The following is a 115,343-nucleotide window of genomic DNA, read 5'->3' as shown; positions in this document are numbered from 1 at the left end:
ATAAAGGCTGTATAGCTGATAATCAATTTAAGTACCTGTTATAACAGGTAAGAATGGAGGATAGTGTGAAAAATAAGATTTTTCACACGCAGGATTTGTGCTTTGCACAAACTTGAGATGCGCTTAGAAGCAGCGCAAGAATGGAGGACATTATGGTAGTTAAATTAAACAATGGAGCAGTTAGAGAGATTAAAAAGGCAGAACCAATAGTTGAAAAAAGATTTACATTTAATGGAGATACACTGCGTATGGTAGCAAAGGCAAATAGCAGCAAAGAAGATATAACAGGTATTCTGTTTAAGTTAAAAGATGGCAGAGATGATGATATATCGGTATTTGCAGTAAATGAAGATGCTGTATTGGTCGGAAATCTTCAGTATAGTGAGGTGCAGAGAATTCTGGATATGCTTCTTACTAAAGGCTATGTAGATATTTCAGTGTATGACTATCAGCCAAAGACTTCTATTATTGCAGATACAGTATTTGATGAGGGAAAGTCCAAGCCTTATTGCCTTGACGGTTTTCATGCAACAACCAATATGGTTATACCTGGCATAGGTAATAATTTCTGTCTGACAACGGCTGACGTATTCAACACTATGGGTCGTGTCTGTGGACCAGCTGCAGATAATAATACTGAGGAGTTGATAGGCGGAAAGCCATCACATTCAGGAGAATATGACGAGGATATGCAAGATGATTTATCAGATGATGAATGGAAGGATTTCTAAGAGAACACTCACTAAGATGATAAAGGCATATTATATGTGTGCACAGAATGGCGTTGTATACAAAGGTTACACAGAATGGACAGGCGATAAATTATCATATGTAAGAAAATATATCTTATGTAAATGTGCTGATAGAAGAATTGACAGTAAAAATATTGATGAAGGCTGCGGTACAGATGAACTTGATATTGTGTGGCTGAATGACAGTCTGTTACTAATAGCTGAAAAAGATGCAGTAGTGCAGGGCAGAACGCTTAACAGGGCATTTTACAGACTTCCAGTTAATAATGAAACAGATAAAAAATCAGCAGATGTTAAAAATACAGTTCACAATAAAATAAGTAATAACGATTTGGAAAGTTTAAAGCCTGAGAGAATATTTGCAGGAAATCTTGTAGTACTAAAGATAGAAAGCACATCAGATGGTAGTAATGAACTTGTAGATATTATAGATGAGGATATAGAATTTATAGAAACTGTGTTAAGACCAATAGAGCGTATATATGCCGGTGTTGTGTATCTAAAGAAGGAGAAAGATTTAGGACAGAAGAGCGTAGATTAAGGTACGAAGACAGAGTGCAGACAAAGCTTGGAAACAGAGCACGCTCCATTATTAAGGCAGAGTGTTACTGTACAAAAAAGTGAGAACAATCCACATATATAATCATATAGTAGAATTGTTCTCACTCTGTTTTAAAAAATTCATTGAAATCGCACTCAAATATTTTGGTAAGGGCGACAAGCATATCAACTGTAGGGTTGTTGTAGCCATTTTCTACTTTACTGAAAATGCCGGTTGTTACATTGACATTTTCAAGCTGGAGCTTGGCAATAACCTCAGTTGCTTTCAGTCCACGTTCCTTGCGGAGTCTTCTTATATTATTTCCAACAAGTGGATTTAAGTGCTGGTTAATTCGTTCTGACATATAGCTCCAATCCTCAGGTACTAAATATAGGTAAATAATGGTGGATTTATAAAATCCATATATTAATATGGCTGGAAATTTATTAACACACATTAAAAATTGTATCCAATAAGGAAGAAAAAAGTATCCAAAATAGAAGAAAATAGTATCCAAAATGGAAGTTATGTGCTATACTTAGCAAAAAGTACGTATTTTACAGGAGAAAATAAATGGCAATACAGGAAGTTATTAAATATGAAGGTGATAATGACATTCTTATATATAAGCATCCTGCGGAGGATTTTAATACATTATCACAGCTTATTGTACACGAGTCACAGGAAGCAGTTTTTTTCAGTGATGGACAGGCATTAGATAGTTTCAAGGCTGGACGTTACACATTGGAAACTAAGAATATTCCATTAATTTCAAAGCTTAGAAATCTTGTTACAGGTGGAGTATCTCCATTTCACACAGAAGTATACTTCATTAATCTTGCAACAATGATGGATATACCTTGGGGAACACCAAGCCAGGTTACAGTAAAAGACCCTAATTATGGCTATAGTTATAGTGCAGGAGCAAGCGGTTCATTTGGGCTTAAGATAATTGATGGACGAAAGCTTCTGATTAATCTTGTTGGAACAGAACAGGAAATGTCTACAGCAAATATCCAGAAATATTTTAAGGATTTGATAGTTACAAGGGTTAAGAATTGTATAGCAGTGGAACTTAGCAGGTACAGCTACAATGAATTTAACCAGCATTTGAATGATATTTCTGAAAATGTTGCTGGGCTTATAAGAGATGATATAGCAGAATATGGAATTCAAATTCTTAATTTTTTCTTATCAGCAGTTAATATTAATGAAGATGATTTAATTGAGTTAAAGAATCTGGATAATAGTATGGCACAGAAGCGTTTTGAAGCTATGGGTAACAGGGATGCGGCTGTTATTGAGGCACAGGGACTTGCTAAATCACGAGAGATACAAGGCTACAACTGGCAGCAGGAACAGCAGTTTAATGTCAGCAAGGCATTTGCAGAAAATGAGGGTTTTGCAGGCAATCCAGCTAATATGATGGCACAGATTCCACTTGCATTTTCAATGGGCGATATGCTTAAAGGAAATATGGAAGCGGCAGTAAATGCCAATAACACAATGCAGAATTCAGCAATGAATATGCAGGGTGGCACAATGGGCGTACAGGGTGATTCAATGAATACGCAGGGGGCTTCGCTGGTGTGCAGTAAATGTAACAGCCCACTGCCACAGGGGGCTAAGTTCTGTATGAATTGTGGTGAGAAGGTCACTCCTAAAGAAGTGTATTGTCAGGAATGTGGAGCAGTTATGCCGGCTAATGCACAGTTTTGTATGAACTGCGGAACAAGGAGAAATGTATGATGAAATATATATTTTGTATTATCGCATTACTGATACAACCGGTATTTAGCTGGTATGTGTATCACAAGCAGGATAAGAAAAAAGCAGCACTAAAGATGCCAATGCTTTATTACAGTGTGGCATATATGGTAGTCCAGTTATATGTATTTTTTAAATTCTGTTCAAAGTTTCCAGAAAGATACAGCATTTATTCTTATCTTATACAGGCGGCTATACTGTTAGGATTTGTAATATTTGAGATGATTTTGTGGGGAAGCAATAAGTATATAGAAGATGTAGATAATAAAGAGAAGCAATCTATACAGGATTTTAAAGAATTAATTAAAGATTTGGAAATATGCAGGGTTAATGTACAGGATACAGCCAATAAAGCGAATATAGACAAGCTTTACGAGAGAATGAGATATGAAAATCCGGTGAGTTCTCCAAAGGCTATAGAGGAGAATTTAAGAATTAAAGGGTTGATAGCTGAGTTAGCTGATATTACAGATAATACTTTATTTGAAGCAAAATGTAATGAGATTGTTAAACAGCTTGATATAAGAAAAATAAAGAATACAAAGGAGCAGTAAAGATATGAAGGCGATAAAATGCCCAAATTGCGGAAGTGAACAGGTTAAAGAGTTAACAGAAGAAAAGTATGCTTGTATGGCGTGTGATAATGTGTTTTTAATACATAATCATTCAAAGGAATTCAGAAAGACAGATGAGCATATAAGCAGTATGCATCAAGATTTAAAAGATGATATCAGTAAGCTTATGAATAGCAATAATATAGATCCTGATGCAATAATTGAAAAAGCCGAACAGCATTTAAAGAAAAAAGACTGGGATATAGCCAGTGACCTTTATGATAAAGCAACACAAGAAAATCCTGATAAGTCAAAGGCCTGGTATGGCTTATATAGAGCTCTTACAGGAGATTTTGAAGCTGTTGACAGGTATGCTTTATTCGTATGTGATGGCAATTATTTTGATGATGATGATAAAGAAATGGGAAGTCAGTCATTTTTCTATGGAAATGGTTTTATAAGCAGAGCTTTAGATTGTCCTGATTCCGATAAAACAGGAATAATTGATAATGTAACTGCATTTATTAAGAAATGTGCAGAGTATGGTAAAAAAGATATTGAGGACAGCATAAAGGAATTACTTGAAGGCTTTGAGTCAATGAGAAAAGATTTAGATTCACAGAGAGATATTGTAAAGAAAGAAAAGAAGAAGGACAAGACGAAGGCATTTATTCCAGCTATTATTGTGCTTGCACTTTTAGCAGTATGCGTATGGTATTTCTTTGCATCAGGAGACTGGCTTGGCAAGGTATTAGGCGTTGCTGGTGTTGTACTTGTTTTAAAATTCGGTGGTAAATTCATAGGAAGAAGTTTTAGTAACGCTAAAGCTGAGGGCGTTGAATGGGATAATGCTGCCGAACAGCAATTTGCTCCGATAATCGAGGATATGGAATCACAGGTTCAGGCAGTTATGCGTTATTGCATAGATTTAGATAATTACAATATTGTATTAGATAATCTTAAGAATAAGAATAAGTTTATGGAAGGTTATCTTGAAGGTGAGTTTGATGGTATGAAAGATTATGATCAGGTATCAGACAACTCAGAGAAATTTATATTTGATTTATTAGATGGTAAAATGGAAAGATATAATTACTTACTTGATGCAGTCAAATAAAAATTGATATGTCAGAGTAAAGATTAATCCGTTAGGGCAAAGATTAAAGTGGCAGAGTGAAAATCAATCTGTTAAATTAACACATTAAATTTTTAGATTAACACATAAAAAGTCCAGTATATTTAAGCAGTATAGTCAGAAAGCTGACATTACATCTTAAAATATGCTGGGCTTTTTATGTGCCAGTGATGCACACTTGTATGAAGCTGTAGTTTGTCGCAGTTAATTGTACCCGGAGAGGAAATGTGCATTGCACATTCTTTTTTAAATCAATATTGTAAAAAAACAGCCAAAATTATATAATAAATATAACAAACCAAGCACTAATACTATATTAATAATAATGAATGAAAAGTGCGAAGAAACGAGGACAGAATGAAACGAAATAAATATAAGGATTATTTGTGGTATACAGCTATAGCAGTGTTTGTTATATGTGTACTTGAGGGTATATTCTATTACCATAGTGTGGAAAGTCCATTTCTTAAGGTAATGCTTAATATCCAGAATGCGATTAAGGCATACAAGATTGACCCTGATATTGACCAGGCAGATGCACTTGAATATGTTAAGACTGCGGGTGGTGGAGTGTTCACCATTATCCTTACATATGTGTATTGCATAGCAGTTATTATAGCACCTTTATGTACTGTAGGTGCTTTGGCAATACTTGTCCGCAAGCCGGCAAGCTATGTAAGAAGCCTTTTAAGCCAGCGTGGTAAGAAAAGAATTCTTCTTATAGGTGAGGGAGCATATAAAAAGCAGTTTATTAGCGGACTTGCAAAGGAATGCCGTATAACTACGATAGAGACAGGTGCAATGACCGAAGAAGCTAAGCTTAAATATATGAATAAAGGCGTAAATTACAGACAGAAGTATGATGATATGTCTATTGAAGATATATTGAAGACAATCGATATAACTAAATATGCAGATATTATTCTTTGTGATGACAATGCGATGGAGAATATTGAATATCTTAAGGTTATAGGAAGTATATGCAACAGCTTGCAGAAGCCCTCAGGAGATAATGCTTCATATAAGCAGATATATTTAAGCTGTAGTGATAACTCAATGAGCCAGCTTATTAAGCAGTATTATGACAGACTTGAGGAGAAGAATTTTGACCTTAATATAATAGATGTCAACAGAATGGCAGTTAATAAAATGTTCAAGGAACATCCTGTATATCAGGTTAATACAGGTGATGATTATGATGTTCATCTTGGTATTATAGGCTTTGGTGAGTTCGGACAGAGTACGCTTATACAGGGGATTAATATGGCAGTGTTAACAGCGGAGTCTGATATATGTATAGATGTATTTGATAAGGATATGAAGTCGATAATCGGTTCATTTATGAAGAATTTCAGTGTAGATGCACTTGATGGTTTAAAGCTTGTAGCTGAAGATGTATTTATAGGTGAGAAAGCAGAATATTATGAGTTAAATTTCCCATTTGAGGAGAATAATGACAGATTTGGAATAGACGGACATATCAAAATAAGATTTTGGGAAACAGATGCTACAACATTACAGTTTAATAAAATATTCAAGAAGTGTAATGCTGATAAGCCTTTTACATATCTTGTAGTTGCTATGGGCGACACACATTCTATGGCTAACACGATTATTGAATTAAAGCAGCTTCTTTATAAGAAGGGCGATAAATGCATTAACATTCCTGTAGTTATAAGAATGAAGGACAGCAACAACATTTCCAAGATATATGATGAGAAGAACTTGTTCACAATTGAACAGAATAGGGATATATTCTCATATGAGTCACTCACAGACCATTATATTGTCGATGAAGCTAAGATGTTTAACCATAGATATAATGTGCTTTATGATGTTATAAATGAATATAAGAAGCAGGGTAAGGTTCTTAACGATGAGTTTATGTTAAAGATAGAAGATGTGTTATCAGAGGAAGCACTTTCGGTTGAGAGCAGTCAGGCAAAGCTTAATGCTGCCTGGCATAAGATGAGCATATTTGACCGTGAATCAAGCATAGCACAGTCGCTTCATCAGGACATTAAGAAATGGCTTGTGTGTGACAAGAAGGCATATACATTTTCTGATAAAGAGGAACTTGAGCGTATAGAGCATAGAAGATGGAATATCTTTATGATTACACACGGCTTTAAATATGAGAAGGCTGACAGGAAAGACTTGTATGCCAGGACACACCCTTGCATATCAAAATGGGAAGTGTTAAAGGTTGAAAAGCCTGATACTTTGGAGTATGATTTTACACCATATTATATATTAAGACATACACAGAATAAGTAATTATTGCTAAAATAGCACAATGACTATTGAGATTGAGTAATATATATAATAGAATGAAATATATAAGCATATTGTTATTTACTTATGTGAATATGTCAGGATTGGAGGAAATATTATGTATAAGTTTACTAAAGACTGTATGACAGGAATTGAGTCAATTGATAAAGAACACGAACAGCTTTTTAAAATAATTAATGAAGCACAGGCATTATTAGAGGAACAGGCTGTTGATGTTAAGACAGTAAAGAGCATTGTGGCACATCTTGTTGATTATGCCGCAGAGCATTTTGCACACGAGGAAGCATATATGGAGTCAATTAATGACCCTGAACTTATGCGACAGAAGAAGGAGCATACAGACTTTGCTAATAAAGTTAAATCAGTGGACTTTGATAATATGACAGATGAGGAGAGCAGGAAGGAATTAGCTGAGCTTGTAAAGTTCCTTGCTAAGTGGCTTTACCACCATATCCTTGGAAGTGATATTATGATTGGAAAGTTAGAGCCTGTTGTTCATAAGACACAGGATTCTAAGAAAGCTGAAAATGTCAGCACAGCCAAGAAGGGTATGTTTGAATTTACAGATGAATACAAGACAGATATTGATTTTGTAGATGCAGAGCATAAGAAGTTATTTGAGATTATAGAGCGTACATATGAAGTTATTAATGACTATTATTTACACGATAAGTATGACCATATAGTTTCAATAATTAATGAGTTAAAAGATTATACTAAGCTTCATTTTAAAGATGAGGAGGAGTATATGGAAAAGATAGGATACGAGGGACTAGCAGCTCAGAAGCTTGCACACGAGTCATTTGTTGACAGACTTACAGGGATTAATATGGAAGAAGTTGACGATGGACAGCAGGAGTATCTGTTCGAGCTTATTGATTACCTTCTTGAATGGTTAAAGAACCACATATTAAAGATGGATAAGCAGATTCCAGCAAAGTAGATTGAAAGGGCTGTTGCACCAGACATAATTAATACAGTATGAGTTATTTATAAGCTGTTGCTTATTCGCATATTGTGTGAATTGTGGTTTGTGCAGCAGCCCGTTTAGTTTTAATTAATATTATGAGAATTGCGAGAGGTGAATATATGCCAAAGACGATTAATTCAGAAGCTCAGCTTACAACTTTTGAAGCGATAAGTATGATTATGGGTAACAGCATTGGTACAGGAATTATAGCTGTTCCATATCTGGCAACAAGAAACAGTATGTTAGATGTTGTATGGATGGTGGGACTTGCTTATGTAGTAAATGTTATTCTTCATCTTATCATAGCAGAACTTTCTTTTAACAATGGAGGTGTACAGCTTGTTAAAAGCTTTGAAGGAGAGCTTTTTAAGGGAAGAATGAAGAAAGTATTCAGCTGGATAATGTTTGTTGTATATGGACTTGCCATAATGATAGGTGTCAGTGGCAATATTAATGGTGGTGCACAGATATTTGTTAATTGGTTTCATATGCCGCTGTGGGTGGCACAGCTTATATATTATCTGATTGCAGGAAGTGTAGTGTTTATTGGAATGAAAGCGGTAGGTATCGCACAGAAATATGCAGTAAGTTTTCTTATGGTTATAGTTGTTATTATGACAGCTGGAACATTTACAAGACCACTAAATGTTTTGTATACAGCACCATTTCATATTAATAACCTGCTTGCTTTATATAGTATGGTTGTATTTGCAACATCAGCTAATCAGGCGGTAATACAGGTTGTTAAGGGACTTGATGGCAACCCACATAAGATAAGAAAGTCAATATTTATAGGTTTTGCGTTATCATCAATACTTGTGCTTATCGTTACGCTTACGGTGCTTCTTGGAACTAAGGGAACACTTGATAAGGAATTAGCATATATGCAGTTAGGTGAGAGCATAGGTTCGTGGGCTATGATACTTGCTGGTATATTCTCACTTTTTGCACTGCTTACAACCTTCTGGTCTAATACACTTGCATTAAGAGATGTAGTTCACGAACAGATAGGAATTGGCAACAGAATAAGCTGGGTTATAGCAACTATTCCATGTATATTATTTGCAATATTCGGTGTGAGCAGCTTTATAGTGCTTACAAGAATTATGAGCGGTGTTGTTGTGCTTGTGAGCATAATGCTTGTACTTACCTATGGAAAGTCTAGAAAGAAGGCTGGCAGCAGTCCGATATGTGGTGTTATAGGCACACTCCCATTCCAGATAATTATGGTAATATCGACTATAATATCAGCTGTCGGGGCACTTATACCATTAAGTTAATGAGCAAGACGGTGGTTAAATGTATAACTGTAATAATTAAGAAAATGAAAGGAACATATATATGTATAATTCTCATAATTTTACTAAGATAGATAATGAAACTTTCAATCTTCACATAGATACAGATAAAGATTATAAAATTCTACAACTTACAGACCTTCATCTTGGATTTGGAATATTATCAGGAAAGAAGGATAAGCTTGCACTTAGTGCGGTTACCAAGATTATTAAAAAGAGCAGGCCGGATTTAATTGTTCTTACGGGTGATTCTATATTTCCTTTTTTTCCTAAGTCTGGAACTATGAATAATGGAAGACAGGCAAGAATTCTTACAGCATTTATGGACAGATTTAAAATTCCATATACATTGTGCTTTGGTAACCACGACTGTGAGCTTGGTGCATTTTGTAATAAGGACGAGCTTGCTGATATATTTGCTGAGGGAAAATATTGTATATTCACTAAAGGTAACAGATATATTTACGGAGTGGGGAATTTCTTTATTAATCTTGTTGATGATAATAATAAAGCTGTGCTTCCGCTTGTTATGCTTGACTCTAATATGTATGGTGATGGAGGCTGGTTCTACAGCGGATTTGATTGTATACACAAGGATCAGACTGAATGGTGTATGAATAAGCTAACCAGCCTTAAAAATGAAGATGAGAATATCAAGGCAATGGCTTTTTTCCATATGCCTGTCAGGGAATTTAAGGAAGCTTATGAGCGTATGAAGCTTGGTGATAATGATGTAATATATAAGCACGGAAGTGTTGGCGAGAAGAATGACCATTTTGGAATATCCAGGTTTAAGGGGATATTTTTTAACAGTGCAGTTGATAATGGCGTAATAAAATGGATGTTTTGTGGACACGACCACTTAAATACATTATCACTTGTGTATAAAGGTATACAGCTTACTTATGGAATGTCGATAGATTACCTTGGATACAAGGGTATTGAGAAGCAGTATACACAAAGAGGCGGAACATTAATTACAAGAAAGAAAGACGGAAGTGTGAGTGTTAAAATGGTTCCTTTAACATCAGTAGTATCAACTAAAGTAAGCGGAGTAAAATAATATAAAGTTGATATGTATTTGTGCTGAAATGTATGTTAATATTAATATATTAATAAATAAACGAAGGAATAATTAAAATAATTAATGAGGAGTTTTATGAGAACAGGATTTGACAATGACAAATATTTAAAAATTCAGTCAGAACACATTAAAGAAAGAATTGGTAAGTTTGGTGACAAGCTTTATCTTGAATTTGGAGGCAAATTATTTGATGATTACCACGCTTCAAGAGTGCTTCCGGGATTTCAGCCAGACAGCAAGCTTCAGATGCTTATGCAGCTATCAGATGTTGCTGAGATAGTAATCGTAATAAGTGCAGCTGATATTGAGAAGAATAAAGTCCGTGGAGATTTGGGTATTACTTATGATGTAGACGTGCTTAGATTAATTGGCGAATTTGAGAAGAAGGGTTTATATGTAGGAAGTGTTGTTATCACTAAATTTACAGGACAGAATGCGGCAGTACAGTTCAAGGAAAAGCTTGAAAAGAAGAATATAAAGGTATACCAGCATTATGTTATAGATGGATATCCATCTAATATTCCTATGATTGTAAGTGAAGAAGGTTTTGGAAAGAACGATTACATAGAAACAACAAGACCATTGGTAGTAATTACAGCACCGGGTCCGGGAAGTGGTAAGATGGCTACCTGCCTTTCACAGTTATATCACGAGAATAAGAGAGGAATTAAGGCAGGATATGCTAAATTTGAGACATTTCCAATATGGAATATTCCACTTAAGCACCCTGTCAATCTTGCATATGAGGCGGCTACAGCAGACCTTAATGATGTTAATATGATTGACCCATTCCACCTTGAGGCATATGGAAGTACAGCAGTTAATTATAATCGTGATATAGAGATATATCCTGTTCTTAATGCTATATTAGAGGAAATCTACGGTGAGAATACATATTATAAATCACCTACAGATATGGGTGTTAATATGGCGGGCAATTGTATTATTGATGATGAAGCCTGCTGTGAAGCTTCCAAAATGGAGATTATAAGAAGATATTATGATGCAGTCAACAGAGTGGCAAAGGAAGAAGCTTCTGAGAGCGAAGTATATAAGATTGAGCTTTTAATGAAGCAGGCTAAGATTACAACAGATGACAGAAAGGTTACTGTTGCAGCTAAGAAGAGAGCAGAGGAGCTTGGTGTTGCGTGTGCCGCTATCGAACTTAATGATGGTACAGTTATTACATCTAAGACTACGGATTTTCTTGGAGCGTCCTCAGCACTTATACTTAATGCACTTAAGTATCTTGCAGGAATCAAGCACGATGAGAAGCTTATAAAGCCAGAATATATTGAGCCAATCCAGAAGCTTAAAGTTAAATATCTTGGCGGCAGAAACCCAAGACTTCATAGTGACGAGATTCTTATTGCACTTGCGATGACATCTGTAGCTAATGAGAATGCCAAGAAAGCATTAGAACAGATACCTGATCTTAAGGGCTGTCAGGTACATACATCTGTAATGTTATCAGAGGCAGATACCAAGACTTTTAACAGATTAGGAGTTAATCTTACAAGTGAACCAGTAAGAAGCAGTTCTAAATTATATTAATAAGGCAGGGCATTGATTATGCAGAAAGCATTTATTAACGGAAAGATTATAGACGGAACTAAAGATATGTCTGTTATGAGCGGCAAATGTATTATAACAGCCAATAGCCAATGATATACCAGTTGTGCCTGGCAATGATGTAGGCTGTCGGCTGTATTACAGGAAAATCCGCATATAATTCTAAGTTATATATTAAATATTCTGGCGGCGGCAAGAAGCAGGCTTCCATTACCGGGGAGGTACAAAGGTAAATCTTTGCGAGAGTTCTGCCTGTTGTTGCCGCTTTCTACATAATCATTTTTAGGGGAGTTAATAAGTAACTGTTCTAAGGCAATGTCATCAAGTCCAAGCTTATGAGCCGCCATTGCTATAACAGCAAAATCCCAGCCCCATAATGTAGAATAGTCCCACACATCAATTACCTTCATAAGGGTGTTGCGGTAGATATCTTTATCGACAATATCCTCTGCACCATAGCCGTCAAGCATACCATAGATTTGAAGCATAAGAGGGTGGTCTATAGCTTTATTAGTAAATGTATCAGGGCAGTTACTATGTGCAATGTATACATCGTCATTAATTGGAAGTGGTGCTATATGCATTGCAATATTGTGCCATTGGCTGGCTTCATCAGTAAAACCTAATTCATAAGCCCATTTTGCGGCAATCAAAAGACCATATCTGAAATATGCAAGTTCAAATATAGGATTTCTTGTATCCTCTGGCAGATGACGTTCCTGAACTGGAATTACAGGTGCTTCTATATTGTAAATATCGGACATCGGGTCATATACAAGATAATCAGCTATAAACACGGCGGTTTCTTTTACAAGTATCCAGTATTTGCTCATATATGCCTTAACGTCAAAATCATCAGAGGTATTATTATCAATTACTATTTGTAACATATTGATTATATGTGGCTGCTGCCAGACAAGAAGTGGTGCAATCTTTGACGGGCAGTCCGAACCGGTGTAAGACACCATCTTAGTCCAGCGTGCACCTTTATAGCCGTTGCGTGAAGCATTTTTCTTAGCTTCATCTAATATATCAATATACCAGTCAAAGCTTCGTGTAAGCAGTTCAGGGTGTCCCCATAAAGGAGCCCACGCCATATGCCAGTAGTGCATTTCAAGGTGCGCCTTGCCATACCAGCTATTGCAGGTAAGACCAGTTTCGGCAGGTGGAATATAGCCGCTGTCATTAATCACAAGAAGATACTGCGATAATATTACACGGCGCATAAGCTCTTTATTATCAGAGTTAAGAAACTTTCCAGTTGTCCAGTAGTTGTGCCAGAAATGTCTGCTGTTACCGGCAATTGTGTCGTATGTGGCAGGTGTGTATATTGATTTATTGAAATTAACGGACATATTAAGTTCATCATCAGTAGTTGTAATATTATAGCTGTGTATACCGTTAGATTTAATAGTGGCAGCAGCAGAGTTATTACATTTATTAATAGTAACATTAGAATCAGATGTAATTGTACTATTATTAGCAGTATGCTGTGAGGTGCCAGTTCCATTTATATTAAAATTGACATAGTAAGCGGTATCATCTATCTGCCGGTGTATATGGGAAGCGTTAAGAAAGTTGCTGTGTCCGTCAGTGTTATTCCAGTCTGAACCTGTTATATCACAGGATGCGTATGGAAAGGCGATATTAACGCTAAGTCCGCACTGCAAAAGACCAGAGCTTATATAAAATGCAACGGTGTCAGAATTATCATCGCATACTGTGTATACAGTTATGAGATTATCAATAATAGCATTGGTATTTATATTATCAGCGGCAATATTATTAAGTGTACGAACATTGTTATTACTGTTAACATTAAGCCTGAAACTGCTTTTTAGAATACCAGTTGTTATATCTAATGTCTGATTTATACAATAAATGCTGCCAGCTTTAATAGGTTCGTTATGAAAATAAAGTCCGATTTTTGCAAGATTGAACTTATGAGGGTTCTGTCTTACCCAGTCGTAGGCGGCTTCATTGCCCTCGTATTTTACACGTGGATAAGTGACAGTTCGTTTGCAGTAATTGTATGGTGTCATTCTGACATCGTCTAAAGTATAGAAGCCTTTTTCGTTATCAGCTTTCTTAGTATGCCAGCCCCATTCAGCCATTGTGCAGAGTGGAGTTTCGGCTGAGTATTCCTCATATAAAGTCTGCATACCAGTAATGTCGGCAGTATAGCAGAACCGCCCATTGCCAACTGATAGTGGAGATTGGGGATTAATATCTGTTAAATGTGGATTAAAACTGGCAATTATATCAAGTCTGTTAATAAGTTTATTGTCTGTATTAGTAGTTACAGTGCCCTGTCTGGCATCTGGGCGCTGTGCATTGCAGTATGTATGTGTATTATTCATAGCCACCTCGTATCTGTAAGTTGTATACTCACGAATTAATTAATACAAGTATAGCACATATAATAATTAAATTATGGCAAAATGATATTTGTTAACTTATGAATAACAGATTTATTTATCATTATATGGAATTATGATAGTAATGTTTATTGGAAGTCTGGAGATATAATTGACTGGTGCTTATTGATAATTAATTATTAAGATAGAATAATAGGCGATTATATGTTAATATTAAAGTTATAGTCAGAATGTGTTACGGGCTTTTGCACAGGATTGAATAATAGAGTAATTATTCAGACAGCAGATAATATTGCAATAGATATTAAGAAAGGGATATGTGATGGATTCAAAAGAGGTATTAAAGGAATATTTTGGATATGATTCCTTTAGGGCTGGGCAGGAAGATATTATTAATGCAATCTTAGAAAAGAAAGATGTGCTTGCGATAATGCCGACAGGAGCAGGAAAGTCGCTTTGTTATCAAGTGCCAGCTATGATGCTTTCAGGAATTACAGTAGTAATATCCCCATTGATTTCACTTATGCAGGATCAGGTGAAATCACTTAACGATGTCGGAATTAATGCGGCATATGTCAATTCCACGCTTTCAGAAAGTGAGATAGACGGCACATTAAATATGGTACTTAATGGCATATACAAGATTATATATATTGCACCAGAAAGGCTTGAAAGTGCGAAGTTCTGTGAGTTCTCCAAGCAGGCAGATATATCAATGGTGACGGTTGACGAGGCACATTGTATATCACAGTGGGGACAGGATTTCAGACCAAGCTATGTAAAGATAGTTGATTATATAAACAGCCTTCCAGCAAGACCGGTTGTCAGTGCATTTACAGCGACAGCAACCAACGAAGTAAAGACGGATATAGAGTGTATATTAAGGCTTGATAATCCTAAGGTTGTAATTACTGGCTTTGACAGGAAAAATCTTTACTACAGCGTAGAGCATATAAGCGGCAAGAATAGGGACAGGTATATAAGCAATTATGTTAAAGAGCATATTGATGAGAGTGGAATTATCTACTGCGCAACAAGGAAAAATGTGGACACTTTATATGAAACCTTAAGCAGTATGGGGATAAGTGTCACAAGATACCACGCGGGACTTAGCAATGAAGAAAGAAAAAGAAATCAGGACGATTTCATATATGACAGGTCATTGGTGGTCGTTGCTACTAATGCATTTGGAATGGGAATAGATAAGTCAAATGTAAGATATGTAATTCATTATAATATGCCACAGAGTATGGAGAATTATTATCAGGAGGCAGGAAGAGCTGGCAGAGATGGAGAGGACTCACAGTGTATAATGCTGTTTTCTGCACAGGATGTGATAATAGATAAGTTCCTTCTTGATAAGAAAGAATTTGAAGGCGTTGAATATGAGGATATAGACGTTATTAAACAGCGTGACCTGCATAGATTGTATGTAATGGAGGGGTATTGCAAGACAACGGGCTGTTTAAGAAATTACATACTTAATTATTTTGGAGAAAATGTAACCGGAGTATGTGGTAATTGCGGCAACTGCAATAGTGAATATGAAGAAATTGATATGACAGCGCAGGCAAAATGGGTCATTAACTGTATAGCAGAAACCAAGGGAAGATTTGGACAGGGCATAGTTATAGGAACTCTGCTTGGAGCTGACAGGGCAAGGCTTAAAGAGGTTGGAGCTGTTAATTATAAATCATATGGAAAGCTTGCAGGAATGAAAGAAGCTGAGTTAAGACCGCTTATAGCCCAGCTTATATCAGACGGTTATATAATACAGACACAGGACGAATACAGTGTCCTTAAAATGGGAGATATAACACCTTTAAAGCAGGAAAATGCACATATATATCTAAAGCGTATGAAAGAGTCCGAGGAAGTGAAAAATGCAAAGCTTGTAGGTAAGACAAGAAGCACAGGCAGTTCTTATGAGGCTGGTGATGAAACTTTTCTATCAGGTTCAGGAAAGAAAGGCAGAAAGCAGACAGGCAAAGCAGGTAAAAGAAGCAGTTCATCAACAGGAAAGAAGAGTACAGATTCACTTACAAGTGCAGGTTATGAGTTATTTGAACGCTTAAAGGCATTGCGAATGATAATAGCAAGGGAAGAAGGTATGCCTCCATATATTGTATTTAGTGATAAGACACTTATAGATATGTGTGAGAAGCTTCCTTTAAATGCAGAAGCAATGCTTGAGGTATCAGGTGTAGGACAGAATAAACTGATGAAATATGGACAGAGATTTGTAAATGAGATAGATACATTTGTTAAAGAACATAAAGGAATGGCAGCAACAATTAATTAGAAAAAGTGTGCATAGGCACAGTCAGGTTATATAGAATAGTGCACAGAAAAGAGGATTATTATGACAAAGATAGTAGCAGTAGCAGGTAAGGGCGGCGTTGGAAAGACTTCGCTTGCAGGAGCATTTGTTAAAGTGCTTGTAGAGAAATATCCAGATAAGAAGATACTGGCGATTGATGCTGACCCTGCGGTTGGACTTTCTACAGTGCTTAACATAGAAGTGGACAAGACAATAGATGATATAAGAAAAGAAGTCATTAAAAATGTAGAGGACGGCGATACCAAGTCAGCCGTTGAGCTGTTAGGTGAGGCGAAGTATGAGATATATGATGCAATTAAAGAACAGGACGGCTATGCATTTATAGCGATAGGAAGACCGGAAACAGCCGGCTGTTACTGCCGGATTAATTCATATCTTAAAGAGGTGATAACACTTCTTTCTGAACAGTTTGATTATGTAGTTATAGACGGCGAGGCTGGAATTGAGCAGATTAACAGGCGTGTTATGGAAAAGGTTACACATCTTGTGCTTGTAACAGATGCAAGCAAGAAAGGCTGTCAGGTAGTTAAGACTATTAAAAATGTTGCAGATGAGCTTGTTATGTATGAGAAAGCTGGAGTTATAGTTAACCGCATACCGGATAAGAAAGTGATAGAACTTATGGATATAAGTGGGCTTCCATTATTATCTGTAATTGAAAATGATATGAAACTGGCAGAGGCAGATATTAAGGGCGAGAATATACTTACACTTTCAGATGATGACAGAATTGTTGCAGGGGCGGCAGAGGCACTTTGCAATATTGGTTTGATATAGTATTGGAGGAATATTTTTGAAGGATTTACAGCATTTATATTATTTTGAGAAACTATTAGAGGAGGTCAATAATGACCTTGTAAGAGAAGCACAGAATAAAGGCAGTATTGCAATTGGAGCAGTCTGTTTTCAAATTCCAGAGCCACTAATTAATCTTCCTGGCTGTTTCTCGGTAAGACTTAGAGCACCAAGAACAGGTTCTATAGAGATGGGTACATATTATATGAGCAGTATGCTTTGTGAGGGCTGTCGTGCCATACTTGAAAGAGCAATCGAGGGAGGGTTTGAATTTCTTGACTGCATAATAGCACCTGATGCGTGTGCACAGATGAACAGGTGCGTTGAGAATATAGAAAGACAGAATTTATGTTCCAAGGAAAAGTTCTTTGTGGAATATTCTGATGTTCCTATGAAGGACGATGAAACAGCCTTAAGACATTATGTAAGGCAGATGAGGGCACATGTATTAGAGCCGCTTAACAAGGTGTATGGAATTGATATATCAGATGAAGCATTAAGAAAGGCAGTTGATTTGCAGAATAAGATAAGCAGGCTCATAACACAGATTGGTGACTACAGAAAAGAAGACAATCCAAGAATAACAGGCTATGAATTCGCAGTGTTATGCCTTGCGACATATTGCTGTCCTAAAGAGGCACTTATTGAAAAGCTGGAGGATACGCTTAAGGAGTTGGGCACAAGACAGCCAGATGATAAGAAGAATTACAGGGCAAAGGTTGTTATGGTAGGTTCGGAGATTGATAATCCAGAACTTATAAAGCTTTGTGAGGAGGCTGGTGCGTTAGTTGTTGCTGACAGGTTCTGTTTTGGTTCACTTCCGGGAAGAAGCGAGATTATTCTTAATGACACGGAAGATGTACTTATGCAGATATGCAGGCAGTATATGCACTGGGGCAAATGTCCACGTTATATGAATACAGCTAAGATTAAGGAACGTCAGGAATATGTAGACAGCATTGCCAAAGAATACAAGGCAGACGGGCTTATATACCAGCAGATAAAGTTCTGCGATTACTGGGGATATGAGAGAGCTTCGGCATTTCATATTATGCGTGAAGAATACGGATATCCGGTGTTATCAATTGACAGACCTTATGTAGCAGGTAATTCGGGACAGATAAGGACACGAATACAGGCATTTGTTGAGAGCCTTGAGCTTAAGAAGCTTAAAAAATAATAAATGAATAATAAGATGTAAATATTAAGATGTAAATGTATGACTGAAAGAATACATTTAAGAAATTAACAATAAAAATACAGATATATGGTTAAGAAAGGATTGGCTATGTCAGGTAAACTTGGAAGTGAGCCGCTTGGTAAGTTCTATACTGGTAAGAAACCTAAGAAAAGACGTGAATGGAGAGGTTTCAAAGATACATGGTATGACTATGTAAGGTGGCTTGGATATTGGAAAACTTTGATTACATTTATAATAAAACCTAATAATATAAAAGGCTTTTTCAGATACCGCTGGATGCTTAATTATCTTGCACTGCCTGATTTTATGGACAGGCATACGGAAGGAATGAGAGGCTTACAGCTTCGTATGGCACATCAGGCACTGGGACTTATTGTTACAGATATATGTGGTATGCTTGGACAGATATTTAGGGCAGACCCTGCAATCGGCAATGATAAGGAACTTAATAAGAAGATTGTTCTTTTTGATGAGAATATGATGAGTACACTTATGGGTGGATTTCCTAATCTTGTGTGGCTTTCAGTTGAAGTTCCAGCCGTGTATACAAGCTCAATGATGTCGCAGAATGGAGTTAGCTATTATGTTGATGTAACACACGAATATGGAGTTCCGACAGATGTATGTCCTATGCCGGCGGCAGAGCTTGGAGTTGCACTTGCAGACGATTTCCCGCTTATTGGCTGTTGTGCTGTACAGTGTAATACAACCTGTGATGGAAGTCTTATGGGAAATGGAATTGAGGCACGCTCATTTAAGATTCCAACATTCCAGCTTGCTGTCCCTATAAGGCACAGGCAGGAAAGCGTGCAGGAATATGCGGCAGAAGAAGTTGTCAATGCAATACATTTTATTGAGGAGCAGACAGGAGAAAAGTTTAACTGGGATGCTTTCTTTAAGAGTATGAAAAGGTTCAATGCAGAGACAGAAGAATTCCTTGAATGGATGGAAATCTCAAAGACTGACTATCCGCAGGTTATGGGTGTTACACTTGCACTTTACAGATATGGTGTATATCAGGCGGCAGGCGGAAGAAACCAGGCATTTCTTGATATGGATAAGAAGCTCACAAGAATGGCTATGCAAGGCTATAAGAAGAAAGAGCTTGCGGCAAGGGAATACCGACACCGTGCTATGACGTGGGGTGTTCAGGCGGCATATTATACAGCACTTCCAATATGGCTGCTTAACTGCTGGGGTATAGTTACAATAACCGATATGTTAAGTATGGTATCAACAGAGATGGTCAATACAGAGGATAAACATCAGGCAATGCTTGACCTTGCATATCTGTATGAGAATATGATTATGCGTAATCGTTCTAATGGCGGCTATGAAACAGGTGTTGAAGCGTTATGGCGTTATTGTGAGATGTTTAATATAGACATAGTTATTATGTATGTACATATGGGCTGTAAATCAATGTCAGGATATCACGGCTTATTTGAGGAAGAAGCAAGAAAGCACGGCGTACATCTTATATGGGTAACACATAATCTTATGTGTCCTGAGGACGGCAGCAGAAGAGATATGAGGACAGAAATCAACAGATATATGAGAACTGTATTCCGTGAAGAGCCGCTTGACCCTACATTGGAAGATTTTGACGACTCACAGAACTGGTAAGAATTCATAAAGATAAGAAAGGAATAATAATATGGCTAAATATTATGGCGGTTGTGATGCAGGAAGTACTTACACCAAATGCGTTATATTAGATGAAACAGGAAAAATAGTAGCAAATATCACTAAAAGAAGCAGAATTAATCCAGTGCTTAGTGCTAAAGACAGCTTAGATGAGGCTGTAGCTTTAGTAGATGGGCTTAATAGTGCAGACGAACTTGATTATCTTATTGGAACAGGCTATGGACGTAATAAAGTACCATTTGCTGACGAGAATATATCAGAGATAAGCTGTCACGCTATGGGAGTTCACATTGCCGCACCAGATGTTAAGGCGATAATAGATATAGGCGGGCAGGACGTTAAGGGTATAGCTATAGATACAGATGGAACAGTGCTTAATTTCTCAATGAATGATAAATGTGCGGCTGGTACAGGAAGATTTTTTGAGTCAATGGCAAGGGCATTTGAGATGAGCCTTGATGAGTTCTCCAAGCTTTCTTTAACAGCTAAAAATGTTATCCCTATAACAGCACAATGTGCTGTATTTGCAGAGAGTGAGGTAATCTCACTTGTAGGAGAAGGAAAGCCAATGGAGGAGATAGCCGCAGGAATTGAGCTTTCGGTAGCAAAGAGATGTTTTGTAATGGCTAAGAAGGCAGGAGTTGTTGACTCAGTTACACTTACAGGCGGCTGTGCTAAGAATGAGGGCTTAAAGCAGGCTATAGAGAAGGTATTAAAGGTTAAGGCTGTAGAACTGCCTATAGATCCACAGCTTATGGGTGCTTTAGGAGCGGCTGAATATGCCAGACAGAAAGGAATGGCCAGATGATAATATTAAAGATAATTGGAATAATAGCGATTGTTATTGCGGTGCTGTTTATACTCAGCCTTTTTATATATTTCTTTAATCTTGATATGAAATTTGCCTCAAAGCTTATAAAGCCGCTTACGGCATATTATAACTGGTCAAAGAACAGACGTGAGGCAGATAAGAAGAATAAATGAGTATGAAGTTATATGATAAGGATATAGCCTGTGTAATGCAGAATATAAAGGCATATGGAGAGTGCAAGACACTTGATAATAATACGCACTGGAAGATGAATGATAAAGAGAAGCTTGTGTTAAGAAGTGATATGGCATACGAACTTGGCGGCGGAATGAATGAGGCTGTGAGTGCATTGGCATTTACTACGGATAAAGCTGTCGTTGATACAGACGGAGTGTATCTTATAGGTGATGATATGACAAGCATTGACAAAGATATACCATATGCAAGACTTACATTTATAAGGCTTAAGGAAAATGTGCTTGATGACACTAAAAAAGGTGCATTATATGCAGTTATGAGAGCTGTCGATTATGTAAGATACAATACATATCCGGATGGATTTATGATGAGAATATCATCAGTTAAAGAAAGAGAGCCGGTAAGAATATCAAAGGAAGCTGTAAATAGTAATATAAGCTTTTCTAATATAGGTTCAGAGCTTATAAGGGCTTATAAGACAAGAGAAGAAGTTGAGGCTGTAAAGATATACTTTATTACATCAGATAGTGCAGATTATAAAATGCTTAAGCAGTTTGCAGGCAGATGTGAGCAGATAACGGATTCACTTAACCATATATTCAATGGGCTGGTTATGGATTGTTCAACGTGTTCAAGCAGGGAGTTATGTGATGAAATAGAGGATTTAAGAAAGTTTCATAACAGTATTTGATATTTTGCATCGATGAATATTATCCTTTCATTGATTACTCTAATTGTAAATGTTAATATCAAATATAGAAGGAAATAACAACAAATAATAGTAAACAATTGTATATAATAGTATGCAATCAGTGTTTATGCAGTCAAAATGTTAAAGCCAGAAACAGGCAGAATGGAGAAAGAATGTATAGAGAAGATTATAAGGTAACTGTTCCCCAGTTTAAAAGACTTGAGGTATTATTAAGTGATTGTGGAGCAATAAGCGGAAAGCTTGATATTGAAACAGGAAGACATAATGCCAGAGTAATTAATGATAAGGTAAAAGAACTTTCAGAAAATGGTGGTGGTACAATTGTAATTCCTAAAGGAATATGGGCAAGTGCACCAATACGTCTTTTATCAGATGTAAGCATAAGAATTGAAAGTCAGGGACTTCTTAAGTTCATAAAATCCAAAGAAGATTATCCTTTAATTATAACTAATTATGAGGGACAGCCATGCATAAGAACTGTATCACCTATTACAGCAGAGAATGCGGTAAATGTTGCAATTACAGGTATGGGTATGGTTGACGGAAGTGGTGATGAATGGCGTCCGGTTAAGAAGTTCAAGGTAACAGATAAACAGTGGGAACAGCTTCTAAAAAAGAGTGATAACGTATTTGAAACTAAAGAAACACAGATATGGATGCCTACTAAATCAAGCCTTCTTGGTAATGAGAAGAATATCCAGTCAGATAAAGATGAAGCTTTAGAAGAAGCAAGAGATTATTATGATTTCTACAGACCAGTAATGGTGAGCCTGCGTCATTGTACTAACGTACTTTTAAGTGGTGTAACATTTATGAATTCACCAGCCTGGAATATACATCCATTTTTCTGTGAGAATGTCACAATTGACAATATTAAGGTACGCAATCCTTATTATGCACAGAATGGTGATGGTATTGATGTAGAGTCTTGTACTAATGTCCATATTCACCATAGTGTATTTGAGACAGGTGATGATGCAATATGTATCAAAGCAGGCAAGAATGCAATCGCAAGAACAATAGATGGACCTTGCAGTAATATATATATACACGATTGTGTTGTTAATGAAGGACATGGTGGTTTCGTAATCGGAAGTGAAATGTCAAGAGGTGTTAAGGATATACTTGTTGAGAACTGCACATTTATAGGTACGGATGTAGGTGTAAGAATAAAGAGTGCACTAGGCAGAGGCGGTGTTGTTGAGAATATCACAATACGCAATATCGATATGGTTAATATAAAGGGTGAGGCAGTTATACTTACTATGGGTTATGTACTCAACCTGCTTAACCGTAATGAAACAATAGCTATGGATAATGAAGAAGATGTTCCATACTTCAGAAATATTGATATGGATGGCATTGTGTGTACAGACTGTAAGGAATTCGCTAAGATTGAACCTTTAAACGGTCGTCCAGACACGATTAAGGATGTAGTCATTAATAAACAGAAGTTCTGCTAATAAAATGTAGTAATGTCTTTCTGATTATTAACAGATGTTATGTGCCGATGATGCACACTCGCTCGAAGCTGTAGTATGTCGTAAGCGGCTGTGCTCGGTGTTAGAATGTGCGTTGCACATTCTTGTTTATATATAGAAAGAGGATAAAGTTGTGAAAAATAATAAATATGAAATAGATATGTGTAATGGTACATTAATGGATAAGCTAATTTCCTTTGCACTTCCGTTAATGCTTTCAGGTATGTTACAGCTTATGTTTAATGCTGTAGATATAATTGTTGTTGGAAGATTCACAGGCAGTACTGCACTTGCCGCGGTAGGCTCCACAACGGCACTGATTAGTACGTTTACCAATCTTTTTATAGGTGTTTCACTAGGAGCAAATGTACTTGCGGCAAGATTTTATGCAACAGGCAAAGCTAAAGAAATGTCGGAGACAGTCCATACAGCCATAGCACTTGCGGCAATAAGTGGTGTTGTTATGTGCATTATTGGCATTGCTGCCGCAAGAGAGGCACTTGTCCTTATTGACACACCAGATGATGTAATTGGACAGGCAGCACTGTATTTAAGACTGTATTTTTGTGGTATGCCATTTTTTATGCTTTATAACTATGGAGCGGCAATATTAAGGGCAGTAGGTGACACGAAAAGACCACTTATGTATCTTATAATAGCAGGTTCTACCAATGCGGTTTTAGACCTTGTGCTTGTGATAATATTTAAAATGGGTGTTGCAGGTGTTGCTATAGGAACAGTTACTTCACAGCTTATATCGTGTATTCTTGTAATAAGATGCCTTATGACAACAGAGTCAGATTACAAGTTAAGAATAAGGGATTTAAGAATAAGAAAATATTACCTTTTACAGATACTAAGTGTAGGACTTCCAGCAGGAATACAGAGTACTGTTATTAACTTTTCAAATGTATTGCTTCAATCATCAGTTAATTCATTTGGCGAGATAGCAATGGCAGGTTATACAGCCGCTAATAATATACTTGGCTTTCTTTATGTGTCTGTCAACTCAATAACACAGGCGTGTATGAGCTTTACGAGCCAGAATTATGGCGTTAGAAAATTCAAGCGAATGGATAAGGTGTTAATTGACTGTATGATACTTTCGGTTATAGTGTCAGTAGTTATCGGTGGTGGTTCATACATTTTAGGACGCCAGATACTTGGTATATACACGAACCAGAGTGAGGTTATAGAGTGTGGTATGGAGATACTTTCAATATCGACAATACCATATTTTCTGTGTGGCATTATGGATATGCTTCCAGGAGCTATGCGCGGAGTAGGTTATTCAGCAGTTCCTATGGTCCTTTCAATTGTAGGTACAGTTGGGACAAGACTTGTGTGGATATATGGTGTATTCCCAAGCCATAGAAGTCTGTATGAGTTATTCATATCGTATCCAGCTTCGTGGTTTATAACAATTGTAATGCAGGCAATATGTCTTGTATTTGTAAGAAAAAAGGTAAGAAACAAAGAATGATTATCCAATATATAATCAATGATGGATTAAATTACAAGAAGTGAGGGTTAGTATGTATACAAAGGAAGATTTAGAAGAATATTTAAAGGCTATGGGGCTTACAGGAAAAGAAACAATACTTGTTCATTCTTCAATGAAATCCATAGGGGAAGTAGAAGGCAGGGCAGATACAGTGCTTGATGCCCTAATAGAATATTTTAAGGACGGACTTTTACTGCTTCCAACCCATACATGGAAAAATATTAACGAGGACAATCCAGTATACGACCCAGCGGTTACGCCGTCCTGTGTTGGGATACTTACTAATCTGTTTCTTAAAAGAGATGGGGTAATACGTTCACTTCACCCAACACACAGTATGGCAGGAATAGGTGTAAGTGCCAAAGAATATCTTGCAGGTGAAGAATACAATAACACACCTTGTACACCGGGCGGCTGTTATGACCGCTTAAAAGACTGTGGTGGAAAGATACTTCTTATAGGAGTTGGCAATGAGCGTAATACATACATTCACAGCGTTGAAGAAGTGCTTAACATACCTAACAGACTGTCAGACAAACCAATGAAACTACAGATAATTATGCCAGATAAATCTATAAAGACAGTATATGTAAGAAAGCATTACAATGCTATCCAGCCACATATATCAGAAGACTTTGTAAAGCTTGACCAGGCATTATTAGAATGTAATGCAATGACCAGAGTAAAATTCGCAGATGCCGACAGCCTCCTGTGTGATGCCGGCCAAATCTTTAAGGTGGTAAGGCACATATTGTCCCCAGCCCCTGAATGTATAGTAACAAGCCCGATTGAAAAGTCCCAGTGGCAGGACTTTACAGATTAACCCAATAAAAATATCTTTTTATATGGTCAGTGTTTAAAAATGCCTTGCTATAGTTAAAAACTATAACAAGGCATAAAATATATCAATTTTACAATCCCCCAATAATAACATATAATAATCCTACAAACATACAATAAATATATGTAAATAGCAATTACAAGTTGATAACTTATTTGAATTTTGTAACAACGCCCAATTAGAAAAGCCATCGCAACCCTACCGTCAAGTGCTGGATTGATATAAGCATAAAAAGACAATGGGGAGCCGCCGGTCCTTAAGTGCTGTTCTTTAGCACTTTAGTACCGCTGCGAGCGACACTTAGTGCAAACGTGTCTTTGTTGCTTATAACAATCCAGCACGCCTCACTATATAACAATGCTTTTCTAATGTCCGTTGTCATAACATTGAATTAGAGCACCACTGTAATGCAATTTGAGAGTGTAATGCAATTCAAAAGCAATAAATTTATATAATATTGGAGGCATACCATATGAAGCAGATACTATGTTTTGGAGATTCCAACACCTGGGGACTTATCCCTAAGACTAACCAGCGTTACCCTTGGGGCGTAAGATGGACAAGTATTTTAGATAATGAACTTAACAGACATTTTAATAATGAATATCGTGTGATAGAGGAAGGATTGTGCGGAAGAACAACAGTATTTGACGACCCATTAAGAGATGGCCGCAATTCATTCAAACTCCTTCCAACAATATTAGAGTCGCACAATCCAGTAACAGATGTGATTATAATGTTAGGAACTAATGACTGCAAGACAGTATACAACGCTTCGGCAGAAGTTATCGGACAGGGTGTGGAGAGATTAATTAATCAGGTAAAGAGCTGCCTTCCACACAGCAGAATACTTCTTGTATCACCGATACATCTTGGAAAAGGTGTGTGGGAGCAGGACTACGACCCTGAGTTCTCAGAAGCTTCTGTTGAAGTATCTAAGAAGCTTGCAGGTGTATACAGCAAAATTGCAGAAAAAGAATCAATAGATTTCTTATCAGCCTCAGATGCAGCACAGCCAAGCGAAATAGACAGGGAACACCTAAGCGAACAGGGACATAAAGAACTTGCAAGAAACATATTAAAGTGGTTTGACATTTAAAAATACATAATGTTATAATACCATAGCCTTGAGTATGATAATAACAAAGGCTGTCAGCTACAATTAATTTATAAAATATATGTGGATTTTTCTAGTTGAATCTATTTTTCGCCACATAGCTGTTAATCACAGCTATGTGGCTATTTTTGTGTAGTAGGGAATTCTATCGTAATTCCTTATTGCACAAAAGGCACTATGTGCCAATAATGCACATTTGTGCGAAGATGTAATTGGTCGCAGGCGACCGCACTCGGCACAGGAATGTGTTTAGCACATTCATTTTTATGAAATAGGGGATTTACCCCAATAAGATAAGGAGATAAGTATGGATCAGACTTATATGAAGAAAGAAAACGTATTAAAACTTCTGATAACTATGGCACTTCCAATGGTTATATCAATGCTTGTAAATTCACTCTACAACATTGTAGACAGCTTCTTCGTAGCACAGATAAGCGAAGACGCGATGACTGCTATATCGCTTGTGTTTCCAATGCAGAACTTTATTAATTCGGTAATGATAGGTTTTGGAATAGGAATAAATTCAGTAATATCATTTTATATGGGTGCACAGGATAAGGTACAGGCAGACAAAGCCGCAAGTCAGGGGATATTACTTGCGACAATACACGGAATAGTAATGACAGCAGGATGTATTATGCTTATAAAGCCATTCCTTTGTATGTTCACTAATGACAGCAGTATTGTAGAATTAGGACTTCAATACTCATATATAGCATTTGCATTTTCAACAATACTTGCATGGCAGCTGGTGTTTGAAAAGACATTTCAGGCTGTTGGAAGAATGACAGCATCAATGATGGCAATGCTTGGTGGCTGTATAACTAATATCCTGCTTGACCCGATGCTTATATTCGGAATAGGAATATTCCCTGATCTTGGAATAAGAGGAGCGGCAATTGCCACAGGAATAGGACAGACAGTAAGCCTTCTTGTGTATGTTATCATATATATACTACGACCTATGCCAGTGCGTTTTACAAGAAAATGTATGAAGCCAGAGAAAACATTATGTCTGAAAATGTATTCGGTCGGCATACCAGCCAGTCTTAATATGGCACTTCCTTCACTGTTAATATCAGCACTTAATGTAATACTAGCAGCATTTTCACAGACATATGTATTCGTGCTTGGTGTATATTACAAGTTACAGACATTTCTTTATCTGCCTGCCAATGGAGTTGTTCAGGGAATGAGACCATTAATCGGATATAATTATGGTGCAGGAGAGCATAAGAGGGTTAAGAAAATATATTCGACAGCCACAATAATAGTATTAATAATTATGTGTGCTGGAACAGCTATATGCCTTGAAATACCAGATAAGCTTATAGGCTTATTCACAACTAATGCAAATACAATTAGTGCCGGTGCCAAGGCACTTAGAATAATCAGTGCAGGCTTTATCGTATCGTCAGTATCTGTAACAGCCTCTGGTGCACTGGAAGGATTGGGAAAAGGACTTCCATCACTTGTAATATCAGTATTCAGATATGCAGTTATTATAATTCCAGTTGCATTTATTCTTTCAAGGATATATGAGGTTAATGGAGTGTGGTGGTCATTTGGAGTTACTGAGTTGGTAACTGCATTTATATCGTATATAATCTATAAAAAGGCGACACATCATCATTAAATGTAATCATACATATAATGTATCTTATGAAACAGCATGTCATCATTACAGATTTGAGGTAAAGTCAATAATATGGTTTATGTAAATTTAATTATTGGATTTGTATAATTGCTTTATTTTGAAGAATAATGGTTGTATAATTAAAAATACAATTTACAATATTATATAAAAATATTAATTGTAATTATATGGAGAGTGAAGATAATATAATTGGTATACAATAAAATATATAAATTGCGAATAAAAGAGGAGGCTTAATATATGTGTACAGCAGTTACTTATAAGACTAAAGATTTCTATTTTGGAAGAACTCTTGATTATGAGTTCTCATATGGTGAAGAGATAACAGTTACACCAAGGAATTATATATTTGATTTCAGGCATATAGGACAGCTTAAAAGCCATTATGCAATAATTGGTATGGCATTTGTGTCAGAAGGATACCCACTTTATTATGATGCGGTTAACGAAAAAGGTCTTGGAATGGCTGGACTTAACTTTGTTGGCAATGCGGCATATAAAGCATCAGTATGTGGTGAGAAGGATATAGCACAGTTTGAGTTCATACCTTGGATATTAAGCCAGTGTGCGACAGTCAGCGAAGCAAGAGCTAAGCTTGATGGAATTAATCTTACAGGAACACCATTCAGCAGCCAGCTTCCAGCGGCACAGCTTCACTGGATAATTGCAGATAAAGATGAAGCAATCACAGTTGAGTCTATGAAAGACGGACTTCATATATATGACAATCCGGTCGGAGTGCTTACTAACAATCCGCCATTTGATATGCAGATGTTTGCACTTAATAATTATGCAGGGCTTTCAAGCAGACAGCCAGATAATACATTTGCAGACAAGCTTAAGTTAAATGCTTACAGCCGTGGAATGGGAGCTATGGGACTTCCGGGAGATTTATCAAGCCAGTCACGTTTTATAAGAGCAGCATTTACAAGACTTAACGCAATTTCAAGCGATACAGAGGAAGAAAGTGTAAGCCAGTTCTTTCATATACTAGGTTCGGTAGAACAGCAGAGAGGTTGTTGTGAGGTAACTGACGGAAAGTATGAGATTACTATTTATACATCCTGCTGCAATGCGGCAAAGGGAATATATTATTACACAACATATGATAATCATCAGATAACAGCAGTAGATATGCACAAGGAAAATCTGGACGGAACAGAGCTTATAAGATATCCAATTATTACTAAGGGTGAAGTAAGATGGCAGAATAGATAGAATATGTCAGAATAATAGTGATGGAGAGATAAGGCGATGGAATGTACTGATAAGTATGATTTTGATACACCAATAGACAGAACTAATACGCAGTCCTTGAAATGGGATGTTGCAGAAAATGAACTTCCTATGTGGGTTGCTGATATGGATTTTAAGACAGCACCAGAGATAATTGAGGCTGTTAATAAGAGAGCGGCGCACGGAGTATTTGGATATTCAATAATACCGGAAAGCTGGAATGAGGCTGTAGCAGGTTGGTGGTCAAGAAGACATAACTGGGATATTGATAAAGACTGGCTTGTATTTTGCACAGGAGTTATACCATCAGTGTCAAGCATAGTAAGAAAGCTTACAACACCTAATGAAAATGTTGTTATACAGACACCAGTTTATAATATATTTTTTAATTCAATAATCAATAATGGAAGAAGGGTGCTTGAAAATCCATTAAGATATGAGAATGGCGAATACAGCATTGACTGGGAAGACCTAAAGAATAAGTTAGCCAATCCACAGACAAGTCTTATGATATTATGCAATCCACAAAATCCATCAGGAAAGATATGGAGCAAGGAAGATTTATCAAGGATAGGTGAGCTGTGTGCAAGGTATTATGTAACAGTGGTATCTGATGAAATTCATTGTGATCTTACAGACCCTGGAAAGGAATATATCCCATTTGCTTCTGTATCAGATGTATGCAGGGATATAAGCATAACCTGTGTTGCACCTACTAAGACATTTAATATTGCAGGACTACAGACAGCAGCTGTCATTGTGCCACATAAGAATTTAAGGCATAAGGTGTGGAGAGCACTTAATACTGATGAGGTTGCAGAGCCTAACGCGTTTGCGGTATGGGCAGCAGAAGCAGCTTATAATTATGGTGATAAATGGCTTGATGAATTGAGAGGTTACATTTATAATAATAAAAGAATAGTTAACGAGTATGTCAATGACAATATTACATCAATAAAAGTTGTGCAATCAGAGGCAACATATCTTTTATGGCTGGATTGTTCAGCAATTACTGATAATAGCAGTGAATTAGCGGCATACATAAGAAACAGGACAGGGTTATATCTGTCAGCAGGCAATGTGTATGGCGGTAATGGCAATCAATTCTTAAGATTAAATATTGCGTGTCCTAAGGCAGTGCTTATGGACGGACTTAAAAGACTTGAAGAAGGTATCAGGCTGGCTATGAATTAACAAGTTGTTAAGCTGGCAGTTGATTAACTTTGTAAGGATATACTAGCTGATAATTAATGGGGTAATATATGGAAAATGGAAGTTTGCAATACGAAAATCAAATATTAAAATCAGAACTTGAGGCAGAACATTTTATTCTTACACAGATGGCAGAACTTGGAAAGGTAAGAAATGTACGGGAATGTCAGGTAGCAATAAATAATCTTCTTGAAAAAATCGGACATTTTACGAAAGCTGACAGAGCATATATAGTTGATGAAAAAGACGGTTGTTATTATAACACATATGAGTGGTGTAATGAAGGTATTGAACCACAGATTAATCAACTTCAGAATTTGAGAGCAGAGGATATGCCGTATTGGATACCAAAGCTTTCAAGTGGTGAGAGTATATTTATTGAAGATTTGGAAAATGTAAAAGAGACTATGCCTGTTGAATATGAAATATTAAAGCCTCAGAATATACATACACTTATAGTGTTTCCAATAATATTAAGCAATACATTAAAAGGGTTTATAGGTGTTGATAATCCTAATATAAAGGATGCAAAGGACGTAATCAGACTACTTGCGGCACTGGGGAGTTATCTTGGTACTACAAGAGAGAATGCCGCTGTATATGCCAAGCTTGAATACAGGCTTAATTACGATTCACTTACCAAGGCGTATAACAGGTATGGGTTTTACAAGAATGCACAGAAGCTCATAAAGGAGCATACTGATACAGAGTATTGCCTTATATTATCAGATATTAAGAGTTTTAAGCTTATTAATGAAATATATGGTGAGAATATTGCAGATAAGATATTAATAGATGAAGTTAATATTATCAGGCAGAAGATGAAAGGTAATTCAGTTCTTGGAAGACTTAATGGTGACATAATTGCTATGGTTATTCCTAAGGAGTATCTGTCTGAGAAAGAATTTTCTGATATGATAAAGCTGCTTAGTGACAGGTATTCCAACAAGAATTTCAGGCTTCATATATATCTTGGAGTATATTACATAAAAGATGTCAATGAAACGATAAGACAGATGGTAGACAAGGTATCTCTTGTGATTATGAAGAGTAAAGGTAATATGAGCAATTATATTCTTTATTATGATGAGAATTCATATAGGAATGACATATTTAAACAGCAGCTTATAGGTGAGTTCGAGACAGCACTTAATGAGAACCAGTTCTGTATGTATTTACAGCCACAGACGGATAAGGATGGCAATATGCTTGGAGCAGAGGCACTTATAAGATGGAATCATCCTAATATGGGACTTATTATGCCAGGTGCATTTATAGAGTGCTTTGAAGATGCAGGACTTATATACAGGCTGGATAACTACATATGGGAGGAAGCTGCTAAGCAGCTTAAGATATGGAAAGACTCTGGTTATAATTATTATATATCGGTTAATATATCAGCAAAGGATTTCTATCATATTGATGTATACCAGACTTTCAAAAATCTTGTAAGTAAGTATGGTATAGATACAGATAAGCTTCACATTGAGATAACAGAAACAGCGTTATCAGAGGATAAGCAGGCGGCACATAAGACTATAGAAAGACTTCACGATGAGGGATTTATAATAGAGATAGATGATTTTGGAAGCGGATATTCTTCTTTTAATTTCCTTAAAGATGTGTGTGCTGATGTTATCAAGATAGACAGGGTATTCCTTAAGAAGTCAAGCCACGAGGAGCGTGGAGAGCAGATATTAAGGTCGATTATAAGTCTTTCACACGATATAGGAATGGACGTAATAACGGAGGGTGTTGAGAATGTTGACCAGCTTTCTATGCTTGCCAAGATGAATTGTGACTGGTTTCAGGGTTATTACTTCTCAAAGCCGATTGCTGTCGGGGATTTTGAGGAGAAGTATGGCATTAAGGCGTAAAATGTATAATAATGCTTAGGACATTGATAATATTATATGATTTAATAGTATTAAAATTCAATAATATTAGTAAGATTAATAGGACTTTTTAATTATTAACGCAGCCGTGTGACTGGTTCATATGGCTGGTAATAATTAAAAAGTCTTTTTTAATTATGTTATGTTTATAGCTTTATGTATACAGCAGTAATCGAAACTTATACGAAATTACAGGGTGTTAAGCTGGCAGCTTGACTTTATTCCGAAATCGGAGTAAGATGCAATAGTCCGATTTCGGAATAAACTATTAGGAACGGATAAAATTGAAAAGTTAAAAATAAAAAATAAGCAGAATTGGATAGCAGGTATAATTTAAGAAGGAGTTAGAATGAAGAACATATCAAAAAATCTTCAGATGTTTAATCAGGTATGTAAAGAAACCAATGTTATATACCACGATTATGCGGCGAAGAATGGCATATCAGATACAGCTTTCTGGATAATGTATTCTGTATATTATTATGGTGAGGGGATAACACAGAAGAATATATGTGAGGAGTGGTTCTACAGTGCACAGACAGTTAATTCCTCACTTAAGACTATGGAAAAAAATGGACTTATAATATTAGAGCCGTCTAAGGATAATAAGAAAGAGAAACAGATACATTTTACCAAAGAAGGACAACTGCTAGCGGAAAAGATTATTAAACCTGTAATAGAGGCAGAAAAGCAGTCTTTTGAGCAATTGGACAGCAGGGAGATTGAGGTTATGTTTGAAACAACATATAAGCATATGAAAAAGCTTGAGAGCCTTATTGAGAGTATAAAGAATTAGAGAACATCAGGGAGAATTAAAGTGAAGATAAAATTATCAGACCATTTTTCATATGGTAAGCTAATTAAATTTACATTACCGACAATTATTATGATGATATTTACATCAATATATGGTGTTGTCGATGGAGTATTTGTATCCAACTTCGTAGGAAGTGATGCATTTGCAGCAGTTAATCTTATAATGCCGGTTGTAATGATACTTGGTTCGGTTGGATTTATGATTGGTACGGGGGGAAGTGCCATCGTATCAAAGACACTTGGAGAGGGCAAGAAAGAAAAGGCAAGAGAATATTTTTCTATGCTTATATACCTTTGCATAGTATCAGGTGTTGCACTGTCAGTAATTGGAATTATATTTATACGTCCTATAGCTGTGGTACTTGGTGCAAGTGGCAGTATCGCAGACGATTGTGTAATATATGGAAGAACACTGCTTGTTATGCTTACAGCATTATTCCTGCAAAATGCTTTCCAGAGCTTTCTTGTTGTAGCTGAAAAGCCAAAGCTTGGACTTGTAGTTTCACTGCTTGCAGGATTTACTAATATGTTTTTGGATTTCCTGTTCATATATGTATTAAAGCTTGGCGTATTTGGTGCGGCACTTGCAACAGGAATAAGCCAGATAGTTGGTTCGATAATACCGATAATATATTTCCTTAGTGATAAAAGTGACGTGCTTAAATTGCAGAAGGCGCGTTTTAACAAAGATATAATAATAAAGACCTGCATTAACGGCTCATCAGAGATGGTTACCAATATGTCGATGTCACTTGTAAATATGCTTTATAATATGCAGCTTATGAAGTATATAGGTACAAATGGTGTTGTTGCATACGGAATAATTATGTATGTTGGATTTATATTCTCAGGAACATATCTTGGTTATGCGGTAGGTTCAGCACCAGTAATAAGCTATCATTATGGTTCAGACAATAAAAAAGAACTTAAAAATCTGTTCAGGAAAAGCATAACGCTTATTATTGTGGCGTCCTTAGTTATGACCGGACTTGCTGAGGTGCTTGCAAAATATCTTGCAGGAATATTTGTAAGCTACGATAAGGAACTGCTTGAGCTTACAACGCTTGCTATAAGAATATATTCAGTAGCATATCTTTTCAATGGACTTAATATATTTACTTCGTCATTCTTTACTGCACTTAATAATGGTGCGGTATCGGCGGCAGTATCATTTCTTAGAATGTTCGTATTCCAGATAGCGATGATTATGATACTTCCGCTTATACTTGGAATTAATGGAATATGGATGGCTGTTATAGCGGCAGAACTTCTGGCATTGTTCGTAAGCCTTATATTCATAATAATAAACCGCAAGAAATACGGTTATGTGTAAGAATATAGATATAGATAATAATACACATATGTGTATAAATACGGTTATATGTAAAATAGTAATGATATTTAATTGGAATTTAACATAAATATTAGGAATTATTGATATAAAAAGTTAAAAACTTAACAATTAAAAGGTTGCTTTTTGCAGGCTGATTATGTATACTAACAGAAGAATTTGGTTAAATCCATTTTCTGTAATCTGCCAAAGGGCATACAAGCCCTATTGGTGCTACAATTTAAGAAAAGAGGTTTAATGTAAAATGGCAAACGTTGATTTAAGCAAGTATGGTATTACAGGCGCTACAGAGATTATTCACAATCCTTCTTATGAATTATTATTCGAAGAAGAAACAAAGGCTTCTAACGAAGGTTACGAAGTAGGAAAGGAAAGCGAACTTGGTGCTGTTGATGTTATGACAGGTATCTATACAGGTCGTTCTCCTAAGGATAAGTACATTGTAGTAGATGAGAATTCTAAGGACACAGTATGGTGGACTTCAGATGAGTACAAGAATGATAACCACCCAATGTCAGAAGATGTATGGGCTAAGGTTAAGGATATTGCTAAGAAAGAACTCTGCAACAAGAGACTTTTCGTAGTAGATGCGTTCTGTGGTGCTAACAAGGATACAAGAATGGCTGTTCGTTTTATCGTAGAAGTAGCATGGCAGGCACATTTCGTAACTAACATGTTCATTAAGCCAACAGCAGAAGAACTTGAAAACTTCGAGCCAGATTTCGTAGTATATAACGCTTCTAAGGCTAAGGTTGAGAATTACGCAGAATTAGGTCTTAACTCAGAGACATGTGTAGCATTCAACATCACAAGCCACGAGCAGGTAATCATCAACACATGGTATGGTGGAGAGATGAAGAAGGGTATGTTCTCTATGATGAACTACTACCTTCCACTTAAGGGAATGGCTTCAATGCACTGCTCAGCTAACACAGATATGAATGGTGAGAACACAGCTATCTTCTTTGGTCTTTCAGGAACTGGTAAGACAACTCTTTCTACAGATCCTAAGAGACTTCTTATCGGTGATGATGAACACGGCTGGGATGACAATGGTGTATTCAACTTTGAAGGTGGATGCTACGCTAAGGTTATCAACCTTGATAAGGATTCAGAGCCAGATATCTACAATGCTATTAAGAGAAATGCTCTTCTTGAGAACGTTACTCTTGATGAGAATGGTAAGATTGACTTTGCTGATAAGAGCGTAACAGAGAATACTCGTGTATCTTATCCAATTGACCATATTAAGAATATTGTAAGACCTATATCTTCAGCTCCAGCTGCTAAGAATGTTATCTTCCTTTCAGCTGATGCATTTGGTGTACTTCCTCCAGTATCTATTCTTACTCCAGAGCAGACACAGTACTACTTCCTTTCAGGATTTACTGCTAAGCTTGCTGGTACAGAAAGAGGTATCACAGAGCCTACACCTACATTCTCAGCTTGCTTCGGACAGGCATTCCTTGAGCTTCATCCTACAAAGTATGCTGCTGAGCTTGTTAAGAAGATGGAAAAGAGCGGAGCTAAGGCTTACTTAGTTAACACAGGCTGGAACGGAACAGGTAAGAGAATTTCTATTAAGGATACTCGTGGTATCATCGATGCTATCCTTTCAGGTGCTATTAAGACAGCTCCTACAAAGACAATTCCTATGTTCAACTTTGAAGTACCTACAGAACTTCCAGGTGTTGATTCAGGTATCCTTGATCCTAGAGATACATATGCTGATGTTTCTGAATGGGAGACAAAGGCTAAGGATCTTGCTGAAAGATTTAACAAGAACTTCGTTAAGTATACAGGCAACGAAGCTGGTAAGGCTTTAGTAGCTGCTGGTCCTCAGTTATAATTAATAATTCTGGATATAACAGACGATTGTCAATTTAATTAAATATTTTATTGGTATATAAAAAGACCGCTTGTAATTAATGGTAAGCATTAGTTACAAGCGGTTTTGTTTGACTATATTCTCTATAAATTAAAGTTCTGTCCTGACAATATTAAGAGGCATCATAAGATGGTCGATAAGGATTCTGTATGCCTCATTGCCATTGCCGGTTTTCAGGTTCTCAAAGTATTCAGAATGTTCATCTATTGTTCCATTAATACGGCCTTCAACCTCAAGTGCCGACTGTGTTGTAAGTCGGATAAGATACATAAGCTTTTGGAACATATGATTAATCTCCTCATTCTCAATGTAATTAACTAAGAGCAGGTGAAACTCATGGTCGTAATTGATAAAGCTTTCGTAGTTATCATCAAGAGCAAGTGCTTCTTTCTGATGTTTGAGAATTTCACCAAGCTTCTGTATTGTATTCTGACCTTTAGCAGTCTGATATTCTTTAGCCAGGCATTGTGTACAAAATCCTTCAATGGCACATCTTATCTGGATAGTTTCCCTCATATCTTTCTGGCTTAACTGTCTTATGCGAAAGCCTTTGCTTGGAATAACTGTGATATAACCATCCTGGCTTAAGCATTGCAGAGCCTCTCTCATAGGTGTTCTTGATATGCCGAGGTCTTTGGATAATTTAGTTTCTGAGTAAAGTGTGTTGACATCGAGCTGGTGAGTAAGAATTAAATTCTTAATGTAATTATAAGCCTCAAGCTGCAATGATGACATAAGCTGCATAGATTCCTCCGTTGTATAAATGCCTGAATAAAAAGTTACGATAATAAATTTATAAATGGACTTTTAAAATAAATTAAAAAAAACATAAAAAATACAATTTACTGATATATAATAGACGATTATTATATTAAAATCAATAAAATAAATATAAAATCGGTATACCGGCACGCAATGTTCGTAATAAAATAATTTAAAATCTGAATATGTAAAGTGATTGTGTTAAAATACTATAATGAAAATATGTAATGATTGCACAAAAAAAACTTGAAAATTTGGTTAATCTGTTTAATTGCAAAGGACTATAATACAAATCGTAATAAAGAATAGATAAACTTAACAGAACCTCTTTGTTGAAGGCTTGCTAAGCAAATCAGATTTTTGGAGGAAAAGATAAATGAATACTTTAAAAGCTGAAAAAAGAAGCATGGATGACAAGGCAAAGAAATTAAGAAGGGAAGGTTATGTAACTGGCAATGTATTTGGAAGAAGCCTTGCAGAATCAATACCGGTAAAGATTGAGAAGAAAGAAGCAGAGCGTTTCTTATCAGTCTGCAACAAAGGTAGTGAGGCAAAGCTTACAATCGATACAACAGATTATGATGTTCTTGTAAAGGAAGTTGATTACGACCCAATCAAGAGACAGACATTAGAGATTGATTTCCAGGTGCTTACAGAAGGAGAAAAGGTTCACTCAGTTGCAGAGATAGTATTAGTTAATCATGACAAGGTACAGGGTGTTGTTGAACAGCATATGGAGGAAATTCCTTATAAGGCAGCTAAATCAGCGCTTGTTGAAAAGGTAAGCGTTGATATAGGAGAACTTAAGCCAGGCGACAGTATTAAGGTAGGAGACCTTGATATTGCTAAGGACAAAGATGTATCAATATCACCTGATGTATTAGAGAAGGTTATTGTAAGCGTAACAGAGCAGACATATGCCGAGACAGATACTGATACTGATGAGGATGGCGAAGCATCAGAAGCTTAATATTATGGTAATATAGTATGATACCAGGGTCAAAAGGTATAAACCCATATGAGCTTGCTCATAGGTGGGTGAAAGACCTTGGGACCCGCCCCGATATGAGCATAAAAGTGGGATGATAATCCCACGATATGCGAATATTGGGGAGAATTGTGGGAGTGCGTAGCACGGAACAATTCGTAGGTATCAAAGTCGGGGGCTTTAGCCCCCGACATCATAGTATTATAGTAATATTTCAGGTACAGAAACATACGAAAGTATGTAAGTAAGATAATAGACGCATATGTAATAGTGAGAATATTAATATGTAAACTTACGATAGAATAAAGATAAAAGTCAGCTATAGGGAAAGTTATGTTACCCTATAGCTGATTTTTTTAAAAATATGGTGCAGAATTCGACAGTAAAATACGTTTTTCTTGAATAATTATGCGTAAAGATATATACTGTACATAGTGTTACGTAACGAAAGAACGGAGGATATAATATGGGATATGATGCTGAGAAATTCAAAGCCAGAGCTAATACTAAAGCAGGAAATATATGGCTTATATTAAATATCCTGCTTACAATGCAGTATTTGTCAAATATGACTAAAGGTACATATGATCAGAAGTTTATAATTCCATTTCTTATTATAGGCTGGGTTCCATATATAATTGGTGTTATATATACTAAGATAAAAGGAAAATCAGCTGATGGATACAAGCATATATTAGGTGTTGGATATGGTTTGTTTTATGGATATATAGTATGTACAAGCACATCACTGCTCACATTTGCATATATATTTCCAGTAGCAAGTATGACTATTCTGTTCAAGGACAGAAAGTTCATAGTGAGCTGTGGAATTGGTAATATTGCCATAGTTATATTAAGTACAATTATTAAATTTATGTCAGGTATGAATGCGTTGGCAGATATTGATAATTATTCATTACAGATATCGTGTATAATCCTTTGCTATGTATGTTATGTATTATCAATTAATCATCTTAATCTTTCAGACGGAGCACTTACAGATTCAATTAAGGCTGACCTTGACAGAGTTGTCAAGACAGTTGAGCAGGTTAAAGATTCAAGTAATATGATAGTTGACGGAATTACAGTTGTAAGAGAGCTGGAAGAAGAGAACAAGCAGGGAGCTAATTTCGTTGTATCAAGTATGAAAGAGCTTTCGCATAATAATGATATACTTCATGATAAGACATATTCTTCAACACAGATGACTACGCAGATTAATAATCAGGTAGAAAATGTAGCTTCACTTATCAATGAAGTTGTGCAGCTTGTCAGTGAGTCAGTGGAACATACAGATACAAGTTCAAAAGAGCTTGCAGATGTAGTTGAAAGTACTAAGACTATGGCTGAATTATCAGGTGAGGTAGATAATATACTTAGAGAATTCCAGCAGGAATTCAGTAAAGTTAAGACAGAGACAGGTACAATTGGAGAGATTAACTCACAGACTAACCTGTTAGCACTTAATGCTTCAATTGAGGCGGCAAGAGCTGGCGAAGCAGGAAAAGGCTTTGCGGTAGTAGCAGATGAGATAAGAAATTTAAGTACAGAAACAGAAGAATCATCAGATAGAATTATGACAGCGTTAGGACATCTGGAAAATACATCTAACAGAATGTTAAAGTCAATAACGACAATACTCGAACTTATACAGACAACACAGACCAAGGTTGTACAGGTTAATGACAGCGTGTCAGGAATAGCTAAGGACTCTACACAGATAGGTGAACACATTGGTGTCGTAGATTCAGCAATGCAGGAAGTTGAAAGCTCTAACCGTAATATGGTTGACAATATGCACGAGATTGAAAATGTTATGAAAGACATTACTGACTGCATAGGCAACGCAGACGAAAGCACTAAGATAATGCTCAGCAAATATGAAGAGTCAGCCCGCAATGTTGATAAGATAGAAAATGTTGTTGGTGCAATGATGGAAAAGCTTGGAGTTGGCGGCTTTATGGGTGTTCAGGATATCAAGCAGGGTATGTATTGTACCATAAGACAGATTATATCAGGAAAGCCAGCTGATACAGAAAGCCACGGCGAGATAGTTGAACAGGCAGATGGGGTATTATATGTACGTTTCAAGAACAAAGATGTAGATTATAAGAATACCTCATTGAAATACGAACTTGATATTGTAGCGGCAAATGTACTTTATCACTGGTCTTCTGTGTCAGCAGCACCCGCCACACAGTATGGCAGTGATGTATGCAGGCTCATAGTAGCTTCACTTCCAAGCATCGTCAACAGAAGAAAGTATGTAAGAATGCCTGTTAATAATAAATGTACAGTTACATTCAAGGGCGGAGCAGATGTATATGAGGGTACAATGGTAAATATAAGTGCCAACGGCTTCGCTTTCCAGACAAGAGAAACAGAATTCGCAGATTGTAAGGGTGAGAATATAATTGTAAAAGTACCAGATTTTCCAGTTGAACAGGGGAGGGTTCTTGAAGGAACAATTATAAGAAGTACTGACAATGCAGGAACCCATATCGTTGGATGCCGTATGCCAGAAGACCGTATTGAGATTGGTAATTATGTAAGCAGGAATTATTCTGAATAATATTAAGAAAATGTATAAGCATTAATTCACAATTTTCGTATTATAAACTGTTATTTAGTATGGGGGAATATATTTAGGACATAATAATAACGAAAGTGGTTAATTGAATGAGGTTAAAGAAAAAGTATAGGAATTTATTAAAATTTATGGCTGTAACGCTGATACTTATTTTAACGATATCAGTTGTTGCGGCTGCTAAACAGCACATTGATAATAAGAAAAGTAATCATAACCAGGATATCGAAGAGGACTATCCTGATGAAGATGCAGAGGCTTATGAGCTGCCTGAAAGAACACTTAACTCAGATGTTATCCCATATGATGGAGTTCCAAGAACAATATCGTGCTGGGGTGATTCGATGATGTTTGGAATGGGTGCAGGTGAGGCTTATATAGTATTTGGAGATGATGAGCCTTTTGATATATCAGGCTGGACAAGTCCCGATACATTACAGTATCTTACTGGAATTAAGGTATATAATCTTGGCGTTTCAGGTGAGACATCTTATGAGATTGCACTTCGTCAGGGAGGCATAAAGATGTATGTCAGGGATACATTTGAGGTTGGATATGATGACAGTGTAGATGTTACAATTGTCGATGAGAATGGCGAGGAAGTATATATGGCTGATTTCAGTGCATATGGATATACAGAGCCACAGGAGTCAGATATTGTATACATCAATGATGAAATGTTTAAAATAACAGGTACAGAAGAAGAGGGACTTCATATATGCCGTTATTCAGATGAAGAAGTGAACTATGATGCTTTTACAACCGTATATGCGGACACACAGGTATATACCAAGGCCTCCTATGAAAGAAAGAATGATATTCTTATACTTGAGATAGGAAGTAATGGCGGCTGGGAGAATTACAGACAGCTTATAAGCCAGTATGATGCTATGATACAGAATTCGGGCTGTGATTATTATATAATAGTCGGTGATACAGATGATCCGGGAACATCAATAGCAGATACAACTCAGGGAATCCGTAATGAGGACGGAACTTATATAGGGGTTGGTGATACAGCGTGGGAAGCGACATTAAGAGAAGCATATGGTGACCATTTTATTAATATGAGAACTTATCTTATAGAAAACGGACTTACTGATGTAGGATTAAGACCAACAGTAGGTGATTATAAAGGGTTCAGACGAGGAAGAATATCTAAACAGTTAAGATATGACTGGACACATTTTAATTCATATGGTTATTATTCAAAAGGTATTGCAATATATGCCAAGGGTGTAGAATTAGGTTACTGGGAGTAACATATTAAATATGTAAGTTTGGTAATTACAGGTTAAAGCAGGCATTAAAATAATGGGTCTGTTTAATAATAAAAGAAAGGTATATATAACAATGAATGACAAGAGAGAAAAATTTGCTTCAAGATTAGGCTTTATACTGGTGTCGGCGGGGTGTGCTGTCGGACTAGGTAATGTATGGAAGTTCCCATACATATGTGGAAAGAACGGAGGAGCGGCATTTATTGTTATATATCTATTATGTCTGCTTGGACTTGGGCTTCCTATACTTATATGTGAGTATGCAATTGGACGAGGCAGTAATAAGAGCCTTGGAAGTGCATTTAAAATGTTGTCGCCAGAAGGAACAAGATGGCATCATTTCCGCTGGGTAGCTTATGCTGGTAATTATCTTTTGATGATGTTCTATACAATGGTTGCCGGCTGGATGCTCAACTACTTTGTATACAGTCTTACGGGACAGCTTTCAGGAAAGAATGTAGAGCAGATAGGCGGGGAGTTCAATAATATGCTCTCAACACCATCAGTTATGATATTCTGGACACTTGTAGTTGTTGTAATAAGCATACTTGTATGTTCGCTTGGCTTACAGAAAGGCGTTGAGAAGATAAGTAAGGTAATGATGATATTATTATTTGCACTTATGATAATAATGGCAGTTAATTCCCTTCTGCTTGATGGAAGCTCGGAGGGACTTAAGTTCTATCTTGTTCCAGACTTTTCCAAGATGAAGGAGCAGGGTATCGGTAATGTAGTATTTGCAGCTATGTCACACGCATTTTTTACTCTTGGACTTGGTATAGGTTCTATGGAGATATTCGGAAGTTATCTTTCAAGAGACTGCAAGCTTACAGGAGAGTCAATAAATGTAGTTATACTTGATACAGTAGTTGCACTTACAGCTGGAATTATCATTATACCAGCCTGTTTTGCCTATGGAATTAATCCAGGTGCAGGTCCATCGTTATTATTCATAACACTTCCTAATGTATTCAACCAGATGCCGGGTGGGGTTATATGGGAAGTATTATTCTTTATATTTATGGCATTTGCGGCATTATCTACAGTAATAGCAGTATATGAAAATATTATTGCAATGACTATGGATTTATTTAACTGTAGCAGAAAGAGAGCGTCATTAGTTAATCTTTTTGTAATATCAGTGCTTTGTATGCCAGCAGTTCTTGGATATAATGTTTTGTCGGGAGTACAGCCTCTTGGAGCTGGTACAACTATAATGGATCTGGAAGATTTTATAGTTTCATATAATATACTTCCTCTTGGCTGTCTTTTATTCGTGCTTTTCTGTACAAGAAAGAACGGCTGGGGATATGACAATTTCGTGGCAGAAGTTAATATGGGAAAAGGCATATCATTTCCTAAATGGTTAAAAGGCTATATGGTATACGTTCTTCCTGTTATTGATTTAGTTATATATTTTAAGGGTTATTATGATATGTTTAAGCCACAGGGTACTAAGGTTGTGTGCATATGGATGACAGTAGCTGTTATTCTTGCACTGTTGGTATTCTACATAGCTGCAGGAAAGGGAAAGAAGAGCAATGACTAAAAAGCAGCTTGCTTATGAAGTTATAGAACGTCTTAAAACAGAATATCCTGATGCCGGCTGTACGCTTGATTATGATGATGCGTGGAAGCTTCTGGTAAGCGTAAGGCTTGCAGCACAGTGTACAGATGCGAGAGTGAATGTTATTGTGCCACAGTTATTTGACAAGTATCCATCAATAGAGGCACTTGCTGATGCAGATGTATATGACATAGAGAAAATAGTCCGTCCATGCGGTTTATCAAAGAGTAAGGCAAGGGATATAAGCGGCTGTATGCGTATGCTTCATACGGTGTATAACAATAAAGTGCCAGATACATTAGAGGAACTTTTAAAGCTTCCTGGAGTTGGAAGAAAAAGTGCCAACCTTATTATGGGTGATGTATTCGGAAAGCCGGCAATTGTGACAGATACACATTGTATAAGGCTGTGCAACAGAATTGGACTTGTAAAAGATGAGAAAGAACCTAAAAAGGTTGAGATGGCACTGTGGAAGATAGTTCCGCCAGAAGAGGGAAGTGACCTTTGCCATAGATTTGTAATACACGGCAGGGAAGTGTGCAGTGCAAGAACCAAGCCTCATTGTGATGGGTGCTGTCTTAATGATATATGTAAGAAGAATGGAGTTAAGCAATAAGTGAAGAATAATTACAAGATGATAATAGCATATGATGGAACCAGATATTATGGCTGGGAACATCAGCCTAATACAGATATGACGATACAAGGCAAGTTAGAGTCTGTTCTGTCACAGATGACAGGGGAGCAGATAGATGTAATAGGTGCAGGAAGAACTGATGCAGGAGTCCACGCCAAAGGAATGGCAGCCAATGCACATATGCAGACAAGTATGACACCAGATGAAATCTGTGATTATATGAACAGATATCTGCCTGAGGACATATGTGTAATGGAAGTAAGAATAGCTTCAGAACGTTTCCACAGCAGATATAATGCAATGGGGAAAACCTACTGTTATACCTGTTATGTTGGGGATAAGAAGCCTGTATTTAATAGAAAATATGTGCATATCACAGGTGCTGTGCCAGATGTTGAGGCTATGAAGAAAGCAGCTTCTTATCTTGTAGGAGTTCATGATTTTGCAAGCTTCTGCGGTAATCCAAAGATGAAGAAATCTACAGTCAGGGAGATATATTCAATTGATATATCGCTTAAGGGTTCGTATCTTAATATGACCTTCCACGGAAGTGGATTTCTTCAATATATGGTAAGAATATTATCAGGAACATTATTAGAGGTTGGTTTTGGTAAAAGAGAGGCAGACAGTATGCAAGAGCTTTTAGAGGCAAAGAATCGTTCTTTAGCTGGAGCGACAGCTCCAGCCAAGGGGTTAAGCCTCTTAAAAGTACATTACACTAATTAATTATTGGAATAGTTATATAAATTTACTTCTCCATTTAATTGCTTCGTCACGGTACTGGCGGGCAATATCCATAAGTTCATTATATTGGGTGGTTATGCTGTCAATGACGGCTGACTGCTCATTTATTTTTGCCTGGCATGCGGCAATCTTTTTGTTGAAATCTTCGGTCAGGGATTTTTCACGTTCAATGTAATTATCATTATTATTAGAATTATTATTATTTGAATTAATATTGTCAGCGTTGTTATTATCAGTACTATTATTGTCGGCAGTGCATATAGCTAATTGTTTGAAATGTCCGATTTGTTCAATTTTGTATATGTGTTCATTAACACATAATAAAATAAAATTATTATATGCAAGCACACTGTAAGAATTCACAGGCTTTTTAATATCAGGCAGTGGGATAGGCAGTGCATTATTGTCATCAGGTGTTATACAGTGCAGGCTGGGTTTATCAGATACAGGATTTTGCTTAAGATAGAAAAGAAGCAGGGTGTCATTACATATGGCAAGCTTAGGATTAGAATATTCCTGTACATAATTACAGTCTATAGCCAATACATTAGCGGTATCCATAATATTTTTTAAGATAAGTGAACCATTCTGATTGATGTAGGAATAATAAAGAGATGAATTATATATACACTCTGTAAGACCGCATAAGTAGTCTGCAGCAAGCACGATAGGGCGGTCAAGCCCACCAAAATGGGCTACACGTAAGAATATATTAGAACCGGCATTATAGATAATTAACTGGCGGTTATTCCCAACTGAATATACATTTGACATATTACCCTCTGTTCATCAGTAGATCTGATATGTGAAGCTTATTAAAATGTATGGTAGCAACAAAGTATTTAGAACATATAATGTAGTAAGAATACTTAAAGGAAGGATTTGAAATGGCAAAGTGTAAGTGCAGGAAAAAATGCTGTACAACAAAGATTGCAAGTAATCTTGTATCTAATATGCCTAATGGATGTTTTGATGTATGTACCAATCCGATATGCGGTTCACCGAGTGAACTTAGTCTTTATGCGCCATTGATATATGACCAGATTGGTATTAACCTTTGTGCTGAATTTCCAATAGGTGCAGATATATCAGCAACTTATCCAACGGCTGTCAACGCAACTGCAAGTGTAATAGATGTATCCTATGAATATGGAACAGGAAATGTAGTTATAACACAGATACCGGGCAGACCGAACTGTTATTCAGTTACATTGTCAAACTTGTCAGTGACATTTGCGGTAAGTCTGTATGATGAGAATTGCAGGCTTGTGGCAACACTTTATCCAACAGCTGTATATCTGCCACCAGAAACAACTTCGGCTACCTATGATGAAGATGTCAATCCAACTTCTGTGGAGCTTGAAATATTTGCACCTTATGGAATATCTTACAATTATAATGCAGCGGCTACACCACAGTATAGTGCGGCACTTAATTATACAGGATTTACAGCGGATAATAACAGAATAACGCAGGGACTTAATCTTTCTGCAATTCCAAAAGTAATTAACCTTGATACAACTGATGATGAGATAACAATAGGTCTTTCGATTATATTACAGAGCTTGTATTTTGCTGGCTACAGGGTTGCAAGTGCTGGAAAGATTGTAACTCCTAAGGGAAGCATAGTGGCAGAGGAAGATTCTAATGAGATGAAATTCGTGTGCGGCAATCTTTTGAATCTAGCAATCAAGCCTCTTGATTTAAGCCCACCAAAATGTGAAGGTAGATTAAAACAAGATTGCGAAACAGGCTGTCAGCCAACGTGTGAGGAAGATATGCCAGTGTGTACGAATTCAGGGAACAACATAAGTGACTGCAATAACTGTGGATAAGAATAAAGTGTGATGATGACGGAATATGACAAGGATAGAAATAGCTGCTATATCGCTAATGGTAGTTAATGTAAAGAGTAAGATGTGACAGTCTCAGGCTGTATAAGTGGTATAGTAAGTTATTGCCATATAAAGATAAATATATAGAGAGAATTTAAAAAGGGTGTCATAATAGACTATTACGTAATATATAGATAATAACAGATTATTATCTGTATACTGTAGAGCATTAGTTTAAAATGACACCCATATATATTTATTGTTTATTAATATTAACGGGAAACCTCATTACCAGCCTTGGCAAATGCAAGCTTCATAACTTCGTCTACAGATACGAGGTTGTAATCACCGCTTACAGTATGTTTTAAGCAGCTTGCGGCATTAGAGAATTCAACAGCTTTCTGTGGGTCAAAGTCATTGATAAAACTATATATAATACCAGCACAATAAGCATCACCAGCACCAATATAATCAAGAATATTCATAAAGAATTCCTGGCTGTAGTAAGCCTTTCCTTCTGTGTATATCATTGACTGGAGCTTGAATGTTGTTATTGAAGTTTCTGTTCTCCATACAGATGCAACCATCTTGAAGTTAGGGAACATTTTTATAAGTTCTTCTGCAATGTAAGAATTCTTCTCTTTATCTGAATTAGAGGCATCAAGTCCGAATATTCCAACTGCATCATCTTCATTAGCGATACATATATCAACATACTTACATATTTCGCTCATTACTTTGTTAGCCTTTTCACCAGACCAGAGCTTGCTTCTGTAATTAAGGTCACAGCTTATTGTAATTCCTCTTTCCTTAGCTTTCTTGCAGGCAAGAAGAGTAATCTGTGCCATATTATCACTTATTGCTGGAGTAATTCCTGAAAAATGAAACCATGTAGCATCAGCAAATATTGAATCCCAGTCAAAGTCATCTACATTGGCAAGGGCAAATGCTGAACCTTTTCTGTTATATATAACATTAGTAGGTCTCTGGCTCGTCTTTTTCTCAAGGAAATATATTCCAATCTGTTCGCCGCCTCTTACTATATGTTCAACACCGACACCATACTGTCTTAAAGAATTAACAGCACTCTGTCCAATAGTATGTTCTGGAAGCTTAGTAACATAGCTTACATTAACATTAAAATTGGCAAGGGATACAGCAGTATTAGCTTCGCCGCCGCCATATACAGCTTCATAAGAATGTGCCTGTGTAAATCTTTCATTGTTGTCAGGTGAAAGTCTGAGCATTAATTCACCAAATGTTATAATCTTGTGTTTCATTGTTATCTCCCATCTTGCATCAATTGCTTACTGTTTATCGTACAGTGATATATTGTATCACATTTTTATAAAAAAGTAATATGTATTTTAAAGAAGTTTGGTATTTTTTGTCATTTCTGCGTGCTTTTTCAGATTATTAAGTGCACGAAGCAGTATACAACAGGCAGATATAATAATTAAATAGAAAATGAAATAGCATTATAAGCCGTGTTTAGCAAAAAAAGCAGTATCGACACATATCCGATATTAAAGTATAATATGAATAAGTCTGAGTGGCTAAAAAGATATTTGACGGATGAGATTATAATATGTTAGATGAGATTATAATTTAATAGATGAAAATTTAATTTGATAGATGAAATTTTAAATAACAGGAAAGGTGCTGACGTGACATAATGTTAAGAGATGTAGGATTGGAAGATATTAGTGATGGAAGATTATATAGAGAAAATGATATGGTAAAGACAGATACGAATTCTTGCCAGGGCTGTAAGAAGATATGCTGCATAGGAATGGGCAGAACAATAGTGCTTGATCCTTATGATTGTTACAGGCTTGGAATTGGCACAGGAAAGACATTTGAGCAGCTTCTGGATACTAATATTGAGCTTAATATGGTAGATGGCTGTATACTTCCTAATATTAAAATGCAGACAGTTAGTAATGGCTGTTCATTTCTTGGAGCTGATAACAGATGTACAATACATAATTACAGGCCTGGCATATGCAGAATGTTTCCGTTAGGAAGATATTGGGAAGATGATGAGCATTTTTATTATATATTACAGAAGGGTGAATGTAATAAAGATAATCTGACTAAGATAAAAGTACGCAAGTGGATAGGAATTGATAATATTGAAAGTTATAATTCATATGTGATACAATGGCATAGTTATATTAAGAAGGTTCAGAGAGCCTTGGCAGGACTTTCTGAGGAACAGATTAAGATACTTAATATGTATAATCTCAGAACATTTTACATGAAAGGTTACGAAGCAGATAAATTCTTTGAAGAATTCAAGGAAAGACTTGATAAATCCATAGAGATGTTCGGAATGTAGAGTGGCTTCAGATATAAAGATGATGGTTAATATAGAAATGCTTGGAATGTGGAACGCTTCTGATATAAAGATAATTATTAATATAAAGATGTTTGGAATTTAAAGAAAAGAGGATATATATGAAGGCAGATTTGTTTAAAATAGGCGGGGTGACCGTTCACGGCTATGGCTTTATGATAGCACTTGGATTTATACTTGCTATGATTCTTGGTGAATACAGGGCAAAGAAACTTGGACTTAAGGACGAGTCGGTTATAGATATAGCGATAATCGCAGGACTTACAGGATTTGCTGGAGCAAAACTTTTATTTATAATAGTTGAATTTGACAGCTTTATTAAAAATCCTAAAGAGGTATTAGGTTCATCAGGATTTGTTGTGTATGGAGGAATTATAGCAGGTGTGCTTTGCAGTATGCTTTATTGTAAGATTAAGAAGATTAATTTCCTTGAGTATTTTGATCTTATAATGCCGGAGATAGCATTAGCACAGGGCTTTGGAAGAATAGGTTGTTATCTTGCAGGCTGTTGCTATGGACGTGTGACAGACAGTGCATTTGGCGTGATATTCCCAGTGGGTTCTCAGGCACCAGCAGGTGTAAAGCTTATTCCTACACAGCTTATATCAGCAGGAGCTAATATAATTCATATGATAATACTTATTGCGGTTGCACATTTTATAGGCTATACAATAAGGAAGAAAGATGGTAGAAAGCTTGTGCTTCCAGCTGGTGGAATTGGCTATTTATATATGATTTTATATGGGATTGGAAGATTTCTTATTGAGTTCTTAAGAAATGATTACAGGGGCGAGATAGGTATTCTTTCAACATCGCAGTTTATATCAATATTCTTTATTGCAGCAGGTGTGGTCCTTCTTATTATTGGAAAGAAGAAAATGCAGTCTTAAAAACAGATGGTTAATTATGTGATTTTCCTGTAACAGACCGGAATTTAGTTCTGGTCTGCTGTATAGATACATAATTAATCATCTGTTTTTTATTGTGTCAATAATCTAAATCTACAGCACTAGAGACATAGGTCAAGTATAAGAGTGCTTATTTAATATTACATTGCCGGTGCCGTATTAGTATGGACAAGTGTATAACAATAATCTGCTTAATTACTGTCTTGCAGCTTTCTTAGCCTTTCTGTAATCGCTTATATTTAGTGGGCGTACAAATCCGCAATATTCACACGTTTCGCCGCTTTTACCCCTTATATTAATAACAGGTATATAGAATATAGAAACACGGTTAATTCGTCTGTATAAGCCGTGTGGAGTTATATGTCCACAGTTAGGACACTGGAAAACACCAGTATCAGCATCTTTTTTGTATATTGTACCATAACTGTAAATAACTATCATGCATCTGCCTCCCCGTGTCTTTCTTTAATAAAATGTCTTATGTTATTGACTACATAATTATATTCAGTCAGCTCACCCTCGTGAGGAGCAATAGTTATTCTGTTGCCGAATTCAACCTCCAGGGCAATATAGTTAGTGCCTGTAAGCTTGCCGTCAGCTATATTGCATACATAAACATTGGTAATAGTATCTAATGGAATAACATTAAATCCATTGGTGGTACGATTCAGGTCAATAATGTAATCAGGTGATACAGCGAGTTTTAACTTATTAGAGAAAAAATGTTTATTAGTAGCAAAGTTCTCATATAAGGCGTTGAGAGAACCATCGGCTTCAAGCTGTGCCATTTTCTGCTTGATAAATGCACCATTACGGTTTCCTGATATGAATAACATAATAGCTGCAAATGCCAATATGCCGGAACATATATAAAATACAATAGAGAGCTGGTGCCGGTTGTAATTAGTATCAAGATAATAGCTTCCAAAGTAATCAGTGTAGTTAGAAGTAGTAATACCAAGACCTGAGTTTTTGAAGTATTTAACTAGGTAGGAAGCAAGCTTTGCAGATATTTTAACTCTGTTACCTTTAAGTGTCTGTGGTGTGAAAGAGTAAATGTCATTGCCGTCAGTAAAATCCTGTCCATATACAGGTACTGAAGTATTCTTGTTAGTGCTTATCACACATAAATATCCATTGGTGTCCTCTGCAATATAATATCTTGCAGTTACTTTTCCATTAGTAGTTTCCTCGGCGAATGGTCCCATAAGATATATAGCGTTAAGCTGTGCAAGACCTTTATGTGTTGGGTCGAAATTATCATAACGGCTGAATTCAAAAGCAATTCCGGTAACTGCTGATATAATAGCGATTATTCCCAATATTAGTGCTGGAATAAAACTGGGACGGCCTGTTGTAATCAGGTCTTTTTTGAATTGTTCCATATAGCTCCTCCTCGATGTGATTTATTAATCTTTAGTACAGGTACTAAATAATAAAGCAAGTGTTAATTATACATCAGATTATATGATAATTAACACCTGCCTTAATTACTATTATTTATTATAGCTTAATTCTTAAAATATTAAAATAAGCTTTTGGATATTATTATTATAATACTTTAGATAAGAAATCTTTAAGTCGTGCACTCTTTGGGTTATCAAAGAATTCCTTAGGAGCTTCGTCCTCTTCAATCATACCTTCATTAATGAACATACAGCGTGTAGCGACTTCCCTTGCAAAGCCCATCTCGTGTGTAACTACCATCATAGTCATACCATCTGCGGCAAGCTCTTTCATAATTGCAAGTACTTCACCAACCATCTCAGGGTCAAGGGCAGAAGTAGGTTCATCAAATAACATAATTTCTGGGTTCATAGCAAGAGCTCTTGCTATTGCAACTCGCTGCTTCTGTCCACCAGATAACATATCAGGGTAAGAGTCAGCTTTGTCTAAAAGGCCAACACGTTCAAGAAGCTCTAAGGCTTTCTTGTCAGCATCTTCTTTGCTCATAAGTCCTAACTGTGTAGGTGCAAGAGTGATATTTTTCTTGATTGTCATATTAGGAAAGAGATTAAAATGCTGGAATACCATTCCAATGCTCTGTCTTAATTTATCAACATTTACACCCTTTTCTGTGAGGTCATTGCCCTCATATATGATATGTCCTGAGGTAGGAACTTCAAGTAGATTAAGTGATCTTAAAAATGTAGATTTACCACAGCCGGAAGGACCTATTATGGCAATAACTTCGCCCTTGGTAATAGTTGTATTAATGTCCTTAAGTACAACGTGGTCGCCAAATGTCTTTTTAAGATTTTTTACTTCAAGAATTACATTAGTGTCGTTCATTGCTTCTTAATCTCCTTTCAAGTTTCTTTACAAGTGATGAAAGAATCACAACAAGTACAAGATATATAAGTGCAACACCGAAAAGTGGAAGCATTGGATCATAAGTTATGCTTCGGATAATATCACCGCCACGGGTAAGGTCGTTAAGACCGATATAACCACTTATTGATGTCTCTTTTAAGAGTACGATAAATTCATTGGCAAGTGCTGGAAGTACATTCTTAAATGCCTGTGGAAGTATTACCTGAATCATAGTCTGTCTATAGTTAAGACCAAGGCTTCGTGCGGCCTCAAACTGTCCGTTGTCAATTGACATAATACCTGAACGGAAGATTTCGGCAACATAAGCACCAGAGTTAATACCAAAGGCAAGGAGTGCAACAACAATCTTGTTAATATGTACTGAGCTGAATATTACATAGTATATAATAAGCAGCTGTACCATTGTAGGTGTTCCTCGTATAACTGTGAGATAAATGTTGCAGAGGAAGTTAAGCACCTTCATCTTACCTGTCTTATCGTGGTTAGAACGTACGATTGCAATAAGGAAACCTATTACAATACCGATAAGTGCGGCACATATTGCAATAATAAGAGTATTTCTTAAACCTGTGAGAAGATACTGGTATCTTGCATCATCAATGAAATCACTCTTGAATTTATCAGCAAAACTAGAACCAGAAGCTTTAACATCATTATTTCTTACGATAACAACCTGGCTTGAAGTTGTGTAAGGGATTGAGAAATCAATATTCTTCAGACGTTCTTCTGTAACAGTAATACCAGATATACCAAAATCTGCTTTTCCAGAAGATACAGCAGTAATAATTGAATCAAATTCCATATCTTCAACATCAATCTTCATATTAAGGTAATCAGCTATGGCATTGGAAATATCGACATCAATACCACACACCTTGCCATTGCTGTAATATTCATAAGGTTCAAAGTAAGCGTTAACAGCAATAGTAAGAGTTCCGTTAGAACCTGAGCTTGTAGGTACATATGCCTCTTTAGAGGCATTTTCACCAATATAATTATTGATAATTGTATTAACTGTTCCGTTGGCAATAAGGACATTTAACGCCTCATTGACTTTTTCTGTTAGTGATGAATTGTTCTTGGCAATACATATAGCATATTCTTCTGTAACAAATTCTTCATCAAGAATCATAAGTTCGTTGTTAGCAGCAACAAATGCTTTAGCTGGCTGTGCATCAATTACAACAGCATCAATCTTGCCCTGCTTAAGAGCCTGAATTGCATCATTTCCTTTATTGTATCGTTCAACCTTAGTTCCTGAACCATCAGATTCCATATCGGAAACATATATGTCACCTGTAGTTCCAAGCTGTACGCCGACTGACTTTCCAGCAAGGTCATCTACTGAAAATACAGTGTTCTCTGGAATTTTACTGCCACAGGCAGTAAGTGTCAATGTACTTGCAAGGCTTAACACAAGCACAACAGAGAGCATAAAAAGGCGTTTGAATGTTGAGAGCTTTTTAGTGTTCATCATTTTAATCCTTTCGTTTAATTATAATGTTATAATTATACACAGATTATGTATCATATTTCAATGATAAAAAGTAAAATTATAAATATTGAATTATATTAGAAATAATGTAAAATATAAAGATAGCGTGATTACTAAAGGAGATGAGGAATTATATGAAGAATAATGATAATAAGATTATAAATATTATATTCAGGGTTGTTATTATTGGTGCATTTTTTATGGGAATAAGGACGATATATAATTTCTATGTGCTGATGATTACTTATAAGGGAATATCCGGAGAAGATATGTTTAACAGGGTAGCTTCGATGGTTGATGATTATGTTATGTTTATGGTATTTATGGTGGCTTCGGTAGTATTCAGCGTGCTTGCAAGAAAGCTGGTGAATAATAATACATTTATTATAAGGACAATAAGCATAGCTGTTTCACTTGTATGCAGTGTGCCAGAGCTTATAGCTGTGTATTATTTTGCAATGCTTACAATGGTGAAATATCCACAGTATGCCAATATACTTGGAGTAAGCGTGACACTTAATGATGTGTATACATCGTCAGCTGCAGTGTTTTTACAGAATAATCCTTATATGTTCTATACATTTTTTATTGGAGTGGCAGTATTTGCTGTGCTTACAATAACTTCAATATATTCACTTATAACAGGCAGAAAGACACAGCAGGTTTAGAAAATACACGAATATTAGAAAATATAAAGGGTTAAATTGTATGAATATCTTAGGATATATAAAGTAGAAGTACACTAAAAGAAAGGCAGAGCAGGCTTAAATGAAGATAGTTACACCAGATTATTATAAGAATTTTAAATGTATAGCGGGAGAATGTACGGATACATGCTGTGCAGGCTGGGATGTTGATGTTGATAAAGAGTCGTACAAGCAGTATAGGAGAGTAATTGGGTCATTTGGCAATAAGTTAAGAAGTGTTATGGTGCCATCTGAAGATGGTGGCTGTACATTTACGCTAAAAGAGGGAAGATGTCCATTTCTTAATAAGAAGAATTTGTGTGAGATTTATATCAAGCTTGGTAAGGATTCGCTGTGTGAAACGTGTGCAGAGTTTCCCAGATTTATTAATGAATATGGCAATACAAGGGAGATTGGAATTGCACCATCCTGTAAGACAGCAGGTGAGCTTATATTAGGATATAAGGGCGAGCTTAAATTCAGAGAGGTAAAGAACAGGGAGCAGATTAACAGCTACAATGATATAGACCCGCTTACCTTTGTACAGTTAAGGCAGGCAAGAATTATAGCATATAATATAGCCACGGACAGAGATTACACGATAATGGAAAGATGCGTGCTTATACTGATGTTTGCAAGGAATATACAGGATTATCTTGATAGAGAAAGAGATGAACTTATAGTAGGTGTATGTGGACGTTTTGCCAAGGAAGCCTACAGGGAAAATAAGTTAAACAGGGCAAGGCGTATTGCTGCTGGAAAGAAAGATACATATAAGCATATAAGAAAGTTCTTTGAAAGTTTTGAGGGAATGGAAGTTATTAATAAAGATTGGAATATATACACAGAGGAAGTTAATAATTTCTTTGAGGAATGTACAAGTGCAGAGCAGTTCAGGGCTGTTGTGAAGGAATTTGACGAATACCACAAGGAAGATGAAACTGAATATGAACAGCTTCTTATGTATTATCTGTACAGATATTTTCTTGATTCAGTATATGATTATAATCTGCTTTTAAAAGTCAAGGGCGGTATTGTTGGAATAATTGCAATTAAAATGCTGAATATTGCTGACTGGTGGTATAATAACAAAGAACTTTCATTTACACGGAAGGTAGACCTTGCTCATCTGTATTCAAGACAGTATGAACATTCATATTATAATTATGAAGTGTATAATCAATATTTTATGAGCAAGAGAGCGTATGCATATGAGAATCTTTTATCAGAGCTTATAGATTTAGAGTAAGATAATCCATTGGCTGTTTAAAGATAAGGACAAGTGAGGTAAAGAGTAATGAAGATGATTCTAAAGTATCTGGAAGAATTAAAAAAAGAGTGTGTGTTAGCACCACTTTTTAAAATGCTTGAAGCACTCTTTGAGTTATTCGTTCCATTGGTAGTTGCTTCTATAATTGACAGGGGCATAGGACAGCAGGACACAGCTTATATAGTAAAAATGTGCCTTATGCTTTTAGGCCTTGCAATTATAGGTCTTGTATGTTCAATAACAGCACAGTATTTCAGTGCCAAGGCGGCAGTTGGCTGTGCTACAGGAATAAGGCATGCTTTATTCAAGCATATACAGTCACTTTCGTTCACGGAGATGGACGACATTGGAACGTCAACTCTTATGACAAGAATGACAAGTGATATTAACCAGATTCAGAATGGTGTTAATCTTGTATTAAGATTATTCTTACGTTCTCCATTTATTGTATTTGGTGCTATGATTATGGCATTTACAATAGATGTCAAGGCGGCACTTATATTTGTCGCAGCTATACCAGTCCTTGCCGTTATAGTATTTGGAATTATGATAGGAACAAGACCTTTATATAAGAAGGTACAGGCAGGTCTTGATACAATCCTTGGAATAACAAGGGAAAATCTTACAGGTGTAAGAGTAATAAGAGCATTTAATAAGCAGGACGATGAATTTGCACGTTTTAAGAATAAGAATGAAGAACTTAATCATCTGCAGAAGTTCGTAGGTAAGATTTCAGGTCTTATGAATCCTCTTACTTACACAGTTGTTAATGTTTCAATAATTGCACTTATATGGGTTGGTGCGATAAGAGTTAATCAAGGTGGTCTTACGCAGGGACAGGTTGTAGCCCTTTACAATTATATGTCACAGATACTTGTTGAGCTTATCAAGCTTGCTAATCTTGTAATTAATATAACTAAGGCTCTTGCCTGTGCAGGAAGAATTGAGTCAATATTTGAAGTGCAGCCAAGTATGAAGGATGGCAGTATGGATTTATCAGCATATAAAGAAAATGTTCCTGTCGTAGAATTTAAGAATGTTGCCCTTAAGTATAATGGAGCTGGTGATACAAGTATTGCCGGCGTTAATTTTAAGGCTTACAGGGGACAGACTATCGGTATAATAGGTGGTACTGGTTCAGGTAAGTCAAGTCTTGTCGGACTTATACCAAGGTTTTATGATGCAACCAGTGGTGAAGTATTAATAAATGGAACTAATGTTAAAGATATTAATATAGAACAGTTAAGGGACAAAGTCGGAATAGTAATGCAGAAGGCAGTATTATTCAAAGGAAGCATAAGAAAGAATATCCAGATGGCTAAGGCAGATGCTACAGATAAAGAGATAGATGATGCACTTGCAATAGCACAGGCGAAGGAATTCGTTGATAAGAAGAAAGGCCGCCTTGACTATATGATTGAACAGGGTGGTAAGAACCTTTCAGGTGGACAAAGACAAAGACTTACAATTGCAAGGGCAGTTGTTAAAAAGCCAGATGTCCTTATTCTTGATGACAGTGCATCAGCTCTTGACTTTGCTACAGATGCGGCACTTAGAAAGTCTATAAGAACGATGCCTAATAATCCTACAGTATTTATAGTATCACAGCGTTCAGCATCACTTATGCACGCAGATAAAATTATCGTGCTTGATGATGGTGAGGTTGCAGGAATAGGTACACATACAGAACTTTTGGAGAATTGTGAAGTATACAGGGAAATATATAATTCACAGTTCAAGTCATAGGTCAGAATGGAGATTAGTTATGAAAGATAATAAGGATAAAAGAGAAGCGCAGAAGTCTACGCTTGGCAAAGTATTAAAAAGAATAAAGAAATATAGTGGATTTCTTGTTATATCAATCCTTATGGCTGCTGTAACAGTTGCTTCTACATTGTATGTGCCAATTCTTGTTGGTAGAGGAATTGACCATATTATAGGACCGGGCAATGTTGATTTTGCAGGCATAACAAAGGTGCTTATAACAATAGGAATTGTTGTTGCCATAACAGCACTGTCACAGTGGATAATGAATATATGCAATAATAAGATAACTTACCACGTTACAAGAGATATAAGAGATGAGGCTATGGAAAAGTTACAGAAGCTTCCTCTTAAATATATTGACGCACAGTCATATGGTGATATTGTAAGCCGTGTAATTGCCGATGTTGACCAGTTCGCAGATGGTCTTTTAATGGGATTTACACAGTTCTTTTCAGGTGTGCTTACAATTGCAGGAACACTTATATTTATGCTTACAATAAATGTAAAGATTACACTTGTAGTTGTTGTTATAACCCCGGTTTCATTATTTGTTGCAAGCTTTATTGCTAAGAAGACATTTTCAATGTTCAAGCTCCAATCAGAAACAAGAGGTGAGCAGACGGCATTTATTGATGAGATGATTGGCGGACAGAAGGTTGTAAAGGCATACGGCTATGAAGAAAGGGCAGTAGAAGAATTTGACGAGATTAATAAAAGATTACAGAAGTATTCTTTAAGAGCTATATTCTTCTCATCAATAACTAACCCATCGACGAGATTTGTCAACAGCCTTGTGTATGCAGCAGTAGCTGTTGCAGGTGCATTTTCTGCAATAGGCGGAGGCATAACAGTTGGACAGTTATCAAGCTTCTTAAGTTATGCTACACAGTATACTAAGCCTTTTAATGAAATATCAGGCGTTATAACAGAGCTTCAGAATGCCATTGCGTGTGCAGGAAGAATGTTCGAGCTTATAGAGGAAGAACCAGAAATTCCAGATGCACCATCAGCAGTTAGTGTTACAGATATTGATGGCAGGGTAGACCTTAATAACGTATACTTCTCATACACACCAGACAGAAAGCTTATAGAGGACTTCACACTTCACGTTAAGAAGGGACAGAAGATTGCGATTGTAGGTCCTACAGGCTGTGGTAAGACAACAGTAATCAACCTTTTAATGAGGTTTTATGATGTTAATTCAGGAAGCATAGATGTATCAGGTGTTGATATAAGGGATATGACAAGATATTCATTAAGACACGGTTTTGGTATGGTATTACAGGAAACATGGCTTAAGGCAGGAACTATCAGGGAGAATATCACTATGGGAAAGCCGGATGCCACAGAAGAAGAGATTATTGAGGCAGCTAAGGCTTCATACTCATACGGATTTATAAAGCGTCTTCCTAATGGGTTTGATACAGTGATTGGTGAGGACGGAGGAAGTCTTTCACAGGGGCAGAAGCAGCTTTTGTGCATAACAAGAATTATGCTTACAAGACCACCAATGCTTATTCTTGATGAGGCAACTTCATCTATAGATACCCGAACTGAAATAAAAATTCAGAACGCATTTAACAAGCTTATGGAAGGAAGAACAAGCTTTATAGTTGCCCACAGGCTTTCTACAATACAGTCAGCAGATGTTATACTTGTTATGAAAGACGGACATATTATAGAAAAGGGTAATCACGAAGAACTGCTTGCGGCTGGCGGATTTTATAAGAACTTATATGAGAGCCAGTTCGATACAGCAACAGTATAGGAAGAATATGAGATTGTATATAACGGACATATCTGATATAACCGAGGATATGTTTAACACTGGGAAAATGCTTGTGCCAGAGTACAGGCAGGAGAAGATTGACAGATATCAATATATGGAAGATAAGAGGAGAAGCCTTGTTGCAGGGCTTCTTCTTAATTATGCGACAAAGGACTATGAAGCTGGGAATTATATAGCTCATAATTATATAACTGGGAATTGTGTAGATAAGAATTATCTAATTGAGGCTTCCAAGCGGGAAAGAGAGAATATCCAAGCAGGACATTTATGGGAAAGTAATTCGGAATATGATATAGATATAAATAAGCTTATCGGCGGATATGATAAGGCTTATGATTATGATATCAAACTTACTGCGAATAATAAGCCGGAGTATGCGGATAAGAATATACATTTTAATCTTTCCCACACAGGAGATTATGTTGTATGTGCCATATCAGAAAATGCAGTTGGTGTGGATATAGAGCATACAAGAAAGAATTATTTAAAGGTTGCCAGAAGATTTTTTACTGATAATGAATGTCGGTGGATTGGCGAAGATGAGAACCGTTTTCTTAGAATATGGACATTAAAGGAAGCATATTCCAAATATACGGGACAGGGAATAGCTCTCACCATATCAGATACTGAGTTCAGATATGAGAAGAATGATAAAGGGGAGGATATTATTAATGGTTATATTAATAAAGATAAGATAACTAATATTAATATTGTCCAGCTTAATAATATTAAGTCAGAATACGTCATATCTGCCATAGAAAAGACATTTTATTAACGATTATAAAATGAAATAAATGTATCAGAATTAATACAGATTTAATTATAAAAAAATGTGGAAATTTGCAATTTATGACTGTATAATGTTGAAAATAATGTAGGAATGTTGATTAATGTGTAAGCCGAAAGGCGGATAGGAGGAATAATGTCTGTAAAATATGTATTTGTAACAGGTGGTGTAGTTTCAGGTCTTGGTAAAGGAATCACAGCAGCTTCACTCGGTAGATTATTAAAAGCACGTGGATTTAAGGTGACTATGCAGAAGTTCGACCCATATATTAACATTGACCCGGGAACAATGAACCCAATCCAGCACGGTGAAGTATTCGTAACAGATGATGGTGCGGAGACTGACCTTGACCTTGGACATTATGAAAGATTTATTGATGAAAGTCTTAATAAGAATTCTAATGTAACAACAGGTAAGGTATACTGGTCTGTATTACAGAAGGAACGCCGTGGCGATTTTGGTGGAGGAACAGTTCAGGTAATTCCTCATATAACTAATGAAATAAAGAGCCGTTTTTATAGAGATTATTCAACTGATGAAACTAAGATTGCAATTATCGAGGTTGGTGGAACAGTAGGTGATATCGAATCACAGCCATTCTTAGAGGCAATCAGACAGTTCCAGCACGAAGTTGGACACGAAAATGCTATTCTTATACACGTTACACTTATTCCTTATCTTAAGGCTTCAGGCGAGATGAAGACAAAGCCTACTCAGGCAAGTGTTAAGGAATTACAGGGAATGGGTATTCAGCCAGATATCTTAGTATGCCGTACAGAGCACCCACTTGAACCTGGTATTAAGGATAAGATTGCATTATTCTGTAACGTGCCAAAGACACACGTATTACAAAATCTTGATGTTGAGATACTTTACGATGCACCACTTGCTATGGAAGAAGAACATCTTGCACAGGTAGCCTGCGAATGTCTAGAGCTTGATTGTCCAGAACCAGATTTAGATGAGTGGAGAGCTATGTGCAAGGCTTGGAAAAATCCAACTAAGAAGGTTACAGTTGCATTAGTAGGTAAATATATACAGCTTCACGATGCTTATATTTCAGTAGTTGAGGCATTAAAGCACGGCGGTGTATATAATTCTGCTGATGTCACAATCAAATGGATTGACTCAGAGACAGTTACTAAGGATAATGCCGCTGAATTATTATCAGATGTATCAGGTATTCTTGTACCAGGTGGATTCGGTGACAGAGGTGTAGAAGGAAAGATTCAGGCTATAAAATATGCAAGAGAGAATAACGTGCCATTCTTAGGTCTGTGCCTTGGAATGCAGCTTGCAATCGTAGAATTTGCAAGAGACGTTCTTGGATATGAAGATGCGCACAGTGTTGAGTTAAAGCCAGATACAACACATCCAGTAATTCACCTTATGCCAGATCAGGAAGGTATTGACGATATCGGTGGAACTTTAAGACTTGGTTCATACCCTTGTGTGCTTGCCAAGGATTCTAAGGCATATGAATTATATGGCGAAGAAACTATTAATGAAAGACATAGACACAGATATGAAGTAAATAATGACTACAGAAAAGTTCTTGTTGAAAATGGTATGCAGCTTTCAGGTATCTCACCAGACGGAAGAATTGTTGAGATGATAGAGATTAAGGAGCACCCTTGGTTCTTAGCAACACAGGCTCACCCAGAATTAAAGTCAAGACCTAACAGACCACATCCATTATTCAGAGGATTTATTGGCGCGGCACTTGAGTATCAGGAAAAGAATAACTAAATCTTAATAAAAAATAAATAGTATGAAACCTTTTATTAAAGGTTGATTTATAAATGTTCCTTCTTTATAATGGGTATTGTCTGTTAATGTAAGTTATCAGACGATGAGAGTATAAAGAACTAGGAATGGAGAAGCCGAATGGATAATTACAACAACGGTAATAATTACGGTGGTGGTAATAATAACAACAGGAATAATGGTGGCGGCAATAATAACAATAATAAAAAGCCTAAGAACACCAGTCTTATTGTCTTTATTATAATTGCTGCGGTTATTACATTTATTGGAATAACAATGCTTAACAATCTCGTAAAGAATGCTACTTATAAGGAGATAACTTATAATGAGTTCATAGAGATGGTTAATAATGATGAAGTAAAGAGCGTTGCACTTGAACAGGATAGAATTCTTATTACACCAGTTGACAGTGCAGGGGATACTCCGGAAGCGAACAAGTTAGGCTACACATACTATACAGGATATGTTAATGATGACACACTTGTTCCATTACTCAAGAGAAAAGGTATTGAATTCTCAGGTTATATACCAGATTCTAATTCATCAATAGTAGAATTTCTGGTTGCATATGTATTACCATTCTTATTCATATATGTAATATTTGCCTTTGTATATAGAAGAATATCCAAAGGCGGCGGTATGATGGGCGGCATGGGTGTCGGCAAGAATAACGCTAAGGTATATGTACAGAAGAAGACAGGTGTTACATTTAAAGATGTAGCAGGACAGGATGAGGCGAAGGAGTCGCTTACAGAGATAGTGGATTTTCTTCATAATCCAGATAAGTATTCAAAGATTGGTGCCAAGCTTCCAAAGGGTGCTCTTTTAGTAGGTCCTCCGGGAACTGGTAAGACACTTCTTGCAAAGGCAGTAGCTGGTGAGGCTAATGTACCATTCTTCTCACTTGCAGGTTCAGATTTTGTTGAGATGTTCGTAGGTGTTGGTGCTTCACGAGTAAGAGACCTTTTTAAAGAAGCTACCAAGCAGGCACCTTGTATCATATTCATAGATGCTATTGGTAAGAGCCGTGATTCAAGATATGGCGGCGGTAATGACGAAAGAGAACAGACACTTAACCAGTTATTAGCAGAGATGGATGGTTTCGATTCATCAAAGGGTATATTTATACTTGCGGCTACTAACAGACCAGAAGTTCTTGATAAGGCGTTACTTAGACCAGGCCGTCTTGACAGAAGAGTTATAGTTGACAAGCCAGACCTTAAGGGACGTATTGAAACACTTAAAGTACATTCTAAAGATGTGCTTATGGACGATACAGTTAATTTTGAAGAAATCGGACTTGCAACAAGTGGTGCAGTAGGTTCAGATCTTGCCAATATGATTAATGAAGCTGCTATCGCTGCAGTTAAGGCAGGAAGAAAGTATGTATCACAGAAAGATTTATTTGAGGCAGTTGAAGTTGTCATAGCTGGTAAAGAGAAGAAAGACCGGGTGCTCAGCAAGGAAGAGAAGCAGACAGTTGCTTACCACGAGGTAGGACACGCACTTGTTACAGCTTTAAAGAAAGACTCAGAGCCAGTACAGAAGATTACTATTGTACCAAGAACTATGGGTTCATTAGGTTATGTAATGCAGGTTCCAGAAGAAGAAAAGTACTTACAGAACAAAGATGAGCTTATGGCAAGACTTGTAACTTTAGTTGCTGGACGTGCGGCAGAGGAGATTGTCTTTGGCAAAGTTACAACAGGGGCTGCTAACGATATAGAAAAGGCTACCAAGATAGCCAAGGCTATGATTACACAGTATGGTATGTCAGACAGATTCGGACTTATGAATCTGGCAACAGTAGATGACCCTTACCTTAATGGTAATGCAAGACTTGACTGTTCTGATGAAACAGCTGCACAGATTGATGAAGAAGTCAAGAATATGTTAAAGGAATGTTATGAGGAAGCTAAGCAGCTTCTTATAGAGAACAGAGATGTCCTTGACAAGATTGCCCATTATCTTTATGATCACGAAACAATTACAGGTAAGGAATTTATGAAGATATTCCGCGAGGTCAAAGGTATTCCAGAACCAGTTGACACAACAGGTTTTACACATTCTGAAAAGGTTGCCGAGAGTGTAACATTCAATGAAGATGGAAGTTATTCATCTACACTTAGCGGACCTGCAGAAAGTGATATATGGAAGGGAATAGGAGATGCATCTTCTGATACAGCTTCATCCGGAGCAGATAATAAAGATACTGCGAAGAGCACTATTAACGAAGAAAATCCAGATATATTTAATAACAGCAATAATGAGTAACATACAATTATAATAGAATAATAAAGCATATAAGCTGATGTATATAAGCAGCAGGAAGATATTGGAAATTCATAATATCTTCCTGCTGTTTTTAATATTAATATATAGTATAAGTTACGGAACAATTTATTATATCTAAATAAATTAAAAATTTTAAAATATATAAACATAGACTTATAGTTCATCAGGCTATATAATTAAATACATAAAAGTTATGTAAGATTAGTAGAGTATATGATTAAAAACATTGATAAATATATAAAAGGATATATACAGACATCAGGCAGAAATACTTAAGAGTGTATTTATTAAAGAGTGGGGGAAAAATGAAAAGTAATAATATAATTAGTTATTTAAAATTAGTTATATGTATATTGTCTGCCATAGTATCAGCAGGGCTTATGGCGTGCAGTAATATACATAATAACGGCTCTAAGAGTTCAAGTAATGATTTAAAGCCTCTTATAATAGGCAGTGATAATTATGTGCCTTACAGTTATCTTGACAGTGATGGCAACTTTACAGGAATTGATGTTGAGATAGCAAGAGAGGCTTGCAGGCGTATGGGTTATACGCCAGTATTCAAGCAGATTGTATGGGATAACAAAGACATATATCTTAAAGAGGGAGCGGTAGACTGCCTGTGGGGCTGTTTTACAATGACCGGCAGGGAGGATAAGTACAACTGGGCTGGTCCATATATGTACAGCCGTCAGATAGTAGTTGTCAATAAAGACAGCGGGATAGAAAACCTTGCTGATCTTAACGGCAAAAGAGTGGCGGTGCAGGTAACTTCCAAGCCGGAGTACATACTATCTAATACGAATACGCCGCAGGTTGGTGTGCTGTACAGTATGTCAACGATGGAAGAATTATATGCTAGTATGAGAAAAGGTTATGTTGATGCCATAGCAGGTCACGAAAATGCTATGAATGTATTTGTACAGTCCAATGAGGAACATTTTGGTGTGCTTCGGGAAGAATTAAGTGTGTCAGAGCTGGGAATTGCATTTTCACTTGATAATGACAGTGGAATTGATAAGAAGCTTACCGGGGTGCTTAACGAAATGAGGGCTGATGGCACAATACAGAGCATAGCAGAGAAATATGGGGTTGACGTTAGTATGGCAGTATGGGGGAACTAATGGAAGATAAGAGTAGAATATGGGGCATATCAGATGTTAAAGCATTTTTGATTTCAATAATTACAGGATTTATATTGTTGACAATAGTAGCTGTTATATTTACCGAAATAAGCAATGAAACGGTTAATAAGACAGCAGACAGGGTGCTGGATTTTGTGCAGACAAGAGTTAATACATATGAATACTTTATACAGAATGATAAAGTGAAAAGCTTGTACAGGCTTTCTGATAAGACACAGGAATTAGTAAGGTGTATGCAGTATGAAGATGATATTGATACATTTTTAGATGAATATATGTATAACCAGAGACTTGACGGAATAGTTGTTCTTGACGGAGAGGGTGAATGTGAATCTTGCAGGGGAATGGAATATACGGATATTGATTCAGTTATAGACGACAGTAATGTAAAAGATGTCATTGAACACCCACAGAAGGTATATATAACAAGAGTTAATGCCAGGTCAGGGAGCATAACATATGCCGAAAGCCAGAATGAGGAGTTTTCCGATATTGCTGTAGCGGCAAGAAAAGATACAAAAGGTGCAGTTATTACATATGTGAAGAAGGAAAGCTATGATAATAGTGGAGATATAAGCATTGACAGGCTCATATCAGGTTTTGAGTTTGATATGGATGGGATTGTATATATATCAGATGAGGACAAGGTGCTTAATTCCAATGACGAGGAGCTTCAGGGGCTTGATATGAAGGCACTGAGGAAAAGATATGATGGAGCTTGGGAAGAAAATGATAATGGTATTATAGCTGTACCATACAAAAATGATTATTACTATGGCAAGAGAAAGCAGATAGAGAATTATACAATATATGCGTTCTTTGCGGATAAGCAGGTATATTCTTTAAGAAACAGGGCGGTTGCTGCTGCATTATTTGTTTATATTGCGGTAATAGGTGTTGTCATGTTTGTAAGACAGCTTGTTATTGCCAAGGACGAAAGCAAAATGCAGCTACAGGAAATGGAATATAAAAGACAGCTTCTACAGGCGGCAGAGCAGGAGAAACGTGCCAATATTGCAAAGACAGATTTTCTAAGGCGTATGAGCCACGATATAAGAACACCTATTAATGGAATAAGAGGAATGGTCGATATATGCAGGTTCAATCTTGGCAACAGGGAAAAGGAAGAAGAATGTCTTGATAAGATTATGTCAGCCTCAGGCTTTTTATTAGACCTTGTAAATGATGTTCTTGATATGAATAAGCTTGAGTCGGGGGAGATTGCCATTAAAGAAGAACCATTTGAGCTTACGAAGATTATTAATGAGGTCAGCAGTGTTATTGAGACACAGGCAGATGAACAGTGTATCGATTATTCAGTTGACAGAGGTAGTATAGAATATGACAATCTGATAGGCAGTTCGCTTCATTTAAGGCAGATATTACAGAATATATTATCCAATGCGATTAAATATAATGTGCAGAATGGCTCTGTAAGATTTTCTTATAGTGAAAATGCAGCTGATGACGATATAGTTAAGGTTACTTTCATATGTAAAGACACCGGAATAGGAATGAGCGAAGAATTCCAGCAGATAGCTTTTGAGCCATTTGCACAGGAGAGCAGCAATGCAAGAACAGCTTATAAAGGAACCGGGCTTGGACTTGCAATAACCAAGAGGTTTATTGAGATAATGGGTGGAGAAATTGAATTTATTAGCAGACAGAATGTTGGAACAGAGTTTACAATAATATTACCATTCAAAATTAACCGTAACGTGACTGAAGCTAAGAATAGTAAATATGATGCACAGATGTCAATTGAAGGGCTTAAAGTGCTGGTTGCAGAAGACAACGAGATGAATATGGAGATTGTAAGCTTTATTCTTGATAATGCGGGTGCAAGGACTGTTGGAGTAAGCGATGGCAGGGAAGCACTGGATACATATATGAATTCAGATGCTAATGAGTATGATGTTATACTCCTTGATATAATGATGCCGGTTATGGACGGCTTGGAAACCGCAGAGAAGATAAGAAAGTCAGGAAGAGAAGATGCGGGTACTGTAATAATTATAGCGATGAGTGCCAACGCATTCTATGATGATATAGAACGGAGCATTAAAGCTGGTATGAATACACATATAGCAAAGCCGATAGATGCTGATGAATTAGTTAATATAATTGCCAGACAAGCAGGCAGATAATAGATGTGACACTAAGAGAATGATAATAATTAAATATATGCGTATAACATCCGTGTAAATAATTAGCAGTAATAAATATATATTATTTTGTAATATAGACGATTATTGGTAAATGTTTACACGGATTTTATGCAATGTATCACAAAAAATACATCAAAACCTAAAAATTTCAGTAATTGGTACCTGAGAACTATAAAAATCAGTAGTACATTTTCGTCAAAAGTTGTAATCTTATAAAAAATAGGCAATTAGTTTTGTGTAAAAGTTACAAAACATTGTATTGTTAAGAAAGGGAGAGTATGGACTATGAAATCAAGACGTAGAAGAGAATGGTTTCGCAGAAGTTCGGCTATGTTTATGGCGTTAGCTTTAATCATATCTGGACTTTCATTGCCGGAGGGCTTGTTTAGCATTACAGCCAAAGCGGCAGAAAAAGCCAGTGCAGAGTGGACAGTAAGTTCTACAATGTACGCAGATGGCGATAATGATAATTCAGTTACGGAATTGAACGGCAAATCAGGTAAGCTGGTTAATTCTAATAATGATGAATTATTAATAAATGCAAATTCAGGTAAAATAACTAAAAGGTCTAGCGACTATCTGGTTAATCCAAACACTGAATTAACATTTCCAATAGTTAATAATGCTAAGACCTGTACAATAACATTAAGGGCATATGTAGCAGTAACTGCTGATAATATGGCATTTACAGGAATGAGCAATATTAAAATAACAGAACAGTCAGGAAATGGCTGGGCATATTACATAATTGAAGGAACAGTTGATAAAGGTGCTTCATCGGTAACACTTACAACAAATGTTCAGAATTATTTTCAGTCAATAAAGGTTGACTCATCAACAAGTTATGCGACAACATCTGCTTCATTCGCAGATGGGGGGGATACTAAAGCTGAATGGGGATATTCAGAAACAGTTTTATCAAGCAAGGGTTCTACTTCATCAATTCAAAGTGATACAGGAACTTATACTAATGGTGATAAAGATGTATTATATGTTGATGCAACATCAGGTAAGTTTCAACCCAAAACAGATGGAACTAATAGAATCCAGGTTAATACTGGTACTAAGATAGTTATACCAGCGGCGGGAGATAAGGCTGTTATTAAACTTACTGTCAATAAGAACGTAGGTACAGATAAGGACAGCATATTAGGAAATACACTTAATATAACAGGAAGTGACAAGGTCTTAAGAAAGATGGAATGTATTTCCTGTGTTGCAAATTCTGACAGCGGTTATGTTGATGTAGAATTTGAATGTTATCTTACAGGAGATGAAGGAGAGCTTACATTAGATGTTAAAACTAATACATACATTAGAAATCTTTCAATCGAATGTGTAGAACTTAATAAGAAAGTAATAAATGGAACTATTACATCTAAATCAGATATTCCATCTGATATGCAGGTTGTAGCGACTAATAATACAACTGGACTTACATATACATCAGATATAACAGTTGCAGAGAATGGCAAGAGCGGTACATATTCAATTGAAGTACCAGCAGAAGATGAAGTTATGGAATATGAGATATCACTGAGCAATCCGGCATACCAGATTAAGAGTGGTATTTATAAACATAGTGTAAGTACAGAGACTGCTGCCAGGATTACAGCAGATTTAACTGTCATTAGCCTTGATACCTGCACAGTAACAGGTAAGATTAATGGCATTACTGAGGGTTATTATACAGAAGGCCTTGAACTTGTATTTACAACAACTGAGGAAACAGACTATGTTCCAGAAGTAACTATTGATACAGATACTTGGAAATATACAGCTAAGTTTGAAAAAGGTGTTTCATATAGTGTAGCCGTAAAGGGTGCTAATGACTATGAAGTAACTTCTGTATCAGATGGAATTAAATATTCAGAAGATGCAGAATTAGATATAACTGTAGGACTTAAGCCAACATATGCCGTTACAGTAAGTCTTCCGGAAGAACCTGATTTAACAGGCAAGAATGTAAAATACATATATATGAATAATGATGATGGATATGAATATGTATTTACAGATAAGGATGCTATTAAGTTAAGAGAGGGTTCATATACACTTACACTTGGTGGTGATTTCCTTGCACTTCCATACAAGGTAAAGTCAGGTAACACAGTTACAGTAAAGGGTGCTGAAGCATCACATAAGCTTATATTTGAGCAGGTTACAAGCTGGTCTTTTGTTAAGAGTGATGATGGTGATTATTATGATGATAATATTATGGGAACAACAGGCTACTACAATGGTTTAGCTATTGATGCTACAAAAGGTAAGTTAGTTCCTAATGGACCAAGCCCTAATTCAGCACAGTTTACTACAGGAGCTAAGATAACAATACCTGTAAGTGGAAAGTGTACTATATCAGTAAAATCATATGCACCAGCAAGTACATATGCACTTTACACAATAGCGGGTGAGCCGGCATCAAAAGATGATGTGACAACAGTATATAATTATGAAGATGAGAGCGAAGGAACAGTTGAAATTGTATCAACAGGTTCAGCTTACATAGTTTCAATATCTATAGTATATGCAGCTAAGGATGTTGAATATAATGAACAGCCAGCTATGCCTAAGACATATGATTATGGTACAGCTTCTAATCTTGTTGTACAGCCTACAGGACAGAAACTTGTTCTTACACAGACAGGTGGTACATTAAATACAACTACAAACACTGATAAGTCAACTAATATCAATAATACAGTAAGCTTCTTTGGATTTGATGAGACTACAGATGCCAACAAGCTTACAGCAGATATAACAATTACAGAGTGTGGTTCAAGCAATACTAATGGTATATTCTTTGGTGCATTTAACAAGAATTATATAGACACCGTAGGAATACGTAATTCTAATGCACTTAAGATGGTTTACTCAAAGAAGCCATCAGATCTTGCAGGTGCTTCAAGTAAAGTGGATACAACTATTCCAGCAGGAACTGTTGTGACATTTACAGTTGAAAAGACAGACGATGCTCTTGTTATCACAGCAACACCTAAGGGTGGAGAGACTAAGACAGCTACATATTCTTATAGTGCAAGTGATAATCTCTTATTTAATGCAGATAAGAAAAATACAGCAGTATCATATGGATTTGTATTAGCAGGTGTTAAGGCAACTATCCAGAATATGAAGTATATAGCACAGGACGGAACAGTTCTTTACGACCAGAATAAATGCTACAATGCAGTAGGTACAGCACCAGTTGTTAAGGAAGTTACAGCTAAAGCAGCTTATACAAGAGATTACATCACAGTAAGCTGGACAGATGAAGTACCAGCCGAAGGCGATGGTTTATATGTGCTTGAAGTATCAAGAGATAACGGAAAGAGCTGGGAAAAGGTTGCATCAGACATTACTGAGCCAACATATAAGTATTCAATTAAGGATGCCGGAGATTATAAGTTCAGAGTGGCTGGTAAGTTAGGTATTAATGGTGAGATTAATGATTATGTTGAATCAGATGCAATAACAGTAATAGCAGCACTGGATTCACCAAAGGCAAGCATAGCTTCAAGTGCAGATACAGTTGATCTTGTATGGGATGCAGTAGATAAGGCTGACCAATATGAGGTATATCGTTATTCATACGATGAGACAGCAGAGAATGCTTCAAAGATAGCAACAGTTACAGAATGTGCTTATAAAGATAAAGATGTAACAGCAGAGATGCCATATTACTATTATATAATAGCTTATTCACACGTTAATGGAAAAGTAGATAACTACAGTAACCCATCAGATACTTTATGGACTGTTCCAACAGCAGGACATACAGGTAAATATGTATATGAAGATGATGCTGTTAAGTATACAATAACTAAGAAGTCATATGACACTGTATACAATGGAAAGATTACAATTGAAGGTGTAGTTGAAGAAAATGTAACAGCAACGCTTTATGTTAATGGCAGTGAAGCAGCAAAGACAGATGTTAAAGAAAAAGAAAGCTTTGCATTTAAAGACATTGCTATTGAAGAAGGAAGAAATGATGTTGAATTAATATTCACAGATAAGAAAGGTAACAAGACTAGAGAAACATTTAATTATGTATATCTTACTAATTACAACAAGGTTGTAGATAGTGCATACACAGGAACTGATGGTGAGGAGGTTAATGGAATACCAACTTATAAGACAGTTCAGGCGGCAGTAGATTCAGTTGCTTCTGATAACACGAGACGTGTAATTATTCTTGTTAAAGAAGGTGATTATGAAGAACATCTTGTTGTTAAATCTCCTTATATAACACTTATAGGTGAGGATAGCGAGAAGACAAGAATATATTATGATGTTAAGGAATTAGCTGGTGGAGATATGTCTTTAAGATGTGCTGTAAGAATAGATAAGACAGCAACAGGCTTTTCGGCAGAGAACCTTACAATCGAGAATACTTATAATTATCTTGGTGATGGTACTAAGTCAAATGAATCAGCAGATGCTTTAAGAAATGATGCCAATGAAACATCATATATCAACTTAAGAATACTTGGTTATCAGGATACACTTTGTGCTAATGGTGGCACCCAGTATTATTATAAGTGCTATATAGCTGGTAATGTGGATTTCATATATGGTAATGAGCCTAGGGCATTATTTAATGATTGCAAGCTTGTATTCCGTTACAATGCTAATAAGAATTCAGGCTATGTATCAGCTCCTAAGGCATCAGCCTCTGCAACATATGGTCTTACATTCTTTAACTGTCAGGTTCTCTCAGAAGAGGGATGCTCAGGAAGTAAGTATTATCTTGCAAGACCTTGGGGAGCAGATGCTTATATTACTTGGATTAACTGCTATATGGGTAAGATATTAAAGCCGAATGCTTCTAATCCATATACAGATATGAGTGGTAATTTGGCTGCTAATGCAAGATTTTTCGAATATGGAAGCTATGGTCCTGCATTTGCAATTAACAGTAACAGAAGACAGATATCTGCTACGAAAGCCAATGAAATGACTTCAACATCATATCTTGGCTGGGATCCATATACATCAGTAGGTACAATAGGAACAAAGTATACAGGTACTGTTAAGACAGACAGCACAGACAGATATGTAGAGAAAGAATATGTATCAGATACTTACGCACAGTCAGAAGGTGATGATACAGGACTTGCACAGTATGCACAGGAAGGTTATGCACAGAGTGCTAATGTAACAGGTGGTGGATTATTAAAGGAAACATCAGATAACTATTACACAGCCGGCACAGCAGAAGAATTCCTTAATGCAATACAGAGTGTAAAGAAGAGTGGTAAGGCATCAGTAATCGAGCTTACAGCAGATATTGCGCTTGGTGATAAGGAAGTTAATAACTTTGACAGCTACAGCTCATTTATAACAGCACATAAGCTTGAGCCACTTACACACCCAACACTTTTAAAGACAGGTGTATCAATGCTTAAGCTTGCAGATATGAGTAATCTTACAATCTACTCTAAGAATGGAGCTAAGATTACACATACATGTATAGATATAACAGGCTCTAATAATATCATCATAAGAAATATTGAATTTGATGAGATATGGGAGTGGGACGATTATACAGAAGGTGCTTATGATCGTAATGACTGGGATTATATGACAATAGAAAAGGGAAGCTCTGATATATGGGTTGACCACTGTACTTTCTATAAGTCATATGATGGAGTTATTGATGTTAAGACACCAGTTAATGACAGTAATATAACAATATCATGGTGTGAATTCCTTCCAGCAAGTGAAGATAATGTATTCTTTGATGAAATGATGAATGCTATGAAGGCTAATCCAGATAACTACCCATATTATAAGCATTTGCTTGAAGAGGGTATGACAGATCAGCAGATATACAATTATGCTTATGGTCAGAAAAAGACTCATTTATTAGGACAGTCTGATGATGATTCATCAGCTAAGAATATTAAACTTACACTTGCTAATAACTACTATAAGAATTCGATGGATAGAATGCCAAGACTTCGTTATGGTACAGCACATGTATACAATTGTATTATGGATGCACAGGATTTAAGAGAAATGCGTCTTGATATAGAAAAGACAAATCCGGAATTAGCTAAGAAAATTGTAAGTAATGGTGCATCATCTAACTGTGGAGCTCATATGTTACTTGAGAACTGCTATATGTCAGGTATAACTAATGCACTTATAAGTGGTAACGGAAGCAGTCCAGCAGGTTATATTAACGCATTTAATACAATATATATGATGGATGGAGCAAAGCAGGAATTAAAGGTAGCTCTTAATACTGATAAAGAAGGTGAAGTAGCATTAGTTCAGGATAAAGATGAATTCAAGAAAGACCTTCCTTATACTGGCTACACATTATATGCAGCTTCAGAACTTGATACTAAAGTTAAACCATATACAGGTGCAGGAAAGCTTACACTTACAACATTACAGTGGGAGAAGACTTCTTACAATGAAGCTAAGCAAGAACATACAGAACATGTATGGAATGATGGTGAAGTACAGAAAGAAGCAACTTGTACAGAAGAAGGTTCAAAGTTATATACTTGTATAGTATGTGGAGATACTAAGACAGAAGTAATTCCAGCGGCAGGACATAATTATAGTACAGAATGGACTATCGATAAGGAAGCTACTACTACAGAAGAAGGAAGCAAGTCACATCATTGTACAGTATGTGGTGACAAGGCAGACATTACAGTTATTCCTAAGCTTGAGAATACACAGCCGGGCGACAACGATAATAAGCCAGGTGACAACGATAATAAGCCGGGCGACAACGATAATAAGCCGGGTGATAACAACAAGCCGGGTTCAGATAACTCTGATGTTAAGACAGATATTAAAGTTTCAGTATTGGTAGATGAAAGAGTACCAGAAACAGGACTTGTAGATTCAACAGAAGACATTATTAATGCTGTCCTTACAGAAGATGAAGCTAAACAGGCAGAAGATGGTGTAAAGGTTGATATTGCACTTACTGTAAAGGATAAGAGTTCTAATCTTACAGAAGATGAGAAGAAACTTATTAATAGTAACATTAAGGACAATCAGGCTGCTGGATGCATACTTGATATCCAGTTACAGAAGATTATAGGTTCGCAGAAGTCTGATGTATATGAACTTAACAGTGCAATTAATATTAAGATTAAGTTAAATGCAGACCTTATTAATAATGATTCTTCAAAGACAAGAAAGTATAGTGTAATAAGAATTCACAATGGGGTATCAGATATTCTTAGTGCCGCATTTGATAAAGCAACAGGAGAACTTACATTTGCAACTGATAGATTCTCAACATATATTGTAGTCTATGAGGATGTTGCTAATTCTAATACAGAGGATAAGAGCAATGTATCAGGCAATGGCAGTGCAGCAGATAATAATGATGTGGCAGAAGACAGTGCTGCAACAGCAGAAGACAGTGCGGCTACAGCTGATACACTCTCAGTTACAAGAACAATAATTCTTCTTGCAGTTCTTATGCTTAGTGCAGGTGTTATATGTCTTACACTATATAGAAGAAAAGAAAATGCTTAGTATTATATACTTAATAATATAAGCGGATAATATAAGTTAATAGTATAGGCTAATAGTATAAGTAAATAATATAAGCAGATAATAAAATGGCAGTCACATAAAGTGATACATCATATGTTCTGGTATATCCAGCGGATGAGTGTAATCACGGTGACTGCCTTTTTATGTAATAGGAAATTCTATAATTATTAAAAAATGTAAAAATAAGTTGAATTATGTAGAAAATAAGATTATATTAATATAAGGCAATTTTCGATATGAAGTTTGCAGGAAAACGGCGAAAGCCTGCCGAAGGAGTAACACTCTCAGGTGCCAGCCTCTGCTGGCGCAACTGTAAATGGATCGACTCTCTGGAGAGTTCTGGATAAACACAGAGGCCGAAGGTGCAACATATAGTTCTTTATAAGCAGTTAATAATGTGATTATAAGACAACATTATTAATAACAACATTGTGACTTCTTATAAAGCGGGTATATGAATCTCTCAGGCAAAAGGACAGAGAAGGCATAAAGTATAATATAACTTGTTATATGATAAGTTGTATATTCTAAAATGTTATTTCTGCTTTTATATTTATTCAGGCAATATTGTCTATAATTCCAATGCATTAAGTAAAAGTCTGCATATTAGCAAAGTATTTAGTAATGTACGGCATTTGCGGTGTTGGGACAGTATAGGCTTGTACTATGCTGTAGTTTAGATATGAAAGGTAGAAAGTACAATGTGGAATTCAATTAATCAGATTCTTGCGAACATTGATAATTTCGTATGGGGTGTGCCGCTTATGGTAATTATCCTTTTTGGCGGAATATTATTGACAGTTCGTCTTGGTTTATTACAGATCAGAAAGCTCCCTTTAGCATTAAAATGGATGGTTAAAAATGAAGAAGAGGCAGAAGGTGAAATTACAAGTTTTGCCGCACTATGTACAGCGTTAAGTGCAACTATTGGTACTGGTAATATCGTTGGTGTTGCAACAGCAGTCTGTGCAGGTGGTCCAGGTGCATTATTCTGGATGGTTATAACAGCATTTTTCGGAATGGCAACTAAGTATTCAGAAGGTCTTCTTGCTGTTAAATACAGAGTTATAGGAGAAGACGGACACAGTCTTGGTGGACCATTCTATTATATAGAGCAGGGAATGGGCAAGAGCTGGAAATGGCTTGCTAAGTTATTTGCATTTTTTGGTGTATGTGTTGGACTTTTTGGTATTGGTACATTTAGTCAGGTAAATGGTATTTCAAGTGCCGTAAATGGTTTTTTCGATGCGAATAATGAGCATTGTGTCAATATTCCATTTCTTGGCGAGTACTCATGGTCAGTAGTAATCGCTTCACTTATTCTTGCAGTCTGTGTTGCACTTGTGCTTATAGGCGGTGTTAAGAGAATCGCAAGCGTAAGTCAGGTTGTAGTGCCATTTATGGCAATTATATATGTATTATTTGTTGCAGTTCTTGTAATAGCTAATATTACTAAAGTTCCTGCGGCATTTAAGGTTATAGTTCAGGCAGCATTTTCTCCTAGGGCAATCACTGGCGGAGCAGTCGGAAGTATGCTTGTTGCTATGCAGAAGGGTGTGGCACGAGGCATTTTCTCTAATGAGGCTGGTCTTGGTAGTGCACCTATAGCTGCGGCTGCAGCACAGACTAACGAACCTGTAAGACAGGGACTTGTAAGTATGACAGGTACATTTATTGATACAATTGTAATATGTACTCTTACAGGGCTTTCAATTGTAATAACAGGTGCATGGCAGGTTGAAGGCCTTGAGGGTGTAGCAGTTACTACATATGCATTCCAGAATGGACTTCCATTCCCGGCACAGGTGTCTTCTTTTGTGCTTATGCTCTGTCTTGTATTCTTTGCATTTACAACAATTCTTGGCTGGGACTATTACAGCGAAAGATGTCTTGAATATCTTAGCGGTGGTAATATGAAGCACGTTAAAATATACCGCTGGATATACATATTAGCAGTATTTATCGGACCTTATATGACAGTAAGTGCGGTATGGACAATTGCTGATATATTTAACGGACTTATGGCACTGCCTAATATGATTGCGTTATTCGCATTGAGCGGAGTTGTGGTTAAGGAAACTAAGAGCTTCTTTGAAAGACATAATAATGAAAAGCTTTAATTTATAAATATTGTAGATATCCAAGAGTTCTTTAAAATAAAGCATTGAGCGGAAAAACTATAAAATAATGGCAATATCTCCTGTACTTAAGTGGAATGGAGGTATTGCCATTATTTGGTATATTAATCCGGTGTATTGACAAAAAATGATATGTTCATATATACTTATCAAAGTTAGCCGCGATTAACTAAAGTTAGTCACAACAAGACAATAAGAAAGGACATCGAAACATTAATGAAGAATATCATTAAATCCCCAATTAAACTTTTATGGCTTATGATAGGAATTGTGTCAATGGTACTCGGTGCAATAGGTGTCGTACTTCCAGTATTGCCAACAACGCCATTTTTATTATTAGCATCTTTCTGCTTTGCCAAAGGCTCTGACAGATTTCATATGTGGTTTATTGGAACAAAGCTTTACAAAAAACATCTTGAAAGCTTCGTTACCAGCCGTTCAATGACATTAAAGACTAAGTTGTGCATACTTCTGCCAGCATCAGCAATGCTTATATTGGCAATGCTTGCAATGTCTAATATATATGGGCGTGTATTTATTGTATTTTTGATAATATTCAAGTACATATATTTCTTTACAAGAATTGAAACAGTTAAGGCGTAAGCTTATGCCTGTTAGTTAATTATAGGCTTGGAAAATGTTTTCACGAGTTCTACAAGCATATCAACAGTTTTGTCCATACCTTCGATGGTTATGTGTTCGTAAGGACCGTGGTAGGCGTGTCCGCCAGTGCCAAGGTTAGGGCAGGGAAGTCCCATATAACTTAACATACAGCCGTCAGTGCCACCTCTTATTGGAAGTATAAGGGGTGGTATATTAGTATTCTTGCAGGCTTTCACAGCATTTTCTATAAGAAACATACATTTTTTGATAATCTCAGCCATATTGCGGTACTGGTCAGTGATAGTGAGCTGTACAGTTCCAGCACCCCATTTTTCATTCATAATCTTTTCAATGTGGCACAGTGTGGCTTTCTTTGCTTCAAATAATGAAGCATCGTGGTCACGGATTATATAATTAAGGTGTGCTTCTGCAACATCGCCAGACATACTTATAAGATGATAGAAGCCTTCGTAATTCTCCGTTTCCCTTGGTATCTCCATAGCCGGCAGGCAATTATTAATTTCCATAGCTACTAAGGAAGCGTTAATCATAGTATCCTTAGATGAGCCGGGGTGGACATTAAAACCTTTCACAACATATTCAGCTTTGGCGGCATTGAAATTCTCGTACTGTATCTCACCCTCAGTATCGCCATCAACAGTGTATGCGTAATCAGCTCCGAAGCGTTCAACGTCAAAATGTTCAGTACCCATACCAATCTCTTCATCAGGCGTAAATGCTACGCATATTGCAGGGTGTTCAATATTATTAGCAGTGATATATTCAATCATAGTAAGAATTTCAGCAATTCCAGCCTTATCATCTGCACCAAGAATAGTTGTTCCATCAGAAGTTATAAGAGTTCTGCCCTTTAAAGAAGCAAGATGTGGAAAAGTATCAGGACTTAATATAAGTCCGCTGTTACCAAGCAATAAGTCTCCACCATCATAATCAGGAGTCACAACAGGATTGATATCACCATTGCAATAATCAGACACAGTATCCATATGGGCAATAAAACCAATTGAAGGAAGCTTCTCAAGCCCCTTAGTTGCAGGCAGTCTGCCATAAAGATAACAATGTTTATCAAGCTTAACATCACTAAGTCCAAGCTCAGTCATCTCGTCTTTAAGAAGCCCAGCCAGCTTAAACTGACACTCAGAAGAAGGTGACTTTCCACTCTCTTCATCACTAGGAGTTCTGACAACAACATACTTTAATAATCTTTCATAAGCTTTCATAACAAATCCTCATTTCTGTATATATTATAATATTCCCCGTCCTCATAAAATTAAAACCATAACCTGATATAATTCCCTCATATAATATAACACAACCCACAAAATTATGTTAAAATAAATCAGAGGTTAATAGACTAATAGATTAGGAGAAATACTATGAACAACATTAAAAAACTTTCCACTGCTGGTGTCCTATGTGCAGTCGCAGTAGCTGGAAGCCTGATTTCATTTCCGGTATTTGGAAGTAAATGTGCACCAGTACAACATATGGTTAATATATTCTGTGCCGTCCTTTTAGGACCCGGATACGGCGTAATGGCGGCATTTGTTGCCTCACTTATAAGAAATCTGCTTGGAATGGGAAGCCTTATGGCATTTCCGGGTAGTATGTTCGGTGCATTGATATGCGGTATTGTATACAAAAAGACCCATAATATTATTGCAACAATGATAGGAGAAGTAGCAGGAACATCAATACTTGGTGGTTTATGTGCATATCCGGTTGCAATATTCCTTATGGGAAAAAGTGCCGCAGGAATAGCATTTTATGCGTATATAATTCCATTTTTTATATCAACTGCCATGGGTGCGGTCATATCTGGAATAATAGTATTCAGCATAAAAAAGGCAGGCTTGTTAGTTAAGATTCAGGACAATCTTGTAGGATAGACAATTCAATATGCAAAGTCGATAGGCATATATAGGAGAATGCAAGCTATTGTAAGCAATGATAAAAGACGTTGTAATATTCAATACAGTGATAATCATATATGGAAAAAGACAAGCTTTCTGTATAGAAAAGAGGGTTTTAGTGAATGTTTGAAAATATAATAAAAAATGTGCATAACAGACATCCGCTTATCCACTGCATAACGAACTATGTGAGCATTAATGATTGTGCCAATATAGTGCTTGCATGCGGTGGTGCACCTATAATGGCGGAGGATATTAATGAGGTGAGCCAGATAACCTCGATATGCCAGGGACTTGATATTAATATCGGGATGCTTAATGATAATAAATTATCATCAATGCTTAAAGCAGGTGCTACAGCCAATGAACTTGGAATACCAGTAATACTTGACCCCGTTGGCGCTGGTTCATCAGATTACAGAATTAAAGCTGTCCAAAATCTTATGTCCAATGTACAGTTTGGTGTTATAAGAGGAAATGTATCCGAGATAAAAGCGATAGCCGCAAACCAGGGAATTCATAATATATCAGCTGGAGTATATGACACTATGCAGAAAGATAAGTCTGCTATGGGTGTTGAGGCGGGGATTGCCGATAAAATTACAGATGATAATATAAAAGAAATGGCAGATTTTATTAATAAGCTGTCCCAAAAGACAGGTGCTGTGATTGCGGTTACAGGCAGAATTGATATGGTTGCTGATGAGAACCGCGTATATGCAATAAGGAATGGTCATAAGATGATGAGCCTTGTTACCGGTGCCGGTTGTCAGCTGTCAGCTCTTACATCAGCATATGTGGCGGCAGATAAAGAGCATATATTAGAAAGTGTATGTGCGGCTGTTAGTGTAATGGGAATAAGCGGAGAGCTTGCATACCGCAGAATGGCAGAAGTGGATGGCAATGCAAGCTACAGGAATTATATAATTGATGCTGTATACAATATGACAGACGAAACTTTGAAAGAATTGGGAAGAATAGAGCGTATATAGTGTGTAAAAATATGAAATATATACAAGATATGTGAAAACATGGTGTATATAAATGATACAGATATATATCGTGACAATGCATAGGTATATAATATTTGATAGCAGAGGAATAATATATGAGCAGTTATTTTTATTTTACAAGACACGGACAGACTATATGGAATGTAGAGAATAAAATATGTGGTGCGACAGACATTGCACTTACAGAGCTTGGACATAAGCAGGCAATAGAATTAGGTGAGTGTATCAAAATGGAAAATATACATATTGATGAGATATTATATTCTCCACTTATAAGAGCGGCTGACACAGCAAAGCATATATCAGAAACCGCTGGCATACCGTGCAGAATGGAAATACGGTTAAAGGAGCAGAATTTTGGCAGATACGAGTCTACACCAAGAGATGGCAGGGAATTTGCTGCGGCTAAGATGAACTTTGTTGATGATTTTGACGGTGGAGAGACAATGCTTCATCTGAGTCAGAGGATATATAATCTTATAGATGATATAAGAAATGACAATTCTGATAAAATATATCTTCTAGTTGCGCATAATGGTATTTCGAGGATTGTCGAGTCATATTTCAGAAATATGAGCAATGATGAGTTTTCAGGCTTTGGAATTAAGAACTGTGAACTTAAAAAGTATGAATTTAAAGATAAAAATGCTTAGAAAATGCGTAGAAGGTGTGTGTAAAGGAGTAACAATATATGGATTATAAGCTTCTTATTGATACAGCGGCTCTTGCGGGTATGATTATGTTAGAAAATGGAGCAGAGATATACAGGGTTGAGGAAACAATCGATTATATGCTTAAAACATCAGGTTTAAAGACTACACAGGCATTTGTTGTATCAACGGGATTTATGATTTCTTTAGATGATCCGTCAATAGATGCACTGACAGTTGTCAGGAGAGTGGACAGAGGGGCAACCAACCTTAATATGATAGCTCAGGTCAATGACATATCAAGAAAGTTTTATAAAGGAATAATATCATTAGAGGAGGCATTTTCGCAGTTAAAGCATTTAAAGAAGAATCAGTATCCGTGGTGGTTAAAGGATATATGCACAGTATTCGTTGGGCTTTTCTTTACGGGAATGTACGGCGGCAATGGCGTGGATATGCTGTTTACAGGGATAGTTGGCGTATTCTTGGCTATATGGTTACACGCCGCCGGCAGTATGAAGCTTAATTCCCTTATAAAAGACCTGACAGCTTCTATTATATTGTCAGTTGTGGCAAGGGTACTCATTCATCTTAATCCACTTGCCCATCTTGATTTAATAATAATAGGTTCGATAATGGTACTTGTTCCCGGGGCTGCAATAACCAACGCAATAAGAGATACTCTCCACGGCGACTACGCCTCTGGCAATGCCAATATCCTCCAAGCCTTCACCGAAGCCGCCCTAATAGCCCTGGGCGTCTACATAGGCCTGGTAATAATATCCTAAAAACGAGCCGCCGGTCCTTAGCCGGCAGCCCAAGCTGGCGGCTGAGTACCGCTGCGAGCGGCACTCAGCGCAAGCGTGTCGCCGTTGTACTTGCTGGGAGCTGGCAATCCAGCCACAACGTAAATAATATCACCCACACATCAAGGAAAAGATAAAATTCAGGAGGCCATCCATATGCTACTTCAATGCCTATTCGCTTTCGGTGCAATCATAACATTTTCAGTAATAATAGAAGCCCCAAGAAAATGCCTGCTAGTTAACGGCATACTAGGTCTTGCAGGCTGGGCAATCTATTTGTATACAGAACAGTTCACATCAGTTCTTATGGCAACCTTTATGTCAGGACTTGTGCTTGCAATAATCTCCCACATACTGGCAAGACTTTTAAAGACACCGGTTACAACAACACTTATACCGGCGATATTAACAATAGTTCCTGGAGCTGGAATGTACCAGACGGTATATTACCTGTTCACATCAGATACACAGCAGGCATTATCAAGCCTTGTTGGAACAATTGGTGCGGCAGGGGCAATTGCGATAGCCATATTTATTGTTGATGCATTAGTTGCCGTAGTTAAACGTATTGTATTATAAAGGAGAAATGGTATGACATTACAACAGCTGTCTTATCTTATAAAAGTTGCTGAGTGCGGCAATATAACAGAGGCTGCGGAACAATTATATATATCACAGCCAAGTCTTAGCACGGCAATAAGCAATCTTGAAAAAGAGATGGGTGTTACAGCTTTTATAAGAACGAAAAAGGGCGTTATAGTAACACACGAGGGTGAAGAACTATTGTCGTTTGCAAGAATGTTATTAGAGCAGGCGGATATTATGAAAGAGCATTTCGGGGTTGTTAATAAAAGAGATCCGAAGTTCTCAGTATCGTGCCAGCATTATTCATTTGCCGTTAATGCTTTCGTTGATGTTGTTAATCAATTTGATGCAGATAAATACAGTTTTATATTAAGGGAAACACAGACAGGCGAGATTATAGATGATGTTGCTTATGGCAAAAGTGAACTTGGAATACTATATCTGTCAGATAATAATGAGGAAGTAATAAGCAAGCTTCTTAAGAAAAATGACCTTGTATACGAACAGCTTATTGAAGCAAAGCCGCATGTATTTATATGCAAGAAGCACCCGCTTGCAGATATGGATTTTGTGACGATTGAAGATTTAAAACCGTATCCATATCTTGTATTTGAGCAGGGTGAGAGAAATTCATTTTATTTCTCAGAAGAATTCTTAAGCGTGCTTGATTTCCCTAAGAATATACAGGTGCGTGACAGGGCTACTTTATTTAATCTTGCAATAGGACTTAATGGATTTACCGTAAGTTCGGGGATTATTGATGAGAAGCTCAATGGCTCAGATATCATTGCCAAGCCGTTAAAATCCGATTGCATTATGAGGATAGGACTTGTCAGAAAGAAGAATATAATGCTTAGCAGATACGCAGAATTCTATATAAAAGCATTGAAAAATAACTTATCCATAGTTTAAAACTATGATAAGCGTAATAAATTAAGTATTTTATTAAAAATTCATATAATGATAATATGACCTCAGGTTGTTCAGTATATTAGTCGAACAGCCTGAGGTTAATTAATTTGGAGGATATATATGCAGACATCGGTTATTGGGTTTCCAAGAATTGGAACATTAAGAGAATTAAAATTTGCAAGTGAAAAGTATTTCAGAGGTGAGATTAGTTCACAGGAATTATTAGATACAGCTAAGAATTTAAGAAAGATACATTGGACTACACAGAAGAATGAAGGAATAGATTTCATTCCAAGTAATGATTTCTCATTTTATGACACATTGCTTGATACAGCAGCTGCACTTGGAATTGTTCCAAGAAGATATAAGGAGCTTAATTTATCAGGTCTTGATACATATTTTGCAATGGCAAGAGGCTATCAGGGAGAGTCTGGTGATGTTAAGGCACTGGCAATGAAGAAATGGTTTAATACTAATTACCATTATATTGTACCAGAGGTTGAAGATGATACAGTTATTAAGCTTTCAGCAGACAAACTCCTTAATGAATACAAAGAAGCTAAGGAACTGGGCATTACAACAAAGCCGGTAATCGCTGGTCCTTATACAGTTCTTAAGTTATGCAGATTTACAGAGAACAAGGGCATTGATGATTTTTTAGATGATTTTATTGCAGCTTACAAGGAGCTTATAGCTTTATGTAACGATAATAACATAAGCTGGTTACAGCTTGATGAGCCTGCACTTGTATATGATTTAAGTGATGCTGACAAGGCTTTATTTAATAAGATATATGATGAACTTCTTAAGGAAAGGGGCAACTGCAATATACTTCTTCAGACATATTTCGGAGATGTAAGGGATATATATGAGGACATTATTAATAAGCCATTTGCAGGTGTTGGACTTGATTTTAATGAGGGAAGAAAGACATTTGAATTAGTAGAAAAATATGGTTTTCCAGCTGGTAAGCTTTTATTTGCTGGTGTTGTAAATGGAAAGAATATATGGAAGAACAACTATAAGAAGACATTAGATTTAATAAGCAGCATTAAAAATGCCTGTGATAATAATATAAATGTTGTTATATCAACTTCCTGCTCATTATTACACGTTCCATATACATTAAAGCACGAGGATAAATTAGCTGACAGCTATAAAATACATTTCTCATTCGCAGAAGAAAAGCTTACAGAGCTTGCTGAGTTAGGTGTTCTTGCTGATAAGAAACAGGATAAGGTTAAGAGTGAAAATGCCTATATTGATAACCAGAAGGTATTTGAGGAAGAAAGAAACTGCCATAACGCAGAGGTTAAGGAAAGACTTGCTAATATTAAGGAAGAAGATTATGTACGTCTTCCATTAAGAAGTGAAAGACAAAAGCTTCAGAAGGAGAAACTTGGTCTTCCGGAATTTCCAACTACAACTATTGGTTCATTTCCTCAGACTAAGGAGATTAAGGCGGAGAGAGCGGCTTACAGAAAGAATGAAATATCAGAAGAAGAGTATACACAGTATATTAAGAAGCAGATTGCTGATTGCGTAAAATGGCAGGAGGAGATTGGTCTTGATGTGCTTGTACACGGCGAATATGAAAGAAATGATATGGTTGAGTATTTCGGCGAGGCACTTGAGGGATATTTATTCACACAGAAGGCGTGGGTTCAGTCTTATGGTACAAGATGTGTTAAGCCACCAGTAATATGGGGTGATGTATACAGAAAGAAGCCAATGACAGTTGACTGGTCAGTGTATGCACAGTCATTAACTAATAAGCCGATGAAGGGTATGCTTACAGGACCTGTAACTATATTAAACTGGTCTTTCCCAAGAGAAGATATAACTATAAAAGAGTCAATATTGCAGATTGCACTTGCAATAAGAGATGAAGTTCTTGACTTAGAGGCGGCAGGAATTAAGGTAATACAGATTGATGAGGCAGCATTAAGAGAGAAGCTTCCACTTAGAAAGTCAGACTGGTATAATGAATATCTTGATTTTGCAATTCCTGCTTTCAGGCTTACACACAGCGGAGTAAAGAAGGATACACAGATACATACACATATGTGCTATTCAGAATTCACAGATATAATTCCAGCAATAGACGATATGGATGCTGATGTTATCACATTTGAAGCTTCACGTTCAGACCTTTTAATATTAGATTCTTTAAGAGAGAATAATTTTGAGACAGAAGTAGGACCGGGAGTATATGACATACATTCTCCAAGAGTTCCATCAGTTGATGAAATTGTTAATGCGTTAAATATAATGCTTACTAAAATCAGCAGGGACAAACTCTGGGTTAATCCAGACTGCGGCTTAAAGACACGAGGTGTAAAGGAAACAGATGCCAGCTTAAGAAATATGGTTGAGGCGGCTAAGATAATAAGAAACAGATAAATAAGTTATAGGCAGAGCCTGTTCCTCTTGAAAGATTATACTTAAGTCCACAGTGCAGATTTGCATCTTGTGAAATAGGTAATAAGCTTACAGAGGAACAACAGTGGGCAAAGCTTAAGCTTGTAAAAGAAATCGCAGAAGAAGTATGGGGATAATCCAATCTATCTTACAGAGATTTCTTCATTACAGTAAAGACAGCGGTATTTGCCTGATGGATACAGCTTGAAAATGTGTTCACAGCCCGTTTCGATACTTGTAATACAGCGTGGATTTTTACATTTTATAACATTGGTTAAGATTTTAGGTGGAAGAGGATGATATTTTTTATCAACTTTTCCATCTTTAATTATAATCAGAGTTATCTGTTTATTAATGTAACCAAGAATATCTAATCTTTCAGGAAGCTTGGTTCCTTCTATCTTGATTAAATCTTTACAGCCGTACTTTTCGCTTTTTACATATTGAAGGAGTGCAACAGAATGTGACTGTGCATCAAGGTTTAAAAGGCGGTATATATCTAACCCCTGTCCAGCAGGGATATGGTCGATTACTACACCATTTTGCAAAGAATCTATATTTAACATTATAATCTCCATTCTATTTTACTATAGTACTTTTTTTCCTGTGAGTGGGTCTGTAAGTTCAAGTAAACTCATAATAAGAGCCATACGGATATATTTGCCATTCTGCACCTGTTCAAAATAGGCGGCACGCTTATCGGTATCAACATCAGTTGATATTTCATCAACTCTTGGCAGAGGGTGAAGAACCGGCATATCGGCAGGGGCAAGCTGTAATTTCTCTTTATTAAGTATATAAGTATCTTTTAATCTTATATAATCATCTTCATTAAAGAAACGCTCACGCTGTACCCTTGTCATATAAAGCACGTCAAGCTCTGGGAGTGTATCTTCAAGGCTTCTTACTTCTTTATATACTGATTTATTAGGAATAAGAGTATCTTCTATAAGATAATCGGGAACTTTTAATTCTTCTGGTGATATAAAATAGAACTTATTGTCATTGAAACGTACAAGGCTGTTCACAAGAGAATGTACAGTTCTTCCAAATTTTAAATCACCGCAGAAACCAACAGTCAGGTTATCAAGACGTCCCTTTCTATGGCGTATTGTCATCAGGTCAATTAATGTCTGGGTTGGGTGGTTGTGACCGCCGTCACCAGCGTTGATAACTGGAATTGATGAATACATAGAAGCTCTTAAAGGCGCCCCTTCTTTTGGGTGGCGCATTGCAATAATGTCGGCATAACAGCTTACAACACGGGCGGTATCTGCGACAGTTTCGCCCTTGGTGGCACTTGACTGGTTAGCACCGGCAAAGCCTAAGGTCTTTCCTCCAAGGCTTAACATTGCTGACTCAAAGGATAAACGAGTTCTTGTGCTTGGTTCATAGAATAAAGTAGCAAGCTTTTTGCCGTCAGCAACGTGGCTGTAGGCTTCTTCATTAGAAGCAATCCTGTCAGCTAAGTCTAAAATGCTTATTGTTTCATCAAGTGTAAAATCAAGAGGGTCAATTAAATTTCTCATAGCCATTCTCCCTTTGTTAAATATTGGTTTCTCTCTGCCCCGACAGATATGAACTGGATTTCGTGATTAAGCAGCTTTTCAAGCTTTTCAATATAATTTCTTGCATTATCAGGAAGTTCATCATATGTGCGGTATTTTGATATGTCTGTAAGCCAGCCTGGCATAAGTTCAACAACAGGCTTGTACATATCTATATTGTCTGTCGGGTCAAATTCTGTTACGACAGTATTTTTATATTTATAACCTGTTATAATAGGGATTTCTCTCATATAGCTTAAGATATCTAATTTGGTTAATGCTATTAAATCTGAATTCTGGCATTTAAGGCCGTAAGCACTGGCAACAGCATCAAATGGTCCGACACGCCTTGGTCGTCCTGTAGCAGCACCATATTCGCCGCCGTATTTACGAAGGAGCTTCTGCCATTCTTCAGACATTGCATTTTCTGCAACAAATGGACCAGCACCTACACAGGTTGAATAAGCTTTTAAGACACCGACAATGTGGTTAAGTGGGGCATATGGTATGCCAGCACCTAAAGGGCCATAGGCAGCTATTGTAGATGAGCTTGAAGTGTAGGGGAATATACCATAATCAATATCCCTCATAGCGCCTAACTGGGCTTCAAGAACTACTTTTTTATTATCAGCTAAGGCATTATTTAAGAAAATGCCTGTATCACATATATAATCCCTGAATATATCTGCTTGTTTTTCACACCACGATAAGAGAGCAGGATATGACATTGGTTCCTGATGATAACAGCCGGCAAGTTCAAGATTTTTTGCATCTAATATGGTTTTAAGCCTTGCTTTAACATTTTCATTATCAAGATGAAGAAGGTCGGCAAGACGAAGTGTCTTCTTGCGGTATTTATCGCTATAGGCATAAGCAATGCCCCTGCGTGTAGAACCAAATGCACTGCCTGTTGCAGATAACCGGTTTTCTTCAAGTTCATCTTGAACCTTGTGCCAAGGCATAGATATAGTGGCATGTTTTGAAAGCTTCAGATTATCAGGAGTTACAGATATTCCTTTTTCTTTGATTTGTTCAGCTTCATTTGAAAGATGTTCAAGGTCAATTACCATTCCATCACCGAGAACACATACAACATCAGGGTGAAGTATTCCAGATGGAAGAAGATTAAGAACGAATTTCCCTTTATCAGTGACTACAGTGTGACCGGCGTTATTACCGCCCTGATAACGGACAACAATATCAGCCTGCTCAGCTAACAAGTCAATTACGCGGCCTTTGCCTTCATCACCCCAGTTAATTCCTGTTACAGCAGTAAGCATATAAGCATCTCCTTTAAAATATAGTATAGGTTGTAGTTGGTAAAATGTAACTTTTAATAATGATAATAAATTTTAGTTGCTTTTATTACCAAGTAAGGAGTATACTATTGAAACAATGATAAGTAAAAAGTATAATTGATATGGTTTTGATTATTATTTGATATAACTGTGATACTTATAGCTAGTGAAAGGGTCAGATTATATGAATGTTAATTACGAATATTATAAGATATTTTATTATGTAGCCAAATACAGTAACTTTACTAAAGCTGCACACGCATTAGGTAACAGCCAGCCGAATATAACAAGGGCTATGAATTGTCTTGAACAGCAGCTTGGCTGTTCGTTATTTATAAGAAATAACAGGGGAATTCAGCTTACTCCTGAGGGTGAGAAGTTGTATACACACGTATCCGTTGCGATGAGCCAGTTATTAGAAGCAGAGGAAGAATTATCTGACAGCTCAAGCCTTACAACAGGAAGCGTATCAATTGGTGCAAGTGAGACAGCACTTAATATATTCTTGTTAGATAAGCTTAAAAAGTTCCATATTAAATATCCGGGAATACGTCTTAAAATATATAACCATTCGACACCGCAGGCAATAGAAGCTGTAAGATCGGGAATTATAGATTTCGCTGTTGCATCTTCACCTGTCAATGTAGAAGCACCTCTTAAGCAGATAATGTTAAAGACATTTAAAGAAATTCTTGTAGGAGGTACTACGTTTACTGCATTGGGAAGTCAGGAATTATCATTAAATGAGTTAAAGAATTATCCTTTGATATGTCTTGGCAGGGAAACAATGACATTTCAGTTCTATAATGAATTATTCTATAAAAATGGAATTGAATTACTGCCAGATACTGAGGTAGCTACAACAGACCAGATACTCCCACTTGTGAAAAATGAGCTTGGTCTGGGCTTCGTGCCTGAACTTATGGCACAGGAAGCCCTTAGCAAGCGTGAAATTGTAAAGATATCGTTAAAAGAAACGATTCCTGAAAGAAATGTGTGTATGGTATATGATTACCAGCATCCTTTAAATTCAGCGGCAAAAGAATTAAAAAAGATGATTATGGAAGAGTAGGAGATAATGACAGGTATTATCTTATTAAAAGATATGCCGTGTATCCTACATATAGAAACACGCATACAATTCCCTCCCATCTGTTCATAGTCTTTTTGGTTCTTGCAAATACATAAAGAATGACTGCTGACACAAGAAGTATTATACAGTCGATAATTGACTCTGATAATACATTCAGCGGGCAGATTGTTGCAGACATTCCTAATATGAATAGTATATTAAAAAGGTTAGAGCCTATGGCATTACCGAGTGCAAGTCCGCTGTCGCCTTTTCGTGTCGCTGTGATAGAGGTAACAAGTTCAGGAAGTGATGTACCAATAGCGATTATTGTAAGTCCTATAAAATTCTCACTGACACCGAAATCTTTAGCGATAAGACAGGCATTATCAACAACAAGTGTTCCACCAAATATTACAGCAATAAGTCCGCCTATGATAAATATAAGACTCTTAGGCAGAGAAAGTATTTTACATTCATCAGCAGTTTCACGGTTTTTAAGTGCTGATATAACCATAACTGCAATGTATACAGCCATACTGATGAGTAAGATTATTCCCTCAATATGGTTAATATGTCTGTCAAGAAGCATAATGCAAAGAATTGCTGTTACAATAATGTTAAGTGGCATATCTCTTTTTAAAATCTCAGGATTAGTCTTAAATCCAGCCATAAATGCACATACACCGACAACGACAAGACCATTAAAAAGGTTAGAACCTATAACATTGCTTATTGCAATATCGTTGCTTCCAGCGAGTGCGGCATTAACACTTACAGAAGCTTCCGGGGCACTTGTTCCCATAGCAACAATCGTCAGTCCTATAATAACGCTTGGTACCTTCATAATTCTTGCAAGTGACGAGCTACCATCTACGAAAAAGTCAGCTCCTTTGATTAACAGCACGAATCCAATGAGTAGTAATAAATATTCCATATTAAGTCCTTTCCTGCGGCAAAAGAAACATTTATTAATCTTTATACAAAAAAAGCCTTTTACCACATCAAAAAAATGATTGATAAAAGTCTCGTTACTCACTAATAATAACCGGCCTTGCAGCGTGATGACGATTATTATTACATCTAAAGATGCTAACTACTCCCTTTGTTAATATAATAGTATATGGACAAATTGTCTGTCAACAACTAATTATAAAATATAAATTGTGAAAGCAATAATGTACTATGAATATAGATAAAAATGTGGTATTATAAAAACATCATTTAAGTATTTGTGACGACAATAGAATATAGAAATCAATGATAAACTAACATCAGTGAAAGGACAATGCATATGCAGGAGTATGATGAATCATTTTTCAGGGCGAAAGCCAACAAAAGAGCAGGTATAACCTGGCTTGCTCTTATTTTTATTGCGACCATATATTATGGTATCAAGACAAAGAATGGGGAAATTGCAAGGGGATATTTTATAGCATTTACAGTAGTAGGCTGGGTTACTTACATAACAGGATATATAGTATCTATGATTAAGGGTAAGGCAGCTAAAGAGTACAAATGGGTATTAGGTATATGTTATCTTTTATTCTACGCTGTTATAGCATGGACAGCACTCGATAAGATTTCTTATATATTTATTCTTCCATTATTATCAATTCTTATATTGTACAAAGATCCTAAGTTTATAAAGATGATTATGTGGTTTACATTGTTTGTATTAATCAGCAGTAATATTTACAAAGGTGTGGCTAAGGGAATGATGGATTTTGTTGCAAGTGAGGAGTGTGCACTTCAGTTTGCGATTGTATTATGTTGTTTTGCTTGTACTAATATGGCGATAAGACATCTGGTTGAGTCAGATGGTGCACTGACGGGGTCGATTGAATCGGAGCTGGCACAGGTTGTACAGACAGTTGAGCAGGTTAAAGATGCAAGTAATTCAATTGTTGATGGTGTTACAGTTGTAAGAGAACTTGCAGATGAGAATAAACAGGGTGCTAACAATGTAGTTAAGGATATGGGAACACTTGCAAAGAACAATGGTATCCTTAATGATAAGACAGTTTCATCAATAGAGATGACTAAGGTTATTGATACTCAGGTGAAAGATGTATCAGATCTTATGGAGGAATTCTCAAAGCTTATTGAGAAGTCAGTTGAACATGCTGACTTAAGTGCTGATGAGCTTACAGAGGTTGTTGAAATTACTAACAGAATGTCAGCATTATCAAGCAAGATTGAGACTATTCTTGAAACATTTAAGAAGGAATTTGAAAATGTTAAGCAGGAGACAAGTACTATTGAAGGAATTACTTCACAGACTAATCTTCTTGCACTTAATGCTTCAATAGAGGCGGCAAGAGCAGGAGAAGCAGGAAAGGGCTTTGCTGTTGTTGCTGACCAGATAAGAAGCTTAAGCAGTGGAACTCAAGACTCTTCTAACAGTATTATGGAAGCACTTTCACATCTTGAGGCTACATCAGATGAAATGCTTCAATCAATTACAGAAACAGTTGAACTTATACAGCTTAACATTGAGAAGGTATCAACAGTTAATAAGTCAGTATCAGATATAACGAGTGATGCAACAAGCCTTGGTGATAATATAAAGGTTGTTGACAGTGCAGTTAAGCAGGTTGAGAATTCTAATGAGACACTTACTGCTAATATGAATCAGGTTGGCGAAATAATGCAGATAATGACAGAGAGCATTAATAATGCAGAACAGACAACTAAGACGATGCTTAGCAAATATGAAGCAAGTGCCAAGAGTGCAACGGATATTGAGTCTGTTGTCGGCGAACTTATGGAAGAACTTGGTATCGGTGGATTTATGAATGTTTCCGATATAAAGAGCGGTATGAAGTTCAGAATGGTTATTGAAGACCAGACTAATGCCAAGGAAGAATACACAGGTGAAGTTGTTGACAGAAAAGACAATAATGTATACATAAATATTAATAACAGAGCAGCATTTGATGATAAGAGAAGAAATCTTAAGTGTTCATTTAACGCTGTTGTAGATAATGTATTATATTGCTGGAATGGTATAGCAATACATAATGTCAAGGCAGGAGAAAAGGGACAGTTCAAGCTTACTATTGATACTAACCCACAGGTATATAACAGAAGAAAGTATCCAAGAATGCCACTTGACAATAAGTGTACAATAAGCGTTGATGGTACAGATATAACATATTATGGACACATGGTTAATATTAGTGCTAATGGTTTTGCTTTTTCAGTTAATGACTCATCGTTTGAAAATATGAAGGGTAAGAATATTGTTATCGAGATTGATAATTTCGATGTTATTAAAGACAAAGAAATACAGGGCTGTATAATAAGATGTTCTAATGATGAGGGTAATTATATTGTCGGCTGTAGAATGCCAGAGGACAGCAATGAGATTAAAGACTATGTAAATAAGAATTATAGTGAGTAATAAAGCAGGAGTTGGTTGTTATGTCAATTAAGTCAGTTGGAATTATAGGTGCAGGTGCGGTAGGTTCTTATGTTATATGGGGACTTTCAGATGTTAAGGATATAAAGCTTGGAGTTATAGCCTCAGGTGAGAGAAATCAAAAGCTTAAGGCTGATGGCTGTAAGATTAATGGTAATGTATACCGTCCAGAAGTATGGACACCTGACGAAGCCAAAGGTGTTGATTTATTGATAGTATCATTAAAATACGGAGCACTTCCAGCGGCACTTGATGATATAAAAGCTGCAACTGGTGATAATACTACAGTTATGAGCCTTATGAATGGCGTGGACAGTGAGGAGATTATTGCTGGTAAGATAGGTTCTTCACATATGCTGTATTCACTTATCAAGGTAGCTTCATCACATAAAGAAGGACAGGGTTATGTATTTAATCCAGACACAACTCTTGGAATTATATATGGAGAGCTTAACGCACCATTTGACAGTGAAAGAGTACGTATGGTTAAGGAACTGTTTGAAAGAGGTAATATACATTTTCGGGTAACAAAGCATATTAAAGAGGAGATATGGTGTAAGTTCCGACTTAATGTGTGCAATAATCTTCCGCAGGCTATTCTTGGGGCAGGTGTTGGATGTTACAGGGATAGTGTTCATATGAAGGCAATCAGTGAAGGTCTTCGTAAGGAGCTTGAGGCAGTTGCAGCAGCAAAAGGAATTGACATAAGCATTGTTGAGGGTTCTTCCGGCAGGGGCAGTGCAGTCCTTCCAACAGCGAGATATTCAACATTGCAGGATATCGATGCCAAAAGACATACGGAGATAGATATGTTTTCAGGTGCATTAATGAGAATGGGAAAAGAGCTTGGAATTCCTACACCATATAATGAGTACACTTATCATATGATAAAAGCTATTGAAGAAAAGAACGATGGCAGATTTAATTACAATAGTGATAATGAAGAGCTTACGTGGGCGAAATAGTTATGACTGAGAAAGAAAAGAAGAATTCGTGAGTACTAAGAATAAAAGGTCTTTTTCTGATTACAGAAGAAGACCTTTTAAGTATTTATTTTATTAAAGATAAAACTCCAGTTGATACAAGCTTGGTTACAAGCTTAGCCATTTCGCGTGGGGACTCAGGATTATCGCTTGAGAGCCACTGTTCGATAAGACCGACACAGCCGTAAAGTATAAAATTACCGTAATATTTACAGTTAATTGAAAGTTCAGGCGATAATTTACTGATTTCGGTCTGTATGCAGTACATATTATAAAGCTGGTGTATTTTCATAATAAATGAAATGTCACCATTAGGACCTATAAGCACGCGGAAAAGTTCGGCATTATCGCTTACAAATTCAAATATATCTAAGAATAAAGGATAAGGAAAATCCTTTGTATTCCTGGCATTATATTTTTGAAATATCTGTATGAACTTGTCGCTAAGCTCCTGTTCTATAGAGGCGAGCATATCGTATATATCTTTGTAATGCAGATAAAACGTGCCCCTGTTAATATCTGCCAGTTCACATAATTCCTTTACAGTTATGTCTTTGATGTTTTTTTGTTTCATCAGAGTGGAAAGGCTGTGAATAAGCAGTGTTTTAGTTCTCATTACACGTCTGTCTATATTATTTTCCATATATTACCCTTTCTTAAATCTTTCTTAATTAATTGACATATATCAACACAATGTCTATTAATCAACACTTTGTGCAAAACTGATTATTGAGCAAATATTATATGATAATTATAATTATTCTATAAAAATAATCAACACTATGTTTATAAACACAATAAGCAAAATGAAGAAAGGACGGTACATTTAAGAAACTGATTAATAATTAAAGTTTATTGAAGATTATTAGGATATTTAGTGAATTATATGTACAGAAGAATTTATGAAGGAAAAAGAAGAAAAGCAAAAGGGTAATTTTTGGCTTACGGCAGCCACATTTATTGTGAATAAACGTAAAGCAATAGAAATTCTTTTTATTCTTGCGATTATTTATAGTGTGTTATCTATCAATAAAGTACAGGTCAATCAGGATATTACATCATACCTGCCAGCCGATAGTGAGACAAGACAGGGATTGTCTATTATGGACGAACAGTTTGTTACATATGGCAGTGCTAAGGTTATGCTTACCAATGTCACCTATAATCAGGCAGACGAGCTTGTAAGCGAACTTGAGGACATTGATGGAGTTAAGCAGGTAACATTTGATGACTCATCAGACCATTATAAAGGTACAGATGCTTTGTTTGATATTACATTTGATGGAACGGAAGATGAGGATATAAGCAAACAGGCATTGAATGATGTCAAGGATACGTTATCAGATTATGACGTATATGTTTCAACGGAGGTTGGTTCGGAAGAAGATAGTGCGGAATCACTGTCAAAGGATATGAACATTATTCTTGTACTGGCAGTAATTATTATAGTAGTTGTGTTAATGCTTTCAACAAAGGCATATCTGCAAATTCCAGTATTACTCATAACATTTGGTGTTGCGGCAATTCTTAATATGGGAACTAATTACTGGTTCGGTACTATTTCGTCTATCACCAACTCGATAGCAGTAGTGTTACAGCTTGCACTGGCTATTGACTATGCGATTATTCTCTGCGACAGATTTATGGAGGAGCACGAAACGCTTAATGCAGAAGAAGCGGTAAAGGTTGCACTCTCAAAGGCTATTCCAGAGATTAGTTCATCATCACTTACAACTGTATCAGGTATGGTTGCAATGATGTTTATGCAGTTCAGGCTTGGTTATGATATGGGTATTATATTGGTTAAGGCCATTATTATAAGTCTTATATCAGTATTCTTTCTTATGCCGGGAGTGCTGCTTATATTTGCCAAGGGAATTGATAATACACATCACAAATGTTATGTGCCAAAGATTACAATTGTTGGTAAATTTGCTAATAAGACCAAATATATAATTCCACCTTTATTTATAGTATTTCTTATAGCAGCAGCTATATTTTCAAATAACTGCCAGTATATTTATGATACAAGCTCAATTGTGAGTGCGAAAAAGAGTAATGCTAAGATAGCAGAAGAAAGAATAGAGGATACATTTGGCAAGAGCAACCAGTTAGTTGTTATGGTGCCAAAGGGCGATTATGAGTCAGAGAAGAGAGTGTTAGGCAAATTAGATAATCTAAGCTATGTTACATCAACACTTGGTCTTGCAAATGTGTCAATTAATGATGATTATGTGCTTACGGATAAGTTAAATCCTAGACAATTTGCTGAATTGATTGATATAGACAGGGAAGTAGTTGATGTGCTTTATATGGCATATGCTTATAATCATGAGCAGTATGGTCCTGTATTTACAGGAGTTAATGATTATGAGGTTCCTATTATTGATATGTTCTTATTCCTTTATGACCAGTATAGGGAAGGTTATGTAACATTAGATAGTGAGCTGGACGATAAGCTTAATACATTATATGATACGCTTCACGATGCCCAGCTACAGCTTCAGGGAAGCGGTTATTCAAGATTTGTGCTTAACCTTTCACTTCCGGTAGAAGGTCAGGAAACATATGATGCATTGGAAGAAATCCGTGGTATTGCAGCTCAGTATTATGGCACAGATAATGTAGTCCTTGTTGGTAATTCTACAAGTGACCACGATCTTGAGTCATCATTTGCATCAGATAATATTATTATAAGCGTACTTACTGCACTTTTTGTTATGATAATTCTGTTCTTTACATTCCAGTCAGCAGGACTTCCAGTGCTTCTTGTTCTTACTATTCAGGGAAGTATATGGGTTAACTTTGCTGTACCGGCATTACAGGGACAGACAGTATTCTTTATTGCATACCTGATTGTATCAGCAATACAGATGGGTGCTACAATCGATTATGCGATTGTTATATCTAACAGGTATTTGCAGTTAAAGAAGGAAATGCAGCTTAAAGATGCAATGATTGAGACACTTAACCAGTCATTCCCAACAATATTTACATCAGGTTCAATTCTTACTTGTGCAGGCTTCCTTATAGGTGAGATTGCCTCTGATGCGACAGTTGCTTCAATAGGTGTTGCACTTGGACGAGGTACATTAATATCAATTATCCTTGTATTATTCGTGCTTCCACAGATACTTTTACTTGGAGATATAATTATTGAAAAGACAGCTCTTACAATGAATATTGCAAGACCACAGAAAGAAGTTGCCGGCAGGGTAAGAGTTACAGGACACGTCAAAGGTTATGTACAGGGTGAGATTGATGCTGACATACAGGGAACATTCCAGGGACAGATGAAGGTATCAGTTGATTCAGTAATTCCAGGACGTCAGGGACAGGTTACATATGATAATACAGAGAAAGGAGATGAGCAGTAATGGTAAAGCTTAATACAAAATTTAATAAAATACTTGCAGTAATGCTGTCACTGCTCATTATCTTTGCGGCATTTGGAAATATTATTCCATATGTGGTACAGGCAGAGGAAGCTGACAGTGATGTTATAGTAATTTCCAGTGCCAGGGAACTTATTGAATTTGCCAATAACTGTAAATATGACAGTTACAGCAGGGGCAGGACAGTAAGACTTGCTACAGATATCAATTTATCTAATACAGATTTTAATGGAATACCATATTTTGATGGAACATTTGATGGTGCTAACCATACTATAAGAAGCTTTAATGTCGATTATAAGGGTTCAGATTATGGCTTTTTCCGTTACCTTGGAGAAAATGCTTATGTATGCAATTTTAGTGTATCAGGAAGCGTTAATACATCTGGTTCACAGAAGAATATAGGAGGAATTGCCGGTGTTAATTATGGTACAATAACTAACTGCACATTTTATGGAAAAGTCAATGGTACAACATATGTAGGTGCGATTGCAGGAATTAATAAGCCGGGTGCTAATATAACTAACTGTCTTAGTGATGCTGTTGTTACAGCAACTAACCAGACAGGTGGAATAGCTGGCAAGAATGAAGGACTTATAAGTGAATGTGTATCAAGAAGCCGCGTTAATACAGATGAATTAGCTTCATCACTTGATGTCGGTGGAGTTGATGTTGGAACATTTAATATTACACAGCACGTTGTAGACCGTAACGATATGGGTGGAATAGCAGGTAATTCATCTGGTGTTATTTCATCGTGTACAAATTATGGAACAATTGGATATAACCATACAGGTTATAATGTTGGTGGTATAGCAGGAAGCCAGAATGGAAAGATACTTAACTGTACCAACGAAGGCGATATATACGGCAGAAAAGATGTCGGCGGTATTGTCGGACAGGCAGAGCCTTATATAGAGTCTGAATATTTACAGGACAGAATTGATACAATTCAGGGCTCTGTTAATAATATAAGCAATACATTAAACAGCTTGTCAGATTCAATGAGCAGTGCTTCATCTAAGACAAGAGATTATGCAGAAAGCATTACTAACCAGTATAAGGAAGATGCAGATGTATTATCGGACTCTTTAAAAGAAGTATCTGACTCTATGCAGGATAACCCTGATACAAGAGAGTATTTTGACAATATTAATAATGCACTTAATAAGATAAAAGACATTCAGGGGGATGATAAAATTTTATCAGACTCCCAGAAAGATGCTATCGATGAGCAGTGGGATATCATTAATGATAATCTTAAGGACATCAGTAACACAATGGCAGATTCGAGTGATACAGCAGAAGACTTTGTAAAAGATGTGTCAGACCAGCTTGGAACAGGCAATATTACAGGAGATATTCAAGGTATTGTAAATGTTCTTGATGAACAGATACAGAATATTTCTGACAGTATCAATACCATTTCTTCACAGATTAACAATATAGGAAGTACAGTGAATGATACAGCACAGCTTGTTACAAGTGATGACAGTCATATAGAAGATATTTCCACGGCGGAAAATGCAAAGAATACAGACGGTGTTATAACTAAATCAGTGAACAGGGGAACTGTATACGGTGACCTTAATGTAGGTGGAATAACAGGAACTATGAACATTGAATATGATGTAGACCCTGAGTATGATCTGGATTTAAGAAGTTCAACAAATGTCAAGCTCCGTTCAACAGTCAATGACATAGTAATATACTGTGTTAATTATGGAGAGGTTACTTCCAGAAAAGATTGTGCAGGCGGAATAACTGGTTTGCAGGAATTAGGACTTATATATGGCTGCGAGGGCTATGGAAGTGTTAAGTCTGAAACTGGTGATTACGCAGGTGGAATAGCTGGTAACAGTGTCAGTTCAGTATCAGATAATTACAGCCTTTGCAATGTTGAAAGTGACAGTTATGCAGGTGGAATATGCGGACAGGGATACACAGTTAAGAATAATGTGTCCATTGCAACAATCAGCGGTGATGGTGAGAAAAAAGGTGTGATTGCCGGAACTACTGATTCAGAAGGAAGCGTAAGAAATAACATATTTGTGAGTGACATTTTAGGCGGCATAGATGATATTAATTATAGCGGTATTGCTGATAAGGTGACTTATGATTATGTTATGTCACTTGATAATATTCCAGAAGGCTTTCATCAGATAACAATAACATTTAAAGCTGATGATTACGTTGCTGGAACTAAGGTAATAGCCTACAATGGCAATATTACAACATCAGACCTGCCATCAATACCAAAGAAAGACGGATATTATGGCGAATGGCCGGCAGATATTACAGTAAGTCCTATAACACAGAATAAAGTTGTTGAGGCAGAATATCACCTCTGGACAGAAAGTCTTGCATCTAATGAGAAAAATGCAGATGGCAAAATATTATTCCTTGCAGAAGGTAAGTTCTACAACGATGACAAGCTTGTAACCAGGACTTGTGACATAAGCGGTCTGTCAGGAGATGTAGTATATGCTTATAGCTGGCAGATATTAAGCTCTCACACAAGCCAGCAGGATACTGTTACAGGGCATTTTCTTGTAGAAGATAGTGATGGCAGCAATGAAATATGGTATGTAGATAAAGACGGCAACAACTGGGTCAAAGCAGACGCGAAAAAGAACGGCAGTTACATAACAGCCGTAATCCCATACGAAGCCGATTTTGCCCTTATACACAAGAGCTCCAACAAAATAATCTACTACATAGCCGCCGCTATAGCCATAATACTTCTTGCCACAATAATAATAATAAAGCACAAGAAAGCCAAACCAACAGGTAAGTAGTAAGAAACAAAAGCCAATATAAGATATGAAAAAATGCTCCCATCCAGCTAACAGGTAAATCCCAATTCACCAATCATCTGGAAAGGAGCATTTTTAAATATCATACCAAAGCGAATAATATACGATATAGTCATAACACTCTACAGAGTTCATCTACAAAGAACAGTGTCCACACGTCACAACAATCTGCACCAAGTTGTGAGCCTATGCTATATTGCAAGCTGGGTACTGTTGAAGCCGCCGGTACTTAGCGGCTGTCCTTTAGCCGCTTAGTATCCGCTGCGGTTTCAAGTAGCGGGAGCGTGCCCAGCGGTAATATAGCAGAGCCTCGCAACGTCCGTTAGTAATAGCTGTCCGTCATTCATCACTGCTTTTTGGAATTACTCTAACACAAGTAAAAGCGCCATCTTAAACTTTCCATTAGCTGTCACACTATGAAGTCCATTTTTTTCAAAACGGAAACATTCACCTTCTGAAAGCTCATAATCTTTACCTTCATATCCTATAGTTGCCTTGCCTTCAAGTGCAAATACGATAGCATTACCAGGTGCTCTGTGAGGTGTAAGACCTGTTCCTTCGTCAAATGCCATAAGCACATACTTCATATCAGGAGTGCTTACAACATCCATATTGGCAATACTGCCTTCTTCGTAAGATATAAGGTTCTTAAGTGCAAATACTTCATTAGTTTTTACGTTAGCGTTCATATTAATATCCTTTCCTGTACATATAATCTCTGTATACACAATTCCGTTAGATGTCTGCATTCCGCATAATGTACCAGCAGGTACAATAAGTAGTTCATCTGGCTGTAATTTAATAGTCTTAGGTTCTTCTCCAATAATGAATTCTCCCCAGCCAGAAGCTCCAATATACATAGTCATTCTGTCATAGCTTTCCTGACTTATGGAAGTATCCTTTCCCATAGAGAAGTAAGTTACTTTGGTAGAATTGCCAAGCTTGGAATCTCTTGAGATAGTCATACCATTTCTTGTCGGGCGAAGTTCTTCAATACTAAATTTCATAATCCTCCAATCTGATGAATAGGGTACATCTAATAGGTGTGGTTGTATAATAATTCTTGTTACAATTTAGAATATAACCTATAATTATATAAATGGGAAGTACGCACATTTAGGTTATATACTTTCCTTTAGGTTGGTGTGGAGTGAAAAAATTCTGGCGGAGGGGTAATGGAGGACGGACGTTGTGGAGGACGTGTTGTATTACCGCTGGGCACGCTCTCGCTACTTGAAACCGTAGCGGTACTAAGCGGCTAAAGGACAGCCGCTTAGTTTTTTGATAACTTAGGAAGGAGTTGGATTTATGAAAGAGATGTGTAGTTTGTGTTGTCAGACGGGGGAGGGGATTGGTGATACGGATTTTGGGTATACTTTGTCGCTTATAAGTGGGAAGTATAAGCTTGTGATTATGTACTGGCTGGCTAATCATAAGGAGGTTATGAGGTATAGTGAGATTAAAAGATGTATGGGAAATATATCACATAAGACACTTAGTGCCACATTAAAGGAGATGGAGGCGGACAGGCTTATTGTAAGAAAAGAGTATCCTCAAATTCCACCAAAAGTAGAGTACAGCCTGTCAGAAAGAGGAAAGTCTTTAGTACCGGTTCTTGTTGCAATGTGCAAGTGGGGCGGAGAGCACAGAGATGATAAATAAATATATTGACATTTTATTAACTGTGTATTATTGTACTAATAGAGTAATACAATAATACAATGTAAGGCGCATATATTGTTTATGCATTACTACCATATGGGAATTATCAATATTGATTATAAGCAGGAGGAATAAGTTATGAGTTGGAACTTTAGTAACGATGTCCCTATATATCTGCAAATAATGGAGCATTTTAAAGTTCAGATAGCCAGCGGAAAGCTTGAGGTTGGCGATAAGATTCCGCCGGTGAGGGAGCTGGCATTGGAGGCAGGAGTTAATCCTAACACAATGCAGAAGGCTTTATCAGAGCTTGAAAGAGAAGGCTATCTTGAATCACAGAGAACATCTGGAAGATTCGTTGCAGACAGAGGTAAACAGATAGACAGGTTAAAGCAGGATATGGCTCTGGAGCTTTGTGAGAGCTTCTATAATGGAATGAAAAAGATAGGTTTTACTCCAGAAGAAGCAATTGCAGAGTATAAGGAATATATCAGCCGTATAGAGGAATAAAAGTTATAACAGGGAAATTATAACAGTGCTTTAATTTATCTTGGAATGGAGGATATATGAGCAATTTGGTGGAGATTAAAGAATTAGGTAAATGCTACGGCAAGAAAAAGGTTATGAATAATCTGTCACTTTCCCTGGAAAGTGGCAGGATTGTAGGAATATTAGGTCCTAACGGAAGTGGCAAGAGTACACTTATTAAGATGATGGCAGGCGTGCTTAAGCCAACGTCAGGACAGATTACAATTAATGGGTATCTGGTTGGTGTCAATACTAAGAAGATAGTGTCATATCTTCCAGAAAGAACATACCTTAATCCATCTATGAAGGTAAAGGAAGCAGTTGATTATTTTGCGGATTTCTATGAGGATTTTTCCAAGCAGAAAGCACTTGATATGCTTGAGAAGTTCGGAATTAATGAGCAGGATAAGATAAAGTCACTTTCTAAAGGAACAAGGGAAAAGGTGCAGATAGTGCTTGTTATGAGCAGGGAAGCAAAGCTGTATCTTTTAGATGAGCCTATGGGAGGTGTTGACCCTGCGGCAAGAGACTACATTTTACGAACAATAATAAGCAATTATAATGAAGATGCGACAGTTGTTATAACAACACATCTTATCAGTGATATAGAAAATGTTCTTGACGAGGTTGTATTTATAAAACAGGGCGAGGTATATCTTAAGGAGTCAGTTGATGATATAAGAACCAAATACAATAAGAGTGTTGACGCTTTATTCAGGGAGGTGTTCGTATGTTATTAACAGCAGGCAGATTAATAAAATATGATTTGAAAGAATTATTTAAAAAACACATTGCATTATATATAGTTACATTACTTGCAGCATTTGGGTGCTGGGCATTACATATGTTGTCAGAATATGTTCCGGATAATGGCATTACACCAGTGGCATATCCGGTTATGATAGCAGTTTATGTAATTGTATGCGTAGTTTTATTTATTGTAAGCATAGTATTTGTGATATTATATTTTAGAAGAAGCACGTTAAAAGATGAGGGCTATCTTACCCACACACTTCCAGTTCCTGTATGGCTTATATATGTATGCAAGCTTATATCAGGATATATTATATATCTTGTTAATTTTGTAGTGATTATTGTTTCTGTATGTATATCAATTGCAAGGGTGGACTGGATATGGAGAGTGCCAGAGAGTATTAATGAGCAGTTAAATGTGTTAGGATATAAAGGCAGCTTCTGTACATTGATGATTATATTGATTATATTGTCAGGGATATATATGTATGCAATGTTCTTTTTCTGTATGTGTATGGGATATACAGCCAATGGCAACAGGGATGCATTCTCATTTGTAACATATATTGCAGTGTATATTGTTGGACAGATATTGAATGTTATTGTGCTTTTACTTACGCCAATAAAGGGGAATGGTAATATGTTTGAAGAGATGATTAAGGAATCTGTAACGGGAAGTGATGTGGCATTTACGTTTGAAGAATTCGGACATATTATGACAGGTTCGGTTGTGGTGTCAGTAGTTATGTTTATTGCGTTTGTGGTTGCCTCAATATATATACTCGATAAGAAATTAAATCTTGAATAATAATTTTAAAGCTTAATTTCTGGTAACTATTATTTAAGAAGTCTTTTTTACAAGAGAATTACTTAAGGAGCAGTATTATGGCAAGAAGTACGGATTTGACAAAAGGAAATATAACGAGAGGCTTATGGGGATTTGCACTTCCTCTTATGTTAGGAAATGTATTACAGCAGCTTTACAATCTTGTAGATACGTGGGTTGTTGGACGATATGTAGGTGATAATGCACTGGCGGCAGTAGGTTCGTCATATACGCTTATGACATTTCTTACATCAGTAATTATAGGCTTGTGTCTTGGCAGCAGTTCATTTGTGTCTATGGCATATGGCAGAAAAGATGTTAAGGCTATCCGTAATGGAATATTCTTATCATCATCTATGATAGGTGCAATTGCTGTTGTGATTATGGCATTGTTCTATATATTAGTTGATAAGATTATATTACTTTTGCAGGTTCCGTATGAAATTGCCGGAGATATGAAAGAGTATCTTATATATGTGTTTATAGGTTTTATTGCAATATACATATATAATTATGTGTCTAATATATTAAGGGGAATTGGCAACTCGGTAGTTCCCCTTGTATTTCTATCAGTGTCTGTTGTGCTTAATATATTTTTAGATATATTGTTTGTGGCAGGTTTTAATATGGGAATTAAGGGTGCGGCAGCAGCAACAGTGATAGCACAGTATATATCTGGAATAGGAATATTTATATATATGATTGCGGCTTATCCTGAATACAGGATACATAAAGATGATATGCAGTTTAATAAAGAGAATATAACGAATATATTTTCTTTATCAGGCTTTACCTGTCTTCAGCAGTCAGTTATGAATTTTGGAATATTATGCGTACAGGGAATAGTAAACAGTTTTGGTACAGTGATTATGGCAGCATTTGCAGTGGCTGTAAAGATAGATACCATAGCATATATGCCGGTACAGGATTTTGGAAATGCGTTTTCAGTATTTGTTGCACAGAATTACGGGGCAGGGCAGAGACAGCGTATTAAGAAAGGAATAAAGCAGTCAGTAGTAAGCGTTATTATATTCTGCATGTGCATAAGTGCAGTTGTATGTGGATTTGCAGACACATTTATGGGTATATTTGTTGATAATTCAAGCGTGGAAGTAATTAATGCGGGAGCTGTGTATCTTAGAATAGAGGGAACATTTTATATAGGAATTGGAATATTATTTATGCTGTATGGCTATTACAGGGCAATCAATAAGCCGATGATGTCAGTTGTGCTTACAGTGATATCACTTGGAACAAGAGTTGTGCTTGCATACACTTTATCTGGAATATCAGCAATCGGGGTTATTGGAATTTGGGTGGCTATTCCTATCGGCTGGTTCTTAGCAGATGCGGCAGGGATTATTTATTACATTTTTAAAGCAGGTAAAAGCCACATATAAGTGTGACATAAGCGTGGCAGAAATGTGAGCGGAAATGGAGAAGAATAATGAGCAGGATATTAGTTGTTGAGGATGATGAGGTATTACGAAATGAGCTTATTGAACTTTTGCGTAATGAAGGATATGAGGCAGAATATATAAGTACATTTTCAGATACGGCAGGACAGATTATAAAATCAAAGCCAGATCTTGTGCTTCTGGATATTAACATTCCAGAGCTTAATGGAGAGCTTGTATTAAGAAAGTTAAGAAAAGAGGCGGATATACCGGTAATTATGGTGACGAGTAGAACATCAGAGAGTGATGAGGTGCTGTCAATGAGCTATGGGGCAGATGATTATATAACCAAGCCATATAACCCGACAATACTTATGCTTAGAATATCTGCTGTAATAAAGAGGACAAGAAAGCAGGACAGCAGTGAGGCAGATACAGGTGAGAAGGGAATATACCAGTATAGGCAAGCAGCTGTTAATACTGCGAAAGGAACATTAAGCCGTGGGGAGAAAGAGCTCGTGCTTACCAAGAATGAGATGATAATATTCTTAAGTCTGCTTAACAATATAGGAAAGATTGTATCAAGAGATGAACTTATGACGGCACTGTGGGATAACGAGGAATATATTAATGATAATGCACTCACTGTTAATATAAGCAGGTTAAGAGCGAAGCTTTCGGATTTCGGATACGAAGATGCGATAGAAACAAGAAAGAAACAGGGGTATTGTCTTGTATGAAATTAAAAGAATATATAAAAGATGAGTTGTTTAAAATTATACTTATTATTGTATATATAATACTTATATGTGGGCTTCTGTGTGCATTTAACTTCGGAGTACAGATGGCGGCACTTATGGCTGTACTTGCAGCCATATTTTTTATTATAATGTTCATATGGGATTTTTGCAGAAAACGGAATTTCTATAACAGTCTTATTGATAATACACAGAGGATTGATAAGAAATATCTTGTTATTGAAACACTGGATGAGCCGGAATTCTATGAGGGAAACCTTGTGTATACAGCGATGTATGACATTAATAAATCTATGATTGAGCATATTAACCAGTACGAGAGGGGACAGCAGGATTTTAAAGATTTCATAGAAATGTGGGTTCACGAGATAAAGCTTCCAATAGCAAGCCTTACGCTTATGTGCCACAATGACAAAGAGCATATAGATAAGAAATTTATTACACAGCTTAACAGGCTTGATGATTATGCAGACAAGGTACTTTATTATGTGAGGTCAGAAAATGCAGAGAAAGACTACTCATTTGGAAAAGTTAATCTCAAAACAATTATTAACAAGACAGCAGTTAAGAATAAAGACATAATATTAAGCAACAACATAAGTCTTAATGTCCACGACATAGATACTTATGTTAATACTGATGCCAAATGGCTTGAATTCATAGTCAACCAGATTATAAGCAACAGTATTAAATACAAAAAGACATCAGGAGAGGCTTATATCGAAGTATATTCAGAGCAAAGACAGGACAGTGGCACAGACAAAGTGGGGCAGGCTGTGCTTCATATAAAGGATAACGGAATTGGAATACCAGCTAAAGATATAGATAAAGTATTCATTAAATCTTATACAGGTTCTAACGGAAGAAATAACGCCAAATCAACAGGAATGGGCTTGTATATTGCTAAAAATATGTGTGGCAAGCTTGGACATAATATAGAGATAAAGTCAATTGAGGGAGAATATACAGAGGTTGAAATAATATTTTACGGGGACAGCTATTACAACCCGGTTAATATTGAAAAGACTGATATTACACAAAGTTGATATTATAGAAAACTGATATTTAAAAAGTTAATATTATAGAAAGCTAATATTACAAAAATGTAACATTGCGTAATATTAGAATTACGACAGATAACAAAATCCTTATTACAATGTAGAGGAAGTCAAGTGATTGGCAGATATGAGCCTTAGAGGTTTCGTATACAGAAATGGAGGATTTTATATGAGTGAGAATATTTTGAGAATTCAAAATGTAGAGAAATACTATGGCAGCAGGAATAACCTGACTAAAGCGATAGATGACATATCGTTTGATGTAAATAAGGGTGAATTCGTTGCTATTATGGGTGCTTCGGGAAGCGGTAAGACAACACTTCTTAACTGCATATCTACAATTGATAAGGTTACAAGTGGCAATATATATGTAGACGGCAATAATATCACACAGCTTAAAGGAAGTGCTCTTAACAGATTCAGAAGAGATAAGCTGGGATTTATATTTCAGGATTTTAATCTTCTGGACACACTTACAGCATATGAGAATATTGCACTTGCATTGTCAATCAGAAATGATTCTCCTGAGGTAATTGACAGGGCAGTAAAAAATGTAGCAGAACAGCTTGATATAACAGAGATATTAAATAAATATCCCTACCAGATGTCAGGTGGACAGAAACAGAGAGTTGCTTCTGCAAGGGCAATTATAACAAGTCCAAGTCTGGTGCTTGCCGATGAGCCGACAGGAGCTCTTGACTCAAGAGCTGCTAAGCTTCTTCTTGAAAGGTTTAATATGCTTAACAGGGAATTGCAGGCGACAATACTTATGGTAACACACGACTCATTTACTGCAAGTTATGCAAGCAGAATTATATTTATCAAGGATGGTAAGATATTCCACGAGCTTAACCGTGGCGCTGATGACAGGAAGACCTTATTTAACAAGATAATAGATGTTGTTTCATTATTGGGAGGTGACGCGGGCGATGCTCTTTAAACTATCATTTTCTAATATGAAAAAAAGCCTGAAGGATTATGCAGTATATTTCTTCACGTTAATACTCGGTGTTGCGATATTTTATCTTTTTAATGCAATCGAAACACAGACAACTATGCTTAAAATATCAGAAGACACAAGAGAGATAGTAAAGCTTATTAATACAACACTTTCGGGAGTAAGTGTATTTGTTGCATTTATACTTGGATTTCTTGTTATATATGCAAGTAATTTCCTTATGAAGAAGAGAAAAAAGGAATTTGCATTATACATTCTTCTTGGAATGGGAAAAAGGAAAATATCACTTATACTGTTTCTTGAAACACTGATTATAGGTGTTATATCGTTAGGAATAGGACTTGTGGCAGGAATAGGACTTTCACAGGTTACAAGTATATTTGTTGCCAATATGTTTGGGGTTAACATTGAGAAATACAGATTTGTATTTTCTCAGCAGGCATTTGTAAAGACATTGATATATTTTGCAATTATATATGTTATCGTAATACTCTTTAATATGTTCTGCATTAACAAATATAAGCTTATAGACCTTCTTACAGGAAGCAGAAAGGCAGAAAAAGCAACTAACAAAAATCCATATATATGTGCAGTTGTATGGATAATATCAGTTGTACTGCTTGCATTTGCCTACTATAAGGTATCAGATAGCAGGAATCTTGAGTTAGTTACTGACCTTGCCAAATATATAGTGATGGGCTGTGCAGGCACATTTTTATTCTTCTGGTCATTATCAGGAATTATGTTCTCAGCAGTACATTCTATGAAAAAGGTGTACTATAAGGGGCTTAACAGCTTTGTGTTCCGTCAGATGAGCAGCCGTATGAACAGCAACGTGTTCGCAATGACAGTTATATGCCTTATGATGTTTATAACAATATGCGTATTATCAAGCGGACTTACAGTGCGTAATTCACTTGTACACAATATTGATATGCTATCACCAGCAGATGTGCAGATAGAGAAGGAACTTTATTCAGATGATGAGGCAGAATTGATTAAAGATTATTATAAGAGAAAAGATATTGACCTTGAAGATATTCTTAAAGATATAGTAGATGTGTATGTATACAATACAAGTGAACTTACAATTAATGATACTTTAGGAAATACAGAAGCAGCGAAGGCTGATAATCCGGATATCGCAGATAATATTGATTCATCATATTTTGATGCATATTATTCTGAAGATATTATGAAACTTAGTGATTATAACAAGGTGGCAGCTCTGTATGGTAATGAACAATACAGTCTTAGTTCTGATGAATATATAATTGTTGCAGACTTTAAGTCGATGGCAGAAGTGCGAAACAAAGCCTTAGATAAGGGAGTAAAGATTGCTTTAAATGGGGAATTGTTAAAGCCAAAATATAATCGTTGTTCGGATGGTTTTGTCCAGATGTCATCTAACCATATAAATATAGGAATTGTGGTTGTGCCAGACGAAGTACTTGAAACAATGCTTCCAACAGGTGAATATTATATTGGTAATTATAATATACCAGAGGGTGATGAACGTGAGGCAGTTGATAAAAAGATTGTAAAGATAGCGAATGGTGCTGGTAAAGAAGGTATTATAATGGATATTAATACGCTTATTTCAGTAAAAGAGAATTCAATGGGACTTGGTGCTATGATAGCATTTATAGCATTGTACATTGGACTTATATTCCTTATATCAGGAGCGGCAATACTTGCATTAAAAGAACTGTCAGAAAGTGCCGACAATCTTGGCAGATATAAGATACTTAAAAATCTTGGAACAGACAATAGCAAAATCAATCACGCAGTATTAAAGCAGACAGTGATATTCTTTGGAATACCAATGTCACTTGCAATAATACACTCAATATTCGGAATGAGGGTAAGCTATATGGTGATGGAACTGCTTGGTACGGAATATATGGTACAGTCAATAATAATGACCGGAGTGTTTATACTTTTGATATATGGAGGGTATTTTGTTATAACTTATAATAGTTGTAAGAATATGATAAAAAATATTTGATTGGGCAATTGGGAGAGAGGAATGTAGGTTGTGAGGGATTGGGGAGAGCTGGCACAGGCAACGGCGACACGCTTGCGCTTAAGTGTCGGCGGCTCCCCATCCTAATCTACATTATTGGCAGGAATGAGAGAGTTTACTTCTTTGCCAGTAAATATTGTTAAATAAATATAAACATATTGACAGAACTATAGTTAAATGATAATATGCGAAATGCAAATGATTTGCAAATTTAATGCAAATTACAATGCATTTCGCATTTTTTATAAAAAGGGAAGCCATTAAAGTAAATTAGCAATTAATGCCCTCCCTCACAAGAAAGGAGCTATACATAATGCCCAAAACATACCACACCAAAGCTACCCAGGAAATCGAACAATATCTTTCACTCCAGAAAGACAAGAGCTTCTGCGTGGCTGACGTATATCATTACCTTGAAAGCAACAATGTAGATGTAAACCAGTCAACAGTGTACCGTACGCTCGACAGAATGACAGATAATGGAGTGCTTGTGCGTTTTAAGACAGCAAGCAGTGGTAATTATTATTATAGAATATCAGATGAACATAATAATTGTGATGCACATCTTCATATGCAGTGCCGTAAGTGTGGAAAGGTTATGCACCTTGACTGTGCATTTATGGACGAAATAAGAAAAAATCTTATGAAACAATATGGATTTACACTTGAATGTAATGGCTCAACTTTAAGCGGTCTTTGCAGGAATTGCAAAGATGAGCAGGGTTAGAATGGAGTAAAGATAATATGCAGAATAAGCATTTTAATATAGATATAAAAATGGCAGGAAAAAGAATAAAAGCATTATTTATGAGTACTGTTTTTCTGATTGGTACATTTTCAATGCTGTTATTAACAGGCTGTTCATCAGATACAGGGTATGATGATGACAGGATAAGCATTGTGTGTACAACATTCCCACAGTACGACTGGCTAGGTCAGATAATAGGTGATAATTCCGATAAATTCAGGCTGACACTTCTTATTAATGGTGGAGTGGATTTACACAGTTACCAGCCTTCAGCTAAGGATATGACTAAGATTTCATCAGCAGACGTGTTTGTGTATGTCGGAGGCGAGTCTGATGCGTGGGTTCTTGATGCGGTAAGGGAAACTAAGAATAATGATATGATAAAAGTCAATATGATGGAGCTTATAAGCGACAGGACTAAAGAGGAAGAGGTAATAGAAGGTATGCAGGAAAGCCGTTTCCAGTTCAGGCATACACACACACATTCCCATAGTGCAGACGACCACAGTGATGACCACGCAGATGAGCATAGTGATGACCATACAGCAGATGACCACGCAGATGAATATACGGCAGGTGACAACAACGATGACCATAGCGAAGATAATCACGCAGACGACCACAGTTTGGAGGCAGGGCACAGTCACACAGACGAGGATATTGAATATGACGAGCATATATGGCTTTCATTAAAAAATGCGGCTGTATTAACACAGTATCTTGCGGATATAGTCAAGGATTTGGATAAAGATAATTCGCAGTTATACCAGGATAACGCTGATGCGTATATAAATCAGCTTGCCGGACTTGATAGTGATTATGAAAATGTATGTGAGAATTCAAGGCTTAAGACAGTTATATTTGGCGACAGATTTCCATTCAGGTATCTTGTTGATGATTACGGAATTGATTATTATGCCGCATTTGCAGGCTGTTCAGCAGAAACAGAGGCAAGTTTTAAGACAGTTACATTTCTTTCTGGCAAGATAGACGAGATAGGAACAGGAAGCATACTTGTAATTGATGGTTCTGATAAAAGAATAGCTAACACTATTAAGGGCAATACAAGCCAGAAGAACCAGCAGATACTTACTATGGATTCGATGCAGTCGGCAGGGACAGATGATGCAGATTATACATATCTGAATGTTATGAGTAATAACCTTGTCGTATTAAAACAGGCTTTACAATAGATTTTAATGTCAGACGTGAACGATAATTTTTGTGTTTATTATACTTACTATGAGAATGTTTATCAATAACAATTGATAAATAGGAATTGAGAAAGGAAAAGAAAATGTCATATATAGAATGTGAGAATTTGGCTTTGGGATATGAGGGCAAGGCAGTTGTATCAGGTCTTAATTTCAAGGTCAATAAAGGTGATTATTTATGTGTGCTTGGTGAAAATGGAGCTGGAAAAAGTACACTTATAAAGACACTGCTTAACCTTATAGATAAAGTATCAGGAAGGATAGAATATGGTGATGGCCTTAAGGATTATGAGATAGGTTATCTTCCACAGCAGACAGTTGTACAGAAGGATTTTCCGGCTACTGTATGGGAAGTTGTTCTGTCAGGAACACTTGCAGGAAGCGGATTTAAGCCATTTTACGGAAAGAAAGAGAAAAGTCTTGCAATTGAGAAGATGAGAGAGCTTGATATTACAGACCTTAAGAAAAAATGTTACCGCAATCTTTCAGGCGGACAACAGCAGAGGGTCTTACTTGCAAGAGCACTCTGTGCAACTTCCAAGGTAATACTTTTAGATGAGCCTGTTACAGGTTTAGACCCTAAGGTGACAGCAGAATTTTACGAGCTATTAAAGAAGCTTAACGATAAAGGAATAACAGTAATTATGGTGTCCCACGACCTTCAGTCGGTATCATATGCGACACATATTCTTTATCTCGACAGTAAAGACAGCTTTTATGGTACTAAGAAAGAATTTATGCAAAGCGACAAAGCCAATGTATTTGGACAGATGGAAGGAGATGAGGAGTAATGAGTGGCTTTATACAGGAATTTCAGTTTTATATGTCATATCCATTTGTAAGATATGCGCTTATCGTAGGCGTGCTTATCTCTTTATGCTCATCACTTCTTGGCGTGACACTTGTGTTAAAGAGATTTTCCTTCATAGGAGATGGCTTGTCACACGTTGCATTTGGTGCACTTGCAATAGCTACAGTGTTAAAGATTGCTAATGTAAATATATTCATTATGCCTGTAACAATAGTGTGTGCGATATTGCTTCTTAGAACAGGAACTAACACGAAATTAAAGGGTGATGCAGCAATAGCTATGCTTTCAGTAGGCTCAATGGCAGTTGGTTACCTTATATTAAATGTGTTCTCAGTATCCTCAAATGTATCAGGAGATGTGTGTTCCACACTTTTTGGTTCGACATCAATCCTTACACTTACAGGCTTAGAAGTTATTATGTGTGTAATAGCCTCACTTGTAGTCGTTGCATTTTTTATAATATTTTATAACAGAATATTCTCAGTGACATTTGATGAGAATTTTACACGCTCAATGGGCAAAAATACTAATGTATACAATCTTATGATAGCAGTTATAACAGCAGTAATAATCGTGCTTGCAATGAACCTCGTAGGCTCACTGCTTATAACAGCCCTCTTAGTATTTCCGGCCTTGTCAGCGATGAGAGTAATGACAAGCTTCAAATCAGTTATAATATACTCAGCAATCCTTTCAGTATTTGGGGCAGTATTTGGAATAATAATATCAATATTTACCTCAACTCCAGTAGGTTCGACAATCGTAACGATATATATTCTCATTTTCATAATTAACTGTATAATTGGAAGAATTCTGAGAATATGATATAATGAGCACAAAAGTGCTCATCTTAAAAGTTCCTTACGGAACTTTATATGTGCTTAAAAGCTGCACAAAAATTATGATATAATATGACTACTTCGTAGTCACTTAGAAGTTTCTTCGAAACTTCGGATGCGTGGAAAAGCAACGCAGGGCATATGATATAATGAGCACAAAAGAAAAAAATCAGCATACAATTAAATATAATACAGATATTAAACAGTGAGTAGCATTTTGCATAAATCCGACTGATGTCAGATTGGCTATCTCACTGCTTTTTTGTTTTTATTAGAATATTTTTATTGGAATTAATTCAGGAGGTGTTTATGAAAGATACTTATTCCAAAATAAAAGATAATTATAATTGCCCATTTAATCTTATAGATGACCTGATAGGTGGAAAGTGGAAGCTTAGGATAGTTGCACACATAAT

91 protein-coding genes, 1 pseudogene and 1 riboswitch are annotated in these 115,343 nt (G+C 36.5%); of the genes and pseudogenes, 75 read left to right on the top strand and 17 right to left on the bottom strand.

Features of this window, described 5'->3' with window-relative positions; genetic code table 11:
• Positions 1 to 152 precede the first annotated feature (152 nt).
• Together BM157_RS05355 and BM157_RS05350 are read left to right on the top strand one after the other, a co-directional pair.
• On the top strand, positions 153 to 731 hold the full coding sequence (locus tag BM157_RS05355; RefSeq protein ID WP_055306268.1) for a hypothetical protein: 579 nt from the start codon (positions 153 to 155) through the stop codon (positions 729 to 731).
• Positions 697 to 1,293: a hypothetical protein gene (locus tag BM157_RS05350; RefSeq protein ID WP_055306267.1), complete on the top strand. Its 597-nt coding sequence runs from the start codon at positions 697 to 699 to the stop codon at positions 1,291 to 1,293. Before BM157_RS05355 ends, BM157_RS05350 begins: the two co-directional genes overlap by 35 nt.
• Before the next feature lie 121 nt (positions 1,294 to 1,414).
• On the opposite strand, the gene BM157_RS05345 is transcribed toward BM157_RS05350, so the two are convergent.
• Positions 1,415 to 1,657 (bottom strand): helix-turn-helix domain-containing protein, encoded by a 243-nt coding sequence (locus tag BM157_RS05345; protein ID WP_022204188.1) that lies wholly within the window; start codon positions 1,655 to 1,657, stop codon positions 1,415 to 1,417.
• Between the two features lie 209 nt (positions 1,658 to 1,866).
• On the opposite strand from BM157_RS05345, the gene BM157_RS05340 reads away from it, so the two are divergent.
• The 8 genes from BM157_RS05340 (at position 1,867) to BM157_RS05305 (ending at position 11,950) form a co-directional block, all read left to right on the top strand.
• Positions 1,867 to 3,042, top strand: a complete 1,176-nt coding sequence (locus BM157_RS05340) for an SPFH domain-containing protein (RefSeq protein ID WP_022501600.1) — start codon at positions 1,867 to 1,869, stop codon at positions 3,040 to 3,042.
• Positions 3,039 to 3,614, top strand: a complete 576-nt coding sequence (locus BM157_RS05335; protein ID WP_022501599.1) for a hypothetical protein — start codon at positions 3,039 to 3,041, stop codon at positions 3,612 to 3,614. Before BM157_RS05340 ends, BM157_RS05335 begins: the two co-directional genes overlap by 4 nt.
• Before the next feature lie 4 nt (positions 3,615 to 3,618).
• Positions 3,619 to 4,731: a tetratricopeptide repeat protein gene (locus BM157_RS05330; RefSeq protein WP_055173954.1), complete on the top strand. Its 1,113-nt coding sequence runs from the start codon at positions 3,619 to 3,621 to the stop codon at positions 4,729 to 4,731.
• A gap of 375 nt (positions 4,732 to 5,106) precedes the next feature.
• The gene (locus BM157_RS05325; RefSeq protein ID WP_055173955.1) at positions 5,107 to 7,026 is read left to right on the top strand and encodes a hypothetical protein; all 1,920 of its coding nucleotides are present in this window, start codon (positions 5,107 to 5,109) and stop codon (positions 7,024 to 7,026) included.
• A gap of 115 nt (positions 7,027 to 7,141) precedes the next feature.
• Positions 7,142 to 7,987, top strand: coding sequence for a bacteriohemerythrin (locus BM157_RS05320; RefSeq protein ID WP_055173956.1), 846 nt, complete (start codon positions 7,142 to 7,144; stop codon positions 7,985 to 7,987).
• Positions 7,988 to 8,133: 146 nt separating this feature from the next.
• Positions 8,134 to 9,294, top strand: coding sequence for an aromatic amino acid transport family protein (locus tag BM157_RS05315; protein ID WP_055173957.1), 1,161 nt, complete (start codon positions 8,134 to 8,136; stop codon positions 9,292 to 9,294).
• 61 nt (positions 9,295 to 9,355) lie between these two features.
• Entirely contained in the window at positions 9,356 to 10,375 is a 1,020-nt protein-coding gene (locus tag BM157_RS05310; protein ID WP_022501594.1) for a metallophosphoesterase, read from the top strand.
• Positions 10,376 to 10,471: 96 nt separating this feature from the next.
• Positions 10,472 to 11,950, top strand: a complete 1,479-nt coding sequence (locus BM157_RS05305) for a DUF1846 domain-containing protein (protein WP_022501593.1) — start codon at positions 10,472 to 10,474, stop codon at positions 11,948 to 11,950.
• Positions 11,951 to 12,135: 185 nt separating this feature from the next.
• On the opposite strand, the gene BM157_RS05300 is transcribed toward BM157_RS05305, so the two are convergent.
• Positions 12,136 to 14,328 (bottom strand): hypothetical protein, encoded by a 2,193-nt coding sequence (locus BM157_RS05300; protein ID WP_055173960.1) that lies wholly within the window; start codon positions 14,326 to 14,328, stop codon positions 12,136 to 12,138.
• A 340-nt stretch (positions 14,329 to 14,668) separates the two neighbouring features.
• Here BM157_RS05300 and BM157_RS05295 point away from each other — a divergent pair, with 340 nt between their 5' ends.
• From BM157_RS05295 to pckA, 18 genes are all read left to right on the top strand, one after another.
• The gene (locus BM157_RS05295) at positions 14,669 to 16,648 is read left to right on the top strand and encodes a RecQ family ATP-dependent DNA helicase (protein WP_090140218.1); all 1,980 of its coding nucleotides are present in this window, start codon (positions 14,669 to 14,671) and stop codon (positions 16,646 to 16,648) included.
• Positions 16,649 to 16,708: 60 nt separating this feature from the next.
• Entirely contained in the window at positions 16,709 to 17,464 is a 756-nt protein-coding gene (locus tag BM157_RS05290; protein ID WP_022501589.1) for an ATP-binding protein, read from the top strand.
• 16 nt (positions 17,465 to 17,480) lie between these two features.
• Positions 17,481 to 18,662 carry a 2-hydroxyacyl-CoA dehydratase family protein gene (locus tag BM157_RS05285; protein ID WP_090140216.1) on the top strand — a complete coding sequence of 394 codons (1,182 nt, stop codon included), beginning with the start codon at positions 17,481 to 17,483 and terminating at the stop codon, positions 18,660 to 18,662.
• Positions 18,663 to 18,770: 108 nt separating this feature from the next.
• Entirely contained in the window at positions 18,771 to 20,309 is a 1,539-nt protein-coding gene (locus BM157_RS05280) for a 2-hydroxyacyl-CoA dehydratase family protein (RefSeq protein ID WP_090140214.1), read from the top strand.
• Positions 20,310 to 20,340: 31 nt separating this feature from the next.
• Positions 20,341 to 21,138 carry an acyl-CoA dehydratase activase gene (locus tag BM157_RS05275; RefSeq protein WP_090140213.1) on the top strand — a complete coding sequence of 266 codons (798 nt, stop codon included), beginning with the start codon at positions 20,341 to 20,343 and terminating at the stop codon, positions 21,136 to 21,138.
• Positions 21,135 to 21,314: a hypothetical protein gene (locus BM157_RS05270; RefSeq protein ID WP_022501585.1), complete on the top strand. Its 180-nt coding sequence runs from the start codon at positions 21,135 to 21,137 to the stop codon at positions 21,312 to 21,314. The genes BM157_RS05275 and BM157_RS05270 overlap by 4 nt, the downstream gene beginning before the upstream one ends.
• Positions 21,311 to 22,030 (top strand): hypothetical protein, encoded by a 720-nt coding sequence (locus BM157_RS05265; RefSeq protein ID WP_090140210.1) that lies wholly within the window; start codon positions 21,311 to 21,313, stop codon positions 22,028 to 22,030. The genes BM157_RS05270 and BM157_RS05265 overlap by 4 nt, the downstream gene beginning before the upstream one ends.
• A 173-nt stretch (positions 22,031 to 22,203) precedes the next feature.
• Positions 22,204 to 23,514, top strand: coding sequence for a glycoside hydrolase family 28 protein (locus BM157_RS05260; protein ID WP_090140208.1), 1,311 nt, complete (start codon positions 22,204 to 22,206; stop codon positions 23,512 to 23,514).
• A gap of 178 nt (positions 23,515 to 23,692) precedes the next feature.
• Positions 23,693 to 25,015: an MATE family efflux transporter gene (locus BM157_RS05255; protein WP_055306339.1), complete on the top strand. Its 1,323-nt coding sequence runs from the start codon at positions 23,693 to 23,695 to the stop codon at positions 25,013 to 25,015.
• A 52-nt stretch (positions 25,016 to 25,067) separates the two neighbouring features.
• Positions 25,068 to 25,859 (top strand): AAC(3) family N-acetyltransferase, encoded by a 792-nt coding sequence (locus tag BM157_RS05250; protein WP_090140206.1) that lies wholly within the window; start codon positions 25,068 to 25,070, stop codon positions 25,857 to 25,859.
• Between the two features lie 490 nt (positions 25,860 to 26,349).
• A complete protein-coding gene (locus tag BM157_RS05245) occupies positions 26,350 to 26,976 on the top strand; it encodes an SGNH/GDSL hydrolase family protein (protein WP_055173968.1) in 627 nt (208 codons plus the stop codon).
• A gap of 325 nt (positions 26,977 to 27,301) precedes the next feature.
• Entirely contained in the window at positions 27,302 to 28,633 is a 1,332-nt protein-coding gene (locus BM157_RS05240; RefSeq protein ID WP_090140204.1) for an MATE family efflux transporter, read from the top strand.
• A gap of 261 nt (positions 28,634 to 28,894) precedes the next feature.
• The gene (bsh, locus tag BM157_RS05235) at positions 28,895 to 29,872 is read left to right on the top strand and encodes a choloylglycine hydrolase (protein WP_090140201.1); all 978 of its coding nucleotides are present in this window, start codon (positions 28,895 to 28,897) and stop codon (positions 29,870 to 29,872) included.
• Positions 29,873 to 29,908: 36 nt separating this feature from the next.
• Positions 29,909 to 31,084: a MalY/PatB family protein gene (locus BM157_RS05230; RefSeq protein WP_055173971.1), complete on the top strand. Its 1,176-nt coding sequence runs from the start codon at positions 29,909 to 29,911 to the stop codon at positions 31,082 to 31,084.
• 68 nt (positions 31,085 to 31,152) lie between these two features.
• Positions 31,153 to 32,979 carry a bifunctional diguanylate cyclase/phosphodiesterase gene (locus BM157_RS05225; protein ID WP_090140199.1) on the top strand — a complete coding sequence of 609 codons (1,827 nt, stop codon included), beginning with the start codon at positions 31,153 to 31,155 and terminating at the stop codon, positions 32,977 to 32,979.
• 367 nt (positions 32,980 to 33,346) lie between these two features.
• Positions 33,347 to 33,793, top strand: coding sequence for a MarR family winged helix-turn-helix transcriptional regulator (locus BM157_RS05220; RefSeq protein WP_090140197.1), 447 nt, complete (start codon positions 33,347 to 33,349; stop codon positions 33,791 to 33,793).
• Between the two features lie 21 nt (positions 33,794 to 33,814).
• Positions 33,815 to 35,146 carry an MATE family efflux transporter gene (locus tag BM157_RS05215; RefSeq protein ID WP_090140195.1) on the top strand — a complete coding sequence of 444 codons (1,332 nt, stop codon included), beginning with the start codon at positions 33,815 to 33,817 and terminating at the stop codon, positions 35,144 to 35,146.
• Between the two features lie 262 nt (positions 35,147 to 35,408).
• The gene (pckA, locus tag BM157_RS05210; RefSeq protein WP_090140193.1) at positions 35,409 to 37,013 is read left to right on the top strand and encodes a phosphoenolpyruvate carboxykinase (ATP); all 1,605 of its coding nucleotides are present in this window, start codon (positions 35,409 to 35,411) and stop codon (positions 37,011 to 37,013) included.
• 129 nt (positions 37,014 to 37,142) lie between these two features.
• On the opposite strand, the gene BM157_RS05205 is transcribed toward pckA, so the two are convergent.
• Entirely contained in the window at positions 37,143 to 37,796 is a 654-nt protein-coding gene (locus BM157_RS05205; protein ID WP_090140191.1) for a GntR family transcriptional regulator, read from the bottom strand.
• Between the two features lie 394 nt (positions 37,797 to 38,190).
• Between BM157_RS05205 and BM157_RS05200 the strand changes: the two genes are divergently transcribed.
• Complete coding sequence (locus BM157_RS05200; protein ID WP_090140189.1) at positions 38,191 to 38,784, top strand: 50S ribosomal protein L25/general stress protein Ctc; 594 nt, start codon at positions 38,191 to 38,193, stop codon at positions 38,782 to 38,784.
• Positions 38,785 to 38,813: 29 nt separating this feature from the next.
• On the opposite strand, the gene BM157_RS13205 is transcribed toward BM157_RS05200, so the two are convergent.
• Positions 38,814 to 38,999, bottom strand: a complete 186-nt coding sequence (locus BM157_RS13205) for a hypothetical protein (protein WP_090140187.1) — start codon at positions 38,997 to 38,999, stop codon at positions 38,814 to 38,816.
• A gap of 269 nt (positions 39,000 to 39,268) precedes the next feature.
• Between BM157_RS13205 and BM157_RS05190 the strand changes: the two genes are divergently transcribed.
• The 5 genes from BM157_RS05190 (at position 39,269) to truA (ending at position 45,599) form a co-directional block, all read left to right on the top strand.
• Positions 39,269 to 41,374, top strand: a complete 2,106-nt coding sequence (locus BM157_RS05190; RefSeq protein ID WP_090140185.1) for a methyl-accepting chemotaxis protein — start codon at positions 39,269 to 39,271, stop codon at positions 41,372 to 41,374.
• A gap of 107 nt (positions 41,375 to 41,481) precedes the next feature.
• Positions 41,482 to 42,651 carry a hypothetical protein gene (locus BM157_RS12935; protein WP_318255821.1) on the top strand — a complete coding sequence of 390 codons (1,170 nt, stop codon included), beginning with the start codon at positions 41,482 to 41,484 and terminating at the stop codon, positions 42,649 to 42,651.
• 52 nt (positions 42,652 to 42,703) lie between these two features.
• Complete coding sequence (locus tag BM157_RS05180; RefSeq protein WP_022501985.1) at positions 42,704 to 44,218, top strand: sodium-dependent transporter; 1,515 nt, start codon at positions 42,704 to 42,706, stop codon at positions 44,216 to 44,218.
• Entirely contained in the window at positions 44,211 to 44,852 is a 642-nt protein-coding gene (locus BM157_RS05175; protein ID WP_022501984.1) for an endonuclease III domain-containing protein, read from the top strand. Before BM157_RS05180 ends, BM157_RS05175 begins: the two co-directional genes overlap by 8 nt.
• Positions 44,853 to 45,599 carry a tRNA pseudouridine(38-40) synthase TruA gene (gene truA, locus BM157_RS05170; RefSeq protein WP_090140184.1) on the top strand — a complete coding sequence of 249 codons (747 nt, stop codon included), beginning with the start codon at positions 44,853 to 44,855 and terminating at the stop codon, positions 45,597 to 45,599.
• Positions 45,600 to 45,611: 12 nt separating this feature from the next.
• Here truA and BM157_RS05165 read toward each other — a convergent pair whose 3' ends face one another.
• Positions 45,612 to 46,391 (bottom strand): hypothetical protein, encoded by a 780-nt coding sequence (locus tag BM157_RS05165; protein ID WP_055306251.1) that lies wholly within the window; start codon positions 46,389 to 46,391, stop codon positions 45,612 to 45,614.
• A 113-nt stretch (positions 46,392 to 46,504) separates the two neighbouring features.
• Between BM157_RS05165 and BM157_RS05160 the strand changes: the two genes are divergently transcribed.
• Complete coding sequence (locus tag BM157_RS05160) at positions 46,505 to 47,452, top strand: hypothetical protein (RefSeq protein WP_055173982.1); 948 nt, start codon at positions 46,505 to 46,507, stop codon at positions 47,450 to 47,452.
• 272 nt (positions 47,453 to 47,724) lie between these two features.
• On the opposite strand, the gene BM157_RS05155 is transcribed toward BM157_RS05160, so the two are convergent.
• Entirely contained in the window at positions 47,725 to 48,732 is a 1,008-nt protein-coding gene (locus BM157_RS05155; RefSeq protein WP_090140183.1) for a sugar kinase, read from the bottom strand.
• Between the two features lie 413 nt (positions 48,733 to 49,145).
• On the opposite strand from BM157_RS05155, the gene BM157_RS05150 reads away from it, so the two are divergent.
• Both BM157_RS05150 and BM157_RS05145 read left to right on the top strand, forming a co-directional pair.
• Positions 49,146 to 49,793, top strand: a complete 648-nt coding sequence (locus tag BM157_RS05150) for a YkgJ family cysteine cluster protein (RefSeq protein WP_242854081.1) — start codon at positions 49,146 to 49,148, stop codon at positions 49,791 to 49,793.
• A 119-nt stretch (positions 49,794 to 49,912) separates the two neighbouring features.
• Positions 49,913 to 50,701, top strand: a complete 789-nt coding sequence (locus tag BM157_RS05145; RefSeq protein ID WP_090140181.1) for a prolipoprotein diacylglyceryl transferase — start codon at positions 49,913 to 49,915, stop codon at positions 50,699 to 50,701.
• Positions 50,702 to 50,914: 213 nt separating this feature from the next.
• On the opposite strand, the gene BM157_RS05140 is transcribed toward BM157_RS05145, so the two are convergent.
• The 4 genes from BM157_RS05140 to BM157_RS05125 all read right to left on the bottom strand — a co-directional run bounded on the left by BM157_RS05140 (position 50,915) and on the right by BM157_RS05125 (position 54,530).
• On the bottom strand, positions 50,915 to 51,160 hold the full coding sequence (locus tag BM157_RS05140) for a hypothetical protein (protein ID WP_022501977.1): 246 nt from the start codon (positions 51,158 to 51,160) through the stop codon (positions 50,915 to 50,917).
• Entirely contained in the window at positions 51,157 to 52,104 is a 948-nt protein-coding gene (locus tag BM157_RS05135; protein WP_055306248.1) for a DUF6709 family protein, read from the bottom strand. Before BM157_RS05135 ends, BM157_RS05140 begins: the two co-directional genes overlap by 4 nt.
• 166 nt (positions 52,105 to 52,270) lie before the next feature.
• Positions 52,271 to 53,011 carry an amino acid ABC transporter ATP-binding protein gene (locus BM157_RS05130; RefSeq protein WP_022501975.1) on the bottom strand — a complete coding sequence of 247 codons (741 nt, stop codon included), beginning with the start codon at positions 53,009 to 53,011 and terminating at the stop codon, positions 52,271 to 52,273.
• Positions 52,998 to 54,530 carry an ABC transporter permease subunit gene (locus BM157_RS05125; RefSeq protein WP_318255820.1) on the bottom strand — a complete coding sequence of 511 codons (1,533 nt, stop codon included), beginning with the start codon at positions 54,528 to 54,530 and terminating at the stop codon, positions 52,998 to 53,000. The genes BM157_RS05130 and BM157_RS05125 overlap by 14 nt, the downstream gene beginning before the upstream one ends.
• 152 nt (positions 54,531 to 54,682) lie before the next feature.
• On the opposite strand from BM157_RS05125, the gene BM157_RS05120 reads away from it, so the two are divergent.
• The 12 genes from BM157_RS05120 (at position 54,683) to BM157_RS05065 (ending at position 78,496) form a co-directional block, all read left to right on the top strand.
• Entirely contained in the window at positions 54,683 to 55,216 is a 534-nt protein-coding gene (locus BM157_RS05120; RefSeq protein ID WP_022501973.1) for a hypothetical protein, read from the top strand.
• A 100-nt stretch (positions 55,217 to 55,316) separates the two neighbouring features.
• On the top strand, positions 55,317 to 56,483 hold the full coding sequence (gene fliB, locus BM157_RS05115; protein WP_090140179.1) for a flagellin lysine-N-methylase: 1,167 nt from the start codon (positions 55,317 to 55,319) through the stop codon (positions 56,481 to 56,483).
• A 48-nt stretch (positions 56,484 to 56,531) separates the two neighbouring features.
• Positions 56,532 to 58,250, top strand: a complete 1,719-nt coding sequence (locus tag BM157_RS05110) for an ABC transporter ATP-binding protein (RefSeq protein ID WP_055173984.1) — start codon at positions 56,532 to 56,534, stop codon at positions 58,248 to 58,250.
• A gap of 19 nt (positions 58,251 to 58,269) precedes the next feature.
• Complete coding sequence (locus BM157_RS05105; RefSeq protein WP_090140177.1) at positions 58,270 to 60,039, top strand: ABC transporter ATP-binding protein; 1,770 nt, start codon at positions 58,270 to 58,272, stop codon at positions 60,037 to 60,039.
• Between the two features lie 7 nt (positions 60,040 to 60,046).
• Entirely contained in the window at positions 60,047 to 60,835 is a 789-nt protein-coding gene (locus tag BM157_RS05100) for a 4'-phosphopantetheinyl transferase family protein (RefSeq protein ID WP_022501969.1), read from the top strand.
• Positions 60,836 to 60,982: 147 nt separating this feature from the next.
• The gene (locus BM157_RS05095) at positions 60,983 to 62,596 is read left to right on the top strand and encodes a CTP synthase (RefSeq protein WP_022501968.1); all 1,614 of its coding nucleotides are present in this window, start codon (positions 60,983 to 60,985) and stop codon (positions 62,594 to 62,596) included.
• A 138-nt stretch (positions 62,597 to 62,734) separates the two neighbouring features.
• Positions 62,735 to 64,888, top strand: a complete 2,154-nt coding sequence (ftsH, locus tag BM157_RS05090) for an ATP-dependent zinc metalloprotease FtsH (RefSeq protein WP_090140172.1) — start codon at positions 62,735 to 62,737, stop codon at positions 64,886 to 64,888.
• 326 nt (positions 64,889 to 65,214) lie between these two features.
• Positions 65,215 to 66,033 carry a substrate-binding periplasmic protein gene (locus tag BM157_RS05085; RefSeq protein ID WP_090140170.1) on the top strand — a complete coding sequence of 273 codons (819 nt, stop codon included), beginning with the start codon at positions 65,215 to 65,217 and terminating at the stop codon, positions 66,031 to 66,033.
• A complete protein-coding gene (locus BM157_RS05080; protein ID WP_318255819.1) occupies positions 66,033 to 68,201 on the top strand; it encodes a hybrid sensor histidine kinase/response regulator in 2,169 nt (722 codons plus the stop codon). The genes BM157_RS05085 and BM157_RS05080 overlap by 1 nt, the downstream gene beginning before the upstream one ends.
• 306 nt (positions 68,202 to 68,507) lie before the next feature.
• Positions 68,508 to 75,734, top strand: coding sequence for a pectinesterase family protein (locus BM157_RS05075; RefSeq protein WP_090140166.1), 7,227 nt, complete (start codon positions 68,508 to 68,510; stop codon positions 75,732 to 75,734).
• Positions 75,735 to 76,074: 340 nt separating this feature from the next.
• A riboswitch (glycine riboswitch) is annotated at positions 76,075 to 76,244 on the top strand.
• A 212-nt stretch (positions 76,245 to 76,456) separates the two neighbouring features.
• Positions 76,457 to 77,875 carry an alanine/glycine:cation symporter family protein gene (locus BM157_RS05070; RefSeq protein WP_090140164.1) on the top strand — a complete coding sequence of 473 codons (1,419 nt, stop codon included), beginning with the start codon at positions 76,457 to 76,459 and terminating at the stop codon, positions 77,873 to 77,875.
• A 234-nt stretch (positions 77,876 to 78,109) separates the two neighbouring features.
• Positions 78,110 to 78,496 (top strand): YbaN family protein, encoded by a 387-nt coding sequence (locus BM157_RS05065; RefSeq protein WP_207643370.1) that lies wholly within the window; start codon positions 78,110 to 78,112, stop codon positions 78,494 to 78,496.
• A gap of 11 nt (positions 78,497 to 78,507) precedes the next feature.
• Here the strand turns inward: BM157_RS05065 and pepT are convergent, their stop codons facing one another.
• On the bottom strand, positions 78,508 to 79,737 hold the full coding sequence (gene pepT / locus BM157_RS05060) for a peptidase T (RefSeq protein ID WP_090140162.1): 1,230 nt from the start codon (positions 79,735 to 79,737) through the stop codon (positions 78,508 to 78,510).
• A 156-nt stretch (positions 79,738 to 79,893) separates the two neighbouring features.
• Between pepT and thiW the strand changes: the two genes are divergently transcribed.
• The 8 genes and pseudogenes from thiW to BM157_RS12930 form a co-directional block, all read left to right on the top strand.
• Entirely contained in the window at positions 79,894 to 80,406 is a 513-nt protein-coding gene (gene thiW / locus BM157_RS05055) for an energy coupling factor transporter S component ThiW (protein WP_090140159.1), read from the top strand.
• A gap of 146 nt (positions 80,407 to 80,552) precedes the next feature.
• Positions 80,553 to 81,422: a hydroxyethylthiazole kinase gene (thiM, locus tag BM157_RS05050; RefSeq protein ID WP_090140157.1), complete on the top strand. Its 870-nt coding sequence runs from the start codon at positions 80,553 to 80,555 to the stop codon at positions 81,420 to 81,422.
• Positions 81,423 to 81,538: 116 nt separating this feature from the next.
• Positions 81,539 to 82,096, top strand: coding sequence for a histidine phosphatase family protein (locus tag BM157_RS05045; RefSeq protein WP_055306232.1), 558 nt, complete (start codon positions 81,539 to 81,541; stop codon positions 82,094 to 82,096).
• A 38-nt stretch (positions 82,097 to 82,134) separates the two neighbouring features.
• Positions 82,135 to 82,881, top strand: coding sequence for a threonine/serine exporter family protein (locus BM157_RS05040; protein ID WP_055173993.1), 747 nt, complete (start codon positions 82,135 to 82,137; stop codon positions 82,879 to 82,881).
• 174 nt (positions 82,882 to 83,055) lie between these two features.
• Entirely contained in the window at positions 83,056 to 83,478 is a 423-nt protein-coding gene (locus BM157_RS05035; RefSeq protein ID WP_022501956.1) for a threonine/serine exporter family protein, read from the top strand.
• A gap of 12 nt (positions 83,479 to 83,490) precedes the next feature.
• Positions 83,491 to 84,396 carry a LysR family transcriptional regulator gene (locus tag BM157_RS05030; protein ID WP_055306231.1) on the top strand — a complete coding sequence of 302 codons (906 nt, stop codon included), beginning with the start codon at positions 83,491 to 83,493 and terminating at the stop codon, positions 84,394 to 84,396.
• Positions 84,397 to 84,516: 120 nt separating this feature from the next.
• The gene (metE, locus tag BM157_RS05025; RefSeq protein WP_055173994.1) at positions 84,517 to 86,799 is read left to right on the top strand and encodes a 5-methyltetrahydropteroyltriglutamate--homocysteine S-methyltransferase; all 2,283 of its coding nucleotides are present in this window, start codon (positions 84,517 to 84,519) and stop codon (positions 86,797 to 86,799) included.
• An 11-nt stretch (positions 86,800 to 86,810) separates the two neighbouring features.
• Positions 86,811 to 86,954 (top strand): annotated as a pseudogene (locus BM157_RS12930) (5-methyltetrahydropteroyltriglutamate--homocysteine methyltransferase); the annotation flags it as partial.
• Between the two features lie 6 nt (positions 86,955 to 86,960).
• Here BM157_RS12930 and BM157_RS05020 read toward each other — a convergent pair.
• The 3 genes from BM157_RS05020 to BM157_RS05010 are packed head-to-tail and all read right to left on the bottom strand — an operon-like array spanning position 86,961 to position 89,644.
• A complete protein-coding gene (locus tag BM157_RS05020; RefSeq protein ID WP_055173995.1) occupies positions 86,961 to 87,383 on the bottom strand; it encodes an aspartate carbamoyltransferase regulatory subunit in 423 nt (140 codons plus the stop codon).
• A gap of 21 nt (positions 87,384 to 87,404) precedes the next feature.
• Positions 87,405 to 88,346 (bottom strand): aspartate carbamoyltransferase, encoded by a 942-nt coding sequence (pyrB, locus tag BM157_RS05015; RefSeq protein ID WP_055173996.1) that lies wholly within the window; start codon positions 88,344 to 88,346, stop codon positions 87,405 to 87,407.
• Positions 88,343 to 89,644, bottom strand: a complete 1,302-nt coding sequence (locus BM157_RS05010; protein ID WP_055173997.1) for an adenylosuccinate synthase — start codon at positions 89,642 to 89,644, stop codon at positions 88,343 to 88,345. Before BM157_RS05010 ends, pyrB begins: the two co-directional genes overlap by 4 nt.
• 202 nt (positions 89,645 to 89,846) lie before the next feature.
• On the opposite strand from BM157_RS05010, the gene BM157_RS05005 reads away from it, so the two are divergent.
• Positions 89,847 to 90,734, top strand: a complete 888-nt coding sequence (locus tag BM157_RS05005) for a LysR family transcriptional regulator (protein ID WP_022501950.1) — start codon at positions 89,847 to 89,849, stop codon at positions 90,732 to 90,734.
• Between the two features lie 16 nt (positions 90,735 to 90,750).
• Here the strand turns inward: BM157_RS05005 and BM157_RS05000 are convergent, their stop codons facing one another.
• On the bottom strand, positions 90,751 to 91,668 hold the full coding sequence (locus BM157_RS05000) for a calcium/sodium antiporter (protein WP_022501949.1): 918 nt from the start codon (positions 91,666 to 91,668) through the stop codon (positions 90,751 to 90,753).
• A 357-nt stretch (positions 91,669 to 92,025) separates the two neighbouring features.
• On the opposite strand from BM157_RS05000, the gene BM157_RS04995 reads away from it, so the two are divergent.
• A complete protein-coding gene (locus tag BM157_RS04995; RefSeq protein ID WP_055306227.1) occupies positions 92,026 to 94,137 on the top strand; it encodes a methyl-accepting chemotaxis protein in 2,112 nt (703 codons plus the stop codon).
• 20 nt (positions 94,138 to 94,157) lie between these two features.
• Positions 94,158 to 95,120, top strand: a complete 963-nt coding sequence (locus BM157_RS04990) for a ketopantoate reductase family protein (protein WP_055173999.1) — start codon at positions 94,158 to 94,160, stop codon at positions 95,118 to 95,120.
• An 85-nt stretch (positions 95,121 to 95,205) separates the two neighbouring features.
• Here BM157_RS04990 and BM157_RS04985 read toward each other — a convergent pair whose 3' ends face one another.
• A complete protein-coding gene (locus BM157_RS04985; protein ID WP_055306225.1) occupies positions 95,206 to 95,781 on the bottom strand; it encodes a TetR/AcrR family transcriptional regulator in 576 nt (191 codons plus the stop codon).
• Positions 95,782 to 96,040: 259 nt separating this feature from the next.
• Here BM157_RS04985 and BM157_RS04980 point away from each other — a divergent pair, with 259 nt between their 5' ends.
• Positions 96,041 to 98,515: an efflux RND transporter permease subunit gene (locus BM157_RS04980; RefSeq protein ID WP_090140155.1), complete on the top strand. Its 2,475-nt coding sequence runs from the start codon at positions 96,041 to 96,043 to the stop codon at positions 98,513 to 98,515.
• The gene (locus BM157_RS04975; protein ID WP_090140153.1) at positions 98,515 to 101,331 is read left to right on the top strand and encodes a GLUG motif-containing protein; all 2,817 of its coding nucleotides are present in this window, start codon (positions 98,515 to 98,517) and stop codon (positions 101,329 to 101,331) included. Before BM157_RS04980 ends, BM157_RS04975 begins: the two co-directional genes overlap by 1 nt.
• A 380-nt stretch (positions 101,332 to 101,711) precedes the next feature.
• On the opposite strand, the gene BM157_RS04970 is transcribed toward BM157_RS04975, so the two are convergent.
• The gene (locus BM157_RS04970; protein WP_090140151.1) at positions 101,712 to 102,356 is read right to left on the bottom strand and encodes a cupin domain-containing protein; all 645 of its coding nucleotides are present in this window, start codon (positions 102,354 to 102,356) and stop codon (positions 101,712 to 101,714) included.
• 301 nt (positions 102,357 to 102,657) lie between these two features.
• Here BM157_RS04970 and BM157_RS04965 point away from each other — a divergent pair, with 301 nt between their 5' ends.
• From BM157_RS04965 to BM157_RS04905, 13 genes are all read left to right on the top strand, one after another.
• Positions 102,658 to 103,011: a winged helix-turn-helix transcriptional regulator gene (locus BM157_RS04965; RefSeq protein WP_242854082.1), complete on the top strand. Its 354-nt coding sequence runs from the start codon at positions 102,658 to 102,660 to the stop codon at positions 103,009 to 103,011.
• Positions 103,012 to 103,149: 138 nt separating this feature from the next.
• The gene (locus BM157_RS04960) at positions 103,150 to 103,521 is read left to right on the top strand and encodes a GntR family transcriptional regulator (RefSeq protein ID WP_090140149.1); all 372 of its coding nucleotides are present in this window, start codon (positions 103,150 to 103,152) and stop codon (positions 103,519 to 103,521) included.
• A gap of 56 nt (positions 103,522 to 103,577) precedes the next feature.
• Positions 103,578 to 104,279 (top strand): ABC transporter ATP-binding protein, encoded by a 702-nt coding sequence (locus BM157_RS04955; RefSeq protein WP_090140147.1) that lies wholly within the window; start codon positions 103,578 to 103,580, stop codon positions 104,277 to 104,279.
• Positions 104,270 to 105,100 carry a hypothetical protein gene (locus BM157_RS04950; RefSeq protein ID WP_090140144.1) on the top strand — a complete coding sequence of 277 codons (831 nt, stop codon included), beginning with the start codon at positions 104,270 to 104,272 and terminating at the stop codon, positions 105,098 to 105,100. Before BM157_RS04955 ends, BM157_RS04950 begins: the two co-directional genes overlap by 10 nt.
• A 77-nt stretch (positions 105,101 to 105,177) precedes the next feature.
• On the top strand, positions 105,178 to 106,518 hold the full coding sequence (locus BM157_RS04945) for an MATE family efflux transporter (protein ID WP_090140142.1): 1,341 nt from the start codon (positions 105,178 to 105,180) through the stop codon (positions 106,516 to 106,518).
• A 47-nt stretch (positions 106,519 to 106,565) separates the two neighbouring features.
• Positions 106,566 to 107,255, top strand: a complete 690-nt coding sequence (locus BM157_RS04940) for a response regulator transcription factor (protein ID WP_090140140.1) — start codon at positions 106,566 to 106,568, stop codon at positions 107,253 to 107,255.
• On the top strand, positions 107,252 to 108,319 hold the full coding sequence (locus BM157_RS04935) for a sensor histidine kinase (protein WP_055306216.1): 1,068 nt from the start codon (positions 107,252 to 107,254) through the stop codon (positions 108,317 to 108,319). The genes BM157_RS04940 and BM157_RS04935 overlap by 4 nt, the downstream gene beginning before the upstream one ends.
• A 181-nt stretch (positions 108,320 to 108,500) precedes the next feature.
• Positions 108,501 to 109,271, top strand: a complete 771-nt coding sequence (locus BM157_RS04930) for an ABC transporter ATP-binding protein (protein WP_055174009.1) — start codon at positions 108,501 to 108,503, stop codon at positions 109,269 to 109,271.
• Positions 109,261 to 111,297 (top strand): FtsX-like permease family protein, encoded by a 2,037-nt coding sequence (locus BM157_RS04925; RefSeq protein WP_090140138.1) that lies wholly within the window; start codon positions 109,261 to 109,263, stop codon positions 111,295 to 111,297. Before BM157_RS04930 ends, BM157_RS04925 begins: the two co-directional genes overlap by 11 nt.
• 331 nt (positions 111,298 to 111,628) lie before the next feature.
• Positions 111,629 to 112,042 (top strand): Fur family transcriptional regulator, encoded by a 414-nt coding sequence (locus tag BM157_RS04920; protein WP_022501934.1) that lies wholly within the window; start codon positions 111,629 to 111,631, stop codon positions 112,040 to 112,042.
• 17 nt (positions 112,043 to 112,059) lie between these two features.
• A complete protein-coding gene (locus BM157_RS04915; RefSeq protein WP_318255818.1) occupies positions 112,060 to 113,256 on the top strand; it encodes a metal ABC transporter substrate-binding protein in 1,197 nt (398 codons plus the stop codon).
• 104 nt (positions 113,257 to 113,360) lie between these two features.
• A complete protein-coding gene (locus tag BM157_RS04910; RefSeq protein ID WP_055174012.1) occupies positions 113,361 to 114,068 on the top strand; it encodes a metal ABC transporter ATP-binding protein in 708 nt (235 codons plus the stop codon).
• Positions 114,068 to 114,913 (top strand): metal ABC transporter permease, encoded by an 846-nt coding sequence (locus BM157_RS04905; RefSeq protein WP_090140134.1) that lies wholly within the window; start codon positions 114,068 to 114,070, stop codon positions 114,911 to 114,913. Before BM157_RS04910 ends, BM157_RS04905 begins: the two co-directional genes overlap by 1 nt.
• The last annotated feature ends 430 nt before the right edge of the window (positions 114,914 to 115,343 follow it).

This window comes from [Lactobacillus] rogosae (assembly GCA_900112995.1).
In the GTDB taxonomy this organism is placed as follows: domain Bacteria; phylum Bacillota; class Clostridia; order Lachnospirales; family Lachnospiraceae; genus Lachnospira; species Lachnospira rogosae.
The sequence above is the reverse complement of the archived record's forward strand: the minus strand, read 5'-3'. Positions and strand labels throughout refer to the sequence as shown.

Coding starts and splice junctions, on each gene's coding strand:
- BM157_RS05355 (WP_055306268.1), top strand. CDS start 153: ATGGTAGTTAAATTAAACAATGGAGCAGTTAGAGAGATTAAAAAGGCA.
- BM157_RS05350 (WP_055306267.1), top strand. CDS start 697: ATGATTTATCAGATGATGAATGGAAGGATTTCTAAGAGAACACTCACT.
- BM157_RS05345 (WP_022204188.1), bottom strand. CDS start 1,657: ATGTCAGAACGAATTAACCAGCACTTAAATCCACTTGTTGGAAATAAT.
- BM157_RS05340 (WP_022501600.1), top strand. CDS start 1,867: ATGGCAATACAGGAAGTTATTAAATATGAAGGTGATAATGACATTCTT.
- BM157_RS05335 (WP_022501599.1), top strand. CDS start 3,039: ATGATGAAATATATATTTTGTATTATCGCATTACTGATACAACCGGTA.
- BM157_RS05330 (WP_055173954.1), top strand. CDS start 3,619: ATGAAGGCGATAAAATGCCCAAATTGCGGAAGTGAACAGGTTAAAGAG.
- BM157_RS05325 (WP_055173955.1), top strand. CDS start 5,107: ATGAAACGAAATAAATATAAGGATTATTTGTGGTATACAGCTATAGCA.
- BM157_RS05320 (WP_055173956.1), top strand. CDS start 7,142: ATGTATAAGTTTACTAAAGACTGTATGACAGGAATTGAGTCAATTGAT.
- BM157_RS05315 (WP_055173957.1), top strand. CDS start 8,134: ATGCCAAAGACGATTAATTCAGAAGCTCAGCTTACAACTTTTGAAGCG.
- BM157_RS05310 (WP_022501594.1), top strand. CDS start 9,356: ATGTATAATTCTCATAATTTTACTAAGATAGATAATGAAACTTTCAAT.
- BM157_RS05305 (WP_022501593.1), top strand. CDS start 10,472: ATGAGAACAGGATTTGACAATGACAAATATTTAAAAATTCAGTCAGAA.
- BM157_RS05300 (WP_055173960.1), bottom strand. CDS start 14,328: ATGAATAATACACATACATACTGCAATGCACAGCGCCCAGATGCCAGA.
- BM157_RS05295 (WP_090140218.1), top strand. CDS start 14,669: ATGGATTCAAAAGAGGTATTAAAGGAATATTTTGGATATGATTCCTTT.
- BM157_RS05290 (WP_022501589.1), top strand. CDS start 16,709: ATGACAAAGATAGTAGCAGTAGCAGGTAAGGGCGGCGTTGGAAAGACT.
- BM157_RS05280 (WP_090140214.1), top strand. CDS start 18,771: ATGTCAGGTAAACTTGGAAGTGAGCCGCTTGGTAAGTTCTATACTGGT.
- BM157_RS05275 (WP_090140213.1), top strand. CDS start 20,341: ATGGCTAAATATTATGGCGGTTGTGATGCAGGAAGTACTTACACCAAA.
- BM157_RS05270 (WP_022501585.1), top strand. CDS start 21,135: ATGATAATATTAAAGATAATTGGAATAATAGCGATTGTTATTGCGGTG.
- BM157_RS05265 (WP_090140210.1), top strand. CDS start 21,311: ATGAGTATGAAGTTATATGATAAGGATATAGCCTGTGTAATGCAGAAT.
- BM157_RS05260 (WP_090140208.1), top strand. CDS start 22,204: ATGTATAGAGAAGATTATAAGGTAACTGTTCCCCAGTTTAAAAGACTT.
- BM157_RS05255 (WP_055306339.1), top strand. CDS start 23,693: ATGTGTAATGGTACATTAATGGATAAGCTAATTTCCTTTGCACTTCCG.
- BM157_RS05250 (WP_090140206.1), top strand. CDS start 25,068: ATGTATACAAAGGAAGATTTAGAAGAATATTTAAAGGCTATGGGGCTT.
- BM157_RS05245 (WP_055173968.1), top strand. CDS start 26,350: ATGAAGCAGATACTATGTTTTGGAGATTCCAACACCTGGGGACTTATC.
- BM157_RS05240 (WP_090140204.1), top strand. CDS start 27,302: ATGGATCAGACTTATATGAAGAAAGAAAACGTATTAAAACTTCTGATA.
- bsh (WP_090140201.1), top strand. CDS start 28,895: ATGTGTACAGCAGTTACTTATAAGACTAAAGATTTCTATTTTGGAAGA.
- BM157_RS05230 (WP_055173971.1), top strand. CDS start 29,909: ATGGAATGTACTGATAAGTATGATTTTGATACACCAATAGACAGAACT.
- BM157_RS05225 (WP_090140199.1), top strand. CDS start 31,153: ATGGAAAATGGAAGTTTGCAATACGAAAATCAAATATTAAAATCAGAA.
- BM157_RS05220 (WP_090140197.1), top strand. CDS start 33,347: ATGAAGAACATATCAAAAAATCTTCAGATGTTTAATCAGGTATGTAAA.
- pckA (WP_090140193.1), top strand. CDS start 35,409: ATGGCAAACGTTGATTTAAGCAAGTATGGTATTACAGGCGCTACAGAG.
- BM157_RS05205 (WP_090140191.1), bottom strand. CDS start 37,796: ATGCAGCTTATGTCATCATTGCAGCTTGAGGCTTATAATTACATTAAG.
- BM157_RS05200 (WP_090140189.1), top strand. CDS start 38,191: ATGAATACTTTAAAAGCTGAAAAAAGAAGCATGGATGACAAGGCAAAG.
- BM157_RS13205 (WP_090140187.1), bottom strand. CDS start 38,999: ATGATGTCGGGGGCTAAAGCCCCCGACTTTGATACCTACGAATTGTTC.
- BM157_RS05190 (WP_090140185.1), top strand. CDS start 39,269: ATGGGATATGATGCTGAGAAATTCAAAGCCAGAGCTAATACTAAAGCA.
- BM157_RS12935 (WP_318255821.1), top strand. CDS start 41,482: ATGAGGTTAAAGAAAAAGTATAGGAATTTATTAAAATTTATGGCTGTA.
- BM157_RS05180 (WP_022501985.1), top strand. CDS start 42,704: ATGGGTCTGTTTAATAATAAAAGAAAGGTATATATAACAATGAATGAC.
- BM157_RS05175 (WP_022501984.1), top strand. CDS start 44,211: ATGACTAAAAAGCAGCTTGCTTATGAAGTTATAGAACGTCTTAAAACA.
- BM157_RS05165 (WP_055306251.1), bottom strand. CDS start 46,391: ATGTCAAATGTATATTCAGTTGGGAATAACCGCCAGTTAATTATCTAT.
- BM157_RS05160 (WP_055173982.1), top strand. CDS start 46,505: ATGGCAAAGTGTAAGTGCAGGAAAAAATGCTGTACAACAAAGATTGCA.
- BM157_RS05155 (WP_090140183.1), bottom strand. CDS start 48,732: ATGAAACACAAGATTATAACATTTGGTGAATTAATGCTCAGACTTTCA.
- BM157_RS05145 (WP_090140181.1), top strand. CDS start 49,913: ATGAAGGCAGATTTGTTTAAAATAGGCGGGGTGACCGTTCACGGCTAT.
- BM157_RS05140 (WP_022501977.1), bottom strand. CDS start 51,160: ATGATAGTTATTTACAGTTATGGTACAATATACAAAAAAGATGCTGAT.
- BM157_RS05135 (WP_055306248.1), bottom strand. CDS start 52,104: ATGGAACAATTCAAAAAAGACCTGATTACAACAGGCCGTCCCAGTTTT.
- BM157_RS05130 (WP_022501975.1), bottom strand. CDS start 53,011: ATGAACGACACTAATGTAATTCTTGAAGTAAAAAATCTTAAAAAGACA.
- BM157_RS05125 (WP_318255820.1), bottom strand. CDS start 54,530: ATGATGAACACTAAAAAGCTCTCAACATTCAAACGCCTTTTTATGCTC.
- BM157_RS05120 (WP_022501973.1), top strand. CDS start 54,683: ATGAAGAATAATGATAATAAGATTATAAATATTATATTCAGGGTTGTT.
- fliB (WP_090140179.1), top strand. CDS start 55,317: ATGAAGATAGTTACACCAGATTATTATAAGAATTTTAAATGTATAGCG.
- BM157_RS05110 (WP_055173984.1), top strand. CDS start 56,532: ATGAAGATGATTCTAAAGTATCTGGAAGAATTAAAAAAAGAGTGTGTG.
- BM157_RS05105 (WP_090140177.1), top strand. CDS start 58,270: ATGAAAGATAATAAGGATAAAAGAGAAGCGCAGAAGTCTACGCTTGGC.
- BM157_RS05100 (WP_022501969.1), top strand. CDS start 60,047: ATGAGATTGTATATAACGGACATATCTGATATAACCGAGGATATGTTT.
- BM157_RS05095 (WP_022501968.1), top strand. CDS start 60,983: ATGTCTGTAAAATATGTATTTGTAACAGGTGGTGTAGTTTCAGGTCTT.
- ftsH (WP_090140172.1), top strand. CDS start 62,735: ATGGATAATTACAACAACGGTAATAATTACGGTGGTGGTAATAATAAC.
- BM157_RS05085 (WP_090140170.1), top strand. CDS start 65,215: ATGAAAAGTAATAATATAATTAGTTATTTAAAATTAGTTATATGTATA.
- BM157_RS05080 (WP_318255819.1), top strand. CDS start 66,033: ATGGAAGATAAGAGTAGAATATGGGGCATATCAGATGTTAAAGCATTT.
- BM157_RS05075 (WP_090140166.1), top strand. CDS start 68,508: ATGAAATCAAGACGTAGAAGAGAATGGTTTCGCAGAAGTTCGGCTATG.
- BM157_RS05070 (WP_090140164.1), top strand. CDS start 76,457: ATGTGGAATTCAATTAATCAGATTCTTGCGAACATTGATAATTTCGTA.
- BM157_RS05065 (WP_207643370.1), top strand. CDS start 78,110: ATGAAGAATATCATTAAATCCCCAATTAAACTTTTATGGCTTATGATA.
- pepT (WP_090140162.1), bottom strand. CDS start 79,737: ATGAAAGCTTATGAAAGATTATTAAAGTATGTTGTTGTCAGAACTCCT.
- thiW (WP_090140159.1), top strand. CDS start 79,894: ATGAACAACATTAAAAAACTTTCCACTGCTGGTGTCCTATGTGCAGTC.
- thiM (WP_090140157.1), top strand. CDS start 80,553: ATGTTTGAAAATATAATAAAAAATGTGCATAACAGACATCCGCTTATC.
- BM157_RS05045 (WP_055306232.1), top strand. CDS start 81,539: ATGAGCAGTTATTTTTATTTTACAAGACACGGACAGACTATATGGAAT.
- BM157_RS05040 (WP_055173993.1), top strand. CDS start 82,135: ATGGATTATAAGCTTCTTATTGATACAGCGGCTCTTGCGGGTATGATT.
- BM157_RS05035 (WP_022501956.1), top strand. CDS start 83,056: ATGCTACTTCAATGCCTATTCGCTTTCGGTGCAATCATAACATTTTCA.
- BM157_RS05030 (WP_055306231.1), top strand. CDS start 83,491: ATGACATTACAACAGCTGTCTTATCTTATAAAAGTTGCTGAGTGCGGC.
- metE (WP_055173994.1), top strand. CDS start 84,517: ATGCAGACATCGGTTATTGGGTTTCCAAGAATTGGAACATTAAGAGAA.
- BM157_RS05020 (WP_055173995.1), bottom strand. CDS start 87,383: ATGTTAAATATAGATTCTTTGCAAAATGGTGTAGTAATCGACCATATC.
- pyrB (WP_055173996.1), bottom strand. CDS start 88,346: ATGAGAAATTTAATTGACCCTCTTGATTTTACACTTGATGAAACAATA.
- BM157_RS05010 (WP_055173997.1), bottom strand. CDS start 89,644: ATGCTTACTGCTGTAACAGGAATTAACTGGGGTGATGAAGGCAAAGGC.
- BM157_RS05005 (WP_022501950.1), top strand. CDS start 89,847: ATGAATGTTAATTACGAATATTATAAGATATTTTATTATGTAGCCAAA.
- BM157_RS05000 (WP_022501949.1), bottom strand. CDS start 91,668: ATGGAATATTTATTACTACTCATTGGATTCGTGCTGTTAATCAAAGGA.
- BM157_RS04995 (WP_055306227.1), top strand. CDS start 92,026: ATGCAGGAGTATGATGAATCATTTTTCAGGGCGAAAGCCAACAAAAGA.
- BM157_RS04990 (WP_055173999.1), top strand. CDS start 94,158: ATGTCAATTAAGTCAGTTGGAATTATAGGTGCAGGTGCGGTAGGTTCT.
- BM157_RS04985 (WP_055306225.1), bottom strand. CDS start 95,781: ATGGAAAATAATATAGACAGACGTGTAATGAGAACTAAAACACTGCTT.
- BM157_RS04980 (WP_090140155.1), top strand. CDS start 96,041: ATGAAGGAAAAAGAAGAAAAGCAAAAGGGTAATTTTTGGCTTACGGCA.
- BM157_RS04975 (WP_090140153.1), top strand. CDS start 98,515: ATGGTAAAGCTTAATACAAAATTTAATAAAATACTTGCAGTAATGCTG.
- BM157_RS04970 (WP_090140151.1), bottom strand. CDS start 102,356: ATGAAATTTAGTATTGAAGAACTTCGCCCGACAAGAAATGGTATGACT.
- BM157_RS04965 (WP_242854082.1), top strand. CDS start 102,658: ATGAAAGAGATGTGTAGTTTGTGTTGTCAGACGGGGGAGGGGATTGGT.
- BM157_RS04960 (WP_090140149.1), top strand. CDS start 103,150: ATGAGTTGGAACTTTAGTAACGATGTCCCTATATATCTGCAAATAATG.
- BM157_RS04955 (WP_090140147.1), top strand. CDS start 103,578: ATGAGCAATTTGGTGGAGATTAAAGAATTAGGTAAATGCTACGGCAAG.
- BM157_RS04950 (WP_090140144.1), top strand. CDS start 104,270: ATGTTATTAACAGCAGGCAGATTAATAAAATATGATTTGAAAGAATTA.
- BM157_RS04945 (WP_090140142.1), top strand. CDS start 105,178: ATGGCAAGAAGTACGGATTTGACAAAAGGAAATATAACGAGAGGCTTA.
- BM157_RS04940 (WP_090140140.1), top strand. CDS start 106,566: ATGAGCAGGATATTAGTTGTTGAGGATGATGAGGTATTACGAAATGAG.
- BM157_RS04935 (WP_055306216.1), top strand. CDS start 107,252: ATGAAATTAAAAGAATATATAAAAGATGAGTTGTTTAAAATTATACTT.
- BM157_RS04930 (WP_055174009.1), top strand. CDS start 108,501: ATGAGTGAGAATATTTTGAGAATTCAAAATGTAGAGAAATACTATGGC.
- BM157_RS04925 (WP_090140138.1), top strand. CDS start 109,261: ATGCTCTTTAAACTATCATTTTCTAATATGAAAAAAAGCCTGAAGGAT.
- BM157_RS04920 (WP_022501934.1), top strand. CDS start 111,629: ATGCCCAAAACATACCACACCAAAGCTACCCAGGAAATCGAACAATAT.
- BM157_RS04915 (WP_318255818.1), top strand. CDS start 112,060: ATGCAGAATAAGCATTTTAATATAGATATAAAAATGGCAGGAAAAAGA.
- BM157_RS04910 (WP_055174012.1), top strand. CDS start 113,361: ATGTCATATATAGAATGTGAGAATTTGGCTTTGGGATATGAGGGCAAG.
- BM157_RS04905 (WP_090140134.1), top strand. CDS start 114,068: ATGAGTGGCTTTATACAGGAATTTCAGTTTTATATGTCATATCCATTT.